Genomic DNA, 115343 nt, shown 5'->3' with positions numbered 1-115343 from the left:
CAACAGGACAAGCAGTCACTAGACCGAATTCCGGTCAGGATACCGGCGTTAAGTTTAACCAACAGCGTGCTTTTTGCCCGACTGGGTAAACCTTATGCCAGTCATGAAAGCGGATTCTGTTTCTACCCTGACCCGGGGGATGAGGTGATTGTCGGTTTCTTTGAATGCGATCCGCGCTTCCCAGTGATATTAGGCGCTATGCACAACCCGAAAAATAAATCCCCGCTAGAGCCGAGTGAAAAAAATCCGGTAAAAACTTTGGTGATCAAACAAGGGGATAATCAGCAAGCATTTGCCTTCGATAATCAAAAGAAAACCCTCACATTGAATAGTGGAAAAAATACCGTATCTCTGCAACAGGACAAAGATATCACGCTTAATTCAACTAAGAATCTCATCACCAAAGCCCAGGAAATTAACCTACAAGCTGAAAAATCCCTGTCAGCCACTGGAAAGTCCAGCGTCGATATTAAAGGGGCGAAAATTAACTTAACACAGTAATAGGACCGAGAGATGACAGACAACATATTAGCCGATATTTATGGCCGGGGTTGGGCTTTTCCACCACAATTTTTTATCCAAGATAATACGCATCCAGAAATACCCACCGGTGTCCAAATGGCAGCAGGCGCAGAGAATGTTCGCCAAAGCATGAAAATTCTTTTTCTCACTGAACCCGGCGAACGGATTATGCGTGAAGATTACGGTTGTGGTCTGAATGATTATCTGTTTGCCAATATCAATGATGCACTGATAGCAGAAATCCAAACCCGAATTGAAGAACGCGTACTGCGCTATGAACCACGCGCGGAAATCACGATGATTCAGGTCAATCAGAGAACGAATTCACCCAATACCCTACATATTCAGGTGACTTACATCCTGAGAGGGAGCGAAATCAACCAACAAATTGATGGCATCCTTGAGGTCAACGAAGGCCAAGTGTGGATGAACCTATGAGTAAACAATTAGTCGTTGATGGTGACAACCTGCTATTTGAACCGTTATTCGGCAACCGGCAAGTCACGCTTCTGGGACCGGCAACCATTAGAGGCAGCGGGCACGCCAAAATCCAAGGCAAAAAAATCGTTATTGTGGGTGACGAAAAAAAAGTACAGTTTCAAGCGCAATATATTACCCCTAGCCATCCCATACCCGGCATGGGGATGGTCACCATTGCCCAATTAGATGCCAGCCAACAGGTAAACTTTTGCCGCAGCCCTGCCTCGGTGATTGTTGTCGGGCAACAATTTATCGCCCGTTTTACGCCATCACAACCGGCGAATAATCCATCAACTGGCCCGGATGTAACGGCCCCCAGTATGGGAAAAGGCCGTTTTATTGCCAGCCAATATTCAGTGAGTGCCGGGTAAATAATCCCTTCAACCTTATTCTTAAATAACAGGTGGTATAAATATGGGACAAGCCGAGTTAGACAATAAACTCTCTGCTATTGTGCCAGATACTGCATTTAAGCTTGATGAAAGAAGTACGCTGGATATTTTAAACTGGCTTAAAGAATACACCGCAATCATCCCTTTCGATCAAGAGAAAAAACAGTTCTGGGACAGCTTCTACTTTATTAAAGAAAACGACCCTCAGCGATTAGCCGATATTTATCAAAACATCGATAAAGCAAATGGGCTTTTACCGCCACATCAAGCTTTTGTCCTAGCTTTTTTAAAGTTATTAGAAACATCCAAAGTATTACTCAATACCTTTCCGGCCAGACATCGTGCTCTATATTACCGACAGTTATTGGGCTTGAAACCCAAAAACGCCCGAGCAGATAGCGTTGCGATTGAAATAGCTTTGAATACAGATATAACGGAGTATCTTGTTCCTCTGGGAACTCTCTTTGAGGCCGGGCAAGATAGAGTAGGAACCCCGTTACAGTATGCATCAGACGAAAATTTACTAGCAAATCAGGGCGCGCTGACCGATCTACGCTGGTATCGGAAAGATAACTATGAATGGCAATCGGCAACGCTACTGGATCGAGCAGATAACATTGAATTACCCGAAAACAGTTTTCAGCTGTTGAATCCAACATCCAATGATATTCCGATTCTATCTGGCTACCTGATTACCTCGTCTTTATTTGCTATGTCGAAGGGAGAACGCAATATCACGTTGACATTGACCACACCCTGGGATGGGAATGAGAAACATATCATTGCTACGATCAGTTCAGGAAATCACTGGCTTTCATTATCAGTAGTAAAAGAAGATACCCAACATCTTACACTTCACTTGTCGGCCAATGATGATCCCATCAGCCCGCCTGACGGCCTTGATGGAATGGCATTTGATGTACCAATACTAAAACTGGGCACTATTCAAGGAACAACTTTACCCACAATTACCGCAATTAACATCAGCATTAACGGCAACCGCGATGTACTATATGCCTCTGATGGAGGCATTGAACAAACGGATACCACTAGTTTTCCCTTTGGCCAATCACCATTGCTAGGTTCCGGTTTTAACCTAATTGCCCCAGAGTGGTATGGCACTGAAAATGCAACACTCACTATCACCCCACAATGGATTGGATTGCCTACAGAGAATTTCTCAAAGTGGTATGAAAAATATCATCCTAAACCTGCTGCGAATAACGTATTTAAAATACAGGGCTATTTAGTCATCCCTCAGGAAAGAATCACTCTCAATAAGGGTGAGGCTCAACCATTATTCAGTGAAACTCAACTTCCTCCATATAATGGAGAACAACCTAATGATCCGCCACAAGGAAAAAGCCTGGTTTTTACCTTACCGGCAATGAATTATCCCCTTGCAGACAGCGAGTCACCCAATGATTGGCCTGCATCAGTGCGCATAGAACTGGCTGAACAAGACTTTTTGCACATGCAATACTGGCAAGATCCCACAAATAAAAATCCCCCCTATACGCCTCAAATCAGTGCCTTACAGGTTGAATTCAGCGCTAAAGCGAAAACAGAGCAATTTTCCGTCTATCCCCTGACGCCTTTTGGTTGGGACGAGGCAGTAGAGGCAGTAATAGAAAAATCTAAATTAACCCATGAAGCATTCTATTTAGGCTTTACTGACGTCCTACCGGGGCAAACTTTATCCTTGTACTGGCAGTTAGCAGGTATTAAAGCTCTCACTTTATCTTGGTTTTATTTGAACAAGAAAAATATCTGGAATCCATTGGATAATCTGGTTCACGACCAAACCCATAACCTGTCTAATCGAGGGCTCTGGCGAACCTTATTGCCACAAGATGCTTCAAATCAAGCATCCCAGATGCCAACAGGACGGTACTGGCTGAAAGCAGAGATAGTCAATAAGGTTAACCCCCAAGATTACCCACGCATTAAAGGCATACTGTATAACGCCACCACTGCTACCTTAATCAATGCAGAAACCATTGAACCGGATCACTTTATCAACGGATTGGCCGCCAATAGTATTCAACAACTAACCAAAACATCTGTTGCAGTCAGTGGTGTGACCCAACCTTGGGCATCCTGGAATGGCCATCCACCAGAAACCGAGCAGGATTTTCTGAAACGGGTTCCTACCCGGTTGTCTAACCGTAACCGGGTGCTGAGTTGGGATAATATGGTCACTTTGCTGAAAGAACATTTTGTCAACATATTTGATGTCAAATACCCTTCCGCCAATGAATTAACTAAAATCCCAGCCCCGGAGACGCAACAACTGATTGTCATCCCTAACAGCCATTACAAAGATAATGATGACGCGCTACGTCCAACCCTGAACCCAGCCCGACTGGCAGAAATGGTCAACTGGATAAGCCAGCTAAGCAGCCCCTGGACCACCCTCAAAATCGACAATCCCAAATACGTTGACGTCCTGATTAACTATGAACTGACATTTGTCGCAGGAGTTAATCCCGACTATGGCCATCATCAGTTACAGCAAGAGCTGAGCAGGAAATATATGCCGTGGGCAGAAGATACCGCGATTAGTGTAACAACCGGTAACCGTATTGATTACTACCAGTTATTAGCCACGATTCAGCAGTCACCTTTAGTTGAACGAGTCACCAGCTTAACGTTGAAAAAACATCTCCAACCCACAGAAGCAACAGGTGACAGTGTAGAAGCCGCTGTTGACGAAGTGCTTATTTCAATCTGGTCAGGTAGTACTTATCAAAACCAAGGAGCTGACAATGAATAACCAGGACGCCCTGTTCCCCATTGTTAAAAACGATATTGCCTTTGATACCTTACTTACCCAAGCCAAGGCGGTTATTGAACAACAATCCGGCCAATGCTGGAGCGATACTGACGAACATGATCCTGGCATCACCTTATTAGAAGCTTGTTGTTATGGTGCCTCTGATCTGGCCTACCGCCACTCACTACCACTTGTTGATCTCCTTACTCCTAAATCTACCCCTACATCTGACAACGATATTTTCCCACAAGAGTTTGGCCCACAACAAACACTGACTTGTTGCCCAATTACTGCTGATGATTATCGCCGGGCTTTATTGGACCTGCACAGTAGCGATAACATTGACGACAAAAGCGCGGGTTATTTTTTCTTTAACGATGCACAGCTAATTCGTGAACCTGAAAGCGAACGCTATGAATACTGGTATAACAAAGAAGAACGTGAATATAGTTTCATTAAAACTTCAGACAGCCAACAGTTAAAGTTAACGCTGAGAGGCAATTACTGGCTTTATCTACTCCCTAGCCGGGAAACTGAGGCCGATAAAGTACTGGCACAGCAAAGTCTGGCGGCTTTCTTAAAAAACAACCGTAATTTGGGGGAATCAGTCAGTAAAATTATTTGGCTACAACCCGTCGATTTCCTATTGGAAATTGACATTACACTTGATGATGACACCGAACATGAAGACATTGATACCATATTTGCCAAAATTTATATGGTAACAGAACAGATGGTCATTAAAAAACCATTACGCTATACCACCCAAGCCATGATGGAACAGGGGTATAATAATGAAGAAATTTTTGAAGGTCCTTATTTACATCACGGCTGGATACCCGAATTACCGGCGGCCAAAGATTATACCAAACCGACAGAATTAAAGCTCAGCCATTTGGCTAATCGTTTACTGGCTATCCCTGGGATACAAAGTATTACTCAATTAGCATTAGGCAAACATGATAAAAACATTTCTCCGCTGGCGGACGATAATTGGTCCTGGACCATCGCTCAAGGATACTACCCTAGATTATGGGGCAGTAAACCATTAGCATTGATTACCTCACAAACAAGCCCACTTAAAATTACTACCAACGACGGGATTAATATCACCACATCTGAATCAAGTGTGAAGAAAAAGATCACTGCAAAACCTCTAATTAATTTACAACCAGAATTATCGAATTGGGGGAAGCATCGTAAAGTTCTGGACTACTACCCAGTGGGCAATAAATTACCTGCCTGCTATGGATTACAGACTTATGCCAATACCCCACTTCAAATACAATTACACCAATTTATGTTGCCTTTCGAACAACTATTAGCTAATGGTTGTGCCGAACTCAACCTCTTACCAAAATTATTAGCCTTTAAACAACGAGGAAATGACGTATATGGCACTCAATGGCCTTTTAAAGAGGATACCATCAGTCAGAAAGTCTATCAGAGTATAAAGACTGATTTAACCAATAAGTTAGACAAGGATTCACAAATCTATATTAATGGCAATATTCAGCAACAGAATTATGATAAAGAGCTGACTATTCTAGATTATCTGTTGGGCTATTTTGGGGCTAAGTGCGCAACCCCGCCACTGTTGCCAAACTCACTGACACCGTTTCAGACTAAGGATTTTCTATCTACCCAACGTGAATATCTGGCGCAACAACCTGAACTGACCTACCAGCGTAATAATATTCGTATTGATCAAGTATCAGCACTCCAGAAACGTATTGCCGCCCGATTGGGCTTAGGTGGGGAATGTTTCAGTGAAACGCCTAATCTGGCTGACCTGCCCTTCTATTTGATTGAACATCGTCAACTCTTACCGGCAAAGCCCGATAAAAAATTCGATACTGTGCAAAAACCTGATGCTCTGAAAGTTGAAGGTGATCAATTAAAAATTACGCAAAAAGGTACAACAGGTCAATTACTGCAAGGTCAATTGATTGACTTGATTATTAAAGGTGGCTCAGAAAAAAACAAAGTGTTACGTAGTCAAATGATTACTGAGATTAAAGATGACACATTTACCCTTAATACCAGTAACAGTAATAGTAATAGTTTGAAAAATAATCTGGGCAGAGTACAGCAGGCATTTAATGACGGTAACCTAGTCTGGCAAAATAGCCCAGTATGGCTGGAAGATATAGACTATCAATTGGTTTATGACAATAACTACCAACCAAGTGATACAGAAACTGAACGCAGGATTACCATCAAAAAAGGAAACCTTTTCCCTGCGATGATAAAAGAAAATGACGAAATCACACTGAAATATACAGATGCATCACCAAAACTGGATTCAAAGACACCATATCAGGCTAATACACCTGACTATGAACTCAAAGTAAAAGTAGATAAATTCGATTATATTAAAAATTTTATATTAGTTAAAAAAGAAGAAGATTCACCACATAATTTTCCATCAGACGCGGAAGCATCGAATTACCACTGGTACTTTTCCGATGGAAGTATCTTATCCGATCGCTTTTCATTTATAGTCAGCGTAGTATTCGATCGCAAGTTAATTGATAAAAATATGGATACCATCGATCCTCACAAGCTGGATTCGTGGATAAAAGCAGAGATCTTAGCTGAATTTCCAGTCCATCTATCACTGATTATTCATTGGCTGCCATCGGAAAATTTTAAGAATTTCGCCCATTCCTATAAGCGCTGGCAGAATAATGGAGCACCTTTAGGAGATGAAGCATATAAGATTTTAAAAACCTTAACTCTGGGGCACCTACCTTCTGCATTAACGGGCATTGGCAATATGCAAATTGCCACCACACAACAGCGTAAAGAAGTGATTGGTGAATCTGGACAAGAATGGAACAGCGGAGTAATAGAAGATAACCAGTTGTTGTATGTACCTCATACTAGAAAGTAAATTCAGATTAGCAAAATCCTTAACTAAGATATAAAAAAATAGATAGATTGAAGATCATTTATTAAAGTCTTAAGATGACAAAGATAGAAATTAAACTTATCTATGAAAATAAAATATTTAATGCAAAACCACAATAAGAGGTTTTATTATTAAATTAAGCACGCCTTCTTATGACTATTTCATCATACAACAGTACTTACCTGACATTTAAAAAAGAATATCTCAATATTAAATAAGGTACCAAAAATGGAAAATAAACACAATCCATCCAACACAGAAAATTACAATATTGAACCAATAGGTCCTTCAACCGATGAATTAAAAGAGAAATTTAAAGAAGGCAGTATTCCATTAGAAGAGGATTTTTACGATCTAATTGATATTGCCGATATTGGTCGCAAAGCAACTGGACAAGAACCTGGTCAAACTGATAATCCAAATTCAGCCCTAGAGCTGGATAAGAGTGGTTTGCTAATGGTGAAAATTAATCCCACAGGCGGTTTAAAAAAAGACAAAGATGGGTTAGCAGTAAAAGCTGGCCAGGGTATTAACGTTGATATTAATGGTGTGAGTGTTAATATCCAAGAAATCGCATCGGTACTTGCTGACTTAATTATTCCTAAAGGAACAATTGTACCATTTTATCGTGATGATTATGATAATCCTCCTTCTGGTTGGGCATGGTGTGATGGTAATAATGGGACGCCTAAATTAAATGATAATCCTCCTACTATTAATGATAGTATAGATAGTGTTTATTTGATTTCAAGTGATAATTACAATCATGATAAAAGATACTATTTCAACTCAGATAAAGAAAGTAATAGTAATCATGTGGCTGTAAATCTCAAATTCATGAGATATATCATGAAAATATAATTCAGTTAATTATATATTTCACACCTAAATTCACCCATATTTATTAATTAAAAAAGAGACCTTAATATGATTTCTGAACCAATTCTATTAAGACGAATTATCATTACTATTGAGGTTAATAACTCCCAAGTAGCTAAAAAAGTACTGCATGGTTCTCTGTTAAATCAATCCAACATACACAGATTATTAAATTCATTCTTTGATCAACATACTATTAATCAGGATATCTATTTTGGGACATTAACCTTGAATCTTGGCGAAACAAAATTACATGATTTTAATTCGCTATTTCCTGTACAGCTTAATACTGCTCTTTCTCAGGCATTGAATCAATATCAAATAAATAATCAGGCGGAAAAAACTCTTACCGAAGAATCAATATCACAGAAAGTTATCGATAAGGTTTTTTTATTGCACGATAATGATTTAATCAATGCTGAGAATTTTATTTATTACTTATATCAGAAAGATTCTATATTCAATCCAATAAAGCAGATGATGAATAATAAAGATATTGATATCAATATTAAAAAACTCATTAACCAAATAACACAGATAGAAAGTAAATTAGCATTATTACTGGCAAAAAGCTGTTTATCTGAACACAGTCTGCAACAGCTTCTGGCTATCGGGCAACCTGCTTTATTGAATGCCATTAGTTACAGATTATTGGAAGGGATAAACAGAACACAAGACCAAGAGGAACTTGTCTCATCTGGACAATTAGTATTGAATGCACTTGGGTATATACAACGAAATAATACACAGGAAATACCTAAACCCGATGCAAAAGTTATATCACACATTACGGTTGGATTAGATAGTGATGCACTTAATGCTGCATCTGTTATTGAGCTATTTCGCCAGACTGTAATTTATAACTCTTCACTAAATGAGTGGTTGGAACAACTTTGGCAAACAGAGTCGGTTTCACAGTTATGTAAAAAACATCTCTCTATTCAGGAATACAAAAATTTGGCAAAGCGCTTTAACCGTGAAAACCCGCCTTTCAGAGAACAACCTTTACAGCAAACAACCTCTGTTGATTTGATATTGACTGAGATATTGCAGACGTTAGCTACAGGGTATAAACAACATTTACCACAATTAAGTCAGCATCAACTTTCATTAATAGCGACAGCCATTCAACAAGGAGAAGTCAAAATACAAAATATTCTTCAGCTATTTAAACATCCTGTGTTATATAACAGTGAGGGTACAGCTTGGTTAGCTCCGTTATGGCAATTAGCTCCTGTTTCACAGCTATGTAAAAAACATATTTCTGCTCAAGAATATAAAAACCTAGTAAAACGCTTTGATCGTGAAAACCAGCCTTTCAGAAAACAATCCTTACAGCAAACAACCATTGTCGATTCAATATTGACTGAGATATTGCAGGCGTTAGCTACAGGGCATAAACAACATTTACCACAATTAAATCAGCATCAACTTTCATTGATAACTACAGCCATTCAACAAGGAGATATTAAAACACAAAATATCCTCCGGCTATTTCAACATCCAATGTTATATAACAGCGAAGGTACAACTTGGTTAGCTCCGTTATGGCAATTGGCTCCTGTTTCACTGCTATGTAAAAAACACCTTTCTGCTGAGGAATATCAATATTTATCGGAACGCTTTATGCTAAACCACACGATAATCTCCGAAAACCGGCAAACATTATCAGCATCGGATAATCTGCGCGTTACAGGCAATAACCAACTGCGAACTATCAACAGAGCACGTTCTAAATCGGATTTATTGCCTGAACAAACGTTTCCACGTCAGGTGAGTAATGCCGGAATATTGGTTCTATGGCCGATGTTATCTGCGTTATTTAATCAACTTAGTCTGCTCGAAACACAGAAATTTATTCATCGTCAGGCTCAATTCAGTGCCGTTAATTTCCTTGATTATCTAATTTGGGGAACCAAAGAGACACCGGCAGAAAGAAAAATACTGAATAACATTCTGTGCGGGCTAATGACTGATGAAACAACTGAATCAGTCCTTATTGAACCAGAAAAACAATTGGTAACAGAACAGTGGCTGGATGCGGTTATCAGCCAACTTCCTGCCTGGAAAAAACTAAGCCGCAATGACGCCCGACAACTGTTCTTACAACGACCGGGGGAATTGCTGATAAATGAACAGGAAACCAAAATCACGGTACAACATCAGCCATTTGATGTGTTGTTAACCGACTGGCCTTGGCCATTAAATATCGCCAAACTTCCCTGGTTGGATCGCCCCTTATTAATTGACTGGCAAAATATTTAAAAGGTTTATATGGACTATCTGCTTACAAATAACCACAGTGAAATTCAGCATATGACGTCTGAATTATGCTGGATTTATCTTCATCTGGAACGTATCGATCTACTATTACAGCAATACTATTATCAGAAGAGAGACCTGTACAATTCATTACCGGAAAGTTTTTTACTGACCGAAGATGAAGTAAAACAATGTTTGGTAACACCACTGGGTATTCCTCATTGGCTAATTAAAGCAAATAATCCTATTCACTATCCTGAAATCGAGAAAAGCCCTGGCCTTGATGCATTATCATTATTAGTCGAACGTTTCGAACTCACTGAATTTGAACGGGATACCTTGTTATTAGGTTTATTGCCGCATTTTGACAGCCGTTATCATGCACTATTTGCTGCTCTCAATGGTAACAGTAAAAAACAGTGGCCGAGTTTTGCTTTAGCGATTGAATTATTTAGCCAATGTCAAAGTGATCGACAATTACTGCAAAACAGTTTTTTACCGCAAACACCATTAATCAACAACCAACTACTACGGCTTAATAATCAAGAAGAACCAATCTGGTTACAAACACAATTTTTAACTCACAACTCTGTCTGGCATTTTTTATCGGGACAACGAGTTATTCTACAGCCATTAATAACCTGTGCTAATTGGCATACTCCCACCTCACATAATTGGTATCCACAAACTCTTTATCATTCACTGGAAAAAATATTACTAAATGAAACCGATAAAATACAGCCATTGGTCATACTCAGAGGAAAAGAAGGCAGCGCCAGAGAATTAGCGGTCAGTAATATTATGACATATCATAGTATTCATACCTTAATTCTTGATTTAGCTCGCCTGCCCGACGAAGAAAATAGTGTCACAATACCCATACTGGCAGATGCAATACGAGAAATCCGCTTGCATGATGCCTGTTTATTAATCCGCAATTTTTCTTTACTTGCGAAGGAAAAGAAAATATTACACCATGAGTTATCAATTTTATTGAATCAGCCGAAATTAAAAGTAGTTTGTCTGGCAGAACCGGAAAATGCATTAGTCTGGATTAAACATTTGCCAATAGTACAAATTGATATGCCAGCAGCAACGTTGGAAGATAGAAAAACAATGCTAAAAGCAAGTTTACCGGCTAATGTCATCCAAGGAATCAATATTACTCCGCTCTGTCAACGTTTCTCTTTTACAGCAGAAACATTACCGCTCATTGTTGAAGAAGCACATCAATACCAGATGATTCGGCAACCAGAAGGCCAACTGGAAGAAACTGATTTACGTAAGGCATTAAATTTCCGCGCTCAACAAAATTTCGGTAAATTAGCCCAGCGAATCACTCCCAAACGCAGCTTTAAAGATTTAGTGGTTTCAGATACGTTAGCGCAACAGCTAAAAGAGATCGTCGCAGCCATTAATTACCGTGACCAAATTCTGAGCTCTGGCTTTCAGGAAAAAATCAGTTACGGTACCGGTATTAGTGCGTTATTTTATGGAGAATCGGGTACCGGTAAAACAATGGCTGCTGAGGTGATTGCCAATAATCTTGGCGTTGATCTGATTAAAGTCGATCTCTCTACCGTGGTGAATAAATACATCGGTGAAACGGAAAAAAATATCTCCCGTATTTTCGATCTGGCCGAAGCGGATTCTGGGGTGCTATTTTTCGACGAAGCCGATGCCTTATTTGGCAAACGCAGTGAAACTAAAGATGCCCAAGACAGACATGCCAATATTGAAGTTTCTTACCTGTTACAACGATTAGAGGACTATCCGGGATTAGTGATTTTAGCCACCAATAACCGTAGCCATCTTGACAGCGCGTTTAATCGCCGTTTTACTTTTATTACTCGTTTTACTTACCCAGATGAAGCATTACGCAAAAAAATGTGGCAAAAAATCTGGCCTGAACAACTGACATTATCCCATGAAATTGATTTTGATCACCTAGCTAAACGAGCTGACCTAACCGGAGCGAATATCAGAAATATTGCCCTATTGTCATCCATATTATCCGCAGATGATAATATTGGACAGGTTGAAAATAAACATATAGAACGAGCCGTGATACTTGAATTAAATAAAACAGGACGGCTAGCTTTTTAAAAACTTAGTAGAATTGGAGTCAACATGACAATTATAATTGCTTCTGACAACGCGATTATCGAGATTAATAAAGCATTAAATAACATTCTAATTAAATATTTAAACGTTCCTGGTCAAAATATTGATATTCGATTTGATCTACCAGAAATCAACTCCATTCAATCAGAACCGACGGTCAGTGTATTTCTTTATGAGATACATGAGGATCTACAATTACGCTCCGCAGAAACAAGACGTTATAATCCGGCAACCAGCACATTATTACCGGGATGGGTCAATATCAATTGTAACTATTTAATTACCTACTGGGATGCAAATAAGCCGTCAAACGATGGTTCCAGCCCAGACAGTCAGCCAGATAATCAGGCAGCACAAGTGATGAATCGGGTTTTAAAGGCATTAATTAACAACCGTCAATTAACCGGTCTTCCCGGTGCTTATACCAAAATTATTCCACAACAAGAAAACCTAAATAGTCTGGGTAATTTCTGGCAGGCTCTCGGTAATCGTCCTCGCCTCTCTTTATTATACTCCATTACCGTTCCGATGAAGCTTCAAGAGATTGAGGACAATGTAATTCCAGTCAGCAAAATATCTGCTACTATGGATCAAAAACCCAGTCTGGATAATTCACAAATCACCGAAGCTTTGGCAAATAAATTGTATGCTGATTTAGGTGGTACAGAAGATACTCGTCTTGCCCTTGCTAAAGTGGATCTGACAACTGAACCCACTACAGACAATAACAATAGTCAGGAAAATGAAAACATTATTCTTAAAGTTTCAGGTATTACCAGTTCAACTTATTTACCTAAAATAAGAGATATTCTTTCAGAATGGGTAAATAGTAAAAAAGCCGTTGTAAAGGTAAATGGTATAGGAATCATCATCGACAAAGAAAATTCTAATAAATTAATTGGAATATAAAGTTATTATTTTTACATCATAATAATGATATGATGATTAATAACGGCCTTTCTATTAATTTTCATTTATGTTAAATAAGACTAGATGGTAAATTACTAGAGGATTGGAAAAAAATATGGGAAATATGGGAAATATGGGAAATATGGAAAATATGGGAAATATGGGAAATATGGGAAATATGGGAAAATACCAAATCTAACTAATAAAAATTAATTATATAATCGCAATGAATAAAAAACAATCTCTCACGTAAAACAGTAGAGTATAAAAAATCAGTGAATGATTTAAATAAATACAAATTTGTTTACTCTCAGAGTAATTATGTTGCATTTACTATACGAAACAGCCCAATACTAAATAATTAAAGTCCAAAACTAATAGGTGATAATATGAGCCGTGAATACAGTAAAGAGGAAAAACAGAAAAAACGTCCATCGCAATTAACGAATTCAATTGAATATAACGAAGAAGAAACAGAAAATAACCCATTAGGGCTAGGATTAGATTTGAATAATACGACTAACCATACCCCTAAAAAACCAAAAGATAATTATAATGAAGAGAATGGTGATCTATTTTATGGCCTCGCCTCTGAAAGAGGAAAGTACATTAAAGAAACAAATCCCCAATTCGTGTCAGATAGTCCAGAAAGTTCACCAATGATTATAGATGTTTACAATAATGAGATATCCAGAGTTGTTTTAAATAAAAATGCAAAAAAAACCTCAACAAATAGATTATCTAATTTCATTAATGAGTTCAAAAAAGATAAACTACAAAATCTTATTAAAGACCCAAAGAAATATTCAAGAGATATTAAGGTCAATGATAATTTACAGAAAGATATTGATTCAGGTAAAAGAGGAAAATATCCATTATGGAATGATTACTTTGAAATAGGAAATAAAAACCCTAAATTTAATATCTCTCATATATTTAAAGAAACAGCTAATGAATATGACTCTGATTATTATCACACATGGTATATAGGCGGAAATGCTGCACCTCGCTTACTCTGGAAAAGAGGAAGTAAACTTGGTATAGAAATGGCAGCCAATAATGGGAAAACAAAAATACATTTTGTTCTTGATGGTTTGAATATTGAACAAATTGTTCATAAAGAAAAAGATTCAGATCCTAAAAAAGCAGGGCCAGGTGAATCAATTACTGCCTCCGAATTACGTTATGCCTATCGAAATAGAGAAAGATTAGCGGGAAGAATTCACTTCTATGAGAATGGTGAAGAAACCATTGCTCCTTGGGAGAAAGACTCAGAACTATGGCAACAATATATTCCTAAAAATAAGAGTAGAAGTAAGAATATAATTACTCAGAGAAATCATGGATCAAGATATAGATTAAATGAACAATTGATAAGGCTACGTTCATTGTTGAGAAGAAGACGTCGATTATATTCATAGAGGTTTATATATGTGAGTTATAGAAGAATAAGATACTGAAAATAAATTTATATAACTTTCTGACATGTAAATAAATCAATTATTATATGGTCAATTAAACTAATAATTGCAATTTTCAAAAAGGCTGTCAATTTCTATATTTCCTAAAAATAGGAATAAATTAGAATATCAACAGACTGAAATCAGACAATATTTTCCAAAAAAATAAAATTTAATAAAGAACACGAACTTATTTATTTACAGCGTAATTATGTTGCACTTACTATGCAAAACTGCCTAGTATTAATATATGGTTTTTATTCTCACATATATTATCCCCAATCAACATATAGACTCATCATTTAAATACCTATAATTGAAACATAAATCATTTCAAATAAATAAAAAATCTACAGATAACAAATCCAACTACGACAAAGGATTTATAAATATGCCAAGATATTCTAATTCTCAGAAAATACCCACGCAGGGTACTAAAAATACCCGCAGAACATCTCCATCATCAAATTCTTCTACTGAACATCTTTCACTTTCAAATGCTCCGACTAATGACTCCTCCGTTCGCCAAGAAGTCAAGGAAAAATTTATCTGGGAAGGTCATATGAAGGCGATTGAAGAAGCGTCCGAAAAAGGTAATTTCGCTGTCAGTTTTCGGGCAGCAGGCGAACCAACTCTCAGAGCCTTAGGTAAAGGCGCCGCAGCCAAGGGACATGATATTCTGGAAAAAACCATTAAACCCGGTTCAATTAACAAAGCTTATCCCAAAGACGAAGCTTCAGATATAATAAAGCAAGTGCAGGAGGCGGGTATTGAAGGCTATGTCGGTCACTGGAATAAAGAAACAGGACGTCTCGAAGGTATTTATATGAGCAGCGGTCATGGTTTATCAGATGAACAAGTTAATGGGAAAATTTATCCCATAGATTTAAACAATCTCGAAGCAAGTCTGGCCCCTTTGAAAGAAAAAAAGAACTGGGCCGCACTGCCTTTCACCGGTGATTATGATATGCATGATATGATTAGTTTCACCACTCAACCGCATTCAGTACCATCCAATTCACCAGATGAAAAGAAAATCATCGATCACATTAACAAATATATCGCTGAATCTGATTCAAACCGACCATTTGAGGATATAGAGCACAATGTTATCAGGCATGGTCCTCAAGTAAGCTATCCTGCTTTTGCAATGGATAAAGAAAAAGAAGAGATAAAGAAACACGGAGGAATTGTTAAAGCAGTTGCTGAACCTGGGGAATTTCCGGTTGCTATCGTCAGTAAAGGGAAATGGACAATTGCCAATAATATCGATGAACTGAATCAGTTTTATAGTAGTATTGGCGCAAAAATGAAAGCAAGCTGGAAACCCGTCGCTGGAAATCCCGGATTCGTTTCCAATCCACAAAAGCCGGGAATGGCTCGATTTAGCCGGAAAAAATAAGTTATTATCACGTCAACAACGTTCTGCAAAATAAATCACTATACCCTATGGATTCCAAGATACATCGCAACATCAAGGGAACGAATCCCTGGGAGCATAGATAACTATGTGGCCGGGGTGAGTGAGTGCAGCCAACAAAGAGACAATTTGAAAGATAACAGGCATAGATGTCATTTTCCTCCGAGCCATAGTGAAAATACCACCGACACATTCATTACCTGCATTAAATGATTTATATAAAAACCTGCTCCAGAATATCGCTCCTTCGTTTGTATGACCCGATGCAAAATAATAGATCATCTGGAGGTAACTCAGTCCAATTTTTTCGATCTGAACATCCAAGATTAACGGAAATATAAGTAATCGATATTTTGATGAGGAGGGATTATTATTATGCGAATGCAAGTTAAAAACTGACTGAAATGAATGGCTTTCATAAATTAATTGTTGTAAATATAATGTTTTTTATCGTTTTTCCTTTTCTGATATTTTATTCTTTAGGCTCTTCTATTAATTCATTCGGTAAAGATTTGCCTGAGGAAATCTGAGACAATGTTTTTTGTAACTTGGTAGAAACACTATACCTTGGCAATGAGTGGTAATGACTACCTGATAAGACAGAGAAACAGATTGTGGCAAAGAAAGAAAAACGACCTCACCATGACGCGTTATTCAAGCATTTTTTAACGCAGCCCGAAACGGCCAGAGAATTTCTATCCCTTTATCTGCCCGAAGAGATCCAGTTGTTGTGTGATTTAGCCACATTGAAACTGGAACCCGGCAGTTTTGTGGACCAGCATTTACGTCAACTGCACAGTGATGTGCTCTACTCGGTTGAAACAGCTAGGGGACAGGGCTATATCTATTGTCTGATTGAACATCAGTCCACTCCTGACCCGCTGATGGCCTGGCGGCTGATGTATTATGCCATGTTAGCAATGGCGGCCCACCTGAAAAAAGGCCATACTGAACTCCCTTTGGTGGCGCCGCTGCTGTTTTATCATGGGGAGGTTCGGCCGTATCCTTACACAAACCGGTGGCTGGATTGTTTTACGCTCCCCGAACAGGCTGCCCGCTTATACCGTCAGGCGTTTCCGTTGGTGGACGTCAGTGCGCTCAGCGATGAAGAGATCCTGACGCATAAAGGGGTTGCCCTGATGGAGCTGGTGCAAAAACACATCCGCTGCCGGGACATGCTGGAATGGGTCCCCCAATTGGTGGAACTTCTGAATGGAGGGTATAATACAACTGAGCAGCGCAATGTGGTGTTACGCTATATTTTACTGAATGGACATACGCTGGATCTCTCCCAATTTGTCCATCAACTGATTGAACAATCTCCGGAGCATGAAACGATGTTGATGACTATTGCAGAACAGCTTGAACAAAAAGGGCTTGAGCGTGGTATTGAACTAGGCCGAGAGGAAGGTCGAGAAGAAGGTATTGAACTAGGCCGAGAGGAAGGTATTGAACTAGGCCGAGAGAAAGGTAAAGTGGAAACGGCTCGTGCCTTATTACGGCATGGCGTGAGTTTAGACATTATTGTCACCAGTACCGGACTGAGCCGGGATAAAATTGAAGCGTTAAAGCATTAAATTAATCTTCTCTTTTACAGTAAAATGCCGATATTCAAGATCGGCATTTTTGTTCTTATTTATACCCTATGGATTTCAAGACGCATCGCGGCAGCAAAAGCGCGAATCCCCGGGAGCATAGATAACTCTGCGACCGGGGTGAGTGAATACAGCCAACAAAAAGGCAACTTGAAAGATAACGGGTATAAATCCTTGAATTAATGAAGGGCTTATGGTTGATCCCCTTGTGTTTCATTTATCCTTCGAAAAAAGCAAATCATAGGCTCAACACGATCTTCATTTACTAATTCTTTTTATCCTCAATTGATCGACAAAACAGAAAATAATTCTCCATTCATAATTTCCTTACCCCTAAAGCCAAATAAAACCGCACCAATACCCAAAATGGGTACCCTTTTCCATACCAATTAATAATTATCACGCACTATTAATTAATATTCCCTCTAAAGATTCATTACTTATAATCATGCCGCTTTATTAAATTCAAACTAAATAATCTCGAAGTAAATTTTTTCAGCATAAATAATAACCGCCACAAGGCAGGTTGCTGCGGTAGCTATAGCCATAGCTCAGTGCTAATCAAAACCTCAGTGTTAATAAAAACAAAGCAACAACGCTCTGTTTATCTTTTAAACGTAAATAACTCATTAAGGAAAAATTATGCCTACAACTTCTGAACAAATTGCTGTTGAATATCCTATTCCTACTTACCATTTTGTTGTTTCAATCGGTGATGAAAAAGTCGCCTTTAATAACGTTTCCGGGCTAGATATTTCTCATGACGTCATCGAATATAAAGATGGTACAGGCAATTATTATAAAATGCCCGGTCAACGTCAGGCGATCAATATTACCCTGCGTAAAGGCGTCTTCTCCGGTGATACTAAACTTTTTGATTGGATTAATTCTATTCAACTTAATCAGGTCGAGAAAAAAGATATTTCAATTAGTTTAACCAACGAAACCGGTACTGAAATTTTGATGACCTGGAGCGTGGTAAATGCTTTCCCAACCTCATTAACCGCCCCTTCTTTTGATGCCGCCAGCAACGAAGTCGCCGTGCAGGAAATTACCTTGACCGCGGATCGAGTCGCCATTCAGGCAGCTTAAGACTCATTTATAAAGCTGTTTACTCAGAATATTGCATAATAATTGGAGGCTACATGCCAACGGTACCAACCTATCCCGGCGTTTATATTAAAGAGGACGCCTCACCCGCACTCTCCGTTCGTTCCAGTGCAACGGCAGTGCCGGTCTTCGCTGTTGCAAATAACAATTTATTAAGATCAGATAAACCCTATATTCGTGTTAGGAGTTGGATGGACTATTTGACACGAAAAGGTGAATCATTTAATCCCAAGAATATCCTTGACGTTTCACTACGTGCCTATTTTATTAACGGCGGTGGATATTGCTATCTCGTCAAAACCGAAGACTTAGAAACACAAGTGCCAAAACTTGACGATGTAACATTGCTGATTGCTGCCGGAGAAGAAATTAAAGATGCAGTAAGTACACTTTGTCAGCCGGGCAAAGGGTTATTTGCCATTTTTGACGGCCCACAAAGTGATACCGACATAAAAGAACCAGAAAAAGTCCTCAAGCCTTATTCCCCTACCGCTTATGGTGCAGTTTATTACCCCTGGCTAACCGCTGAATGGGGAGAAAATAAAACCGCCGTTGATATTCCGCCCAGTGCGGTTATGGCCGGTATTTATGCCAGTGTCGATAACAGCCAAGGGGTCTGGAAAGCGCCCGCTAACGTTCCTATTCAAGGGGGATTACAACCTAAATACCCAGTAACCGATGATCTGCAAACGCAATATAACCAAGGCAAGGCACTGAATATGATTCGTACCTTTCCTAAGAGCGGTACGCTGGTTTGGGGCGCTCGTACACTTGATGACAGCGATAACTGGCGTTATATCCCGGTTCGTCGTCTGTTTAACAGCGCGGAACGGGATATTAAAAATGCCATGAGTTTCGCCGTCTTCGAACCCAACAGCCAACCTACTTGGAAAGCGGTCCACCGCGCTATCGATAACTATCTCCATACCCTGTGGCAGCAAGGCGGGTTGATGGGTAATAAAGCCGAGCAAGCCTACTTCGTCCAGATCGGCAAAGGTCTCACCATGACCGATGACGATATCAAGCAGGGCAAAATGATTGTCAAAGTGGGTCTGGCGGCAGTTCGGCCAGCCGAGTTTATTATCTTGCAGTTTACGCAGAATATCGCTCAATAATCGGAGGCAACATGCCAACAACACCAACTTATCCCGGCGTCTATATTGAAGAAGATACATCACTGGCTCTCTCCGTTAGCCAAGGGAACACGGCAATCCCGGTTTTTATTGGTCGTTTCTCGCCGAAAAAAATCAGCGCAACGCCACAAGTGACGCGCGTGAGTAGCTGGTTGGATTTTACTAATCAGTTTCATGTGGGCTGTATTACGTCGGTAGCAGTCAAATTAACGAAACCTACTCCACCACCTGCTCCTTCCCATCCTGAGAAAAACGAAGGCAATACAAAAGCCAAAGATAATGTAAAAAATTTTGCCGCCCAAAATATTACGCTTGATACAAACGATAAAAATAACAGTGACTCTTACGATGTAACTACCGTCACCTACACAACAAGCAGTGACGCTTTAAAACTTTATTTCCAAAATGGTGGCGGACCTTGTTATATCCTGCCAATTCCTGATTCAGAAGATTCTCACACGCTGGCATTAATTCCTGAGTTAATTAAGCAGGCTTTAGAAATTACCTTAATCGTCTGCCCTGAACAAGATTCTAATTACCAGAACAAAATATATAACAGTCTGACATCTTCATTATTAAATGAGGGCTATTTCCTTATCACTGATAATCAGGATAAAGAAACCGCACTCAATGTGAGCCTGCAATCACAAACCGCGACTTATTATCCCGCTGTTAAAGTCTCACAACTTATTCAGGTAGAGGAGAATAGCATCTCGATTTCAGGTTATCAGGATGAAAAAGTTACCCATCTGGCGGAACTCAAAAAGCAGAACTCAAAACTCTATGCACAAGTTATCAAGGCAATAAAACAAAAAATTGCAGATAACAAAAAACTCATTCCTGCCAGTGCAATCATGGCAGGCGTGTACTGTGCTACCGATGCTCGTCGGGGCGTCTGGAAAGCACCAGCGAATGTTGTTCTCAGCGGAATTAGCGATGTCGCGGATCGACTCAGCGACAATGAACAAAGCACTATGAATCAAAAAGGCATCAATGCTATCCGTTATTTCAGCAACAAAGGATTTGTCGTCTGGGGCGCGCGTACTCTGCAAGATGATGACAACTGGCGCTACATCCCGGTTCGGCGTCTCTTTAATGCGGCAGAACGGGATATCAAACAAGCCATGCGAATTGCCGTTTTTGAACCCAACAGTCATCCCACTTGGGAACGGGTTCGGTCAGCCATTGACAACTATCTCCATCAACTCTGGCAACAAGGAGCGCTGGCCGGTAATAGCCCGCAGGAAGCCTATTTTGTCCAGATTGGTCAAAGTGTCACCATGTCCGATGACGATATTAAACAAGGCAAAATAGTGGTTAAGGTTGGCATGGCGGCGGTTCGTCCGGCTGAATTTATCATCCTGCAATTTTCGCAAAATGTAACACAGTAACCGTACTGAGGCGCGGTTCGCCGCGCCTGTTCTATTGAGGAACCGAGAATGGAAATAAAACAACCCGGCGTCACCATCACGGAGAACCTGATATCCCAGCAACAAGACGAGGCATTTGTCGGTATCCCGGTTTTTATCGGCTATACTCAACCGACTGAAAATAGCCATGTCAGTGATAAAACCTCCACCAAGCTAAATAGTCTGGCCGATTTTACTCGGTCGTTTAAAAAAACAGGATTAATGTACTACTCCGTGCGCCACTTTTTTGACAACGGAGGCCAGCAAGCTTATGTACTGTCGCTAGGTTCTGATAAACCACAAGGCAATTTTCAATCATTGACCACAACGCTACAGCAAGATTGGGTTAAACAAGCGATTTCGGCACAGAGTGCTATCACGCTGATTGTGGTCCCCGATATTGTCTATCTGAATCAAATGGATGCTCCCGATTCAGAAATCGATCAATACGACAAGATTCAGCTCTGGCTACAATTTTGGCAATCAGTACTTAACCTCTGCCGGTGCCGACGCGGCATCATGGGATTGCTGGATGCCCCCGATGATCCCGCACTGGCCGCTGAATGTCTAACGCAGCTCTCTTCCAGTGATCGGCAATGGGGCGCGGTATACTGGCCGCGACTAAAAAGCGCCTATCAGGAACAAGGTCAACCGATTGTACTTTCACCAACCGCCGCAGTGGCCGCCGTCATTCAGCGTAACGATAACCAAATGGCGGTCTGGCACGCACCCGCGAACGTCGCGTTAGCCAAGGTGATAAGCCCAATACGCTCTCATATTGAAGCCGATGATCTGTTTAATCAGAACGGTACTTCGTTGAATCTGGTTCGCAGCTTTCCCGGCAAAGGGATAAAGATCTGGGGATGCCGCACGCTGGACTGTACCCCCGACTCCCCTTGGCGCTATATCCAGACTCGCCGTCTGGTTTCCTATATCGAAGCCCATATGACTCAACTGGGCCGGGCCTTTGTTTTTGAACCGAATAACGCCATCACTTGGATGAAGTTCAAAGGTCAGGCTTACAACTGGCTACGTCAGTTATGGCTAAATGGCGGACTGCGGGGCACTCAGGAAGATCAAGCTTTCGAGGTGTTACTGGGAGTTGACGAATCGATGAGCGAAGCGGATCTGCGAGCCGGGAAAATGATCATCAAGATCAAACTGGCGCTGCTCATTCCAGCGGAATTTATCGAGTTGAATCTGACATTTGATACCCGTACCGGACTCACCCATTAAACAGGGGCAAAATATGAACAATTTATCCACCCCGTCGGTGTCACACCGTTTTATCGCCAGTTTTCTGTTTAACAATATTCCTAGCCCACTCGACATTGCTTTCCAGCGTATATCGGGACTCAGCCGTGAATTGCAAACCACCCAACACAGCCAGGGTGGAGAAAACGCCAGAAACGTTTGGCTAGCGGAGAAGATCCAGCACGGCAATTTGGTTCTGGAACGTGGCGTTATGACCATCACGCCGCTGACTTGGGTGTTTGATCGCGTCCTGCGCGGCGAGAAAGCAGTGTATGCCGATGTGGTTATCATGCTACTGAATGAACATTCAATTCCCGTAGCGAGCTGGACGTTAAGTAACGCCCTGCCGGTTCGCTGGTCCACCGGCGACCTTGATGCCAATAGCAATACGGTTCTGGTGAATACGCTGGAATTACGTTATCAGGATATGCGCTGGTTAGGAGTGAAAGCATGACCGTCGAAATTAACGAGCTGATTATTCAGGCCAAAGTCACCGATTCAGCCAGTCACTCGTTCGCGCCGCGTACACTGGCGCAGGAAACGCTGGATAATGCCCGCCTGATTGAGATAGTGAAACGGGAAGTATTAGACGCATTGCGTGAAGCAGGAGGTCATTATGAGCTTAATTGAACGCAGCCTGTCCAAACTCACTCTCACCGCTTTCAAGGATCGAGAAGGAAAAATCTCGGTAGGCAGTTTACAGGCAATGTATAACCCCGATGCCATCCAGCTCGATTATCAAACCCGTTATCAGCAAGATGAAAGCATTAACAGCACCAGCCAAAGCAGCCGCTATGTATTATCCCAACCGGCTGGCCTGTCATTAGTTCTGTTATTTGACGCCGCCATGCCCGGCAACAACACCCCGGTAGAAACCCAATTGGCAACGCTAAAAGCCTTGTGTGCCGTGGATGCCAGTACTCACGTTCCCCACTTCCTGAAAATCAAATGGGGCAAAATGCGTTGGGAGAACAAAGGCTATTTTGCTTGCCGTGCTAGCGGCCTTAGCATCAGTTACACCCTATTTGACCGGGACGCCACGCCATTGCGGGCCAGCGCTACCCTATCTCTGGCGGCAGATGAAAGCTTTGTGATTCAAGCTACCGAACAGCAATTAAAATCACCCCCGTCTACTGCGGTTAACGTAACCGATATGCTCTCCCTGCCGTTGATTGCCTTAGGCGCCGGAGCTTCTTTGGCAGGCGGGATTGATTATCTCTCGCTGGCTTGGCAAAACGGACTGGATAATCTCGACGATTTCACCCCCGGACAAACCCTGCAAGCCAAGAGGGATGCATGAAGATACCTGTGATAACACTCGAGATAGGCGGTAAAACGCTTAACCACTTTACGGTTATCAGCCTGACAGTAAACCATCATATTAATGGCATCCCCTCGGCCAACATCACGCTGGGGATCGCCGGTGATGCCAGTCATATCTTTGATGCCAAAGCGCAAGCTGAACTGGCAAGTTGCCGCCCCAATCATCAACTTAGCGTGCAAATAGAAAAAACTGTAGTGTTTAAGGGGATCATCGTTCGGCAAACATTAGGGCTGAAAGGTCAGGACAGCATTATTACTCTGATCGCCAAGCATCCATTGCAAAAATTAACTCACAACTTCCACTCGCAACTGTTCAACAAACAGAGTGATGAGGCGATTATCAAGAAGTTGTTTAGCCAAGCGGGTATCCCTGTCACCATAAAACCAGCGCCTCAGCTTAAAACGGTGCATGAGCAAATGGTACAGTTTCGCTGTAATGACTGGGCTTTTCTAAAAAATCGGCTACTCGCGACTCATATCTGGCTGCTGCCCGGCAACGACAGCGTGACGCTAGTCGTCCCGGAATCACTGAATCGGTCAACTATACATACCATCCACCAGCGAGCCAACCATCAGGATATCGTGTTATTTGAAGCGAATCTGCAATGGGATAACCAACGCAGCCCCAAAACCGTGAGTGTGCAATCTTGGGATGTCGCTCAACAAAAACTGTCTCCAGCTCATCAGGCAAAAAGCAGCGACCTTGGTCACAATCAACTCGCCATAGACAACCTGACATCATTAACCAACCAAGAATGGCAATGGGTTTTCAGCTATCCGTTGGGCAATGAACAAGCCAAACATCTTGCTCAAGGCATTCTGAATAACCGCCGCAGTCATAACGTCTCTGGGAATTTTGAGGTCGAAGGAGATAACCGTTATCAAGCCGGTGATGTTCTGGCCTTAAGCGGCTTTGGTCAAGGGATGGATGGTCAGGCAATTATCACCGGCGTCAGTCACACCATCAATCAACGGCAAGGCTGGCGCACTCGGCTAACTCTGGGGCTATTACCGGAAACCGAGCAAGTTATATCACCGGCGAAAGAGCTACACGTCGGGATCGTGGAAAAATATCAGCGAGATAGCCAGTCACTAGGCCGTATTCCGGTCAACATACCGGCGTTAAACTTAACCAACGGTACCCTGTTTGCCCGTTTGGGTAAACCTTACGCCAGTCATGAAAGCGGCTTCTGCTTTTACCCGGAACCGGGAGATGAGGTGATTATCGGCTTCTTTGAATGTGATCCTCGCTTCCCGGTGATATTAGGCTCGATGCATAACCCGAAAAACAAAGCACCATTAGAACCGAGTGAAAAAAATCAAATGAAAACCTTAGTGATTAAACAAGGGGAAAATCAACAGGCATTAATCTTCGATAATAAAGAGAATACCCTCGCATTAAATAGCGGAAAAAATACCTTATCTTTGCAACAGGATAAAGATATCACGCTTAATTCTGCTAAGAATCTTATTACCCATGCTCAAGAAATTAAAATAGCGGCCGAAAAATCGCTATCCGCTTCCGGGAAATCTGGGGTTGATATTAAAGGCACGAAGATTAATCTAACCCAATAATAAGGTAATGAGATGACAAACAAAGCATTAGTCAATAAAGCATTAACCGAAACAGCATTAACCGACATTTATGGTCGGGGTTGGGCCTTTCCGCCGCAATTTTCTATTAAAAATTTTTCTATTAAAGATAGTACGTATAAATATAGTACATATAAATATAGTGCGCATCCTGAAATAGCAACCGGCGTCACAATGGCGGAAGGGGCGGAAAACGTTCGTCAAAATATGAAAATTCTTTTTCTTACCGAACCCGGCGAACGGATTATGCGTGAAAATTATGGTTGCGGCCTGAGTGATTATCTGTTCGCCAATATCCGTGACGAAATGATGGCAGAAATTCAGACTCGGATTGAAGAACGGGTATTGCGTTATGAACCCCGCGCCGATATCAACGAGATCCAAGTAAACCAAAGAACAGACGTGCCTAACACCCTGCATATTCAGGTCACTTACACCCTGCGAGGCAGCGAAATCAGCCAGCAGATTGAAGGCGCCCTTGAAGTTAATGAAGGCCGAGTACAGGTGAGTCTATGAGCAAGCAACTGGTGGTGGATGGCAACACTTTGCTGTTCGAACCCTTATTTGGCAATCGGCAAGTCACCATTTTGGGGCCAGCGACCATCCGCGGTAGCGGACACGCGCAAATCCAAGGCAAAAAAATCGTCATAGTAGGTGATGAAAAAAAGGTCCAGTTTCAGGCGCAATATATTACCCCGAGCCACCCGGTCCCCGGCATGGGAATAGTCACTATTGCTCAATTGGATGCCAGCCAGCAAGTAAACTTCTGCCGTAGCCCTGCCACGGTAATTGTGGTCGGGCAACAATTTATCGCCCGTTTTACCCCGTCACAACCGGCCAATAATCCATCGAGCGGCCCGGATGTGACAGCCCCCAGTATGGGCAAAGGCCGTTTTATTGCCAGCCAATATGCGGTCACTGCCGGATAAATAACCTCTTCAACTTTATTCTAAATAACAGGTAATAAAAATATGGGACAAGCCGAGTTAGAAAATAAACTCTCTGCTATTGTGCCGGATACTGCATTTAAACTTGATGAAAGAAGTACGCTGGATATTTTAAACTGGCTTAAAACTTATGCAAAAGAAATCCCTTTCGATCAAGAGAAAAAACAGTTCTGGGATAGTTTTTACTTTATTCAAGAAAATAATCCGCAACAATTGGCGGATATTTACCAAAATGCAAATAAAACAGATGGCCTTTTACCGGCACATCAAGCATTTATCTTGGCTTTTTTAAAGCTATTAGAAACAACCAATCGATTATTAAATACTTTTCCGGCCCGGCACCGCAGTCTTTATTACCGAGAATTATTGGGGCTAAAACCCAAAAAAGCGCAAGCGGATAAAGTTGCTATCGAAATTACTCTGAATACTGACAACCCAGAATTTCTGGTAGCCAAGGGAACACTGTTTGATGCGGGGCAAGACAATACCGGTAATCCGTTACAATATGCATCTGATACGGATTTACTGGCGAATCAGGGAAAGTTAACCGATCTGCGTTGGTATCGGAAAGTTGATAATGTCTGGAAATCAGCAATACTATTAAGCGACTCAGACAACATTGAATTCCCCAAAAACGGCATTCAACTTTTTAGCGAAAAATCCAATGATCTTGAGGTTCAATCTGACCACCTGAATTGGGGCGAAGCAAATATATCGTCATTAACCCATGACACATTCTACTTAGGCTTTACCAATGTATTACCGGGGCAAACTTTATCTTTATACTGGCAGTCAGAAGGTGTCAAAGCACTTAATTTATCTTGGTCTTATCTAAACCAGAAAAATATCTGGCAGCCAATCAATCAACTGGTTCACGATCAAACTCATAACTTGTCTGACCGGGGTATCTGGCGCACCTTATTGCCAAAGGATGCTGCAAATCAGGCGGCTTTGATGCCGACGGGACGTTACTGGCTGAAAGCCGAGATAACTCATCAGACCGATCCTCAAGATTATCCACGTATTAAGGGCTTGTTGTATAACGCCGCCACGGCGACATTAGTCAACGCAGACACCGTTGAACAGGATCACTTTATCAACGGATTAGCCGCCGACAGCATTAAACAACCGGTCAATGCATCCCCTGCAATCAGTGGCGTCACTCAACCTTGGGCCTCTTGGGATGGTCATCCGCAAGAAACAGAACAAGCCTTCCTGACGCGGCTCCCGGCTCGGTTATCTCACCGTAACCGGGCGCTGAGTTGGGGCAACATTGTCACCTTATTAAAAGAACAATTTGTCAGCCTGTTTGATGTCAAATACCCGTCTGCCGGTGAATTAACCAAAATCCCGGCACCGGAAAAACAACAACTGATTGTGATCCCTGACAGCCGTTACAAAGATAACGATGATGCGCTGCGTCCAACGTTAAACCCCGCTCGGCTGGCGGAGATGGTCGAATGGATCAAACAACTCAGCAGCCCTTGGGCAACGATTGAAATCAACAATCCCACCTACATTGACGTTAATGTGAACTACCAAGTGACCTTTATCGCAGGCGTTAACCCTGACTACGGATATCACCAGCTACAACAGCAATTAAGCCGAAAATATATGCCGTGGGGAGAAAATGCCACTATCGGCGTGACAGTCGGTAATCGCATTGATTACTACCAGTTGTTAGCCACCATCCAGCAATCTCCTCTGGTGGAACGCGTCACCGATTTAAGCCTAACCATCGCTAACCGAGTCGCGATCGAGGCTGCCGATAATGAAGTGCTGATTTTAGTCTGGTCAGAACAGCGTCCCTCAAACCAAGGAGCTAACCAATGAGTCATCAGGATGCCCTGTTTCCCATCGTCAAAGACGATATTACCTTCGATGCCCTACTTGCTCAGGCCAAAACGGTGATTGAGCAACAATCCGGCCAATATTGGAGCAATACCAGTGAAAACGATCCCGGCATCACCTTACTGGAAGCCTGTTGTTATGGCGCTTCCGATCTGGCCTATCGCCACACATTACCGCTGAGAGACCTTCTAACGCCAAGACCAGAGGACCAAACACCCGGCGACGGTATTTTCCCCCAAGAATTTGGCCCACAACAAACGCTAACCTGTGGCCCGATCACTGCGGAAGATTATCGCCGGGCTTTATTGGATTTACATAGCAGCGACACGGTTAATGAAACAAACGAAAGTTATTTTTTCTTTAATGATGTCCAATTAATTCGTGAACCTGAAAACGAACGCTATGAATATTGGTATAACAAAGAAAAACGTGAATATAGCTTTAAAAACTCCGGATCAGATAGCCAATTAGCTCTGAGAGGAAATTATTGGCTCTATTTACTGCCTGGTCGGGAAACTGAAACTAATAAAACACTGGCTGAGGAGAGGCTGAAAACTTTCCTAAAAGATAACCGTAATCTGGGGGAATTCATCAGCAATATTATCTGGCTGCAACCTACCGATCTCCCCTTGCAGATTGATATTGAACTTGAAGATAACGTCATTGATCTTCCTGATATCTTCGCCCAAGTTTATATGACGGCGGAACAGATGGTGCTGGCAAAACCCAAACGTTATACCACTCAGGCCATGAAAGATCAGGGTTACAATCATGAAGAGATATTTTCCGGCCCTTATTTACATCACGGTTGGATACCGACCTTGCCTCAAGCCAAAAATTACACCGGCTCTACCGTATTAAATCTAAGTCGTCTGGTTAACCGATTATTGGCTATTAAAGGTGTGCAAAGTGTCACCCGGCTGGCATTAGCTAATCACGACGAAACCATTACTCAATTATCGGACGATAATTGGTCTTGGAAAATCGCTCAAGGATATTACCCCAGATTATGGGGTAACGACCCACTGACATTAATTACCTCAACAAACAGCCCGCTTACCATTATTGCCAAAGGGGGCGTTAAAATTGGCGTTTCCAAACAAGATGTAGAGAAACAGCTTATTACAGAACCACTGATTAATACACAACCTGAATTACTGCATTGGGGTAAATATCGTAAAGTTCTGGATTACTATCCGATAAGCAATAAATTACCCGCTTGCTATGGATTGCAGACCTATGCCAGCAACCAACAGCAAATACAGTTGCACCAATTTATGCTCCCTTTTGAACAAATGCTGGCTAACGGCTGTGCCGAACTCGCCCTTTTACCAAAACTATTAGCCTTTAAACAACGGGGAGAAACAGTACACGGTGTGCAATGGCCTTTTAAAACGGGTACAGTCAGCCATCGTGTTCACCAACAAGTCATTCCTTATTTAACCGCAAAACTAAGCCACGATTCACAAATCTATATTGATAACCATATTCAGAAGCCAAACTATATAAAAGAGGCGACAATTCTGAATTATCTGTTGGGCTATTTTGGCGCTCAACTTGCCGCCAGACCACTTACATCAAACTCACTACTGGGTTTCAAAGACTTTTTGTCTACTCAGCGCGGCTATCTGGCTCAACAACCGGAACTGACCTATCAACGTAATAATATTCGGATTGATCAAGTGTCGGCGCTACAAAAAAGAATTGCCGCCCGCTTGGGTTTAGGTGGGGAATGTTTCAGTAAAACACCTAATCTGGATGGCCTGCCTTTTTATTTAATTGAACACCGTCAACTTTTGCCGATAAAACCCGATACCAAATTCGACGATAAACAAAAACCTGACGATCTAAAGATAATTGAAGAGAATTCAGGCTCTAAAAATCATCAACTCATCATCACACAGCAAGGTATTGCAGGTCAGTTATTACAAGGTCAGGTAATTAATCTGATTATTATTGAAGATGATAGAGAGTTTATATTACGGAGCCAAATGATCACCGAAGTAACAGGAGATACCTTTTCCCTTAGTACACGTAACAGCAGCGATTTGGAACGCAATCTGGACAGAATAAGACAGAAATTTAATGATGGTAATCTGCGCTGGCAAAATAGCCCAGTATGGCTGGAAGATATGGATTATCAATTGGTTTATGCCGACGAGACATATAAAAATGCTACCGAAGATCAACGTTGGATTACATCCAGTGCTCAAAGCCCCTTCCCTGCTATGATTGAAGAAAATGATGAAATCACCCTGAAATATGTGATTACCCCATCTGGGCCAGCCTCAAAAATATCAGCTCGTACCGTTCTCGCTGAACCACCCGAATATGAACTCAAAGCACGAGTCGTTAAATTTAATCGTATTCAAGGTAAGATATTAATTAAACGCAACCAAGGCTCACGGAATAAAAACTTTCCAAAAGAGGCCGAAGCATGGCGTTATCGTTGGTATTTCTCCAGCGAAAAATATGCTTTGGCCGACCGCTTTTCATTTGTGGTTAGCGTAGTAGTGAATCGTCAGTTAATTGAGAATGACAAAGTTGATCCTTATAAGTTGGAATCTTGGGTGAAAACAGAAATATTAGCTGAATTCCCCGCGCATATTTCAATGATTATTCACTGGTTATCACCGGAACATTTTAAAGATTTTGCCAGCACCTATAAACGCTGGCAAAACAATGATGCGCCTTTAGGAGACGAGGCATACCATATTTTAGAGACCTTAACCTTGGGACGCCTGCCTTCTGATGCAACCGGTATTGGTAATATGCGAATTGCTACTAAACAGCAACGTACCGAGGTCATTGGTGAGTCTGGAGATAAATGGAATGAATCAGTCATAAAAAGTGATCAATTATTATATGTACCTTATACCGGAGGCATGGCTAAACTTAATGCAATTATTATTAAAGATAATAGCAAAAATAGAAATTAATTTATCCAATATAAAAACAAATTAATATAGCACAACAAAAAACTTACTTTAAGATTAAATATCTTTTCCTGTTTAATTATACAGAAAAATCTAAAAAATATTTAAATGTCAATAATTTAATACCATACAATATAGGATAATAAAAATGGAAAAAAAATCTAATATGGAAAATATCAAATCAAATGGCCCATCAGCAGATGATTTAAAAAGACGCTTTAAAGAAGGCAGTATTCCATTACAAACCGATTATGCCGATCTGATTAATATTGCTGATATGGGGCGCCGGGCTGTTGGTAAAGCTCCAGGTCAAACGGATAATCCAAATTCAGCCCTGAAACTGGATAATAACGATGCACTAGCAGTAAAACTTAACGACAACGGCGGTTTAAAGACAGATAAAGATGGATTAAGTGTAAAAATCAAGAATAAAAGCCTGTTGTCTGATAATAGTGGATTAGCAGTCAATACCGGCAGAGGATTGAAAATTAACAATAACAAGCTTGAGGTCGATAATCATCACGGTATTGAAATAGTTAATGAAGGGGTAAAAGTTAAAGCAGGCAATGGTATTAAAGTGGACAATAACGGTGTCAGTTTAAAAATAGGAGCTACCAATGATAACCGCTATTCTCGATTAAGACTAGTGAATGATATTTTTTCTGTAGAACTTAATGATGGATTGGTTGATAAACCTAATGGAATAACCGTTGGTCAGGGTGATGGCATTGTTGTAGGTAACCAGACAGTATCTGTCAAAGCCGGTAACGGTATCACGGTTAATTCAAACGGTGTCAGTATTGATCCCAATAAAGTACTCCCCAGAGGAATGATTGTAATGTTTTCTGGTGATAGCGCTCCTACAGGTTGGGCTTTTTGTGATGGTAGTAATGGAACCCCAGATTTAAGAAGTCGTTTTGTGATGTGTGGTGAAACTATTTCTGAAACAGGGAAAAGCAGTAATAAAGCCAGTGGGGGTGGTAATAATAAAAAATATCACAGAGATACAACATCAACTAAAGTTTCTGTCACTATTCATGTACAAGAAACTACATTAACAGAAGCACAAATACCTAGTCACAACCATATTGGAGGTATGGCTTATTATAATGCTAGAGGAATGCGATATGGGGATGTCTACTCAGGCTATGGTGACCTACTACATAATTATAATGATACAGTAATGCGTTATGACCAGCCCGGCTCTCGTTGTGCATACACATCAAGCACAGGCGGAGGAGAAGGACATAATCATCCAGCAACGGCATCATCCCCTTCACATGAGCATAAAGTTGATGTAATTCCCCCTTATTACTTATTAGCCTTTATTATGAAACTTTAATTCTATTCTACAAATACAAAATTAAATTACCTATTACCTGCTAATTACCAAGGAAATATCAATATGACTTCGGAGCCAAATCTGTTAAATCGGATTATCATTACTATTTCAGCTAATAATCAACAGGTAGCTAAAAAAGTATTGCATGGCTCCCTGCTTAATCAGGACAATATACATAAATTACTCAATTCATACTTTGATGAATATAATATTCATCAAAGTATCTCTTTAGAGAAATTAACCCTGAACCTTGGTAAAATAAGTTTCCATGACTTTAATTCATTATTTCCTGCACTCCTCAAGGTTGAGTTGAATAAAGCACTTAGCCAATATCAGATAAATAACCATCAGGAAGAAATTCTACTGAATAAGCCAACATCTAATGAATTCACCGATAACTCTTCCGCATTCTGCAATAATAATTCAATTGACGCGGAGAATTTTATTCACTTTTTATATCAACAAGATTTCCAACCCAATACAATGGAGATAATAACGCACAATAAAGACATTCAGATTAATAAACTTATTCATCAATTAGCACAAATAGAGAACAAATGGATATTGCCATTGGCAAAAAGCTGCCTATCTAAACACGGTATACAACGACTTTTGGCTATCAAACAACCCGCTTTATTAATTACCATTAATCGTAGATTATCCGAAAAAGCAAACAAACCACAATATCAGGAGGAGCTAGTCTCCTCCGCACAACTAATACTCAATGCACTGGAATATCTACAGCGGCATAATATTCAGGAAATACCTAAACCCAATACAAAAATCATTTCACATATTACAACTGAACTTAATAACGGTGTACTTAATGCCACATATGTTATTAAATTATTTCGCCAAGCTATGAACCACAATATTCCATTAAATAGTTGGCTAAAACAACTCTGGCAAACCGTTTCTGTTTCACGGCTTTGCCAAAAACATCTGTCGGTTGAAGAATACCAATATCTATTGGAATGCTTTATGCCAAACCATATAGATAAAAATACACCCGGTAAAAAATCAACCACGAATAACATTAATTTTTCAGATATTCAGCAACATCAACCTCTGGTAAATCAGAAGGTGATCACAGAAAACCAAAAAATACTATCAGCATCAAACTCTCCACGCCAAGTCAATAATGCCGGGATATTAATACTATGGCCGATACTACCCGCATTATTTAATCAACTTGACCTACTTGAAGGGAAAAAATTTATCCATCGCCAAGCACAATTTAGTGCTGTTAATTGCCTTGACTATCTGATTTGGGGAACCGAAGAAACACCGACAAAACGTAAGAGATTCAATAACGTTCTGTGCGGATTAACGGCTGATGAAAACAGTGAATCAATCTCACTTAAACCAGAGAAACAATTAATAACAGAGCAATGGTTGGATACCGTTATTGCTCAACTTCCCGGCTGGAAAAAATTAAGCCGTAATGATGTCCGCCAACTATTTTTACAACGACCGGGAGAATTGCTGACAAACGAGCAAGAAATCAAAATCACCATCCAGCAACAGCCATTTGATGCATTGCTGGCTGACTGGCCGTGGCCATTAAATATCGCCAAACTTCCCTGGTTGGATCGCTCTTTATTAATCGACTGGCAAAATATTTAACAGGTTTATATGAACTCTCTACTCAAAAACAACCATTACATGGCAACAGAGTTACACTGGATTTACCCTCATCTGGAACGCATTGATCTGCGATTACAACATTACTATTACCAAAATGGAGAAAAATACGATTATTTACCGGAGAGTTTTCTCCTTACCGAAGATGAATTAAACCAGCGTCTGACAAAGCCACAAGGCATTCCTCATTGGATCACTAAACAAGATGATATTATTAATTTCCCTGAAATCGAAGAAAACCCCAATGCATTATCACAATTAGTTGAACGTTTTGAACTCACTGAATTTGAACGGGATGTTTTATTATTAGGTTTATTACCCCATTTCGATAGCCGTTATCATGCGTTATTTGCTGCTCTGCACGGTAACAGCAAAAAACAGTGGCCGAGTTTTGCCTTAGCAATTGAATTATTTAGCCAACGCCAAAGTGATCGGCAATTACTACAAAATAGCCTTCTGCCGCAAACACCGTTAATCAGTCATCAACTATTACGGCTTAATAACAACGAAGAGCCTATTTGGTTACAAACTCAATTTCTAACTCACAGCACTATTTGGCATTTCTTATCAGGCCAACGGGTTATTTTACCGCCACTGACAACTTGTGCTTATTGGCATGCTTCTGCCTCACACGGTTGGTATCCACAACCCCTTTACCGTTCACTTGAAAAAATATTATTAAATAAAACCGATGAACTACGCCCGCTGGTAATACTCAGAGGAAAACAAGATAGCGCCAGAGAATTAGCGGTAAGCAATATTATGGCATTTCATAATATCAATACCTTAACTCTAGACTTAGCTCAACTGCCGGAGGAAAGTAATCCTAACTTGCTGATAGATGCAGTACGGGAAACACGATTACACGATGTCTGTTTATTAATTCGCAATTTTTCTTTGCTCAAAGATGAAAAGAAAATATTACATAGCGAATTATCCGATTTATTAAATCAACCAAAATTACGTGTAGTTTGTCTGGCAGAACCACAAGATTCACTAATGTGGATTAAACACCTGCCAATAGTGCAAATTAATATGCCGGTACTGACTCTGGCGGATAAAAAAACCATGCTGGAAGCAAGTTTATCGGATAATATCGTTCAGAAAATAAATATTACTGAGCTATGCCAACGTTTTTCATTCACCGCAGAAACATTACCGCAAATCCTTATAGAAGCGAATCAATACCAAATACTCCGACAACCGGAAGGTCAATTGGAAGAAACCGATCTGCGTAAAGCATTAAGTTTCCGTGCTCAACAGAATTTCGGTAAATTAGCGCAACGAATAACGCCTAAACGCAGCCTTAATGATTTAGTCATTTCAGACGCATTAACCCAACAATTAAAAGAGATTATTGCCGCCATTCATTACCGTGACCAAATTCTGGCTACCGGCTTTCAGGAAAAAATCGGTTATGGCACCGGTATTAGTGCGCTATTTTATGGAGAATCCGGGACTGGCAAAACGATGGCTGCCGAAGTGATCGCCGGTCATCTTGGCGTTGATCTAATTAAAGTGGATCTCTCTACCGTGGTGAATAAGTATATTGGCGAAACGGAAAAAAACATCTCCCGGATTTTCGATCTGGCCGAAGCGGATTCCGGCGTGCTATTTTTCGACGAAGCCGATGCTTTATTTGGCAAACGCAGTGAAACCAAGGATGCTCAAGACAGACATGCTAATATTGAAGTTTCCTACTTATTACAAAGATTGGAAAGTTATCCGGGATTAGTAATTTTAGCCACCAATAATCGCAGCCATTTAGACAGTGCTTTTAATCGCCGTTTTACCTTTATTACCCGTTTTGCTTATCCCGATGAAATATTACGTAAGAAAATGTGGCAAGTCATTTGGCCGGAACAAATTAAATTATCCGATACCATTGATTTTACCCATCTGGCTAAACGAGCTGATTTAACCGGGGCTAATATCAGAAATATTGCGCTATTAGCCTCAATGTTAGCGAAAAATGACCACTGTGACCAAATCGAAAATAAACATCTAAATCGAGCCGTTACACTCGAACTAAATAAAACTGGCCGACTGGTTTTCTAAAAATTCAACAAAATTGGAATAAATATGACAACCCTAATTGCTTCTGACAATGCGATTATTGAAGTAAATAACGCATTAAATACTGTTTTATCCCAGTATCTAAATATCAATGGCAATAAAATTGATATCCGTTTTGATCTACCTGAAATTAATTCCATTCAATCGGAACCGACGGTCAGTGTATTTCTTTATGACATCAATGAAGATTTACAATTACGCTCTGCTGAACCAAGACGTTATAACCCGATGACCAGCACACTATTGCCGGGATGGGTTAATATCAATTGTCACTATTTAATCACTTACTGGGATGCGAATAAACCTTCAAGCGACAGTTCAAGCCCAGATAGCCAACCCAATAACCAAGCGGCGCAAGTGATGACTCGTGTTCTGAATGCATTAATTAACAACCGCCAATTAACCGGCATTCCTGGCGCCTATACCCGGATTATTCCACAACAGGAAAATCTAAATAGTCTAGGTAACTTTTGGCAAGCTCTCGGTAATCGCCCCCGACTCTCTCTAATGTATTCCATTACCGTACCAATGAAACTGCAAGATATTAAAGACAACATTACACCCATTAGCCAAATTTCTGCTTCGGTGGATCAGAAACCAAGCCTAAATAACTTACAAATTAATCAAGCTCTGACAAATAAATTATGTGCCGATTTAGGTGGAATTGAAGCCGATACCTTTACCTCCAAAAATATAAAAGTTTCTGGATATAATAGGAAAAATATCAATGACAACTAATATATATTATTTACTCCTAATATATTTATCATTATGAAATTAATAATTGGAAATATGCCAAACAAAAAACATAGCAAAAACACTCATCATGCAATAAAACACCATCAATAAAAAAATAGAGAGACCAATAAAATGAAATTTAATTATCAAATAAGTGAACAATCCTATAGCGGTTATCATTCTGATATTCCTGTCGCGATTTTCTCTGAACAAGACTTTACCAAAGCTTATGAAATATACCACGCTAAAAATTTTAATTATCATAGATTGAGAGTAGAACAAGTGCCTTATGCAAGGTATTTCAGAGCCTTTCATCATACGGATATTCATAAACAAACCTATTCAGTACCTGAGTTAGAAAATAGATATGAGGAGATGATCTATTTTAATAAAAATCGGCAATTTGAAACTGATGCTGACTCTATTACTGTAATGTCAAATCATATTCCTTATAATTATGATTTTTATGGCTATACTTCGTTACAATATTTAAAGACTAAATATTCCGAAGAGTTGGATCGTTATCATGAATCTAATTTTGACAATGAAGAACTTAATGACATAGTTCTGATTGATTACTTTGAAGGGTGGCGCCAGGAGCATAATCTTACTTCTAATATTGACATAGAAACTTGCCTTGCAATTGAAGATAGTATTGCTAGAGTTTCGATTCTGGGATTACTGAAAGGTAATATATCAAATGATATTAAACAAAAAATTATTTTCCCTGAAGGGATCACATTTGAAATGCAGCAAGATCTGCTTAATAATGATTTAGGTAATAAAATAGGTGAGTTTAATCAGAACGTTATTACAAAACTTCAAAGATTAGCAAAGGCAGAAGATACGGTTTCAAAAATATTATCACCTTATCAGTATATTGAATCTAGAGTTAAAGAGATTTCTGGTAATCGTGTTCGTTTAGATCAACGAGTTACTGTTATTATTTCAAAGAGAATGCTTGATAAATGCAAGCCTAAGATTAATAGAAAATTTGATGTATGTAAAAACCAACCAAAACCGATAACTAAATATTTCACAGTTTATGATTTAATTAGAAACATCAATCATAAAGAGTTTAATAAAGTTGAATATAGTGGAAAAGATATAAAATATCTATTAAATAGCGACATTGAAAATATTTTAATTAAATTGCACGATGTTACCGGTGATTATGAAAGATATATCAATAGATTTAGAAACAATGAAGATGTGAAATATTATATCAATGAAGGAATTAATAAACTTTCTGGTTCCACAGGAACAACAGTAGACGAATTTCTTGATAAATATATAGAACATATGGATGAGATAAGCTATACGGAAAGTGAAATTATAGCTGATTATTATCTTAATATAATCAGACAGCTTTTCGAGGCTATCTCAATGACTCTCCCTATCAGCCCGATCAAAGGTTATTTAGCCACTATTACGGCCAATACCATCATACCACTTATTCAATCAGCGATTGTGAACACTAATGAGGAGAGTCACGCATTACAACAAGAGGCTTGGGTTAATTTTGCTGTTTCATCCGCTTTCCATGCAATTTTTAGTAATCGGGAAATCAGTAGAAAAATTGCTAAAGGCGCAAAGTTAATTGAGAATAGCGGTGGATACATTACTAATAAATTCAATATCAAAAAAATAAACATTAATTATAGAGGAAATTCTCAATTAGCCAGAGAGAGTGTCAAGAAAATTCCCGGTTCAAACACTAATCCGTGGAGATTAGAAAACATTCGCAATAGATATAAATGGTTTTTTGATCGAAAATATTGGTCAAGATTTAATACTGAGAAAAAGACAGAAGTTTTACAATCACATCTGATGAAAACGCAAGAGGCCAAAGAGTTAGCTGAAATTGTTGGCTGGGAAAAACTTAATAAGATGATAAAGGATTCGATCACATTAGATTATGAAGGGAGTCCAATCAATAAAATATCATTCAGGAAGCTTGAAGATGAAGTAGCAGCAAGAAGTTATACTTTAATAAATGACAGGAAACGAATTAATTATATATCAACTTTCCTTGACGATAAATTAACCTTTTCAGATCAGCTAGGAAAAATAATTAATGTTGAAGATATTTCAGGAAGCAGTCATTTAAATAAAGCAGCCAATTGGATTGTCAGTAAAAGTACATCAAACGCTAATGACGCACACCATGTCACAAAAGTACTATCCAAATATATTGACAAAGATATCAGTGATTTTAATATATTGACACAACTGCACGATGAACTCTATCGTTTAAAGCCGGGTGCTACATTAAGACATTATCGTGGTTTTGGTGATCAAATATTTCCACATATGGAATCATCCAAAACGATTCTTCCTTATTATCTGACAAGAACAAAAAGCGTTAATGGCGTTGATCCTTTCCTTATCTATTCAACTTTAATTGAAATTCATCCATTTGGTGACGGGAATGGCAGAGTCGCCAGATCAGCTTATGCTCTGGCTTATATTAATAAACATAGAAAATTTCAAGCATTAACAAATTCATCAGAAAAGATACTGACCGAAAATGCCAATCGGCCTAAAACATTTGTTAGATCGCCGACCGGGGATACTCGTCAGGATGCATTTTATCTACTAAGGGATAAAGGAGAAGTCGGTAAATTTAAAATATTAGACAACAGTGATTCAAATTATACTGTGGGAGTTGATGAATCCAACTCTAAATTCAATATCTATACCGCCTGGGATAAAAACGAAAATCCTGCTACCAGTAAAACCGCTATTTTTTCCGCTCATGGTGGTCGTGAGAATTCAGCCAGACCAATTATATTTCCAAAAAATAAAAATCTTATATTTTGGGCGCCAGATGAATACCGGTTAGATGATCCACTTATTGAACGATTTGTTAATGAATTTAATAAATTAAATCCTCATTCAGCGGTTGGCGGAAATTATGAAAAATTCTGGACAGCATTCCCTAACAGATATAAAGATTATGACTTATTAAAATCGTTATTTACTGAAAAGAAATTTGAACAGTTAAAGAACATCGGTAATATTATAGAAAAACATACAAATTTAAGGGCAGAAGATGCAACAGGCATTAGCGCCTCAAAATTAAAAAATAGTTCAGTGCCAAAAGTCGCAGAATATCAATTTTCATGGTATGAAAAAGATAAAGAAAAAGAGTATGTTCTGGCATTAATCGAAAACAGAAAAACAGTAATAAGGGTAAATGATGGCACACCGGCTGTTGACTTAATAAGCATTAACCCAAATGTTCCTATTGATAAAAAAGTCAGTATTAAAGACCTTATTGAATTCATTAAAGAGAAAAATTATGAAAATGTTCATGTATTAGCGTGTAGAGAAATCTGGGATAACGGCAAACCCAGAAGTACAACTCGTTCTTATGCAGTCACTCGCGGCTATAGAAACGAACATGAAAAATATTGGGAAAATAAAGAGTTGAAAACGTTACCACAATCTAAAGCTGCGGGTTCAAGCAGAACTAAACGAGAGATTTCCACTATTAATGTCAATGAATATCTTAATGAGCCGCGAGATATAAAATACCTCTTAACATCGATGTTATTTACCAATAGTAATAACACTCTCAGTTATAGCGAATATATGATTGGCGTGATAACAACAGATGATAAAATTATCACTTTTGCTAATTCTTTAAAACAAGAAAATTATGATATCTTTTTACCCGGCAGAGAAGAAGATAGCCCTGAATTAATGCAAACACAAACAGTACTGGATAATCATTCTCTATCCAACTTCAATGTATATAGCAATAACTTGCTTGATTTCAGTGAAATAACAGTAGGAAAACACCTACATTTTAAAAACGGAGAGAAATCAGATGGAAATGTCATTTTAGAAATCAATGATTCAGAAGGTTTTCGTTCATTGGCAATAAAGGTTATAAATCTAAACATGATAGGAATCTATCTGGCAAATATTATTAATAGCAATTCCCAAGATTTTAAAGCCGGAAGAGAAGAAAATGAGAAACTTGAAACAAGCATTCTAGATGTTAATAATTTATATCTAAAGCGTGAAAGTGAAAACAGTTATTACATTAAGCTGAGATTTAGTATTATAGACGTTAAATAATATATCATAATTTATATGTAAAACCCGGGGGCTATATTTAATAATATAGCCCCCGTTATTTCCAATGATAATTAATTTTTCAAATCCATACATTTTGTTATTTTTCTGATTAATCAGATAATTATTGCACCAAAACGTTGATTAATAAAAACAAGACAAATCTGAAAATAGATCTCAATTAAATACCCATTATTCAACTTTATGATTAAATACACATAGTTAAATAACAAAACAAAAACAGATAACATTATGCTGTAAACTAAAACTATTGCACTAAAGAAACACCTATGAGAGTTTGTTTCTCAATCGAAAATAGATGCATTATTTAAATATTTATATTCGTAGTATCAGATTATCTGAACAATCATTATCAGATAAATCTTAAAGGTAAAAAATTTAATTATTATAGAGGAATTATCAATGTTAAAATACTTCACCGCAGATAATAAGCTTAATAAAGGGCATATTTCTCCGCTCAAGAGAAAGGGATTACTGGTGGGTAGTGATAATGCGCCAATCGATATACCGGTGATAGCGCATCGTTATGATAGCAATAATCAGCTTGAGCAGGCTAGCTCTTTGAGAAATAGTGACTCTGGTCAGGAGATCCCTTTTCATGATGTTGTTACGGGATTTCGTGGTGATCAAGTAACCTCTTCAGAATCGGGTTCAGGAGCTATAGGAAAGCATTGGGGAAAAAATAAATTAGACCACAATATTACCGGTATTAATGTGGTTAATGGCGCATCGGGAACTGTGGGAATAAAAATTGCCTTGCGAGATATTCGGCCGGGATATCCGGTTATTGTCACGTCAGGGGCGTTAAGCGGTTGCACTATGGTGTATGCCGTGAAGGATAATTATTTCTTTGCTTACCATACCGGCCAAAACCGGGCGATGATGAATGGAGAACCGGCCAGGATGGTGTTGTCACTACCGCTCAGAGTCATAAAGCCCTTTTATCGGACAGCAAACCAATTGCAGTTAATAAACAAAATAACGATTTAGTGAATATTTTTGCAGAGTATGATCAGAGTGTTATTACCTATATGGGAAAACAGGCAGTTGTGATTGACAATACCGCAGAAAATGTCAGCGTTTTTAACTATGATGAAATCAAACCCGGAAAACCCGCTATTAGAGCCGGTTATAGCTACGCGCTGTTAGCTAATGATAACGGCCAAGTGAGCGTTAAAGTATTGTCGGAGGATGCTATCGTTTCCCCTGGCAAGAACGGTAATAGTATTAAAGTTATCAATTCACTCAAAAAACGGTTGTTATAGCCTGTCCGAATTACACTATCCGCCGTTTTATAGCGCCTAACCTGATATCCGAGATAGCTATCTCGATATTAACAAGTTGCAATAATCATTAATATAAGGCAGGAATTGATTATATAAATAATCTATAATGGCAACTTTCTTGAAAAGAAAGTGCCATTATATCAATAAATTTTCGATTCTATTTCATTATTGCAACAGTCAGGATACAACATGGTCATTCTCATATACTAGAAACGTTATTAAATAACCAAGACAATATATACCTAAAAAATAATCATTTTAATTTATTTTTCTGATAATCATAGGTATGATTATCTTTGTACTTTGCTATTAATTTATCGGTAAAATCATAAACAGAAAAATCAAACCAACCTATTTATGCCAGTCAATAGAAAAATAATCTAAAAAATAAACATATAGAACGGGCCGTGATACTTGAATTAAATAAAACCGGCCGATTGGCATTTTAAAAATTAAGTAGAATTGGAGTCAACATGACAACTATCATTGCTTCTGACAGTGTAATCCCTGTCAGTAAAATATCCGCTTCTGTGGATCAAAAACCCAGTCTGGATAATTCACAAATAAACCAAGCTTTAATAGATAAATTATGCGCAGAATTAGGCGGTACAGAAGATGTACGTCTTGCCCTTGTTAAAGTGAATCTGACAACCGAGCCTGATACAGAAAATAATCTAAATCAAGAAAATGAAAGCGTTATTGTTGAAGTTTACGGCATTACTAGTGTAACTTATTTAACACCAATAAAAGATACGCTTGCCAAATGGAAAGATAGCCAAGAAGCTATTATTAATATAAATGGTGTCGGCATTGTTGTTTCTAAAGAAAATGCTGATAAACTAATTGGGATTTAAAATTATTTTCATACTAAAATAGCAAACACTCACTTAACAAATAATTATTTATTAAAATTAATTATTTTTAATGTTTTTATTTTACTTTTTCGTGTTAGCGTTTAATTTAATCCATATATTATTTACTATTCAATCAATCTATAGGTGGTAATATCATGCCAATAATAAATGAACTTAGAAAAAAATTCGAACTTAGCCCTCAGGCAGCTCAAGCTATTGCTGCTCCTGCAAGATCAAATAGCAGTAAACAAACTGAGCACCAAACTGAACACCTTGAACTCGATACATCTAAAAATAGGAGAGATAGAAAAGATTTAAATGCACAAGACACCCCAAATCAACAGCACACCGAAAAACTGGAAACCGAAGTAAAGAATGGTGACAGTGAAAGTAAAGCACAGGAGCATACACCAGATTTGGTGATGAAAAAAGAAAGCTCAGTAACATCGAGCACTCGCAAAAATCCGAATGAAAAACCCAAAGCTGAAGATATTTTCAATCAGTATAAAGATAGATTTTCTCCTTCCGATAGAAAATTACCATTTGAAATAATGAATGACATCACCAATAATGAAATAAAATTCTCCTCTGAAAAAGCGCCCGCAAATCTTTTAGATAAAGTAAAAGATAAGAAATTCACTCTGAGGCATTATACGACTGCCCAAACAGAAGAACCTGTATTTAATGAAATTGGATCAAACTTTAATTTAGTCAATGAGGGAATAAAAACATTAAAACGTACTCAAGGAAGCAACACTAATGAAGATGATTGGAACCGTTTAGGAAATACGGCATTTACTTTCTTCTTGTTAGCGATAGATGGAGAAGTATCTGATAGAAAATTCCTGTCTAATACGACTCACTTTGCAGAAGTTGATATAGAAAACCCTGCTGACCTTAAAGAACTTGGGTTAGATGAAGCTGAATTTTTTGCTTCTCCTGACTTGCTGCACGAAAAAAAGCTTTCACAAGCCCCTGCTGTAAAAGGGAAACTGTCTGACTTAAAATCATTATTATTAAAACAATCTGGCATAAATCCAGTTCAATTAGGGCGTTTGGATGCAAAAGGGATTCTGGAACGTATAGATAGTAAGTTTAATCGCAGTCTTGAAATAAAAATCCCAGGAAACGTGAAAGTGAAGGAATGGAAAAAAGTCGAGAAATAAAAATTTAAATTTCATTTACCCCTAATATACATTTGAATCAAAACTTAGGTGATAACATGTACTCCACTTTCGATAAAAAAGATAGCTACGCAAATAAAAAAACAAATTCAATGAAACATCAATCAGCCAAAACAGGCCATCAAAGCGAAATTTCCACCTATTCACTTTTCAACCCTAAATTTCATATGGCAGGAACGACTGAGGCTGCATCAGAAACTGATAATTTATGCAACAGTAATATGAGAGGTCCTGCTTTTAGCAAACAACCTAATATACCTAATGAGTTTCAACAGTTGCGTGATCCCAAAATAATTGTTTTAACCAAACAACAACTTAAGAAAAGAAATGCCAGTGGAAAAAATTGGCATTCTATATTATTTAATGGTAAAAAAATTTATGGTTCGGATACCGCAATAACAGCTTATGATTTAAATCACCCGATAAGAATGATTACGTCCAATCCTCAATATGACGGTAAACCCATTTTAATCCTAACGGGATCTCACGGTGATGCTTTTGGGTTTAATTGGGATGCTAATACTAATGGAGTCAGAAGAAAAGACTTACGTGAAAAGCTATTTTTTAATGAAGACAAAGATGATAGAAAAGGTGAATATTATAGGAGTGAACCAATACATATCAAAGATGTCAGAAAAACTACCTATCAGGAGATGGAAGAAATTATTAATTCTCCGGATTATCATGTTATTTTAGGCTATTGTTTTAGTCGCAATGATCAGGCTTTGCGCTTTTATACCAATACCAATCCAGTAACAAGTTATGTTGATAATTAACCTGAACTTCGATTAAGAGGGAAATTCAAGACATCACAGTCCGCTCAGTTTCTTGCTTAATATTCCTTCAATATAAAAAAGTATGCTATTATCCGCCTATGAAGAAAAAAAATACACCAACGCCACATGACGCTATTTTCAAACAGTTTCTAGGTCATATTGATACGGCCAGAGACTTTCTAGAGATACATTTGCCTGCCACATTACGGGCAGTTTGTGATCTGGATACATTGCAATTGGCATCAGGGTCGTTTATTGAAGACAATCTGCGTGCGCATTATTCCGATATTTTGTATTCACTGAAAACGGTGCAAGGTGACGGTTATGTGTACTGCGTGATCGAACACCAAAGTTCCCCGGACAAAATGATGGCGTTCCGATTAATACGTTACAGTATTTCAGCCATGCAACGGCATCTGGAGCAAGGACATGAAAAATTGCCGCTGGTCATTCCGGTGTTGTTTTATCACGGGAAAATACAACCGTATCCCTGGAGTACCAATTGGCTCGACTGCTTCGATGATCCAGCTCTGGCGAAGGAGCTCTATTCCAGTCCATTCCCGCTGGTAGATGTGACGGTAATTTCGGATGATGAAATCCTAACGCATAAACGGGTCGCGCTACTGGAAATGGTGCAAAAGCATATCTGGCAGCGTGACATGATGGGGTCACTGCAAAAACTGTCCATATTGCTGGCGTATGGTTACCATACGGAAGATCAGCTAAGAAGCGTGCTAAACTACTTATTACAGGCGGGAGATACCGCCGATCCAGAGGGTTTTATCCGGCGACTGGCAGAACAGTCCCCGAAGTATGAGGAGGTACTGATGACAATAGCGCAAAGATTAGAACATAAAGCACGTCAGGAAGGACGTCAGGAAGGACTCCAAGAAGGACGTCAGGAGGGACGTCAAGAAGGACGTCAAGAAGGACGTCAGGAAGGACGCCAGGAAGGACGTCAGGAGGGACGTCAGGAGGGACGCCAGGAAGGACGTCAGGAGGGACGCCAGGAGGGACGCCAGGAAGCAACGTTAAAAATTGCTCATGCATTGCTGAACAGCGGAATCGATCGTGAAACAGTGATGAAAACCACCGGTCTGAGTCAGAACGAACTTGAGCAAATACGCCACTAACTCGTGCTGAGAGTTCTTAATCAGTATTCAACGATTCGTGTTAAAAGAGAATCTTACGGTGACTGGCAAAACAGTCACCGAGGTATGGGGAGGTACTGATGACAATAGCGCAAAGATTGGAACATAAAGCACGTCAAGAGGGACTCCAAGAAGGACGTCAAGAGGGGCGTCAAGAAGGATTTCAGGAAGGACTCCAAGAAGGACGTCAAGAAGGACTCCAGGAGGGACGTCAAGAAGGACGCCAGGAGGCAACGTTAAAAATTGCTCATGCATTGCTGAACAGCGGAATCGATCGTGAAACGGTGATGAAAATCACCGGTCTGAATCAGAACGAACTTGAGCAAATACGCCACTAACTCGTGCTGAGAGTTCTCAATCAGTATTCAACGATTCGTGTTAAAAGAGAATCTTACGGTGACTGGCAGAACAGTCACCGAGGTATGGGTCTTGGCCGTGAAACGGTGATGGAAATCACCAGAGTGAACTTGAACAAACGTCCGACAAACTTACTTTTGATACGTTATCGGCATAAAAATGCTTGAGTCAATGCACAAAACACATAGAAGCGGCACATTTACATTCCAAGCGAAAGACCCGGTTTGAATCCACATGCTTCTGAAATCGCGGTTCCCTTTTTTCACCGCCAATAAATATTCTAACTCATTTCACTAGCAATCATTTTCATGATTATATTTTTATTCAAAAATTAATTTATCGTTGAAATGATTAAAGAACAAAACTACCAGGCAATGAAAAATCTCATAATCGCGTGATATTATTCAACATAAAAATCACACCTGTTATTTATTTTCATGTTTACAGAAAGCAGTAAATTAACGCTGATACATGAAATCACTAAAACCTGCCACATCAATTAAAAATAAATATCATTATTAATTGATGCTACCGCCTAAAAAATCATTCTCTATAATCACCTCGCTTTATCAAAGGTGATTTAAATAATCATTGAACAAACCCTTTAATACGAATAAAGACCTATGTAAATCAGGTTATTGCGGTAGCTATACTCAATCGTTAGGTAATAAGGAAAACAAAGTAATAGACGTTTTCCTTATATTTCAAATGTAAACAATCAAGGAAAAAATCATGGCTATAACTCCAGAACAAATTGCTGTTGACTATCCCATTCCTGCTTATCGGTTTGTTGTCTCTCTCGGTGATGAGAAAATCCCTTTTAACAATGTTTCCGGACTCGATATCTCTCACGACGTCATCGAATATAAAGATGGTACCGGTAATTACTATAAAATGCCGGGCCAACGTCAAGCGATCAATATTACCCTGCGTAAAGGCGTCTTTCCCGGCGATACTAAGCTTTTTGACTGGATTAATGCGATTCAACTTAATCAGGTTGAGAAGAAAGATATCGCAATTAGTCTGACCAACGAAGCCGGTACCGAGATTCTAATGACCTGGAATGTGACAAACGCTTTCCCAACGTCATTCACCTCCCCCTCTTTTGACGCCACCAGCAATGATATTGCCATTCAAGAAATCGCACTGGTCGCGGATCGAGTCACCATTCAGGCACCTTAATAGATCCACAATAACGATCTATCCCGATGTTTATATTGCAGAAGATAATTGTCTGACATCGCCAATTATCCATGCGCAAACACATGATGATCAATATTGGCATAGCTCATCACGACCAAATTCATCATCCTACAATTCGCGCAAAATATTGCACAATAACTTGGAGGCAATATGCCAATAACCCCAACTTATCCCGGCGTTTATATTGAAGAGGACGCTTCACCGTCCCTTTCTGTTCGTTCCGGTGCAACGGCAGTGCCTGTTTTTGCCGTCGCAAATAATAATTCATTAATATCAAGTAAGCCCTATATTCGCGTCAGTAGCTGGCTGGAGTATTTAACACTAAAAGGTGGACAATTTAATCCTTCCGATAAACTTGATATCGCACTGCGGGCCTATTTTATTAACGGCGGTGGATATGGTTATCTCGTCAAAACGCAAGATTTAGAAAAGCAAGTGCCGGTACTTGATGATGTCACGCTATTGGTTGCCGCCGGAGAAGAGATCACCACCGCCGTCGGAACACTTTGTCAATTAGGCAAAGGATTATTCGCTATTTTTGACGGCCCAAAGGATCAAATAACCTCAGACAAAAAACCAGACGACGTACTTAAGCCTTATTCAGCAACTCAATATGGCGCGGTTTATTACCCCTGGCTGACCGCTGCATGGGGAGAAAATAAAGCCTCCATTGATATTCCACCCAGTGCCGTCATGGCCGGTATTTATGCCAGTGTCGATAATAGCCGGGGCGTCTGGCAAGCCCCCGCCAACGTTCCTGTTCAGGGCGGATTACAACCTAAATATCCGATGACCGACGATCTGCAAGGAAAATATAACCAAGGTAAAGCACTGAATATGATCCGTACTTTTCCTAGGATTGGTACGCTGGTCTGGGGAGCCAGAACCCTTGAAGACAGCGATAACTGGCGTTATATCCCGGTTCGTCGCCTGTTTAACAGCGCGGAACGGGACATTAAAAACGCCATGAGTTTCGCGGTGTTCGAGCCTAACAGCCAACCGACTTGGGAAGCTGTACGCCGGGCCATTGATAACTATCTCCATTCCCTCTGGCAGCAAGGCGGATTGATGGGCGACAAAGCCGAACAGGCTTATTTTGTCCAAATCGGTAAAGGCGTCACCATGACTGATGACGATATCAAGCAGGGCAAAATGATCGTCAAAATCGGTATGGCCGCTGTCCGTCCAGCCGAATTCATTATCTTGCAGTTCACGCAGAATATCGCACAATAATTGGAGGCAGCATGCCAACGACACCAACTTATCCTGGCGTCTATATTGAAGAAGATGCGTCATTATCGCTCTCTGTCAGCCACGGGAATACCGCAATACCTGTTTTTATTGGCCGTTTCCAACCTAAAAAAACTAGCTCACCCCTAAAAGCGGTACGTGTTAGTAGCTGGCTGGATTTTACCAATCTATTTAATGTCGGTTGTATTACGTCAATCGCCATCACATCGACTAAACCAACACCACCGCCTCCCACTCCGCCTTCCGAGAAAGTTGCAGGCGATGCAGCAGTTGTCGCGACTACCGATATCGCTCTTAACGCAGGTGATACAGACTCCGGTTACACTTACACTGTGACTGTCGGTACCTACACAACAAGTAGTGACGCAGTAAAACTTTATTTTCAAAATGGCGGTGGACCTTGTTATATCCTGCCGGTTGCTAATCCCCAAGATACTGCTACTTCGGCATTAATCCCTGAGTTAATTGAGCAGGCTCTGGAGATTACTTTAATCGTCTGCCCGGAACAGGATTCTTCTTACCAGAGCGCGATATACAACAGCTTAACCCCCGCATTATTGAATGCCGGCTATTTTCTGATCGCTGACAGCCAAACTAAAACCAGCATACCTGGCGTTAATGTGCAATCGCAAACCGCAACTTACTATCCAGCGGTGAAAGTCTCACAACTTATGCAAGCGGAAGATAGTGCTATAGCTGTTTCAGGTTATGAAGATGCGGAAACAAAGCCCGATGCAATCACCAATCTGTCACAACTCAAACAGAAAAATCTAGCTGTCTACCAACAAGCTACTCAAACAATACAGAACAAAATAGCCACCAACGGCAACGTCATTCCTGCCAGTGCAGTAATGGCGGGCGTGTATTGTGCCACTGACGCCAGCCGTGGTGTCTGGAAAGCCCCGGCGAATGTCGTGCTAAGCGGTATCAATGATGTCACTGAACGACTCAATGACGATGAACAAGGCACCATGAATCAACAGGGCATCAATGCTATTCGCTATTTCAATGGGCGGGGCTTTGTGGTGTGGGGCGCACGTACTCTGCAAAATGATGACAACTGGCGCTATATTCCGGTTCGACGTCTGTTTAACAGCGCAGAACGGGATATCAAGCAAGCCATGCGCACCGCTGTTTTTGAACCCAATAGCCAACCTACTTGGGAGCGAGTGAAGTCAGCCATTGACAATTATCTCTATTCCTTATGGCAACAAGGGGCATTAGCGGGAAATAAACCTCAGGAAGCTTATTTTGTTCAGATTGGTAAAGGTATCACCATGTCTGACGACGACATTAAACAAGGGAAAATGATTGTCAAAGTGGGCATGGCCGCGGTACGCCCGGCTGAATTTATTATCCTTCAGTTTTCACAACATGTAGCACAGTAATCGTACTGAGACGCGGTTAAACACCGCGTCTATTCAGTCGCTAAGGAGACGATAATGGAGATAACACAGCCGAGCGTCACCGTCACAGAAAACCTGATATCCCCAAAACAGGATGACACGTTTATCGGTATACCGGTTTTTATTGGTTACACCTCATCGCCAGTCAATAAAATCGCTATCAAGCTCCACAGCCTGGCCGATTTTACCCGGTCATTTCCTGAGTCAGGATTAATGTACTATTCCGTGCGCCATTTCTTTGAAAACGGCGGCCAGCAAGCTTATGTGCTGTCACTGGGTACGGAGAAGCCATCAAGCGATTTTTCGTCATTGATCACCGCGCTGCAACAAACGTGGCTGACACAAACGATTTCCGCAGAGAACGATATTACTCTGATTATCACCCCGGATGTTATCCGCTTTAATCAGACAGAGGTTTCCTATACTCAAAGAGATCTTTGGTTAAAATTTTGGCAATCGGCGCTCAATCTTTGCAAAAGCCGACGCGGTATCATGGGATTATTGGATGCCCCAGACAATCCCACATTAGCCGCTGAGTGTTTAAAACGGTTCTCTTCCGCTGATCGACAATGGGGCGCCGTATACTGGCCGCTGCTGAAAAGCGCCTATCAGGATAACGCGCAAAACCCTATCGTACTTTCACCCACCGCCGCCGTGGCTGCCGTCATCCAGCGTAACGATAACCAACAAGGCGTCTGGACCGCGCCGGCCAACATTGCCTTAGCCAAAGTGATTAGCCCGGTCCACTCTTATATTGAAGCGAATGCCCTGTTTAACCCGGACAGCGCCTCACTGAATCTGGTGCGCAGCTTTCCCGGCAAAGGTATTCGGATCTGGGGATGCCGAACCTTGGACAACACTCCCGGTTCACTCTGGCGTTATATCCAAATCCGTCGTCTGGTTTCTTATATCGAAGCCCATATGACCCAACTAGGTCGCGCCTTTGTCTTTGAGCCTAATAACGCTATCACTTGGATGAAACTTAAAGGACAAGCCCACAACTGGTTGCGTCAATTATGGTTAAACGGCGGGCTACGAGGCATCCAAGAAGATCAGGCGTTCAAGGTGTTATTGGGTGTGGGTGAATCAATGAGTGAAGTCGATATACGGGCCGGAAAAATGATCATGAAAATCAGCCTCGCAGTCTTAATTCCGGCTGAATTTATTGAGCTAAGCCTGACATTCGATACCCGTACCGGTACCACCCGCTAAGTTAAACAGAAACAAAAGTTAAACAGAGGCAAAATATGAACAACCTCTACACCCCGGCAGTGTCACACCGTTTTATCGCCAGTTTTCTTTTTAACAACATTCCCAGTCCACTGGATATCGCCTTTCAACGGATATCGGGCCTGAGCCGCGAGCTGCAAACCACCCAACACAGCCAGGGCGGAGAAAACGCCAGAAATACCTGGTTGGCCGAAAAAATCCAACATGGCAGTCTGATGTTGGAACGTGGCGTGATGACCGTGACACCACTCACGCTGGTGTTTGATCGCGTCCTGCGTGGCGAAAAAGCGGTCTACGCCGATGTTGTGATTATGTTACTGAATGAAAATTCGTTACCCGTGGCAAGCTGGACATTAAGCAACGCGCTACCGGTACGCTGGTCCACCGGCGACTTTGACGCCAATAGCAACACCGTTTTGGTGAACTCACTGGAGTTGCGTTATCAAGATATGCGCTGGTTAGGAGTGAAAGTATGACCGTCGAAATTAAGGAGCTGATTATTCGGGCTAAAGTGACTGATTCCGAGAGTAATCCCATCACACGCAATCCCATCACACCACAGACATTAGCCCAAGAGACGCTGGATAACGCCCGTCTGATCGAAATCGTCAAACGGGAAGTGTTAGAGGCGTTGCGTGAAACCGGAGGCTATTATGAGCTTAATTGAACGCAGCCTGTCCAAACTCACCCTGACCGCCTTTAAAGACCGGGAAGGGAAAATCTCCGTCGGCAGCTTACAGGCCATGTATAACCCTGATGGGATTCAGCTCGATTATCAAACCCGCTATCAACAGGACGAAAGCGTTAACAACGCCAGCCAAAGCAGCCGCTACGTGCTATCACAACCCGCCGGTTTAACGTTAGTTCTGCTATTTGACGCCACTATGCCGGGCAACAACATTCCGGTAGAAACCCAACTCTCAACCTTGAAAGCCCTGTGTACGGTGGATGCCAGCACCAGCGTACCCCACTTCCTCAAAATCAAATGGGGCAAAATGCGTTGGGAAAACAAAGGTTATTTCGCTTGCCGGGCTAGTGATCTTACCATCAATTACACCCTGTTTGACCGGGACGCCACCCCGCTGCGAGCCAGCGTCACTTTATCGCTGATCGCGGACGAAAGCTTTGTTATTCAAGCCACTGAACAGCAGTTAAAATCACCGCCGATCACCGCAGTCAGCGTCACCGATATGCTCTCGCTGCCGTTAATCGCCTTAGGCGCCGGGGCTTCTCTGGCTGGCGGCATTGATTACCTCACCCTCGCTTGGCAAAACAATCTGGATAATCTTGATGATTTCACCCCCGGGCAAACGCTACAGGCACAGGGGGACGCATGAAGATACCGGCGATAGACGTTAAAATAGCGGGAAAAACCCTTAACCAGTTTTCTGTCATTAGTCTGACCGTCAACCATCAAATCAACGGTATTCCCACCGCCAAGATCACCCTTAACGTAGCCGGTGACGCTAACGCGATTTTCTCCGCTAAAGCGCAAGCTGAACTCATAAGCTGTCGGCCAAATCAAGAACTGATCGTGCAACTGCAAAAAACCGTGTTGTTTAAGGGGATCATTGTTCGACAAGCGCTTAAGTTCAAAGGTCAGGACAGTCTGGTTACTCTAACGGCGAAACATCCACTGCAAAAACTCACTGACAATTTCCATTCACAGCTATTCAGCCAACAAAGTGATGAAGCCATTATCAGAAAACTATTCAGTCAGGCAGGAATACCCGTCACGATAAAACAGGCGCCTCAGCTTAAAACTGAGCATGAGCAAATGGTCCAGTTTCGCTGTCATGACTGGAAATTCTTAAAAAGCCGGCTGGCCGCCACCAATATCTGGTTATTACCCGGTAACGAAACGGTCACGCTGGCGACGCCGGAATCACTTAATCAGTCAACGGTGCACACGATTAAACAACGTGCCGGCGATCAAGGCATTGTGCTGTTTGAAGCAGATCTGCAATGGGATAACCGGCACAACCCCAAAACAGTGAGCGTACAATCCTGGAATATCACACAACAAAAACTGTCTCAGGCCACTCAGGCAAAAAACAGTCGGCTTGGCAGTGGTCAACTCGCGCCAGACAGTTTGGCAACTTTGACCGATCAGGCATGGCAATGGGTTTTTAGCTATCCGCAAGATAATGAACAAGCCAAATACCTTGCGCAAGGCATCCTGAATAACCTGCGCAGTGATAACGTCTCCGGCAATGTTGAAGTTGCAGGGAATAGCCGCTATCAACCGGGGGATGTTCTGGCGTTAAGCGGCTTTGGTCAGGGAATGGATGGCAAAGGCGTTATCACCGGCGTCAGTCAGACCATCAATCAACGGCAAGGTTGGCGTACCCGGTTAACTCTGGGTTTGTTGCCGGAGACAGAACCGGCGGTCCCGCAGGTTAAAGAGCTGCATGTAGGGATTGTGGAGAAATACCAACAGGACAAACAGTCACTAGACCGAATTCCGGTCAGGATACCGGCGTTAAATTTAACCAACAGCGTGCTGTTTGCCCGACTGGGTAAACCTTACGCCAGTCATGAAAGCGGGTTCTGTTTCTACCCGGAACCGGGGGATGAAGTGATTATCGGCTTTTTTGAATGCGATCCCCGTTTCCCGGTGATATTAGGCGCTATGCACAACCCGAAAAATAAAACACCGATAGAACCTAGTGAGAAAAACCCAATAAAAACCTTGGTCATTAAACAAGGGGATAATCAGCAAGAACTAATATTCAATCATCAAGATAAAATTGCCGCTCTTAATAGCGGGAAACATTCATTATCTCTGCAACAGGATAAAGATATCACGCTAGATTCGGCCAAGAATATTATCACTAAAGGTCAGGAAATTAACCTACAGGCGGAAAAATCCCTGTCAGCCACAGGAAAGTCCGGCGTCGATATTAAAGGTGCGAAAATTAACTTAACACAATAATAGGACAGCAAAATGACAGACAACATATTAGCCGATATTTATGGCCGGGGTTGGGCTTTTCCGCCACAATTTTCTATCCAAGATAATGCACACTCAGAAATACCCACCGGTGTCCAAATGGCGGCAGGCGCGGAAAATGTTCGCCAAAGCATGAAAATTCTTTTTCTCACTGAACCCGGCGAACGGATTATGCGTGAAGATTACGGTTGTGGCCTGAATGATTATCTGTTTGCCAATATCAATGATGCACTGATAGCAGAAATCCAAACCCGAATTGAAGAACGGGTATTGCGTTATGAACCACGTGCGGAAATCACGATAATTCAGGTCAATCAGAGAACGGACTTGCCCAACACCCTGCATGTTCAGGTGACTTACACCCTGAGAGGGAGCGAAATCAACCAACAAATTGATGGCATCCTTGAAGTCAGCGAAGGCCAGGTGTGGGTGCATCTATGAGTAAGCAACTAGTGGTGGATGGCGACAATCTGCTATTTGAACCGTTATTCGGCAACCGGCAAGTCACCCTTCTAGGGCCGGCGACCATCAGAGGCAGCGGGCACGCTCAGATCCAAGGCAAAAAGATCGCCATTGTGGGTGACGAAAAAAAGGTCCAATTTCAGGCGCAATATATTACCCCTAGCCATCCGATACCCGGTATGGGAATGGTCACCATTGCTCAATTGGATGCCAGCCAGCAGGCAAACTTTTGTCGCAGCACCGCCACAGTGATTATTGTCGGACAGCAATTTACCGCCCGTTTCATGCCGACACAACCGGCGAATAATCCATCGAGCGGCCCGGATGTGACAACGCCGAGTATGGGAAAAGGCCGTTTTATCGCCAGCCAATATAGCGTCACTGCCGGATAAATCCTCCCTTCAACCTTATTTCTAAATAACCATGATCTCCTGAAAATTGATCAGGAATATATTCAAATAATAGGTGGTGTCAATATGGGACAGGCCGAGTTAGATAATAAACTCTCCGCTATTGTGCCAAATACTGCGTTTAAACTTGATGAAAGAAGTACGCTGGATATTTTAAACTGGCTTAAAAAATACGCCGCAATCATCCCTTTCGATCAAGATAAAAAACAGTTCTGGGACAGTTTCTACTTTATTCAAAAAAATAGTCCTCAGCAATTAGCCAATATTTACCAGCAAGTTAATCAAGCCAATGGCCTTTTACCGCCACATCAGGCTTTCGTACTGGCTTTTTTAAAACTATTAGAAACAACCAAACGCTTATTAAACACCTTCCCGGCACGACACCGTGATCTTTATTATCGAGAATTACTGGGACTGAATCCTAAAAACGCCCAAGCGGATAGTGTCGCCATCAGCGTTATCCTGAATACGGATAACGCGGAATTTTTAGTAGCACAAGGCACGCTGTTTGATGCCGGGCAAGATAGCGCCGGCAATTCGTTACAGTATGCGTCAGACACGGATTTATTGGCCAATCAAGGGGCGCTGACCGACCTGCGTTGGTATAGGAAAGACGGCAATAATGGCTGGCAATCGGCAATCCCTTTTAATCTTTCGGATAACATTGCATTACCTGAAAAAGGTATCCGACTTTTTAGCCCGACAGCTAATGATATGCCGGTGCTATCCGGTTATCTGATTACCTCCTCTTTATTTGCAATGTCCGCCGGAGAACGCCATATCACATTGACGCTGGAAAATGATTGGGAAGGTCAAGCGGAACATCTCACCGCTAAAATCAGTGCAGAAGATCACTGGTTATCGTTGTCGGTAAAACTTATCGACAAAAAGAATATTGAACTAGGATTATCATCCACGGCTGATCCTATCAGCCCGCCAGATAACCTTGACGGCATGACATTCGACGTACCGGTATTAACATTAGGCACGACTCAAAAACCCACTTTGCCCAAAATTACCGGGATTGCAATCAACATTAACGGCAACCGTAGTGTGCACTATGCCTCTGACGGCGGAACTGAACAAACCGATAAAACCAGTTTCCCCTTTGGTCAATTTCCATCGTTGGGTTCCGGCTTTAATCTGGTTGCCCCTGAATGGTATGGTTCTGAAAACGCGACGCTTACCCTGACTCCGCAATGGGTTGGCTTGCCGACAAAGAGTTTTAAAGCCTGGTATAAAGGGTACACCCCTGAACCGGATAATAGCGCGTTTAAAGTCCAGGGCTATTTAGTCACGCCTCAGGAAAGAAAAAAGCTCACGGGAACCCCATCGTTATTTGGCGGAACCGATGCACCTCAAGGACAAAGCCTGAGTTTTACCTTACCGACAATGGACTACTCTGTGTCTGATAGCCCATCACCCAACGACTGGCCTGCGTCAGTGCGCATAGAATTGGCTGAACAGGATTTTATGCACACCCAATACTGGCAAGATCCGACCGGTAAAAATTTACCCTACACCCCACAAATCAGCGCATTGCAAATCACATTCAGCGCTAAAGTAAAAACCGAGCAATACACCGTTTATCCTCTCACGCCTTTCGGTTGGGGAAACGCGAACGCTGAAACGCCTTCATTCGCCAATGACGCACTCTATTTGGGTTTCACTAACGTGTCACCGGGACAAACCTTATCCCTATACTGGCAACTGGTCGGTATTCAGCAACTTACGCTATTTTGGTCCTATCTGAATCAACAAAACACCTGGCAGCCATTAAATCAACTGGTCCACGACCAAACTCACAACCTGTTTGACCGGGGAATATGGAGTACGTTATTGCCACAAGACGCGTCAAATCAGGCAGCCTTAATGCCGTCAGGACGATACTGGTTGAAAGCCGAGATCACTCAACAGACCGCCCCTGAGAATTACCCAAAAATGCAAGGCATACTGTATAACGCGACAACCGCCACTTTAATCAACGTAGAAACCATTGAAAATGATCACTTTATCAATGGATTAGCCGCCGATAGCATCAAGCAGACCGTCAGCGCGTCCGATGCCATTAACCGTGTGACGCAACCCTGGGCATCCTGGAACGGTCATCCGAAAGAAACAGAATCCGCTTTTCTCAAGCGAATTCCTCCCCGGTTATCCCATCGTAACCGTGCTTTAAGTTGGGATAATATCGTTACGCTACTGAAAGAGAATTTTATCAGTATATTTGATGTCAAATACCCTTCCGCCAATGAACTAACCAAAATCCCGGCGCCGGAAACGCAACAACTGACTGTGATCCCTAACAGTCGTTACAAAGATAACGACGATGCGCTGCGCCCGATCCTGAATCCGGCCCGACTGGCGGAAATGGCCGATTGGATAAGCCAGTTAAGCAGCCCTTGGACCACCCTCAAAATCGACAATCCCAAATACGTTGACGTGCTGATCAGCTATCAACTGGTATTTGTCGCAGGGGTTAATCCCGACTATGGCCGTCATCAGTTACAGCAGGAGCTAAGCCGAAAATATATGCCGTGGGCAGAAGATAGCGCTATCGGCGTCACAACCGGTAATCGCATTGATTACTACCCGTTATTAGCCACCATTCAGCAGTCACCTTTAGTTGAACGGGTCACTAACTTAACGTTGAAAAAATCACCCCAAACCGCAGAAGCAGTCGGTGACAGCGTAGAGGCCGCTGATAATGAAGTACTGATTTTAGTTTGGTCAGAAAAGAGTTCCGCTAATAAAGGAGCAAACAATGGATAATCAGGATGCCCTGTTTCCCACCGTTAAAGACGATATCGCCTTTGAAACCCTACTCACTCAAGCCAAGACAGTGATTGAGCAACAGTCTGGGCAACTCTGGAGCAATACAGCAGAAAATGATCCCGGTATTACCTTATTAGAAGCCGGTTGTTACGGTGCATCTGATCTGGCCTATCGTCATTCGCTACCCCTGCGCGATCTGCTTACCCCCGAAAAACAAGAACAGACACCGAACGATGGCATTTTTCCACAAGAATTCGGCCCACAACAAATGCTGACCTGCGGCCCCATTACCGCGGAAGATTATCGCCGCGCCTTACTGGATTTACATAGCAGCGATAATATTAACGACAAAAGTGAAGGTTATTTTTTCTTTAACGATGTGCAGCTAGTTCGTGAACCTGAAAGTGAACGTTATCAGTACTGGTATAACAAACAGAAACGTGAATACAGTTTCATTCAGACGCCAGATAGCCAACAGTTAACCCTGAGAGGCAACTACTGGCTTTATTTACTCCCTAGCCAGGAAACTGAGGCCGATAAGGTACTGGCACAACAGAGTCTGGCGGCTTTCTTAAAAAATAACCGTAATCTAGGGGAATCCGTCAGTAAAATTATCTGGCTACAACCGACGGATTTCCTGTTGCAGCTTGCTATCGAGCTGGATGATGATGTAAAAGATATTGCTGACATCTTCGCCAAAGTCTATATGACAACCGCACAGATGGTATTGGCTAAACCGTTACGTCATACCACTCAGGCCATGAAAGAATTAGGCTACAGTAATGAAGAAATATTCGCGGGACCTTATTTACATCACGGCTGGATACCCGAATTACCGGCAGCCAAAGATTACACCAAGCCGACAGAATTAAAACTCAGCCATTTGGCTAATTGCTTATTGGCTATCCCCGGAGTACAAAGTATTACCCAATTAGCATTAGGCAAACACGATGAAAATATTTCTCCGTTGGCGGACGATAATTGGTCCTGGACAATCGCTCAAAGATATTATCCCAGGCTATGGGGCAGTGATCCCTTAAGCTTAATTACTTCACCAGCAAGCCCGCTCATTATTACCGCCAAAGGCGGGGTAAAAGTCGCCGTTTCTAAACAAGATATAGAGAACAAAATTATTATTGCACCATTAATTCAGACACAACCCGAACTATTAAACTGGGGCAAACATCGTAAAGTTCTGGACTACTATCCGATCAGCAATAAATTACCCGCCTGCTATGGATTACAGACCTATGCGGAAACTCAACAGCAAATACACTTGCACCAATTTATGCTGCCTTTTGAACAGATGCTGGCTAACGGCTGCGCTGAACTTGCTATTTTGCCGAAATTGTTAGCCTTTAAACAACGGGGAAATGCAGTATATGGCGCCAAATGGCCTTTTAAAACCAATACTGTCGGTCAGAAAGTCCATCAGGAGATCATACCTGATTTAATCAAACAACTAAATAATGATTCCCAAATCAATAATGATGACGGAATTCACCCGCAAAATTATGCAAAAGAATTATCAATCCTAAATTACTTATTGGAATATTTTGGCACCCATCGCGCAGCCAGACCACTCACTCTGGATTCATTGGATTTTCTCTCTACTCAGCGCGGCTATTTGGCGCAACAACCTGAATTGACCTATCAGCGTAATAATATTCGTGTTGATAAAGTATCCGCGCTGCAAAAACGGATCGCCGCCCGCATTGGCTTAGGTGGAGAATGTTTTAAAGACAACCCCAACTTGGCTAATTTGCCTTTCTATCTGATTGAACATCTTCAGCTATTACCGATAAAACCTGACAAAAAATTCGATAGTGAGCAAAAACCCGATAATCTGGAAATAAAAAGTGAGCCAAATGATAAAAATCATCAATTAATCATTACCCAGAAAGGAACAGCGGACCAATTATTGCACGGGCAGGTCATTAATCTGATTATTATTGAGGGAGACAGAAAATTCATATTACGAGGCCAAATGATCACCGATATTACAGGAGACGCCTTCTCTCTTAACACCCGTAATAGCACCGATCTAGAGCGCAATTTAAACCGCGTGGAACAAGCGTTTAAGCAAGGTAATTTACGCTGGTGTAATAGCCCGGTATGGATGGAGGATATGGATTACCAACTGGTTTATGCCAGTGACACATATCAAACGGGAACAGAAGATGAACGTTGGATCACCTCCAGCACCCAAAGTCCCTTCCCTGCCATGATCGAAGTCAATGATGAAATCACCCTGAAATATGTTATTACCCCCGATGGACCGCCGACAGCAATATTAGCTAATAGTGATTCTCCAACCGATTATGAGCTTAAAGCACAAGTTGTAGAATTTGATCGCATTAAAGGCCGGATATTAATTAAAAAAATACCGGGCCAACAATATAATTTTCCAAAACCAGAAGACGCATGGCGCTACCATTGGTACTTTTCCAATGACAAATATGCCCTGGCTGACCGCTTTTCATTTATGGTCAGTGTGGTAATTAATCGTCAACTTATTGAGAATGATAAAGTCGATCCTTATAAACTGGAGGCGTGGGTAAAAACGGAGATCTTAGCTGAATTCCCGGCACATCTTTCCATGATTTTCCACTGGCTATCACCAGAACATTTCAAAAATTTTGCCAGTACTTACAAGCGTTGGCAAAACAATGGCGCGCCTCTGGGTGATGAAGCCTATAATATTTTAGAAACATTAACGTTAGGGCGTTTACCTTCAGAGGCAACCGGTACGGGTAATATGCGAATCGCCACCGAACAGCAGCGCAAAGAGGTTATTGGCGACTCTGGAACCGAATGGAACGAAAAGGTAATAGAAGATAATCAGTTATTATATGTACCTAAAATTCAAGCTAATATTCAATCTAAATAAAAATAGTTGCAGAAATTAATATCGCACTATAAAAATAACCATCAATTTCATTACTAAATAAAATATCCTCCGATTATTCTCTTATGATCAGGCAATATTTACAGGATATTTAAAACAGAATAATTCAATATTATATATAAGGTCACTAAAATGGAAAAAGAATATAATCTATCTACTGGGCAATCCAATACAGAAAATGCCAACCCTGAATCAATAGGGCCTTCATCAGATGAATTAAAAAATCGTTTTAAAGCGGGCAGTATTCCCCTGCAAACTGATTATTCAGACCTGATTGATATTGCTGATATCGGTCGCCGAGCAGCGGGCAAAGCACCAGATCAAACTAATAATCCAAATTCAGCCCTGGAACTGGATAATAGCTCTGGGCTGAAAGTAAAAACTAACCCTACCGGCGGTATTTCTGTTGATTCTAGCGGCATAGCTGTTAAATGTTGGCCGAGCGGTGGTATCACAGTCACTGACGGTTCTGGTCTTTATTTAAAATTAGTAGGGGGTAATTCCGGTAATGGTTGGAGTGGTGTAAGTGGATTGGGACTGGGTTCAGACGGTGTAAAGGTTAAGGCGGGTAATGGTATTAATGTTGATGGTAGTGGCGTCTCTGTAAAAGCTAAGGAGAATAATGGCATTAATGTTGATAGTAGTGGCGTCTCTGTAAAAGCTAAGGCCAACAGCGCTATTGCCGTTGATAACGAGGGGGTAGCTGTTAAATGTTGGGATAACGGTGGTATTACAGTCACTGACGGCTCTGGCCTTTATTTAAAATTAGCAGGGGGTAATTCCGGTAATAGTTGGAGTGGTGTAAGTGGATTAAGCTTAGGTTCAGACGGTGTAAAAGTTAAAGCAGGCAACGGTATTAACGTTGATAATAATGGTGTCGCTGTAAAAGCCAAAGATAAAACAATTAACGTTGATCCTACAGGGATATCCGTAAGACTTGGTTGGGGAATAAAAATAGGTGATGGATTAGATGTTAAGGCCGGCAATGGTATTACTGCTGATTGGAATGGTGTCTCTGTAAGATCCAAAGATAATACAATTAGCGTTGATCCCACAGGAATATCTGTGAATCTTGGTTGGGGGGTAAAAGTTGGAGGAGGATTGGATGTTAAGGCCAGTAATGGAATTAATGTTGATAGTAGTGGCGTCTCTGTAAAAGCTAAGGCTGGTAGTGGTATTAAAGTAGACAGTGATGGCGTAAGCATTGATATACAATCAATTGCATCAGAACTCGCTAATTTAATCATTCCACCTGGAACAATTGTGCCATTCTATGGCAATTATGATAACCCTCCTTCTGGTTGGGTATGGTGTGATGGAAGTAATGGCACACCTGACTTAAATACTAATAATAATCATCATGACTCAGTTGACCATATTAATTTAATTTCAGGTTCTACGAATAAAAATACTAATTATTGGCAGTTAGATTATGGAACACATGTAGCAGCAAATGTATATTTCATGAGATATATTATGAAAAAATAAATCAGTTAATCATAGTGATATATTCTATATAAAACCCACCTCACATTTATTACGTAAATTCACGACAGAGGAAATATTAATATGCCTTGGGAGCCAAATCTATTAAACCGGATTACCATTACTATTGAGGCTAATAATCAACAGGTGGCTAAAAAAGTATTGCATGGCTCCCTGCTTAATCAAACTGATATCAATAAATTATTTAACACATTCTTTACTCAACATCCCATTAATCAGGATATCTATTTAGAAACATTAACTCTGGATCTTGGTGAAATAAATTTACATAATTTTAATTCACTATTCCCTGTAAAGCTTAATACTGCGCTAAATAAAGCATTAAGCCAATATCAAATTAATCATCAGGAGAAAAAAACATCCCTAAGACAATCAAAACCACAGAAAATAACCAACAAACCTTCTTTATTACATGTCAATAATTCAATTAATATTGAAGATTTCATTCATTATTTAAATCAAAAAAATTCCCCTTTCAATTCAATAGAGATTAAAACTCATCATCAAAATATTGACATCAATATCCAACAATTAGTTAATCAATTAGCTGGAATAGAAGATAAATGGGTTTTGTTTTTAGCAAAAAGCTGTTTATCTGAACCAAGTCTACAACGGTTATTAATGCTCAAGCAACCCACTTTATTAAGCGCTATTAACCACAGACTATACGGAAAGATAAACAGATCACAATATTTGGGAGAGCCTGTCTCTCCCGGACAAATGATACTCAATGCATTACAATATATACAGCTAAATCATACACAGGAGATACCTAAACTGGATGTGAAAGTGCTATCACATCTCACCGCTGAATTAGATAATGGTACACTTAATGCAACATCCATTATTACGTTATTCCGTCAGATTATCACTCACAATATTCCATTAAATAGTTGGTTAAAACAGATCTGGCAAACTATTGTTGTTGCAAGATCCAGAAAAAAATACCTATCCGACGAAGAGTATCAATATTTATCAGAACGTTTTACTGCAAACTATACAGATAAAAATCGCCCTAATATAGAATTAACTACTGCTCATAGAAACATCTCGAAAATCCAGCAGGACAAATATTTACCTGAATACCTTATTTCAAACCATACGAATAAAAACAAATCCAGTAAACAACCGGTCATTACTGACACTAGCAGCAAAAACGTTCAGGGAAACCAATATACTCCAGAACATTTTATTTCAGGCCATACAGATAAAAATAAATCTAATAAGAAATTAACCGTTACTCACGCTGATATTAAAGATACTCAGACACATCAATACACTGCAAATCAGGAAGTAATATCCGAAAACCAGAGAATATCACCAATATCGAATAACCCACATATTACAGGAAATAACGCTAACCAATTACAGAATATCAATAAAACACACTCTGAATACGTTCTATTACCTAAACAAATTCTTCCATATCAGGTAAATAATGCTGGAATATTAGTTTTATGGCCGATGCTACCCTCATTATTTAATCAATTTGGCTTACTTGAAGAGCAAAAATTTATTCATCGTCAAGCCCCATTTAGCGCAGTTAATTTCCTTAACTATCTGATTTGGGAAAACGGAAAAATACAGACAGAACTAAATATATTGAATAACGTTCTGTGCGGATTAATGGTTAACGAACCTATTGAATTAGCGCTTGTTGAACCAGAAAAACAGTTGATCATAGATCAATGGCTAGATGCCATTATTAACCAACTTCCCGGCTGGAAAAGATTAACCCGTAATGACGCTCGCCAACTGTTTTTACAACGACCGGGTGAATTGCTGATCAGCGATCAAGAAATCAACATCACAGTAGAGCATCAGCCGTTTGATATGCTATTAACCGATTGGCCGTGGCCATTAAATATCGCCAAGCTTCCCTGGTTAGATCGCCCTTTAAAGATTGACTGGAAAAATATCTAGAAGGTTTATATGGACTACCTACTAACAAATACCCCCTGTAGCATAGCTGAATTACGCTGGATTTATCCCCATTTGGAACGTATCGATCTGCTATTACAGCACTATTATTATCAAAAGGGAGACCAATACGACTCATTACCGGAAAGTTTTCTACTGACCGAAGATGAAGTCGAACAATGTTTAATATCACCGCAAGGAGTTCCTCATTGGTTAATTGAAGTAAATAATCCTATTCGCGATCCAGAAATCGAGGCAAGCCCTGCCCTTGATGCATTATCATTATTAGTCGAACGTTTTGAACTGACTGAATTTGAGCGTGATGTTTTATTATTAGGTTTATTACCCCATTTCGATAGCCGTTATCATGCGTTATTTGCCGTTCTAAATGGTAGCAGTAAAAAACAGTGGCCCAGTTTTACTTTAGCTATTGAATTATTTAGCCAACGCCAAGGTGATCGGCAATTACTACAAAACAGCTTTTTACCGCAAACACCGTTAATCAGTAACCAATTATTACGGCTCAATAATCATGAAGAATCTATCTGGTTACAAACACAATTTTTAACCCACAACGCGATCTGGCATTTTTTATCGGGACAACGAACACTTTTACCACCCCTAATAACCTGTGCTAATTGGCAAACGCCTGCTTCATATAATTGGTATCCTCTGCCTCTTTATCATTCACTGGAAAAGATATTGTTGAATGAAACTGATGAAATACGACCACTGGTGATACTCCGGGGAAAAGAAGGCAGCGCCAGAGAATTAGCAGTCAGTAATATCATGGCATCTCATGGCATTAATACCTTAACTGCTGATTTAGCTCTCCTGCCCGATGAAGAAAACACAACCCTAATATCCAGCCTGCTCGCAGACGCAATACGAGAAACCCGGCTACATAACGCTTGTCTATTAATTCGCAATTTTTCTTTATTTACAGAGGCAAAGAAAATATTACACCGCGATTTATCTATTTTGCTGAACCAGCCGAAATTACGCGTAGTTTGCCTGGTAGAACCGGGAGATGCATTAGTCTGGATTAAGCATCTGCCAATGGTGCAAATCAATATGCCCGTTGCGACACTGACCGATAAAGAAACTTTACTAAAAACAAGCTTACCGGAAAATATCGCCCAAAAAATTAATATTACTCAGCTATGCCAGCGCTTCTCTTTTACTGCGGAAACATTACCGCTCATTCTTGAAGAAGCTTATCAATATAAAATGATCCGGCAACCAGAAGGCCAACTGGAAGAAACCGATCTGCGTCAAGCATTAAGTTTTCGCGCCCAACAGAATTTCGGCAAACTGGCTCAACGAATTACTCCAAAGCGCAGTTTTGACGATTTAGTGGTTTCAGACACATTAGCACAACAATTAAAAGAAATTATCTCAGCGATTAATTACCGTGACCAAATTCTGGGTGCCGGTTTTCAGGAAAAAATCAATTACGGTACCGGTATTAGCGCCCTATTTTATGGCGAATCGGGTACCGGCAAAACAATGGCTGCCGAGGTGATTGCCGGTTATCTTGGGGTTGATCTGATTAAAGTTGATCTCTCCACCGTGGTAAATAAATATATCGGTGAAACAGAAAAAAATATCTCTCGTATTTTCGATCTGGCCGAAGCGGATTCCGGGGTGCTATTTTTCGATGAAGCCGATGCCCTATTTGGCAAACGCAGCGAAACCAAAGATGCTCAAGACAGGCACGCGAATATCGAAGTATCTTACTTATTACAACGACTAGAAAATTATCCGGGGTTAGTGATTTTAGCCACCAATAATCGCAGTCATTTAGATAGCGCGTTTAATCGCCGCTTTACCTTTATTACCCGTTTTACTTACCCTGATGAAGAGTTACGTAAAAAAATGTGGCAAGTCATTTGGCCGGAACAATTGACACTATCCAATGAAGTTGATTTTGCTCATCTGGCTAAACGGGCTGACTTAACTGGTGCTAATATCAGGAATATTGCTTTATTGTCATCAATATTATCAGCAAATGATAACTGTGAACAAATCGAAAATAAACATATCGATCGCGCCGTGATACTTGAATTAAATAAAACTGGCCGATTAGCATTTTAAAAATTTAATAGAATAGGAACAACCATGACAACCATCATTGCTTCTGACAATGCGATTATCGAGATTAATCAAGCATTAAATACTATTTTATCTCAATATTTAGACATTTCCGGTCAAAAAATTGATATTCGTTTTGATCTACCCGAAATTAATTCCATTCAATCGGAACCGACAGTCAGTGTATTTCTTTATGAAATACATGAAGATCTACAATTACGATCCGCTGAATCAAGACGTTATAACCCGATAACTAACACATTATTACCGGGATGGGTCAATATAAATTGTAACTATTTAATCACCTATTGGGATGCCAGCAAGCCCTCTAGTGACAGCTCCAGCCCAGACAGCCAACCCAATAATCAAGCTGCGCAAGTGATGACGCGAATTTTAAATGCATTAATCAACAACCGCCAATTAACCTGTATTCCCGGTGCTTATACCCGGGTTATTCCCCAACAGGAAAATTTAAATAGCTTAGGTAATTTTTGGCAAGCTCTGGGTAATCGCCCACGTCTTTCTTTACTCTATTCCATTACGGTACCAATGAAACTACAAGATATTAAAAACAATATGACACCAATTAGCCAAATATCCACTTCTGTGGTTCAAAAACCCAGTCTGGATAATTCACAAATAAACCAAGCTCTGGCAGATAAATTATGTGCCGATTTAGGCGGTACAGAAGATATTCGCCTAGCCCTAGCTAAAGTGAATCTGATAACCGAACCTACAACAGATAATAATGATAATCAGGAAAATGAAAGTGTTATTCTTGAAGTCTCGGGCATTACTCGTTCAATCTATTTAGCTAAAATAAAAGATATTCTTTCTACATGGGTAAATAGCCAAAAAACCGTAGTTAAAGTAAATGGAACAGGTATTATTATCGCTAAAGAAAACTCCGACAGTTTAACTTCAATATAAAATCATTAATAAAGAGAAAATTATACAGATAATAGATCAAACTAATGACCAAGGATTTATAAATATGCCAAGATATTCTAATTCTCAGAGAATACCCACACAGAATAGTAAAAACAGCCGTAGAACATCTCCATTATCAATTCCTTCTGATGGGCATCTTTCACTTTCAAATAATCTGACTAATGACTCCTCCGTTCGCCAAGAAGTTAAGAGGCAATTTATTTGGGAAGGCCATATGGAGGCAATTGAAAAAGCGTCCAGACTCGGTAATTTTGCTGTCAGTTTTCGGGCAGCGGGCGAACCAACACTCAGAGCCTTGGGTAAAGGCGCCGCAGCCAAGGGACATGATATTCTGGAAAAAACCATTAAACCCGGTTCAATTAACAAAGCTTATCCCAAAGATGAAGCTTCGGATGTCATAAAGCAAGTGCAGGAGGCAGGTATTGAAGGCTATGTCGGTCACTGGAATAAAGAAACGGGACGCCTCGAGGGTATTTATATGAGCAGCGGTCACGGTTTATCAGATAAACAGGTCAATGGGAAAATTTATCCCATAGATTTAAACAATCTCGAAGCAAGTCTGGTGCCTTTGAAAGAAAAAAAGAACTGGGCCGCACTGCCTTTCACCGGTGATTATGATATGCATGACATGATTAGTTTCACCACTCAACCACATTCAGTACCATCCAATTCATCAGAAGAAAAGAAAATCATTGAGCGCATTAACGAATATATTGCTAAATCTGATTCAAACCGACCATTTGAAGATACAGAACATAATGTTATCAGGCATGGTCCTCAAGTAAGCTACCCTGCTTTTGCGATGGATAAAGAACAAGAAGAGATAAAGAAACACGGGGGAATTGTCAAAGCGGTTGCTGAACCAGGGGAATTTCCGGTTGCTATTGTCAGTAAAGGGAAATGGACCATTGCCAATAATATCGATGAACTGAATCAGTTTTATAATAGTATTGGCGCAAAAATGAAAGCAAGCTGGAAACCAGGTGCTGGAAATCCCGGGTTCGTTTCCAATCCACAAAAACCGGGCATGGCCAGATTTAATCGGAAATCTCACTAATAATAATACCGGCAAGCTCAAGCTTATTAACACCACAGAATGGTGTTCTTTCTATATCGTTAAGAAGCTCGTTAAGTGAATTAACGAGCTTCTTATCATTTTGTTGCCAGTAAAAAGGCAACTTGGAAGATAACGGGCATATTAATTCTTCAGCAGCATGATAAACATAGAAATAAAAGCAATCCACTTATCCCAAGCAATAAAAATAACCCTATTCATTATCCCATCCTTGTCATACTTGAAATTGAATAATCATAGAAATAAACATCCATTAACAATCTCTGTCATTAATTAATGTTGTGTATAAGAATCTCATCCCCATAATTGTTTTGTTTCACGATAAATTATTTAAATAGCCATTGGTTAAATTTTTAAATATAAACAATAACATCTATAAATCATGTTATTGCGGTAGCTATACCCTTGAATAAAAAACTAATGAAGGTAAAGAAATAAACGCTTTTTATATTTTAAATGTAAATAGTAAACAAAGGAAAAAATCATCAATTTCATTGTTAAATAAAACAACCTAATATTATATACAAGGTGATAAAAATGGAAAAAGAATATAACCAGTCCACTTTAGAATCCAATATAGAGAATACCAATACTATGGATCGCCATGAAGTTGGTAAAACGCCCTGTCGAACTGATAATCCAAATTCAGCGCTAAAACCGGGTGATGACTATACACAAGCAATAAAAATTAACCCTGATGGTGGCTTAAAAGCAGATAAAGATGGATTAAGTGTAAAAATTAAAGCAAATAATGGTATTAAGGTAGACAGTAGCGGAATCAGTATTGATCCCAATAATGTATTCCCAAAAGGAATGATTGTGATGTTCTCCGGTAAAGATACTCCTACCGGCTGGGCTTTTTGTGATGGTAATAATGGAACCCCTGATTTAAGAAGCCGTTTTGTCATGTGCGGTGAAACTATTTCTGAGACAGGACAAAGTAATAGTAAAGCCAGTGGGAGTGGTAATGGGAAAAACTTTTCCAAGAATACAACATCAACTGCGGTTTCGGTAAATGTTACTGTGGAAAATACAATATTAACAGAGTCACAAATACCTAGTCATAGTCATATTGGGGGTATGGCTTATTATTCTAAAGATGGAATGAACTATGGTGTTTATTCGCCTGGCGGCACCGGTATAAAACAAATGCATAATGGTGATAATATAATGATTATTAACAATGTTCCTTATTTCGCATTTACATCAAAAACAGGAGGAGGACAAGGACATAATCACCCGGCAACAGCATCGTCCCCTTCCCATAACCATAGCGTTGATATAATTCCTCCTTATTATCTATTAGCTTTTATTATGAAACTTTAATTCCGTTGCACCAAAAAGATTTAAATTATCTATAATTTTATAACTACAAAGGATATATAACAATGAATATATCTAGTTACTTCTTCCTGAATGAAGAAAACATTAAATTCAATAATCAATGTTTAAACACATACATTGGTTATCCCCAACCCATCAATAAAGATTGGCCCAACCTGCCTGCCGAGTTCCAAAGATATATTGACGATATTATTAATTTAAATGGTTTTTTATATTTTTTCAAAGGTTCACTGTGTCTTAAATTCGATATCGCGAAAGCACAGGTCGTTGATAAGCCAAATTTCATTGTAGATGGCTGGCCTGGATTAGAAGGAACAGAATTTGAAAATGGAATAGATGCAGCTATAGAATTGACCACAAACACTGTTTGTTTTTTTAAAGGTAGACACTGTGTAGATTACACCATCGATTTACACACAATTAAGACCAGCACTATTGCAGACCGGTGGGGAATGACCGGGAAATATGCAGAATTTAGTACCAACCTTGATGCCGCTATTTTGTGGCCAACTATTGATGGAAATTTTATTTATTTTTTCAAAGATGATTCTTTTATTCGGTTCGATCAAAAATTGAATGCACTTGATGCCGGACCTATCATCATCTCCAGCGATAATGAGGGTTGGAGAGGATTAGCCTTCAAAAATATTCAAGCGGCAGTATCGGTCGATATTGATTTATTAGGCAGTCACCGAGACAATAGTGGCGTCTGTAGTGGAACATGTGGTACTAATGACACGGGTAAACATTGTTTCCAGTTACCCCAAAGTATTATATTTGCCCTGATAGCCTACGCTAATACAGATACTCCGCAAACTGTAAAAGTATATATATATATTGACGATCTTCTGGTAGATACATTAATCAGTGATGGACAAAATAATCTAATGGCAACTAAAGCCTACGCATCAGGTACAGGCAAAGTCTGTATTGAGATTGAGGGGGATGGCAAACCATGCAAGCTGCGTTATTTCGATAATATATTTGATGGCAAACCGGGAACAGCTATTATCGGTGCTGAAAACGGTACCAATAATAATTACAATGATAGTGTGGTATTTTTAAATTGGCCTTTGACATAAACTAAAAATACTTGGTTTCGAATAATTATTGCGCCATTCTTGGCGCTTTTTCTTTATTAAAGCATTTATCTATCTAACTCTCTTGCCTGCAAACTCCCACCACTTACCTGCTCTAATGATTTAAGTAAACTCGCTCCCCCCGGTCACAGAGTTACCTATGCTCCCGGGGATTCGCTCCTTTGCCGCTCCGATGCATCTTGAAATCCATAGGGTATAACTACAATATTATATTACTGACTCACAACTTGATCTTTAGGGTTAAATGTAAATACAGCATCTGTTGCCTGTTTTACATTTGTACCTTTAGGTAATTCGATTTTAACAATAGGTAAAAATTTACCTGTTGCATCTTTATAATCACGTTGATCTTTTTGTGCATTAATTAAACCTGCACCGTTTGAATAAAAAAGGGCTTCAATAGGTAATGTTTGTGGCTTATTCTCATCCCAAGGTTGAACGACTATCTCATTATAATTTAAACCATTACCATGATAAGGCATTGCAAGTAATGTTTGATAAAAAGCATCTGCTGGATCTTTAGCCGTCGGTCTAACATCAAATGCACAGACTCCCCATGCAGATTTTCTTACAATAGCTTTATTTAATTGATGAGCGGTGAAAACACCAAAATCTTGGCATGATTTTCCATCTGAGGGTTTAGGCGGTGCGCCACAATAATTTCCCTGACGCCCCCAAGTATTCGCATCAATAACATAGGAGCATAATACAGGAACTTTAATCTTATCCTCAGGGGCCATCTGTTCAGGAAAAAGAATAAAACCATTTACGCTAGCAAATGTATTGCCAAATTTAGCATCTTTTCTTAAATATGAAAAAGAAACTCCATTATTTTTTATAGAAGATGGATTTAACTTCCAAAATTTAAATCCAGGCCGAGTCCCTCTCATCAAAACTCCAGAGCAAAGAAAAGCGGGTGATTGAGCATCGCCACAGTCTTTAGCGGTATTATTATATTGTTGGGTCAATATATTAGCAATATCATTTTGTACATCGGTTTCATTTCCCGTTTGCGTGAAGGCAAAAGTATTTGCTGAAAAAAAGACAATACTAAGGAACAAACCTATGGCAGGCTTTTTCATAAAATCCTCACTTAATTTAAAGTGCGTTAATTGAAATTAAATTGTTCTCCATTCACTTCCTAATGAAGTTTTTCACTGTTTTTCTTATATCACAACTATCAAAATTGATAGCAAAACAAGGCTTCATAATTCTATTTGACCATTTTCAATGGCCTTTATTATGGCTGCACCTCTAGAGTTAACATTAAATTTTTCTCTAATTTTTTTAAAATGAAAATTAATATTTGCTTCTGAGCAATTAAGTATGCGTGATATCTCCCATGTTGTTTTTCCAATTAAATACCAAGAGCAAACTTCTTTTTCTCTTTTACTTAATTTAATGTTGTTTTTTTTGTTTTTTAAAATAATTAAATAGTGTAGTATTATGTCTCTTAATGCTATTAATTGATTGAAATTTTTATTTATTGTCCTTATATAATCACCTTCTTTGCAATAAAAAGATAAAGTTAAAATTCCAAACTCATGATTAATACCATGCATAGGAAAAGATATGCCATGATTTATTCCATAATCTTTAATTTCATGGGAAAAAAGTGATTTTTTTTCTAGTTTATTGCAATCCCATATGAAAGGGATAGTGTTTTTTATGCAATATTCAAAAATTGGATTGTTATTGATATATTTATCTTTTTGATAGTTTAAGGCTAATTGATCATTATTGGTGATGAAATTTGATTCTTTAATATTACTTTTAGTTGAAGAGTAAAAGAGAGAATACCATTCTATATCAGTAATAGATTGAATGGTTTTAATAACAAAATGGAGATCATTAAACTCCTCAACAACACAATCCGAATAAAATTCATATAAGTCAATCATAATTTAACCTGGGTATTGTTAAATATTTCAAAACGTTAATACTAAGATTAGTCCAATAATTGACTAGAACAACTATCAAATCTGATAGTTGTGATATAAGCAAAACAATGAAAAACTCTACTAGGAAGTAAATGGGGAACAATTTAATTTCAATTAACGCACTTTAAATTAAGTGAGGATTTTATGAAAAAACCTGCCATAGGTTTGCTCCTTAGTATTGTCTTTTTTTCAGAAAATACTTTTGCTTTCACGCAAACAGAAAATAAAATCGATGTACAAAATGATATTGCTAATATATTGACCCAACAATATAATAATACCGTCAAAGATTGTGGTGATGCTCAATCACCTGCTTTTCTTTGCTCTGGAGTTATATTGCGTGGCACTAAACATTCAAATGATTATAGATTTTGGCAACCTAGCCCATCATCTATAAAAAGTGGTGGCGTTTCTTTTTCATATTTAAGGAAAGACGCTAAGTTTAAACGTTTAGCTTATGGATATAGAAATGGATTTATTGTTTTCCCTGAACATATAGCGCCTAAAGATAGAGTCGATTTTTCTGTATTGTGTGCATTTCCTATTGATGGCTATACAAATGAGAGAGCGAATCAAGGTTGTGGTGAAAATATCACTAAGTCGAAAGGTAAAGGTAAATCTTGCCAAGAACAAAATGTGATGAATTCCGATGATTGGATAAAAAATTATAGGAAAGTAAACTCTCAAGATATTTTTCAATGTGGATTTAATGTTACTCAAGATGTGAATAATCCAGCTATAGCTTTCTATCAAATGTTAGAAAGTATCAAAAAACTTCCACGTACTCCTAATACTCCACCAAAACAGAATGAAATCAGAATTTCAATCTGGGAAGAAAATGAGCCTAATAAATTACCTATTGAAGCCCTTTTTTATTCAGAAAATTCAGGTTTAGCTGATGCACAAAAAGATCAGCGTGATTATAAAAACGCAACAGGTAAGTTTTTGCCTATTGTTAAAATGCTACTGCCAAGAACTTTAAACGAGGATGCATTATTCAAATTTAATATTGAAGATCAAGTTATTAAGCCATAAACGATTATTGGATTACTGTAAGTTCTATTTTTCATACTGAGATTACTGTAGTGGAGATAATCATCATCGGCTTTATTCTCTGTTCTCGGTATTTTGTTTAGCGACAATTATCAGACCATAAATAAAGCCTTTTTTCTATCTAAAATAACAGGTTGCAGCTAAAGATCTTGTTTATGATTCTTTGGTGACTGTCTTTCTTGTAAATTTCCATTACTCACCTGCTCTAATGATTTGAGCAAATGTTTAGCGTTAGCCGGTGAACGTAGCAGATAGGCAGTCTCTTCAAGGCTTGCATATTCCGCACTCGAAATAATGACACAATCTCCACCATTTTGTCTGGTAATCAATGTTGGTGTGCAATCCTTAACAGCTTGATCCATAATCGAAGCAAGATTTCGCTTTGCAACACTATATGTGGTCTTCCGCATAATATGACCTTTTCAATATAGTATAAATCACACCCAAACATTGGGTACAACATCAAGCCAAATAACTATTTGCGCCATCCGTGGCGCACTCTCTTTATTTTTATGACTATTGCAAGTCATCCATTTAATTAAGCAGTAGCATCTGAAATTAATTGAGTTGCCGGGACATCCTGTCCAAATCCTCGCAGCCCAACCACATGCACATGTTCGTGGTTTTTAAACACTTTACGCACCAGTTTATAAGTGGTCCCTTTTTCAGGGCTGATATTTTCCGGGGCGGCGATAATCAACTGCATTTGCAGGCGCTCACATAATTCAAACAAAGTAGCGATAGATTTAGCATCCAGACGCGCCGCCTCATCAAGGAATAACAACCGGCAAGGGGAAATATCTTTACCACGCAAACGGCGGGACTCTTCTTCCCAACTCTGCACCACCATCACCAGAATAGACATGCCGGTACCGATCGCTTCACCGGTAGACAGCGCCCCACTCTCTGCTTTCAGCCAGCCATCCGATCCACGGTTAACTTCAACATCCAGTTCCAGATAGTTGCGATAATCCAACAACTCTTCACCTATGGTTTGCGGCAAGCGCTGCCCCATATCCACTTGCGGATTCAAGCGCTGATAAAGTTTTGCCATTGCCTCCGAGAAGGTCAATCGCTGGCTATTAAATAGATCCTGATGTTGTTCCTGCTGTTCAGACAACACATCCAGCAATATCGCGTGGCTTTCACGCACGTTTACATTCAACCGCACACCACGGACTTGTCCGAAGGAGACCGCTTGTAATCCCTGATTTAGCATGCGGATACGGTTTTGCTCGCGCTGAATGGTTTTGCGGATAATATTCGCCACACTCTTCGAGCTAATCGCTAATTTCTGCTCGCGGGCAGTCAGCTCTTCCGTCAAACGAGCCAGCTCGATTTCCATCTGTTCAATGGCGTCAACCGGATCGTCTGTGCGGATAATATCTTGGCGAATACGTTCACGCAGGTGCTGATAAACGGCAATAAAGAACTGAATTTTACGTTCAGGGCGTTTCGGATCTTCGGATAAACGCAGCGCATCACGTAGATGTTCGTTATCGGACACCGCCAGACGTAACGCACCCAATGCCTTATCCGACATGGAACGTAATGCGCCACCCTCCATATACGCCAGTTCACGACGATGCAAGCGACGCTCAACGCCGTTATCTTTCACCATGCGCATTACCGCACACCAACCCGCTTTAGCCGAAACCACCTGTTCACGGATTTGATGGTAATCGCGTTCCAGTTTCCGCAGTTTTTTCTGCAAGCTTTCCATCTCCGCTTCACAAAAAGCGATCTGCTTCTCAAGCTGGTTGACTCTGGAACGGTTAGTACTGAGCGCTTCATGGAGTCGATCACGGCGCTCGCGAGCACGCATTTCTGCATTTGCATCCGCCTGAACACCAATCTCTTTCATCTCTTGGTGCAACTCTTTCAGCATATCTTGTTTGGTTTCGTAAGAGCTTTTCAGAGATGCCAGCACCTGATTAAACTGGGAATATTGCGCTTGCTGTTGACGTAGTTGTTCGCGAGCACGGCGGCGGTCCGATTCTGCATGTTCCAGACGCTGACGCAGTTTGTCATTCAGATCCGCATTTTCGTTGAGCATACCGGCAGAATCACTGTAGCTAAAATGCGCACGGCGCTGCACCACTTCCACCAGCGCGAAAGCCCGTTGTTTAGCCTGATGCTGGCTCTGTTTAGCGGTTTCATAGTCCTGTTGCAACTGCTCATGCTGCTGTGGATCGCTTTGCAGAACCGCAACCATCGGTTCTAACTTCACCAGTGCCGAACCGTGTTGTTGCAGGAACCGAGCCGCTTCCTGCGCTTCGTCCAGCTCTTCGCGCATTTCTTCTACGCGATCGATCAAGGTTTCATCCAGCAATAACGTGACTTGAGGAATCAGGCGATTTAATGCCGTCAGGCTCTCCTTCGCCTGAGTATATTGCTGGCGCTGCTGTTGAGTCTGCTCTTCAAATCGGGATAATTCACGCTCCAGTTCCGTGTGACTCTGCCTCAATTCGCGGATTTCCGCTTCCGGATCGGCATCAAACGCCACAGAGAGGTGTTTTCCCACAAACTGACTGAATGACTGATGCGCACGCTGGATTTTCTGCACATCAAAAGAGAGCGTGGCGTAACGTTCCGCCAAAGTGTCGCGCTCCAGATTCAAGGCTTCTAAACGATTTTCTCTAGCGGCGCGACCAAACAACGGCAATTCAGGATAACGAGAATAACGCCATTGACGGTCAGAAGATTTGACCAGTACCGCATTAGTCTGCTCTTCGGCATTAAATACGCTGTCATCAAAGGATTGCGGATCACCTTCAATTAAATAGAGATCTTCCGGGCAATCTTCCAGCGTTTCAAGATGTGGACGCACCAAGGAAAGATCGGGCACCACAATGCCGTGGCGTGCGGGTCCATACAGGGCGGAGAAGTACGGCGCATCATCAATGGTGATATCGTCATAAATCTCTGACAGCAAAACCCCGCCGAAACGTTCCGCCAGCGCAATCATCCGGCTATCTTCCGCACCGCTTGGTTGGCTGAGACGTTCAATCTGCTGTTCCAGATCACGTTTTTGCGCCGCAACTTCATCACGTTCCACCGTCGCTTCACGCTCGCGTTCAAGCAACCGCTGCATATACTCCGTCACGTCATTGCTGCTTGCCAGTGCTTCACCGCTCTGTTCACATAGCTGATGCAGGGTATCCTGCGCAGCCAGCCAGACCGGAGCGCGGGCAGTCAGTGACTGAATTTTCTGTTTCAGTTGTTCAAGCGCCTGACGCATCTCCATACGGCGCTCACCACTTTCATTAACGCTTAGGCTCAGTGCTTCCTGACGGGCTTCAAGTTCATCCTGTAACCCTTCCAGATCTTCGGCCTGATATTGCCGCCCCTGACGTTTGCAAAATTCGTTTAGTAAACGCTCTGCATTTTGTTGGTTGTTTAGGCGCTGTTCCAGTTCAGACAATCGCATTCGCAGTGGCTGCACCTGATCCGCCAGATGTTGCTGTGACGGCCAATCACGCAGTAATTCACGAGCACTCTGCCACGCTTCATTGCGGCTGATTTCGCCAACCATACTTTTGACTAATTGATACGCCTGTTCGAACTGATTATGAGCCGCATCTGCAACACTTAATTTCTGTTCCAACACCAACAGGGCTTCTGTCGCCTGCCGCTCTTTAGCCTGAAAAGTTTCCAGCCATTTTTCTGCATTATCGGCGGAAAGATCCGGTAACCGGCAAAGTTCACGAGCACGTTCCAGCGCTTGTAGCGCTTGTTGATACTGAATTGCGCGGGTTTGCTGAACATCCAGCGCCTGCTGGTAATCCGCCAACTGGCTTTTCAGCTCATCGACTTCTTGTTCTGCCGCTTCTGCTCTGGCTTCATATTCAGCCTGTAGCTCTCCCGCTTCTTCAACAACCTCTGTCTGTTCTTCCAAACGGTAGGAAAGTTCTTCCAGATCCCCCTGATAACGATCAATTTTTTCCTGCTGACGCATGGCGGTTTGCACCAGATTCAGGTGGTCACTAGCGGCCTGATAATCCGTTTCTAAATCGTCAGAAGCGCCATTCTGCTCAGTCAGCTCTCGCGCTATCTCTACATGACGATACTGCTCGGTTGCCAGTTGCCTATAGCTGCCAAACAGTTCTCCACGCAATGCCAATGCTTGATCCAGATAGGTACGCCGCTCATTGGCATGGCGCATATAATCAGCGGAAACGTAAGAAGTTGCTTCGGTGATCAAGTGCTTGAACAGATCGCGATCAGATTGAGTTACCCGGATAGCTTCCAGTGTTATACGGTTTTCACGCAGCGCCGCTTCCATATCCTGAAATGCCTTGCGAACACCGCTGTTTTCCGGCAGCAAATAATCGCGCAGGGAACGGGTAATGGCGCTGGAGATACCCCCGTACAGAGAAGCTTCGATCAGACGATAGAATTTACTGCGATCACTCGCTGAACGCAGGCGCTTAGGTATCACACCCAAATCAAACATCAGCGCATGATAATCGGTAATGGAGTTAAATTGTTTGAACTGCACGCCTTCCATTTCATCAAGACGATCTTTCAGTTCATTGAGCGGCAATACACGCGCTTGCCTTTCACCGACATTTTCAGTCAGTAATTGAGTCGGCTGGATCGCGGTTGGCAAGCCTTGGATCATAAAAGCTTTGATATCAACTTTACGATCACGCCCCGCAACCTGTTGCAACCTCACCCCAACGATGACTCGCTGATGCCGAGAGTTAATCACATCCAGCGTTGAGTAACAGACCCCCGCACGCAGCTTACCGTGCAAACCTTTATCACGAGAACCGGAAGTGGCGCCGGCTTCGGTGGTGTTACGGAAATGCAACAAGGTTAAATCAGGGATCAGTGCGGTGACAAAAGCCGCCATCGTGGTGGATTTACCCGCCCCATTACCCCCTGACAAGGTGGTTACTAATTCATCAAGATCAAATGTTCTGGCAAAAAAACCATTCCAGTTAACCAGCGTCAGTGAACGAAATTTACCGCGTTCAATCATGGTTGTTCATCTCCCGCATCTTCTGCTGAGTTATCCGGTGTTTCATCATTTTCACTATCATCAGGCGACAAGCCGCCTTCAACCGGCATTGCTTCACCGTCACGGATCATCCTCAGTTGGACTTCACGAGGATCGTCGCCACTGCGTACATCCGCACCAAAACGGAATACCGCCTCAGTAATGGTAAATTTATTGTTGTCATTTGGCAGGATATAGACCATACCCAGACGACGCAGACGGTTCAGTGTCGTGCGCACTTTTTCCTGCAATTTCTGTTTATCCAAATCGGAACCGGAGGAACGCTGGTTGACAAACTTCATCAACTTGCCCTCATCGGCCAGTGAGATCAGCTCTTCGTACAGCTCTTGAGCCGTAAAAATCCCCTGATTAGACAGGCGTTCCGGGCTGAGATAGAGATAACAGAGGATTTTTCCCACCATCATATCCAGCTCTGATAATACCGAGCGCGGGATCAAGGTCGTTGAACGGGGACGCAGATAGAAGAAGCCTTCCGGCGCACGGATCAACTCCACATTATAGCGGGCGTAAAATTCCTCCAATTGCTCCTGAAAATCCATCAGATAAGCATGGTTATCAAGATCATCTATCCCGATATGACGACCCGCACGAAGTTGGCTATCCAGTTCCGGGAAAAGTGAATTGGCTAACGCCTGTGCCAGTTTAACCGGCATAAATTGTTCAATATGTGTCGATGACATGTGCCTGTACCTTGGCTCCGTAATCATTAATCGCTAACCATTCCGCTGGCAACCCAGAGAAATCCGCTTCTGCCACACCCAATCGTACAGCCTGATCCACCAAAATACGCGCCACATCAAAGTGACGAGAGAGCGGATGTTGAGCAAGGTAATCCCTTAACACTGCACCTAAATCCAGTGGGCGCTGCTCCTGTCGATATATCAACAGCGCTTTTTCAATCATTTCTGCCAGCTGTTCGTTTATTTCACTGAATTCTTCATATTCCAGTTCTAATGGCAGTTCACCCGTCACCTCTTCATTGCGTAACGTCAATTCTTCGTCCCGCATATCGAACAAACGTTCGGCGTTAGCAATGGTGAGGGTCCACGGATTATCAAAATAGTGTTGAACTGATTGACGTAAGCGCTGAGAGAAAATCCGGTTTTTATCCATATCAATCGCAGTACGGATAAATTTGTGAACGTGACGATCATAGCCAATCCATAAATCAATCGCCTGCTGACCCCAACTGATAATACGGTCCAATTTGCTTTGCAGATCAAATACCAGTTTATCAACCAGTTCTGATCCGCCGCTGTCCATGTTGGCTTCCTGAATACGCAGCAAATTAGCCTGTAATTTATCTCCGGCCGCTTCTAGTGTGTCCTGGAGTTCCCGCAACGTTCCTGATGTTTCGGATAACAGTTGCTCACAGTTGGCAATCGCTGCCTGCCAATCTTGATTCAGCAACGCCGCAATATCTTCTTTAACCGAGCTTTGCTGCTCGTCCATTACGCGCTGAGACATGTCGATGCTGTCGAAGATTTCTGCAACAGAATATTTCAGCGGCGCAAAAACATTACGGTGCCAGTGAAATTCATCTCCCCCTTCTTCCGCCGCTTCCGCAGCCCGGTGCAACTCACTCGCCACCACCGAAAGTTGCATCGAAAGACGTAAGGTAGAAAATTCCCTCTGACGAATGTAGTAGTCACTGATACCCATCCCAAGCGGGGTTAAGCGATAAATTGCATTGCTCTCGGCCAATTCACTGGTAAAACGGTTAAGAATTTTCTGACGCACCATATCATTGATGGCATTGTTGGCCCGCACAGCGACAGATTCTGTGGTTTGCTCAAATCCTTTGCAAACTTCACGAAAGGCATCAACCAGCTCCCCTTCGCTCATCTCGCCATCCAGACGCTCACTGTTCAACACCGCGATGGCCATCAGAAAAGCCAACCTTTCTGCGGGCAGGGAGATGGAAAAATCGTTTTTCCTAGCCCAAGACACCAGTTCCGGGACAGTCTGGGAATATTCACTCATAATTTGTCCTCTAAACTGTTAAAGCTGGCTTGCGTGCCATGACATGAATGTAGCGCCCCAGGCTGATATAAGGCTCCTGTCGGCAATAACGCTGTTCCAATTCCAGCAACGCCGGAAAGTTTTCGCTCTGTAATTGGCGATTTTGCAAATAATCGTGAAAAACACGCACACCGGTTTTACCGGTAATCGTCATATTTAATTCATCAAGCCATTGATATACCTGTTCAGGCGCCAATGGATTCTGAGGCGATAATGAACGTTTTCTGCGACGTTGTATATTGGGCGTCGCCAAATGAAAATTACCTAAAATAGCATTACGCATCACCAAACCATTGGCATTGTAAAACATTAAAGATAGAGCGCCACCCGGATTAATGATATTCATTAGCACTTCTATTACATATTTCTGATCGGTAATCCATTCCAGCACTGCATGAAATAATACCAAATCTACTGGCTGCTCTATATATTGGCTAATTTCCTGTACCGGGCTTTGTATAAATTGCATATTTTGGCTGACCCCTTTCTCTTCCGCGGCCAGCCTTGCCCGCTGGATCATCTCTTCTGATAAATCACACAATATCACTTGATGACCCAATGCAGCTAATTGACATGCCATATTTCCCTCACCACCACCCGCATCTAAAATACGCAGTGAACGCTGAGGTAATTGAACCAGTAATTCGCTGATATCCTGCCAGACAACGGCTTGCCTGATTTTACCTTTGGTTGTGCCGTAAATATTACGAGAGAATTTGTCTGCAATATCATCGAAATTGCGATCCCGCATGAAAAACTGCCTCACTAATGGAATAGATTTGATTTATCTGTTGAGATTTCATTACGCTAACTGCTATTTTCGCACAGCATTCGTTGATATAACCACTTTTGACGACAAACTGTGAACCACATGGCTATAATTCAACCAAATTAAGGCAAATAAATGCAATTTCTATTTAAAAAGTACTTGGGTGCAATGGTAATGCCTCTGCCATTAATATTGCTAATTTCACTTGCTGCTTTATTACTGCTGTGGTTTACCCGTTGGCAAAAAACAGGAAAAACAGTTCTGACATTCAGTTGGCTCACGCTACTTCTTCTAAGTTTACAACCTGTTGCCGATAAGCTGCTGTTACCACTGGAATCGGTTTATGCTAAAAGTGCCACATCTGATCCCAGTCATATCAGTCCACCGGTTGATTATATCGTCGTTCTTGGTGGCGGCTTCACTTATAACCCAAATTGGGTGCCCAGTTCAAACTTACTTAACAACAGCTTGCCGCGAGTAACAGAAGGCATTCGCTTATATCGCCTGAACCCCGGCTCTAAAATGGTCTTTACCGGTGGTAAAGGAACGACTACTAAAAGCAGCGCGGAAGTCGCCGCTATCGTAGCCCAATCGCTCGGTGTGCCCGCAGAAGATACGATCGCACTGACAAAACCAATGGATACTGAGCAAGAAGCCAATGAGGTTGAGAAACTGATTGGTAAACAACCCTTTATTTTAGTGACTTCCGCCAATCATATGCAGCGAGCGATAACTTTCTTTCAACAGCATGGGTTAAACCCCATTCCCGGCCCGGCTAACCAATTAGCGATCACTTCACCATTACGCCCTTGGGAAAAATATCTGCCCTCGGCTTACTTTCTATCCCATTCAGAGCGGGTATGGTATGAAACTTTAGGCACCCTCTGGCAACGCATTAAACCTTCGAAAGATTTGGAACAGCCACAAAAATCAGAGCATTCTCAACCGAAATAATCCTAAAGCTACTTCTTGAAGTCAAAATGATGGAGAAACGAAAGCGCAATAGAAACAATATAGAAATAAACAACATAGAAATAAACAGCAATAAAATGACGCGCTTTCGTTAATCCAAAAATAAATTCAAACTGCTAATCAGTCTCAATAAAAATTTTTCTGACTGCGATCAGATCTTCCGGGGTATCAACACCCACTGCCGGCGCTTTTAATGCAATTCCCACATGAATTTTCTCGCCGTACCAAAGTACCCGCAGTTGTTCCAGCATTTCAATTTGCTCTAACGGGCTTGGCTCCCACTGCACATAGCGACGGATAAAACCCGCGCGATAGGCATAAATACCAATATGACGCAGGAAATTATCCCCAATCGTTTCCCGTGATTGTATAAAACGGTCACGCTCCCAGGGAATAGTTGCCCTAGAGAAATAGAGCGCATAACCCTGCTTATCCATAACGACTTTCACTGCATTAGGGTTAAAAGCTTCCTCTGCATCATGAATCTGCACGGCCAACGTTGCCATTCCCGCTTTACAGCCCGCCAAATTTTCTGCAACCTGTTTAATAATCTCTTCGGGAATCAGTGGTTCATCACCCTGAACATTAACGATAATTTCATCATCGGCAAATTGATATTTATCGATAACCTCAGCTAACCGTTCAGTACCAGAATGGTGATTTTCGTTGGTCAAGCAAACCTCACCACCGGCAGCCACAACTGCATCAACAACATCATGATTATCTGTTGCTACAATGACGCGTTTAGCACCTGAACGCTTTGCCCGCTCCATGACGCGAATAATCATCGGCTTACCATGAATATCCGCTAAAGGTTTACCGGGTAAACGGGTTGAAGCAAAGCGGGCTGGAATAATAACGGTGAACATGCCTTATTTTTCCTCATCCAGAGGTAATTCACGAGCTTCGTGATCTAACAGGACGGGAATACCATCACGTACAGGAAACGCAAGTCGATCCAACTTACAGATGAGTTCACAATTCTCTTTATCGTAGCTGAGTTTTCCGTTACATACAGGACAGGCAATAATTTCAAGTAAACGGTGATCCATACATCCTCCAATTATGGAGCTTTAATTTAGTGCAACCCAGAATAACATAAGCTTGGTATCATCGTTAGCTCTTGTTATTTAATCTTTCGATCCCTTTCCCAACATTATCTACTGAAAAATTAAGCAAGCTGATGAAAGCCCAAAACCATCTTGGTAGCCGTTATTGGCACAATCCCTAATTGCTAATAAATCATCAATATAGACAACAAATAAAAACCCGGAGAGTAAGCGTCGTCGTCAAAAATGACTCACTTCGTTACTCTCCGGGTTTTACCAAAGGTCCGTTTAAATAAACGATTACCTTTGTTTGCATATGGTTCAATGCTTCCTCTTTACCACTTAAAGAATGGCAATAAAATAGCTTGATTTTGATAGGGTTTCAGAATGCTATCACATCTGCTGCGGTTAAATCATAACCTTTACGAATAATTGAAAATTCTACATCCTGCCCTTCTGTGAGTGACTTGTTTTTTGTATTCGCAATCGCTTTTCTATTGACGAATATGTCTTGTCCCCCATCCTGTGGAGAAATAAAACCATATCCTTTATGCTCATCAAACCATTTCACTCTACCCATCTTTAATTGTAATGTCATAATAACTCCCCCATTTGTCCATCTCACAATAATTTAATATATTGTTTTTGATGTCTTTTTACCCTTTATTCAATTTTCGAATAGAACCTCATCTCAGTTTCAATACCTTGACCTTGAAATACATTTTATTCGAGTAGTGCATCGTTTAAGTAACAGATACGAGCGGATATCCTACCAGAATCGTACATGTCTGAACCAAGAATACACAATAGTCGTTTATCCTTAATGGATAGTTTTAATATCAGTTAACAATGGCGAAAAATCAAATAAATCTGAAAAATTACTGATTGTACGAATTGTTGGCAAGGTGGGAACCGTTTTGGTAGGGAGCGGAAGGGCAATCTCCCTGTTGATTATCATCGGTTTACTACCGGCTCACAAAGGCCGCTTTGATTAAAACATAAAATTTACTTAATATTTTTATTCATCTCCAATAACGAACAGATCTTGTTCAACATTGTCTCTCCCTTTTCCTGAGGGAACCGAGCATCTACCGGTAAATACCACCAATTTGGTTGAGCAAAACTAAAACACTTAACCGCATCTTTTTCTGTCATCAGTAAATTCTGGTTGGTATCAGCCAGATGACACAATTGATCTTGTGTGTACTGTTGATGGTCGGCAAATGCATACTCTTTTTGCAGGTCAGCGCCTAACTGTTGCAAGGTCGCGAAAAACCGTGGTGGATGCCCGATTCCAGCCATAGCAACAGCGTGAGGTATCAAATTCACTGCGCGTTTTTCACCGCTAACCATATTCACAGCTAATTCGCCAGCTAATGTCATCGATAATTCGCCTGGCTGAGGCGTACCACCGTTGGTAATAATGGCATTGACCCGATTCAATCGCCCAGATAATTCACGCATTGGACCAGCAGGAAGCCACCAACCATTACCAAAACGGCGCACACCATCAATAACCGCAATTTCAAAATCTCGCTGCAAAGCATAGTGCTGTAAACCATCATCAGTGACGATTATATCCAATGGCGTATCTGCCAGTAATGCTTTCACTGCTTCAACCCGTCTTGGGGCAACTGCCACAGGTGCGCCAGTACGACGATGAATTAATACCGGCTCATCACCGGCCTGAGCCGTGGTGATATTTTCAGTCACCAACAGAGGATAATTTTCTGCTTTCCCCCCATAACCACGGGAAACAACACCAACCCGGCAACCTTTTTGCTGCAACTGCTCCACCAGCCAGATAACCACCGGCGTTTTACCATTACCACCGGCAGTTAGATTACCCACGACCATAACAGGTACAGGCGCTTTCCAGGATTGCCTCAACCCTGCTTTATAACTCAACCACCGTAAGCCACTTATCAGCCCATAAAGGGCTGAAAAAGGTAATAACAGTAAATAAAGCCATGAGCGGCCTGACCATATGCGCTCAATCATTGCCCAAATTGCATCCGATGTAGTTGTGAGTAAACACCATTTTGTTGCTCCAGCAAAGAGAGGTGATTACCTCGTTCAACAATATGCCCATCTTCAATCACCAGAATTTCATCCGCTTTTTCAATGGTTGAAAGACGATGTGCAATAACCAGCGAGGTTCTGTTTTTCTGCAATTCATCCAATGCCGCCTGAATTGCCCGTTCAGATTCCGTATCCAACGCCGAAGTTGCCTCATCAAGAATCAGCACCGGAGAATCACGCAATAAGGCACGCGCGATAGCAATACGCTGACGCTGACCACCGGAAAGCAATACGCCATTTTCACCGATCATGGTATCCAGGCCATTATCCAGCTTCCTGATAAAATCCATTGCGTAAGCCATCTCAGCCGCCCTCTCAATCTCTTCACGGCTATATTGGTTTTCACTGGCATAAGCAATATTATTCGCTACCGTGTCATTAAATAAATGCACATTCTGCGATACCAGAGCAACCTGTCCACGCAAAGAAGAGAGCGTATATTCCCGTAAATCATGGTCATCAAGCAGAATACTACCTTCATTGACATCATAAAAACGGGTCAGCAAATTCGCTATTGTGGATTTACCCGAGCCAGAACGCCCAACTAAAGCGACAATTTTCCCCGCCGGGATATGCATAGAAATGTTTTGTAGCGCCGGCAGTTCCTTGGTCGGGTAGCAAAAAGTCACATTACGGAACTCAATATCGCCTTTCGCTTTTTTAAGCTCCAATTTGCCATCATCTTTTTCCTGTTCCATATCCAGAATAGCAAACAGAGTCTGACAGGCCGCCATGCCCCGCTGGAATTGCGCATTAACATTCGTCAAAGATTTTAACGGACGCATCAGCGCAATCATTGATGAGAATACCACGGTAATTTTACCCGCAGTCAGTGTGTCCATAATCTCCGGAAAACTTGCCGCATAGAGAACAAAAGCCAAAGCAAATGAAGCAATAAGCTGAATAATTGGATCAGAAATTGAGGAAGCAGAAACCATCTTCATGCCTTGTTGACGCATATGGTTACTGACTTTATTAAAGCGCTCAGTCTCTACTTTCTGCCCGCCGAAAATGAGCACTTCTTTATGCCCTTTCAACATCTGCTCAGCACTGGCAGTGACTTGCCCCATGCTGTTCTGCATATTTTTACTAATATCACGAAATCGTTTCGATACCACGCGAATCACTAATGACACGATCGGCGCAATCACAATCAGGATCAGAGATAATTGCCAGCTATAGTAAAACATCAAAACAAACAGGCCGATAATGGATGCCCCTTCCCTGACCACGGTAATCAGCGCACTGGAAGAGGAGGAGGCCACCTGTTCAGAATCATAAGTGATACGGGAAAGCAGAGTCCCTGTAGATTGCTGATCAAAAAATGATACCGGCATCCCCATCATATGGCTGAACAGATGGCGACGCATCTGCATCACTACTTTACCGGAGACCCAAGAGATACAATAACTTGATACAAACCCGGATAGCCCTCGCATAATCATTAAAGCAATCACAATCAGCGGCATCCATTTCAGTACATCACTGCTTGCTTTGCCGAAACCTTCATCAAGTAAAGGCTTAAGCAATGAAAGCATTAACGTATCACCGGCAGCATTAAGGATCAGTGCAACCGCAGCAACTACTAGCCCAATCCTAAACGGAGAGATAATTGGCCATAGTCGGCGAAACGTCTGCCAGGTAGAAAGGTCTTTATCATTCATTATTGAGTTACCAACACAAAAGAAATAGCGGGTTATTCTACTCATGATCACCACGAATACCAAACCACTGATGATACCAACGTGACATAATTTGTTGCCTATAGCTCATCATTTCAACATGATCGCCATAAAAATAACCCGTTATCTGCCCGGATACTGCGGTACTACGCCATTCTGCCCCGGTTTTACGATAACGTCGCTGCACCTTAACCGAAGGGAGTCGCCACGGGCTATAACGTGCAACAGAGGCCAGTGCATATTGTGGTGAGACGGTATGAATAAAAGCGGCTGTAGATGACGTATTACTACCATGATGTGGAACTTGCAATATGGTCGATTTTAAATTCTCTTTTTCCATTCCCAATAGCTTATATTCCCCTTGTTTTTCCAGATCTCCGGTCAAAAGTAAGCTATGTTTGCCATCATCTACCCGAATGACACAGGATTCGTCATTACCTGCGTGTAATGATCTTACCGGCGGCCATAATACATGGAAGCTCAACCCTTGCCAGCGCCACTGTTCACCGCGTATACATGGAAGATGTCGCTGATTGATTAAAGAACTTCTCACAGCAATACCAGGATATTTTTGTTGTAAGAATTCTAACCCACCCGTATGGTCAAGATGATCATGACTGATAATAATCTGCTCTGGCGTTAATCGATGCCAACGCAAATAAGGGACAATCACTCTTTCAGCCATACTGCCGGTTTCCCAACGATTACCGGTATCAAAAATCAGCGCCTTGCCATCTTTTTCAATGATAACCGCAAGACCATGCCCAACGTCCAGCATAGAAAATCGCCACAGATATTCTTCATTGCGCCTCAAATAGCAGAGCATTATCCCCAAAGAAATAACAATCAGTAACTTATATGATTGCCACCAAGCAAATCGCCAAATAATGACAAAAAACCAACCAATAAACGTTATTAAAAAGGGAAAACGGCCAGTTTCACTCCATGACTGTTGCAAAACTGGCAAAGGAATTAAAGAGAAGGTTACAGAGTAATCGACTAATTGCCATAATAAAGCGTGAATAAAGGAACAAAAATTGCTTATTAATGCCAGCATAATCAACGGAACAGTAATAAAAGAGATGATTGGCACGGCCCAAAAGTTAGCCAATAAAGCAGAAAAATTGACGCCATGAAATAATAATAGCTGGAGAGGAATAAGCATCAGCATCATACCCATTTGCATATATAACCCACGCAGCCATATCCATTTCCAACCATAACGAAATGGCTCAATCAACGGCGCCCAAAAGAACCAGAACATTAGCGCCATCACAGCAAAGAAAGAGAGCCAGAAGCTATCAGAAAGCACAGTCAAGGGATCAAATAAGAGAATCATTGCGGCTGTCCATAATGCCCACTGCCAAGGGAAACAGAGAATATTTTTGTAACGTAAATATAGCCAGAGCGTTAAACCCAGTAATGCACGAATAGCCGGAATGCCCCAACCCGATAACCAGACATAATTTATTGCCACTATCCAACCAGTAATCAATGGAAATCTGTGCCCTATCCAATGCACGGGAAAAAAGAGTTGTAATAATCTTGCCATCCACCAACCAAACATACTGGCAACAGTAATATGCAACCCGGAAATAGCCATAAGGTGAGCCGTACCTGTTTGTTGCAATAATAAATTATCCTCCCTACTTAACCACCGACGCTCTCCGAATGCTAATGCCATCGCAATACCACTATGCCTCAATTCACGAATATCCGGTGCAATATGACTGACTAATCGCTGACGTAAGTTACATTCCCCATCAATTAATTCAGCATGAATGACTTTCCCTGTTAAAGGTCGGCGGATAGCTAATGCCCTACGCTGGCTATCATATCCCCCCTGATTTAGCTGACTATGAACCGGTCGCAATTTCATTTTCAACAGCCATTCTTGACCAGCACACAGAGATTCGGGCGAAATATCCCAAGAAGCGGAAACATACAGTGGCGGAAAAACAACTCTGTTTTCATTCTCAATAATACGCAGAATAATCCTGCCTTGCTCTTCATTATCTAATGATAAGCTTTCAATAATAACTCGAGATAAATGCACTTTCTCACTAAAATAGATTATCTGTTCGAGCAGATGATTTCCCTGCCAGCACCCAATAAGAAATGCCAGTAATGAAATTGAAACCATCCGGCAAAGACAAAATGGCAAGAATAAGCAGAATAGCGCCAGTAATAACAATGTAATAATCTGCCATTTCTGTGGTAACTCAGGCAGAAAAAGCAGGGGTACAATACCGATAATAATAGCTATTGCAGCCTGATTCACGCTAATGATTGGTATAGGTTGTTTCCAATTTGTCGTTATCTTGTTTATCAAAACTGAAAACCACATCCTTATTCATCCTTACCCTTTTATTTTCCCAGCAGAGTATTCCTTATTTTTTACAATGCAGCCAGAAGCACAAGAAAAATTATCAAACACCTTCGCAGATTAATTCCAGGCTAATAATCTTTTCAAAAATATATGCGAACAGCTTCGCAAATACAGAAACTGCCACCTGCTAATTACCCACCAAATGTTATATTGATAGCAAATGCAACATTGCGATACTGATATCAAATAAAATATTTCGTGAGGTTTCGTCTGCATTCCCATTACAGACATAAATAAACATTCTAAGCCATTAGAAACTCACGATAAGTTACATTATTCACTTATTATTATAATTAAATATTAAATTCATTCTTGAAATTATTAACCAAGCATATAAATTAATAAAAAAATTAACTCAATCACATGTAAAATAATGAAAATCACTATTACCAGACATTACCTAAGCTATTGAACACTCAATTAATGAAACTACTTAAATGATTGTTCACTTCTTGTTTTGTGATTAAGGTCGCATTGATTAAATTTAAATAATATTAAATTAATATTTCCATTCTGTTTTTATATGGAAAACAATCAAGAAATCATGTTAAATACAATAAGGTGGTTTTTATGAAAAACAAAATAATTGTATCTGACTCTCTGCAAGAACATCATCTTACTAAATTATTTAATGATGAAGTGTTAGCAATCCATATAAAGAAATATGTTGATAGCTCTCTTGCAAACAAGCTCTCTGATTTTTTCCTCTCCCACGAAAATCTAGAATGTCATCCTCATGATTTGAAAAAAGGAGATGAAGTTGTTTTAGTTGATTACGGTGTTGATAGAATTGGTCCATCTTACAATACAACTTTTGGTAAATCCAAAGATAGCGATAGCTATAAAAAATACTTTGAAAATGCGTTACCCGCCATCAGAAACGTCAGAAATTTCTGTGCGCCAATGTTAGCCCCTTTCGATAAATTTCGTTTAGAATTGGATGAAATATGGTACGCCGGGGCCAGTATTGCCAACTTTGAAGGTAAAAAGATGCATGCGGGTATTGCCAGAGTGATGAACAGGCCAGAACGCTCTTTTATGGTTGAAAAGCAACCTCATTTTGATGGCCTTCAACAACAATCGGTCAATTTGTTGGGGCAATTCTCAGTGAATATCTATATAAGCATGCCTGCAACTGGAGGAGAGCTAGAGCTGTGGGATGTTCCTGAAATCCCCATTACTGAGTTAATCGAAGATAATGCAGAAAATGATTGGCGAGGCACGCTTCCGCCATCTGTCCTTATTAAACCAGAACAAGGAGATTTGATCATAATAAACACCAGAAAACCCCATGCTATTCGTAGTTTTCCCGAGGGGTGCAGAATATCATTACAAAGCTTCATTGGATTATCACTAAATAAACATCTCATGTTATGGAATTAATTATATGGTTGATGTAATCAGTACATTAGGAACATTTTTTCTTTTAGGATTGGGAGCTGCGGCTCCCGTTGGCCCTATAAATATCGAAATTATGCGTAGACACTTGAATATCAGTTGTCTTCACGCAGTAGTTTTTGGTTTAGGCGCCTGTTTTGCCGATATAATTTATTTATTACTCTTAGGTTTTGGTATATTGCAATTGTTTTCCAATACTATTTTCATGCCTATTTTGGGTTTTTTAGGGGCATTAATGGTCATTTGGTTTGGTATTACCAGCTTCATAAATAAGAAAAATGAGGAAAATATCAATATCATCTCCAAACCCTATCATAGGCAATTTTTTGATGGTATATTGTTAACACTATTAAATCCATATAATGTTATTTTCTGGCTGTCTGTCAGTGCACAACTGAACAATATTGCATCAGGTAAATATAGTTTAGCTATCGGTGCAACAGGGACAATTATTGGCGTTATTGTTTGGGTTGCCTTTATTAATACTGTGATATTCTTCTCCAGGAAAATGCTCAGTCACCGTGTTATCAAGTTTATTAATTACACCAGCGGTGTAATTCTCATTATGCTTGGAATTTATTTCTTTTCATATTCAATAACATTATTTAATCTGAAATTTTCTTAAGTCAGGAAATGCTATGCCTGAGGGTCCAATAACGTTTTTAGTCAAACGAAATTTCGTGGGAATCCTTAGGCATTAATTCTAGAATTTGCTGGTAAAGCCCCGGTAGAGCACTGTGGATCGTTTTCCAGACAATCTCAAGATCCACCTTGAAGTAGCCATGAGCCAAAGCATTACGCATCTGGTAAGCAAACGACAATGGCAATTCAGGGTTAGCAATGGCGAAATCGGGATAATGTTTCCCAATGTTGTTACTGGCCTCGCCGATGATCTCGAAGTTGCGAATCACGGCATCCTGTACCAACCGGTTGTTAAGGAACGCCAGTTCGTCCATGTCTTCCGTGTAGCTGTCGATACGCTTGATGGCTTCGAGGATGTGCGCCAGATAGTCGACAAGGCGCTGCTGATCACGGCTCATACAGGCACCGCCTCGGCAAGAACAACCGCCCTGAATTTCTCTGGTAGTGCCTTCGGGGTCAGCACATCCACTGGCACACCGAGCAGTTGCAACAACTCGTGCCGGATCGCGCCAATGTCAAAAAGAGTGGTTTCCGGCGTCGGGTCAATCAGGATGTCCAAGTCACTGTCCTCAGTGTCATCACCGTGTATAACAGACCCGAAAACACGGGCATTACGGGCTCGATGAGACTCCACTACGCGACGGATGGCCTCCCGATTAGCAGCTAAGGCTATTGATGGTTTCATGCCATTAACTCCACAACAAAATCTAGTTTTATAATATGGGGGTACCAGGGGGAAAGCAATACTAAGGTCCTCTTTCCATCAGTAATGTCGGTACCAAGTACCAGGCTGGTTATTCTTTAAAGCCCGGTTTACCATTTATGGCTCGCCATTCTTTTACTACTTTAAGCACACCTTCTGGGCTATCTTCAATGCCATCTTCAGGATAATACAATAAATCTGTACCTCCAGGATATTCTGAGACTCTCACAATATTGTTTACGATTGCATCGTGCTCTGCCTCAGAAGGATATTTCCCCTCAAAGATCATGCTAATTAATTCTAAAAACTCCGTTTCAGTATATTCTTCTAACTTACTTTTTAATTCCATCCTATTTTTCCTCTTTATTAGAATGAATTTCAATATGTCGCTTCGGAGTTATTACTCGCAGATTATCGAGTCCATAAACAGAGCCATCGTCTTTAATAAACTGAACATGATGTATTTCATATTTTTATCTACTACCTACTTGCTCTAACTTAGGTGAATAAGGAGACAAACCGTTTTTCATATCTTCTTGATTGGTTCTTTTAAATTGTTTAGAAAACTCAGGATCATTACCAACCTCTTTCCAAAACGCCCTTCTGAAATCATCGAAGTTATTAAATGTCCTCCCTTGCAACTTATCCGCTATCTGACTGGGAATCGGTGCGCCCATATCTTGTCCTGCAAGACTTAACCAATTACCTTCAACTTTTTGTCCTCGACCAGTGACCACTCTCGGTTAATTTCGAGGGGTATGAAACATCACATAGATCGGTTTAATACCTAAATTGGCTGGAAATACCAGAATATAATCGCGGAAATCCTTCTCTTCCGATATGGGCAACGATTCAATATCGCTACCCACTTTATCTGGAATCGGTAATACCGTTATCTGAGACGGAATAAACGGCTGTTCCTCATTCCCGGTATGCGGTGGAACCTTGAATTCCTGTTCGCTTGGTGTCCATAGAATCGTTGGCCGATTTTCTCCCTGTTCCCAGAACTCGTAATTACCGGTGGCCTGATTCAGTTTCATCATACGAACCGGCACTTTATCCAGGCCACTTTCCGGACTGACATGATACCCCTGAACCGTTATCCTGCCGCTTCTTTCATCTCTTATCCAGCGAAAACGAATACGGGTCGGCGCTTTACCAAACTGTTCTGCAATTTCACTAAGATGATGCTGGTTTAAGTAATCTTCTTCGCCTTCATTTAATCCGGATGAATAAAACATCCCCATTAATCCGACTGTCAACGGATTTGGTACCGCCAGCCAGCGCCCGGCGCTGGTAATGCCGCCACCGATGTAACGCATTACCAACGCTTCACTATCTGCTATAGCGCCACGAGTAGTTGCAGCCACAGCGATAGCAGCAGCTTCCGCTTTATCTTTGCTGCCGCTAAGCCACCGTTTATACCACGGTAATTTTTTATCCTGCGATTTATCCGGTTTGGGTGGATGTTTGTTATCCTGCGGAGACTGTTCAGGTTTTGATACCGTTACCGGAGCAGGAGATAACGGAACCTGATATATCGCCATCCTACCAAAGTTATTTACCGGTTCAGTCTTGGTTTCGCATGCAAGTGATTTCTGAGGACACAGGACCGGGGACAGGGGACACAACGTCAAATTGACAGGATTATGGGGAAGGTTTTCTCAGTATAAAAGTTAGCTCTTTTTATATGAGCCTTGATTAGATCAAAAAAGTGCTGACCAAAAGGCCAGCACTTTGTTATGAATCTAAAACAGCATCGAAACACCGTTTAGAATAAGCAATAACTTGTTATCTTCAAACTTAATCGTAGATATTCACGCGATCACGCAACTCTTTGCCAGGTTTAAAATGGGGAACGTATTTACCTTCCAGCTCCACTTTATCACCGGTTTTAGGGTTACGACCTACGCGCGGAGCACGGTAGTGAAGAGAAAAACTGCCGAATCCGCGCACCTCTATACGTTCGCCATCTGCCAATGTTATTGCCATATGGTCGAGTATTTCTTTCACTGCATCTTCAACGGTTTTGGCCGAAATATGAGATTGCTGGCCAGCAAGTCTTTCAATTAATTCAGACTTGGTCATGAGTACCTCCCTAAACTACCGCACTTGGATAACACTTACGTGTTATCCACCGTTATTCACTTGAATTATTCGCCTTTCGCTGCTTTGAAAGCTTCAGCCATTGCATTGTTTGCAAAGTTTGCGTCTTCTTGTTTGTTCACAGAAGCGATAGCGTCTTTTTCGTCAGCTTCGTCTTTCGCGCGAACAGACAGGTTGATAACGCGGTTTTTGCGATCAACGCCAGTATATTTAGCTTCAACTGCATCACCCACGTTCAGAACCAGTGTTGCATCTTCAACACGGTCACGAGAAGCTTCTGATGCACGCAGGTAACCTTCAACGCCGTCAGCTAGTTCTACTGTCGCACCTTTAGCATCAACCGCGGTAACTTTACCATTAACAATAGCGCCTTTCTTGTTCACAGACAGGTAGTTATTGAATGGATCTTCTGCCAGTTGTTTAATGCCCAGAGAGATACGCTCACGTTCTGCATCTACTTGCAAAACAACAGCCGCGATTTCATCGCCTTTTTTGTATTCACGAACTGCTTCTTCTCCAGCGACGTTCCAGGAGATGTCAGACAGGTGAACCAGACCATCAATGCCGCCATCCAGACCAATGAAGATACCGAAGTCAGTAATAGACTTGATCTTACCTTCAACACGGTCATTTTTGTTGTGAGTTTCAGCAAACAACTGCCAAGGGTTAGCTTTACACTGTTTCAGACCCAGGGAGATACGACGACGTTCTTCGTCGATATCCAGAACCATAACTTCCACAACGTCACCAACGTTAACCACTTTGGATGGGTGGATGTTTTTGTTGGTCCAATCCATTTCTGAAACGTGTACCAGACCTTCAACGCCTTCTTCGATTTCTACGAAGCAGCCGTAATCAGTCAGGTTAGTTACGCGACCAGTCAGTTTAGTGCCTTCTGGATAACGCTTAGCGATTGCTACCCAAGGATCTTCGCCCAGTTGTTTCAGGCCCAGAGATACGCGGGTACGCTCGCGGTCAAATTTCAGTACCTTAACTGCGATTTCGTCGCCCACATTGACGATTTCACTTGGATGCTTAACGCGTTTCCAAGCCATATCAGTAATGTGCAGCAAGCCATCAACGCCGCCCAAATCAACAAATGCGCCGTAGTCAGTGAGGTTCTTAACGATACCTTTAACTTCCATACCTTCTTGCAGGTTTTCCAGCAGTTGGTCACGTTCTGCGCTGTTTTCAGATTCGATAACAGCACGACGAGAAACCACGACATTGTTGCGTTTCTGATCCAGTTTGATGACTTTAAACTCAAGCTCTTTACCTTCCAGGTGAGTTGTATCACGAACTGGACGAACATCAACCAGAGAACCAGGCAGGAATGCACGGATACCGTTCAGTTCAACAGTAAAACCGCCTTTTACTTTGCCGTTGATGATGCCGGTAACAGTTTCTGCATCTTCGTAAGCTTTTTCCAGCATCAGCCACGCTTCATGGCGTTTTGCTTTCTCACGAGACAGAACAGTTTCACCGAAACCATCTTCAACAGCGTCTAGCGCAACATCAATTTCATCACCAACCTGGATTTCCAGCTCACCCTGAACATTTTTAAACTGTTCTACAGGAATAGCGGATTCTGATTTCAGACCTGCATCAACTAATACAACGTCTTTATCAATAGCAACAACGATGCCGCGAACGATAGCACCTGGACGAGTTTCAATAGATTGCAGGGATTCTTCAAAGAGTTGAGCAAAAGATTCTGTCATGTTAATGATCTTCAAGATTTTAATTTAACGTCCATTTAGCTTCCCGCCGAATGGGGTTGTTTTACATGCCCCGCTACGATTCCTGTAACAGGGTTGTTTAGTTTGCGGAAAAATTCTCTACCCGCGTACCCAATTTTTAGTACATCGTCACCAATTATAAGCTAAAAACTTAAAATCGTTCAGGTAATTGAAAGAATTTTTTTCGCATAATTTAGCGCCTGGTCGATAACTTCCTCGATAGACATACTGGTTGAATCCAATATTAATGCATCTTCAGCCGGCGCTAATGGCGCAACTGTCCGGTTACGATCGCGGTAATCACGCTCCTGTATCTCGGACAAAAGACATTCAAAGTTAACACTAAAGCCTTTTTCCTGCAACTGTAGCATACGTCTGCGCGCGCGTTCTTCTGCGCTGGCATCAAGGAATATTTTCACCGGGGCATCAGAAAACACTACGGTTCCCATATCACGGCCATCGGCAATCAAGCCCGGTGCAACCCGAAAAGCACGCTGACGCCGTAACAAGGCTTCACGAACTCGTGGGAAAGCAGCCGCCTGAGAGGCAGTATTACCGACCGTTTCGGTGCGGATCTCATTACTAACATCCTCGCCCTCAAGCATTACACTGAGCTTCCCTTTGCCAGGGACAAAACGTACATCAAGATTAGCAGCCAGAGGAACTAACGCATCTTCAGACTGGATATCCACCTGATGATGAATCGCGGCCAGTGCCAACACTCGATAAATAGCGCCTGAATCAAGCAGTTGCCAGCCTAAAGCCTCTGCCAATGCCTGGCATAGCGTTCCTTTACCTGCGCCGCTTGGCCCATCAACAGTTATTACTGGGGCTATCGCCACCATTATTGTTCTCCTTTAGCATGGCAAGTTAACACTTCACCAGATGCTGAATATTTACTCAATAAAATAATCAATATCTGCCGTTTATTATATGCACTCAAAGAGTGAACGAAATAAGCGCATGCCATGTAGATAGATTTTGCTCAAAGAAATACGCTTTATTGAATCATAATAATCGATAATTATGACTTTCGCTGGCTTAATCTCTCCAATTGATCGAAATAGTTGGGAAAAGTCTTTGCTGTACAACCTGGATCGAGAATGGTAACTGGTGTATCGGACAGCGCCACCAACGAGAAACACATCGCCATTCTGTGATCATTATAGGTGCCAATTTCAGCAGGTAATAATCTTGGTGGCGGTGTGATGCGAATGTAATCAACCCCCTCTTCCACCTCTGCGCCGACTTTACGTAATTCAGTCGCCATCGCATGGAGCCGATCCGTCTCTTTTACCCGCCAGTTGTATATATTGCGAATGACGGTCTCCCCTGCCGCAAACAACGCCGTGGTTGCAATGGTCATAGCAGCATCAGGGATCTCATTCATATCCATATCAATACCAGTAAGGGTGCCACGTTCACATTCAACAAAGTCATCACCCCAACGAATTTTCGCCCCCATTTTTTCCAGTACATTGGCAAATTTGGTATCCCCTTGCAGGCTATGTTTACTAATTCCGGTCACCCGTACAGTGCCGCCTTTAATTGCTGCGGCCGCCAGAAAATAGGAAGCAGAAGAAGCATCACCTTCAACCAAATAGTGACCAGGAGAAACGTATTGCTGTTGGCCTTTAATATGGAAAATCTGATATTGATCGTGATTTACGCCAATACCAAAACTTTTCATCAACGCCAGAGTGATATCAATATAAGGTTTGGAAACCAATTCTCCCTGAATATGAATCTCAGAATCATTTTCTGCCAATGGCGCAGCCATCAGCAATGCGGTCAGAAATTGGCTGGAAACACGGCCATCTACCGTCACTTTGCCGCCAACAAAACCCCCTTTGATATGTAACGGTGGATAATTTTCCTGCTCCAGATAATCAATTTCCGCCCCACCTTGACGCAAAGCATCCACCAAGTGACCAATCGGGCGCTCTTTCATTCGGGGTTCACCAGTAAGAACAACGTCATTTTTGCCCAGGCACAACGCGGCGGTTAGAGGACGCATTGCCGTGCCGGCGTTACCCAGAAACAGTTCTACCGGCCCTTTATGGGTAATTAACCCACCAATACCGTCAACTTCACAACGGGTACGATCATCAGATAAACGATAACTGACACCCAATGCAGCCAAGGCATTGAGCATATGGCGAATATCATCACTGTCCAACAAGTTAGTTAAGCAGGTAGTGCCTTTGGCAAAAGCCGCCAGTAATAGCGCACGGTTAGAAACACTTTTTGACCCTGGCAGGTTAATAGTTCCACTAATGGAGGAAATAGGTTGTAGCATCAGGGATTGCATAAATAACAGGCTCTCCGATTCTCGATTACATTAATTATAAATGAGTCATTTTTACGTTCGAGGAAATATTTTTTTACCTTGAATAGACCGGGAACCGTTGTTCCCGGTAATGGTTGGCAAATTAGCCGTTACGACGCTCAAAATCAGCCATAAAATCAACTAAAGCCTGAACCCCTTCTATCGGCATCGCATTATAAATAGAAGCACGCATACCGCCGGCAATCCGATGTCCTTTCAGTGCCTGCAACCCTTGTGCATCAGCCTCTGCCAGAAATTGGCTATCCAGTGAAGCATCAGCCATCTGGAACGGCACATTCATCAGGGAACGATTTTCAGGAGCAACCTGGTTGCGATAAAAATCACTGTTATCAATCGCGCTATAAAGCAGTTCAGCCTTAGCCTGATTACGTTTCGCCATCTCTTGTACCCCGCCTTGCTCTTTCAGCCATTTGAAGACCAAGCCCGAGAGATACCAGGCAAACGTCGGCGGTGTGTTGAACATAGAGTCATTCTCCGCCAGAACAGCATAGTCAAAAATAGACGGGGTTTCTTTGCGGGCTTTGCCTAATAAATCTTCACGCACAATAACCAATGTGAGGCCCGCAGGACCAATATTCTTCTGCGCTCCCGCATAAATCATACCGTAACGGCTAACATCCAACGGCCCGGAAAGAATAGAAGAAGAGTAGTCGGCAATAATCACTTTATTATCATCAAAATCTGGCTGTTCATGAATGGCGATACCATCAATAGTTTCATTCGGGCAATAATGAACATAAGCCGCATCATCGCTCAATGACCATTCACGCATTGGTTTAACGCTTTTCAAGCCATTAATTTCGGTTTTGATATTAATCACATTCGGCGCACAATATTTTTGGGCTTCTTTAACTGCACATGCAGCCCAATAACCGCCATCAATATAATCGGCTTTAACATTATCACCCAGCAAGTTCATCGGAATAGCGGCAAATTGACCGCGGGCGCCGCCATGACAGAACAATACTTTATAGTTTTCAGGCACTGATAATAGATCTCGCAAATCATTTTCAGCCTCCTTTGCTACCGCGATAAACTCCTTACCGCGGTGACTGATCTCCATAATTGAAGTCCCAATACCATTCCAGTTGCATAGCTCCTGTTCAGCTCTACGCAATACTTCAATCGGTAACATAGCGGGACCTGAACTGAAATTATATACCTGATTCATTTACCTCACCTTATTCTGACGAAATAACAATGATTGATAGCAATAAATAATCTGATATATCGGTTGTACCATTCCCATTTCATTGCTGCAATGGTTATTCAAACGTTGAACAAAACTATCGCAAAAATAGCCAATAAACTTGTTCATTCAGCGCTATTACAAGTGAACCACTTATTTTTTACCTTTTTTATCTACAGCTATGAGAGGAAGGAATAATGTGAATGGCGAATCGGGTAAAGCAATAAATCCATGATGTCGGTAAAATCGCACTGCATTTAGAAATTCTGAACCACTGTAGAACGAATCACGATCGTGTTCTTCGTTGAGTTGCATAACATCAAACATCGTGGAACTCATTCTGATCGTAACAAAGAGCGGCGCCGTGCGAATGCACGTTCAAGCGCTGGAGTAGGTTCCGGTGGATTCAGCAATGCCTGCGCAAAACATTGCTGATCGGCCAGAGACAAACGGAATACTTCTGACTGCTCAATTGCGCGTTGCGCCGCATCCTGTGCAGCAGACACAACAAAATCAGTCATAGTACGTCCTTGAATTTCAGCAGCCCGTTTAATCAGGGCATGTAGCTCAGGATTCATACGCGCCTCAAAACGCGCGGTGGAAGTAGCCATAATTGACCTCGACTAAAATTATCCGGCAAATTTCCGTACAAATAATATCTTAGCTACTTTTTGAGCAGAATACTACTTTCAACTGCTAGTTTTAATCAGCACATTCCCTCGCTAAAGAGGGTGTCGCAAAAGGCGTGTATTATCCGTTAAGATCTGCGTACTTCTTTTAAGCGCAGATCTTTTATGACCTTATTCATTCGAAAACGGGAACCTTCCCTTCATACCGGACGTCAGTTTGTCAAAGCTCAGCACTTACCTGTATTGGATGGCTCCCTTTCCCTTTCTGATTATCTCAGGCAAATGGGGGAGCGTAGCGCATTTATTGTTACTGACATTCTTGATGAGCAAGATTGGGGCCCTTTTGAACGCCATTATGCTTCGACAGGGAGAGCCCCTTATTCTCCACGCTCCATGATAGGGATCCTGCTTTATGGGATCATGAAAGGACACTGCTCGCTCAGAGAACTTGAACGACTTGCGCGTTTAGATTTAGGCTGTATTTTTGTCAGTCAGGGAATTACGCCCGATCATGCCAGTCTTGGGCGTTTTATTTATCAGCACCAATCCGTCCTGACGGGCTCGTTTTTTAAGGCACTGACCTTATCCATTTTGCACCGTAGTCATTCGGACGGCTCGTGCCTGGCCGGTGACGGGACAGTGATAGAGGCGGCCTGTTCTCATTACCACCTTTTAACTCAGGAAGCGATTTCACGTGAAAAAAATACTCTCACGGCCACCCCTGCCACAGCGCAGACAGAAAAACGCATAAAGCAATTGGAACAGGGAGCCAGCGTATTACGGCGCCGACAAGAAAATCGCGAAAAAAAAGGGAAGGATGCCAGCCAACTGCGTATCAATCCAACAGAACCCGAAGCCGTCGTCCAGAAACTTAAGCGGGGAAGGGGATTTTCAACTTCCTATAAACCGTCTGTTTTAGTCAACAACAGACGTCTTATCGTCGCTCACACGGTCGATCCCTCCAGTGAAACCCAAGTGATGGCCGCGTTATTGGCGCAGAATCTCACTATCTCGGGCGGTCACCCGGAAAAATTGATATTGGATGCCGGTTATTTCCATGACGATGTGATTGCTGAGGCGAAGAAACATCAGATCTTGCTGTTTTGTGCAGAAAATTCAGACCGACAGCGTGCACGAAAAATCTATCCTAAATCATTATTTACTTATGATGCTGAGCAAGATTGCTATATTTGTCCTGCGCATCACCAATTGTCCCTGCAAAGTACAGTGAAAGCCACTGAAAAAACGCGGCCCTATCGGGTTTATAGCGCTGACAATTGTGCCGGATGCCCGCAGAAAGCGGGCTGCACAAAGGCTAAAGGAGGAAGAAAAATAAAACGTTATCCGGAAGATGAAGGGAGGGAGGCGCTTCGTTTGCATATGGCCCGACCCGAGTCAAAACAGATATTGAGTCAACGGAAGAGCCTGGTAGAACCGGTATTTTCGGCATTACGGGGAATTCAGAGACTGGAACGCTTTCGGCGTAAGGGATTGTCAGCGGTAAAGCTGGAGTTTTCCCTGCATGCAATGGCCTATAACTTATCAAGAGCGGTGGCTCTGATATTAGGGATTATTTTTAGCCTGTTATCCATACAAATAACAGGCTGCCCAAAGTCAGTGATTGAATTTAACTTGATGCTTGAAAAAGTGACCTTAACCTTTTGCGACACCCTCTATAGAGCGCGGAACTCCGTCACCCACGCGCCCTATTTGTTATCTCTGAATCACGAATCAATATTTCACAAACATCTGGTGAATTTTCACCGGATCATGCGTTTCAGTCAGCGCCAATTGTAAAAGTACTCTGGCCTTTTGCGGATTCAGACGTTCAGAAGCGACAAAGCCGTACTTACTATCATCCACTTCCGCATCCTGAGTAACATATCCGACCGGTACACGGCTTGATCTGACGACCACAACCCCATCTTTAGCCGCTTGGGCCAAAGTATCAAAAATCGCCTTGTACATATTACCGTTGCCTACACCAGCGCTGACAATGCCTTGGTAACCATCTTTCAGCAGAGCTTTCGCCGGCAGATCAGACGCATTGGCGTAGTTATAAACAATGCCTACTTTCGGCAATTTATCGAGTTTACTGACATCAAAAATAGCCTGATTGGCTCTCGGTTTAGCGTCAGTATAATAATTGACTTTGCCATTATGAACAAAGCCCTCAGCACCGGCATTAATTGGCTGGAATGCCTGAACTTCGGTGGTGCTCATTTTCACCACGGCGCGCCCACTGATAACCGCATCATTCATTGCCATTAATACACCACGCTTGGCTGATGCTTGATCACCGGCAACCACCACAGCGTTATACAGATTTAACGGGCCATCGGCACCAAGCGCCGTAGATGGGCGCATCGCGCCAACCATGACTATCGGCTTCTGGCAGTGGGTAGTTAGATCGAGGAAGTAAGCGGTTTCTTCCATCGTGTCAGTACCGTGGGTGATAACAAAACCATCGGTTTTGTCACAATCAGCGTTGATTCTTTTCGCTAGCGTCAACCACACCTGATCATTCATATCCTGCGAACCAATACTAACTACCTGCTCACCTTTTAGGTTGGCGATATTTTTGATCTCAGGAACAGCATTGACTAATTCATCAATAGCAACCCTTCCAGCAACATAATTGGATTGGATTGCAGACTTCCCGCCACCCGCAATAGTCCCCCCCGTCGCCAAAAGTGTAATATTTGGTAAAGCAATAGCAGAACCACTAATTAATGCCAATAAACTGGCTAAAGCTGTGTGTTTCATCTTTTTCATGCTTCTTCCTTAATAAAAAATATCCTGTTAGATTATGGATGATGATAACAATAAATCTGTGATACATACCAGACTTTAGCTACTGAAAAAAAACTCGTATGATGAGCGCCCCATAACGAGCACTCATAAGTGAATACCATGACGCAAACCTTTATTCCCGGCAAAGACGCCGCACTGGAAGACTCAATCAACCGTTTTCAGCAAAAACTGCAACGCCTTGGTTTTAATATTGAAGAAGCTTCATGGCTGAATCCGGTTCCCAATGTCTGGTCAGTTCATATCCGCGACCACGATTGTCCTCTCTGTTTTACCAATGGCAAAGGCGCCAGCAAGAAAGCCGCTTTAGCTTCTGCTTTAGGGGAGTATTTTGAACGCCTGTCAACCAACTATTTTTTTGCTGACTTCTATTTAGGAGAAGCTATCGCTAGCGGTGATTTTGTCCATTATCCCAATGAAAAATGGTTTGCTTTACCGGACGATGATTCTTTACCAGAAGGCATTCTGGATGACCGGTTACGTAAATTTTATGATCCTGAGAATGACTTATGCGCCAGTCAGTTAGTTGATTTGCAATCAGATAATGAAGAGCGTGGTATCTGCTCACTACCGTTTACTCGTCAATCTGATCATCATACCGTCTATATTCCGATGAATATTATTGGCAATCTTTATGTTTCCAATGGTATGTCAGCCGGTAATACTATGAATGAAGCCAGAGTTCAGGGACTATCTGAAGTTTTTGAACGTTATGTGAAGAATCGTATTATCGCCGAAGGCATCAGCCTGCCAGAAATTCCCCAAGAAGTGATGAATCGTTATCCTGGTGTTGTTGCCGCGGTTAACAAATTACAGGATGAAGGTTTCCCACTCTATTGTTATGACGCCTCCCTCGGTGGGCAATTCCCGGTTATTTGTGTAGTGCTGTTTAATCCTAATAACGGAACCTGTTTCGCCTCTTTTGGAGCACATCCTGAATTTGGTGTGGCACTGGAACGTACTGTGACCGAATTATTACAGGGCCGCAGTTTGAAAGATCTGGATGTGTTTAATGCTCCCACTTTCGATAATGAAGAAGTGGCAGAACATACCAATCTGGAGACTCACTTTATTGATTCAAGCGGTTTAATCAGTTGGGATTTGTTTAAACAAGATGCTGATTACGCGTTTACTGACTGGAATTTCAGCGGCACGACAGAAGAAGAGTTCGCCACTTTGATGGCAATCTTCAAACAATTGGATGCCGAAGTTTATATTGCTGACTACGAGCACCTCGGTGTTTATGCCTGCCGTATTCTGGTTCCGGGGATGTCTGATATTTATCCTGTAGAAGATTTACATCTTGCTAATAATACGATGGGAATCCATCTACGGGAAACTTTATTAGCATTACCGGATAACCAATGGCAAGCCGAAGAATATCTGGCACTAATTGATCAATTAGATGAAGAAGGTTTGGATGATTTTACCCGTGTCCGTGAATTGCTTGGTATTGCGGTGGGTAAAGATAATGGCTGGAGCAATTTACGTGTCGGTGAATTGAAATCCATGTTGGCACTGGCTGGCGGTGATTTGGAACAGGCTTTAATTTGGGTAGAGTGGACCCAAGATTTTAACGCCTCAGTCTTTACCTCCGAACGCGCTAATTATTATCGCTGTTTGCAAACACTGCTTTTACTTGCTCTGGAAGAGGATAAAGAGCCGACACAATATTATCAAGCATTCGTAAAAATGTACGGGCAAGATGCTGTTGAAGCAGCATCAGCAGCTATTTCTGGTGAACACTGTTTTTATGGCCTGTGGTCAGTTGATTCAGATTTAAAATCACTGCCCGCTCATCAAGCTTTATTAGCCGCTTATGAGAAGCTGCAAAAAGCAAAACGCGACTTCTGGAACGCAAAATAAAATTGTAGAAAAGACAATTCATAATTAAAAGTAAAATTCAGGTTAAATTAAATTTATTTTCAACAACAAATAAATAACAATTTAGCCTGTAATTTTACTTATCAAACGCCCTACCAATAGGTTAAATAAAAAATATCATAATTTTTAAAATTTTTTTATTTCATTAAAATCAATCAATTAATTAGAATTTCAACCATTTTCATTCCCCAAAACCGAGTCTACTGTCAGGGGATTATGATCTATATCAATTTTCCTTCTTCAAGCCTTTGTTACTATCGTTACGTACCGTAACTTATTAATGATAAAGAGAATGTTGGTATGAAAGCTGACAACCCCTTTAACCTATTACCACCTGCGGTAATGACACAAATCGCCAATGACATTGGTGTTTATAAAACGACTAAACCTGTCGCCATTACTTATCTGTCAGCAATAACTGCCGGGGTTTTTATTTCCATTGCATTTGTCTTTTATATTACCGCGACTACAGGAACCGCATCTGTCCCTTATGGATTAGCTAAATTAGTTGGCGGTATCTGTTTCTCCCTTGGATTAATGTTAGTTGTCGTGTGTGGCGCAGATTTATTTACTTCCACTGTGCTAACGATTATTGCCAAAGCAACCGGGCGTATAACCTGGCATCAAATGATTAAAAACTGGATTAACGTCTATTTCGGTAATTTAATTGGCGCGTCATTTTTTGTCGCCATTATCTGGTTTGCCGGTCAATATCGTATTGCCGACGGATTATGGGGCTTGAATGTCTTGCAAACAGCAAACCATAAAATGCATCACTCTTTTATTGAAGCGCTATTTTTAGGCATTCTCGCCAATTTAATGGTTTGTCTCGCGGTTTGGATGAGTTATGCCGGACGTAGTTTAATGGATAAAATATTTGCCATGATTTTGCCAATAAGCATGTTTGTTGCCAGCGGCTTTGAACACAGCATTGCAAATATGTTTTTAATCCCGCTTGGTATTATTATTAAGCATTTCTCACCAACTGAGTTCTGGATTAATATAGGGGCGACACCTGAACAATTTTCTCAACTCACCATTTCACACTTTATTACTGACAATTTAATTCCGGTCACTATTGGTAACATTATCGGTGGTGCCGTTTTGGTGGGTTTAACTTACTGGTCAATTTATCTGCGTAATGGGCAAAAACATTAATTCGCTCCCTTATTTAGTTTCTCAAAAGTTCGATTATTATAAAGGTAGAAGTATCATGACTGAATTAAATAAAAAGTTCTCTGTCGCATGGCAAGGTTTTAATCAGGGGGATTGGCAGAATGAAGTCAACGTTCGTGACTTCATCCAAAAAAACTATATTCCATACGAGGGTGATGAATCTTTCCTGGCCGGTTCGACAAAGGCGACCGATACCTTATGGGAAAAAGTCATGGAAGGTATCAAAATCGAAAACCGCACTCACGCACCGGTTGATTTTGATACTGATGTTGCTGCTACTATTACCTCCCACGATGCAGGTTACATCGAAAAAGATCTGGAAACTATTGTTGGCCTGCAAACGGAAGCCCCATTAAAACGTGCGTTGATCCCATTTGGCGGCATCAAAATGGTGGAAGGCTCATGCAAAGTTTATGGTCGTGAACTCGATCCTAAATTGAAACAGATTTTCACTGAATACCGTAAAACGCATAATCAGGGGGTTTTTGATGTTTACACGCCAGATATTCTGAAATGCCGAAAATCCGGGGTTCTGACCGGTCTACCTGATGCCTATGGCCGCGGTCGCATTATTGGCGATTACCGTCGCGTTGCGGTATACGGCATCGATTTCTTGCGTGAAGATAAATTAGCTCAGTTCAATTCATTGCAGGAAAAACTGGAAAACGGTGAAGATCTGGCAATGACTATTCAATTGCGTGAAGAGATCGCTGAACAGCACCGTGCTCTGGGCCAGATTAAAGAGATGGCGGCTAAATACGGCTATGATATTTCTGGCCCCGCCACTGACGCTAAGGAAGCGATACAGTGGACCTATTTCGCTTACCTGGCGGCGGTTAAATCTCAGAATGGCGCCGCGATGTCTTTCGGTCGTGTTTCCAGCTTCCTGGATATCTACATCGAACGTGACCTGCAAGCAGGTAAGTTGACAGAAATTGAAACACAGGAATTGATCGACCATCTGGTGATGAAACTACGTATGGTGCGTTTCCTGCGTACCCCTGAATATGACGAACTGTTCTCCGGCGACCCAATCTGGGCAACAGAATCGCTGGCGGGTATGGGGTTGGATGGCCGCACACTGGTGACTAAAAACAGCTTCCGTTTCCTGAACACCCTATACACGATGGGCCCATCACCAGAACCCAACATGACCATCCTGTGGTCCGAAAAACTGCCGATAAATTTCAAAAAATTCGCGGCAAAAGTGTCTATCGATACCTCATCTTTACAATATGAGAACGATGATCTGATGCGCCCCGACTTCAACAACGATGATTACGCTATCGCTTGTTGTGTCAGCCCGATGATTGTGGGTAAACAGATGCAATTCTTCGGCGCCCGCGCTAATCTGGCGAAAACTATGCTGTACGCTATTAACGGCGGTGTGGATGAAAAGCTGAAAATGCAGGTTGGCCCGAAAGAAGAACCGATGAAAGATGCAGTGCTGGATTACGACAAAGTAATGGCCCGCATGGACCACTTTATGGACTGGCTGGCAAAACAGTATGTTACCGCACTAAACATCATTCACTATATGCATGATAAATATAGCTATGAAGCCGCACTGATGGCGCTGCACGACCGTGATGTTCATCGTACTATGGCCTGTGGCATTGCTGGTCTGTCTGTCGCCGCTGACTCGTTGTCTGCCATCAAATATGCCAAAGTGACTCCAATCCGCGATGAAAATGGTTTAGCGGTTGACTTCAAGATTGAAGGTGAATATCCACAATTTGGCAACAACGACTCACGTGTCGATGATATCGCCTGTGATCTGGTTGAACGTTTCATGAAAAAAATCCAGAAACTGAATACTTATCGCAACGCAGTACCTACGCAATCCGTTCTGACCATCACTTCTAACGTGGTCTATGGCAAGAAAACCGGCAACACCCCTGACGGGCGTCGTGCCGGCGCGCCATTTGGGCCCGGAGCCAATCCAATGCATGGTCGCGATCAAAAAGGCGCCGTCGCCTCTTTAACCTCTGTGGCTAAGCTGCCCTTCGCCTATGCGAAAGATGGTATCTCTTACACCTTCTCTATCGTACCGAATGCGTTAGGAAAAGATGATGAAACACGCAAAACTAATTTAGCGGGTTTACTGGATGGTTATTTCCACCATGAAGCAGAAATTGAAGGTGGTCAACATCTGAACGTCAATGTGATGAACCGTGACATGCTGCTTGATGCGATGGAAGACCCTGAAAAATATCCTCAACTCACTATTCGGGTATCGGGTTATGCCGTACGTTTCAACTCACTGACTAAAGAGCAACAACAGGATGTGATTACCCGTACTTTCACCCAATCTATGTAATAATTTGCTAACAAAGGCCCTGAATTCTGGGGCCTCTATTCGTTTATCCTGCCAGTTTTGGAGCAAACCTGTTATGTCGGTACTTGGTCGTATCCACTCTTTCGAATCCTGTGGCACCGTTGATGGCCCCGGTATCCGGTTTATTGTTTTCTTTCAGGGCTGCCTGATGCGCTGCCTCTATTGCCATAACCGCGACACATGGAATACCCACGGCGGCAAAGACGTGACTGTTGAAGAGTTAATAAAAGAAGCGACAACCTATCGTCACTTTATGAACGCTTCCGGTGGAGGTGTTACTGCATCAGGGGGCGAAGCAGTTCTTCAAGCTGAATTTGTACGTGATTGGTTCCGAGCCTGTCGTGCCGAAGGTATTCATACTTGTCTTGATACTAATGGATTTGTCCGCCGCTATGGTCCGGTTATTGATGAATTGATGGATGCAACCGATCTCGTGATGCTCGATTTGAAGCAACTTAATGATGAAGTCCATCAGAAATTAGTCGGTGTTTCAAATCATCGCACCTTGGAGTTTGCCCGCTATTTGGCTAAACGTAACCAGAAAACCTGGATCCGCTATGTTGTGGTTCCAGATTGGTCCGATGATAATGAATCAGTTCATAAACTAGGTGAATTTACCCAAGATATGAAAAATATTGAAAAAATCGAGCTTCTGCCTTATCACGAACTCGGTAAACATAAATGGATTACTATGGGCGAGGAATATCAATTAGAAGGAGTGAAACCACCTGCAAAAGAGACAATGGATAGTGTAAAAAACATTCTAGAAAGTTATGGTCATAAAGTTGTGTATTAACTAATTTATTTAATTTCCATCTCTGAAATGACGTTTAAAAACAGAAGGAAAAACCATCTTAAATATCAAACCCTAGCTTGCTAGGATCAAACTGTGCGCACAAGTGGATACAATATTTGGGATGAAAAGGTTTATTAAAAATGGACTTCATATTAAGCAGAGATCGCAATAGAAACAGTGAATATTATTCAACAATGAGTGGTCTTGCAGCTAGATCGGTAAATGAGTCAGCATTATCTTCATCAAAATTTATTAAAGATAATATTTTAAGAATGAAATTTCAGAATGAAGTCAAATCATTCACTCATCACCAAATTGAAATTATTAATAGCTCATCATCCGACTCATTAAAACAGCAAGAGGTCGCCTCAGAAGATAAAGCTAATCACCCCATTTTTTCATTCCAGAAGCGGCATTTTAAAGTTGCAATAACACCTTCATAATATCAATGGCTTTTAATCATTGCACATGTGGCAAATTCCCCTGTATCAGAGTTTGTAAATTTTGATACCTTACAACAAATTGAGGTTTCGACGAAACAGAACGAGTCTGGTTTTATCTTCGCTGGACAAACGTAAAAGTCCCTTATATAGCCATCATCCTGAATAAGAACAAAAATGCCGATCTTGAATATCGGCATTTTGTTGTGAAAGAGAAGATTAATTTAATGCTTTAACGCTTCAATTTTATCCCGGCTCAGCCCAGTACTGGTGACAATAATGTCCAAACTCACGCCATGCCGTAATAAGGCACAAGCCGTTTCCAGTTTACCTTCCTCCCTACCTTCAACTCGGCCTTCAGCTCTGCCCTCAACTCGGCCCTCAGCTCGACCTTCCTTTCTACCTTCAGCTCGGCCTTCTGTTCGACCTTCTGTTCGACCCTGCTCGCGCCCTTTTTGTTCAAGCTGTTCTGCAATAGTCATCAACATCGTTTCATGCTCCGGAGATTGTTGTTCCAGTCTGGCATGTTTCAGCTTCACCTAGCAAACGTAAAAGTCCTCTGTATAGCCATCATCCTGAATAAGAACAAAAATGCCGATCTTGAATATCGGCATTTTGTTGTGAAAGAGAAGATTAATTTAATGCTTTAACGCTTCAATTTTATCCCGGCTCAGCCCGGTACTGGTGACAATAATGTCCAAACTCACGCCATGCCGTAATAAAGCACAAGCCGTTTCCAGTTTACCTTCCTCCCTACCTTCAACTCGACCTTCAGCTCTGCCCTCAACTCGGCCCTCAGCTCGACCTTCCTTTCTACCTTCAGCTCGACCTTCTGTTCGACCTTCTGTTCGACCTTCCATTCGACCTTCCATTCGACCTTCCATTCGACCTTCTGTTCGGCCCTGCTCGCGCCCTTTTTGTTCAAGCTGTTCTGCAATAGTCATCAACATCGTTTCATGCTCCGGAGATTGTTCAATCAGTTGATGGACAAATTGGGAGAGATCCAGCGTATGTCCATTCAGTAAAATATAGCGTAACACCACATTGCGCTGCTCAGTTGTATTATACCCTCCATTCAGAAGTTCCACCAATTGGGGGACCCATTCCAGCATATCCCGGCAGCGGATGTGTTTTTGCACCAGCTCCATCAGGGCAACCCCTTTATGCGTCAGGATCTCTTCATCGCTGAGCGCACTGACGTCCACCAACGGAAACGCCTGACGGTATAAGCGGGCAGCCTGTTCGGGGAGCGTAAAACAATCCAGCCACCGGTTTGTGTAAGGATACGGCCGAACCTCCCCATGATAAAACAGCAGCGGCGCGACCAAAGGGAGTTCAGTATGGCCTTTTTTCAGGTGGGCCGCCATTGCTAACATGGCATAATACATCAGCCGCCAGGCCATTAATGGATCAGGGGTAGACTGATGCTCAATCAGACAATAGATATAGCCCTGTCCCCGGGCCGTTTCAACCGAGTAGAGCACATCACTGTGCAGTTGACGCAAATGCTGGTCCACAAAACTGCCGGGTTCCAGTTTCAATGTGGCTAAATCACACAACGATTGGATCTCTTCGGGCAGATAAAGGGATAAAAACTCCCTGGCCGTTTCGGGCCGCGTTAAAAAATGTTTAAATAATGCGTCATGGTGAGGCCGTTGTTTTTCTTTCTTTACCACAATCGTTTCTCTGTCTTATCAGTTAGTCATCGTCACTCATTATCAAAGCTATAATATCGCTGGAAAACCCGCAATCAAGTTACCAAAAACATCTTGCCATATTTTCTCAGGCAGGTCTTTACCGAATGCATTAATATAAGAGCCTAAAGAATCAAATATCAGAAAAGAAAAAATTAGGAAACATTATATTCACAACAACGCTAATAACAATAAGCCTATCAAGCATCGAAAAAAATCAAGGCATTAATTTATATAAAATAATTACATCACACTTTTCTTAAATAAAAAAATACATCCAGAAAATAAATAAAGAAATTAGTATTTGTATTGAAGAAAATTTATAACGGATTTTGCTAATAATCCCACGTCTTAAAACACGCTAAAAAAGTATCCTTACGAGTAAATTACAAGTAAAAATAAACCTTGACTTATAATTTCAATTGTATATTTTTAGTACATAACGCTATGTTAAACTAAATTTCAAAGAAACAGGTTACTTATTATGGATGCTTTAGATGAATTTTACGAAAGAAATCCTTCCGCCAGAGGATACTTGGATAACAGTACTAATGAAGAAAGAAAACTCCTAAAAATTCAAATGGATAAACAAAATGAGTTGATGATGCTTATGAACCGAGTTGCCGATAAATATGTAAAATGGAGTCTGGCCAAAGACCATTTTATCGGTGAAGTCATGGCCTATTGCCAAGAAAACACATCAAAGATAAATACCGGGGAGATCTCAATCTCTGAAGCAATAGCTTTATTAGACGAAGAAATCCGATCATTAGAAGAGCAAGATTCAATGCTTTCTCAAAAGAGTGTAAGGCAAGCCATTGTTGTAAAGAAAAAGGTAAACAGTGAAAATGCTAAAAGTAGGAATAATGAGACAGTTAATTTGATTGTCTCATGGATTGGATTTGTATCTGGCAGTATACAACTCATTGGTGGATTTCTTGCTATTGATAGCGGTGTTGGAGCAGCACTTGGAGCACCATTGATGGCTCATGGCTTCAATAATATTATTGAAAGTGGTTATTATATCCTTTATCGCGAAAGCTATACTGGGCCAGTTAAATTCATCTATGAAGGGGTTGGAGAAAAAGCTTTTGGAATGGATAAACGCGATGCTGATGTGGTATATACATCGGTTGATGTTGGTATGTCTATTAATGGTTTTTTTGGTTATAAGCTTGAACCAGACAATCAAAGATTATATCGGTATATAAATGCTGATCTGCTTATTGGCTTAAAACGACGAGGTATAGAAACGATGAATTACAAAGAGATAGCTTTAGAGATTTTCGGTGACGCAAATACCATTTTTGGGCAATATAGATCATATTGAAGGAAGATATAGAATGATAGACTATTTATATATTATTTTTTCTTTACTTGCACTCTATCCATTATATTGTGCTTTTAAGAAACTTTTAATTCCCTATGATGTTTACATTAACCTTTTAGCTATATTACTTATGATGGCGTCTAATATTTTTCATCTAAATGTTGCCTATACTGGTCAAATTCCATTTCTTAGTGTATCCACATCAGATAATGATTTTATGCTATACACTTCTTTTATACTATCTTTCTTGTGTACCATTACATTTATGATCGCATGCGGCAAACATTATAGGAAAAACAAATGGTAATTTTGCCGGTAAAATAACACTATTTTACCGGCAAATAAATTAATAAACGCGATCATCCCAAATACTATAAGCACTTGTCCCTGCTATATGATGAGTCCATGTGATACTCTTATAACGTAAAGATATAGTTTCCTGCGGCTGTGCGCCAGCATGTGTTATCGAATGGGGGTGATAAACAGCTAAATCAACTATCGTCGCCTCAATTACCTTTATAGTGTAATACAATTCCTGAATCCCGAATTGACTCGCTCTGTAAATATCAAAGATACCGTCCAATATTTCATTTTCTGACATCGCTATTCCCAAAAGCGGTGACGATTTATCAACAGGTTTTTTAAATGTTATCGGATGGTGCCTGGCATACTGATCCCAAGTTAAAGAGTGATTAAGGTTATATATGAATATCTGATCTGTACGATCTAACTGACCTTTATTTCCTATTGAATCTATCGATGAACAACCTGCCGATATCAATCCCTGCTTACGGCCCTTTAAGGTTAAATAGATTAAGTCTGACATATGTATTCCTTCTTAGCGTTAAAATGCCAACTACTAACTATTAGTAGGGATTTCCATTCTACAGAAAAAAACACCCAATGGAATTAAAATTATTCCGATCATATGGGTTAGAAGTTAATTAAATTCAGCCGTCAGTTAACATTGAAACACTTTATTACAATTATTATCAATTTGATACAATTAGAAACACTTAGCAATACTTTGTAGGAAATTATTTATCTTTTCTGGTCGTTACTTATATTTAACGCTTGTTGAACAATAGAATTAATATAATATATTTACCTAATCTCTCAATCTGACTGCATCTTCCGAGATAAAGTCAAAAAGGCGATTTGAAATATCATGTATCAACACATTATTTGAAAAATTATATGGACAATCAAAATCTAAACTCAAACTCCAATGTTATGCCTGACGACAGTCAGGAAATATTTATTCCTGATGGTCAGTCCCTCAGCAGCTCTGAAGGAGTGAAATGGATTGGTCAAGCATGGCAACTCACCAAGGATAAATGGGGCATGTGGATACTACTCTATATTATCTATTCTATATGTATAGCTGGTTTCGTGCTTATTCCTTTTATTGGAATATTTGCCGGGCTTTTGAACCCAGTATTTATCGGCGGTATAATTGCTGTGTGCGAAAAACAGAGAACTACCGGAGAATTCGAACTGGAGCTGTTATTCAACGGATTCCAGAAAAACTTTGCGTCACTGCTCGGCGTTGGCGCTTTAACGTTTGGTATCATACTCCTCGGTGTTATCGCACTATTTATGGGCGGTGGTAGTGCCGTACTTCATATCCTACTAGCCGTTCAACATGGTGAAATCTCAGCCGAAGTGCTTAAAAATGGCCTATCCTCATTACTTCTTAGTCTCTTTATTCTGATGGTTTTCTTAATTGTGAATGCCGCATT

At 41.3% G+C, this 115343-nt stretch carries 89 protein-coding genes and 5 pseudogenes (2 of these 94 running past the window's edge); 66 read left to right on the top strand and 28 right to left on the bottom strand.

Annotated elements, in window-relative coordinates; translation table 11 throughout:
- From B0X70_RS08740 to B0X70_RS08480, 52 genes and pseudogenes are all read left to right on the top strand, one after another.
- Positions 1 to 501: the 3' portion of a phage baseplate assembly protein V gene (locus tag B0X70_RS08740; protein ID WP_036807050.1), read on the top strand. Its footprint begins 1101 nt before the window's first position; the window shows 501 of its 1602 coding nt (coding positions 1102-1602); the start codon falls outside the window, past its left edge; its stop codon occupies positions 499 to 501.
- A 12-nt stretch (positions 502 to 513) separates the two neighbouring features.
- A complete protein-coding gene (locus B0X70_RS08735) occupies positions 514 to 960 on the top strand; it encodes a GPW/gp25 family protein (RefSeq protein ID WP_036807047.1) in 447 nt (148 codons plus the stop codon).
- Entirely contained in the window at positions 957 to 1373 is a 417-nt protein-coding gene (locus B0X70_RS08730) for a contractile injection system spike tip protein (RefSeq protein ID WP_036807044.1), read from the top strand. Before B0X70_RS08735 ends, B0X70_RS08730 begins: the two co-directional genes overlap by 4 nt.
- A 43-nt stretch (positions 1374 to 1416) precedes the next feature.
- On the top strand, positions 1417 to 4170 hold the full coding sequence (locus tag B0X70_RS08725; RefSeq protein WP_217471321.1) for a baseplate J/gp47 family protein: 2754 nt from the start codon (positions 1417 to 1419) through the stop codon (positions 4168 to 4170).
- The gene (locus tag B0X70_RS08720) at positions 4163 to 7066 is read left to right on the top strand and encodes a baseplate wedge protein (protein WP_217471320.1); all 2904 of its coding nucleotides are present in this window, start codon (positions 4163 to 4165) and stop codon (positions 7064 to 7066) included. The genes B0X70_RS08725 and B0X70_RS08720 overlap by 8 nt, the downstream gene beginning before the upstream one ends.
- A 246-nt stretch (positions 7067 to 7312) precedes the next feature.
- Positions 7313 to 7945, top strand: coding sequence for a hypothetical protein (locus tag B0X70_RS08715; protein WP_217471319.1), 633 nt, complete (start codon positions 7313 to 7315; stop codon positions 7943 to 7945).
- Between the two features lie 66 nt (positions 7946 to 8011).
- Positions 8012 to 10228, top strand: a complete 2217-nt coding sequence (locus tag B0X70_RS08710) for a contractile injection system tape measure protein (protein ID WP_217471318.1) — start codon at positions 8012 to 8014, stop codon at positions 10226 to 10228.
- A gap of 9 nt (positions 10229 to 10237) precedes the next feature.
- Positions 10238 to 12331, top strand: coding sequence for an ATP-binding protein (locus tag B0X70_RS08705; protein WP_217471317.1), 2094 nt, complete (start codon positions 10238 to 10240; stop codon positions 12329 to 12331).
- Positions 12332 to 12355: 24 nt separating this feature from the next.
- The gene (locus B0X70_RS08700) at positions 12356 to 13258 is read left to right on the top strand and encodes a Pvc16 family protein (RefSeq protein ID WP_036807031.1); all 903 of its coding nucleotides are present in this window, start codon (positions 12356 to 12358) and stop codon (positions 13256 to 13258) included.
- A 389-nt stretch (positions 13259 to 13647) separates the two neighbouring features.
- Positions 13648 to 14679, top strand: a complete 1032-nt coding sequence (locus B0X70_RS08695) for a hypothetical protein (RefSeq protein ID WP_036807028.1) — start codon at positions 13648 to 13650, stop codon at positions 14677 to 14679.
- Between the two features lie 355 nt (positions 14680 to 15034).
- A complete protein-coding gene (locus B0X70_RS08690) occupies positions 15035 to 16120 on the top strand; it encodes an Insecticial toxin (RefSeq protein WP_235319368.1) in 1086 nt (361 codons plus the stop codon).
- 632 nt (positions 16121 to 16752) lie between these two features.
- Entirely contained in the window at positions 16753 to 17715 is a 963-nt protein-coding gene (locus B0X70_RS08685; protein ID WP_217471316.1) for an Rpn family recombination-promoting nuclease/putative transposase, read from the top strand.
- A 660-nt stretch (positions 17716 to 18375) separates the two neighbouring features.
- A complete protein-coding gene (locus tag B0X70_RS08680) occupies positions 18376 to 18825 on the top strand; it encodes a contractile injection system inner tube protein (protein ID WP_217471315.1) in 450 nt (149 codons plus the stop codon).
- A gap of 53 nt (positions 18826 to 18878) precedes the next feature.
- On the top strand, positions 18879 to 19958 hold the full coding sequence (locus B0X70_RS08675) for a phage tail sheath family protein (RefSeq protein WP_217471314.1): 1080 nt from the start codon (positions 18879 to 18881) through the stop codon (positions 19956 to 19958).
- Positions 19959 to 19969: 11 nt separating this feature from the next.
- On the top strand, positions 19970 to 21367 hold the full coding sequence (locus B0X70_RS08670; protein WP_040149119.1) for a phage tail sheath family protein: 1398 nt from the start codon (positions 19970 to 19972) through the stop codon (positions 21365 to 21367).
- A 48-nt stretch (positions 21368 to 21415) separates the two neighbouring features.
- On the top strand, positions 21416 to 22621 hold the full coding sequence (locus B0X70_RS08665) for a phage tail sheath family protein (RefSeq protein WP_040149121.1): 1206 nt from the start codon (positions 21416 to 21418) through the stop codon (positions 22619 to 22621).
- Positions 22622 to 22634: 13 nt separating this feature from the next.
- Positions 22635 to 23093 carry a phage tail protein gene (locus B0X70_RS08660; protein WP_040149122.1) on the top strand — a complete coding sequence of 153 codons (459 nt, stop codon included), beginning with the start codon at positions 22635 to 22637 and terminating at the stop codon, positions 23091 to 23093.
- Positions 23090 to 23269, top strand: coding sequence for a DUF5908 family protein (locus tag B0X70_RS08655; protein ID WP_040149123.1), 180 nt, complete (start codon positions 23090 to 23092; stop codon positions 23267 to 23269). Before B0X70_RS08660 ends, B0X70_RS08655 begins: the two co-directional genes overlap by 4 nt.
- Entirely contained in the window at positions 23256 to 23939 is a 684-nt protein-coding gene (locus tag B0X70_RS08650; protein ID WP_040149124.1) for a CIS tube protein, read from the top strand. The genes B0X70_RS08655 and B0X70_RS08650 overlap by 14 nt, the downstream gene beginning before the upstream one ends.
- Positions 23936 to 25537 carry a phage baseplate assembly protein V gene (locus tag B0X70_RS08645; protein WP_217471313.1) on the top strand — a complete coding sequence of 534 codons (1602 nt, stop codon included), beginning with the start codon at positions 23936 to 23938 and terminating at the stop codon, positions 25535 to 25537. The genes B0X70_RS08650 and B0X70_RS08645 overlap by 4 nt, the downstream gene beginning before the upstream one ends.
- Positions 25538 to 25549: 12 nt before the next feature.
- On the top strand, positions 25550 to 26071 hold the full coding sequence (locus B0X70_RS08640; protein ID WP_217471312.1) for a GPW/gp25 family protein: 522 nt from the start codon (positions 25550 to 25552) through the stop codon (positions 26069 to 26071).
- A complete protein-coding gene (locus tag B0X70_RS08635; RefSeq protein ID WP_217471311.1) occupies positions 26068 to 26484 on the top strand; it encodes a contractile injection system spike tip protein in 417 nt (138 codons plus the stop codon). Before B0X70_RS08640 ends, B0X70_RS08635 begins: the two co-directional genes overlap by 4 nt.
- A gap of 42 nt (positions 26485 to 26526) precedes the next feature.
- On the top strand, positions 26527 to 28335 hold the full coding sequence (locus tag B0X70_RS08630) for a baseplate J/gp47 family protein (RefSeq protein ID WP_217471310.1): 1809 nt from the start codon (positions 26527 to 26529) through the stop codon (positions 28333 to 28335).
- On the top strand, positions 28332 to 31292 hold the full coding sequence (locus B0X70_RS08625) for a baseplate wedge protein (RefSeq protein WP_217471309.1): 2961 nt from the start codon (positions 28332 to 28334) through the stop codon (positions 31290 to 31292). The genes B0X70_RS08630 and B0X70_RS08625 overlap by 4 nt, the downstream gene beginning before the upstream one ends.
- A 145-nt stretch (positions 31293 to 31437) precedes the next feature.
- The gene (locus B0X70_RS08620) at positions 31438 to 32631 is read left to right on the top strand and encodes a tail fiber protein (RefSeq protein ID WP_040149130.1); all 1194 of its coding nucleotides are present in this window, start codon (positions 31438 to 31440) and stop codon (positions 32629 to 32631) included.
- A gap of 63 nt (positions 32632 to 32694) precedes the next feature.
- Positions 32695 to 34257: a contractile injection system tape measure protein gene (locus tag B0X70_RS08615; protein ID WP_036806990.1), complete on the top strand. Its 1563-nt coding sequence runs from the start codon at positions 32695 to 32697 to the stop codon at positions 34255 to 34257.
- A 9-nt stretch (positions 34258 to 34266) separates the two neighbouring features.
- Positions 34267 to 36333, top strand: a complete 2067-nt coding sequence (locus B0X70_RS08610) for an ATP-binding protein (RefSeq protein ID WP_217471308.1) — start codon at positions 34267 to 34269, stop codon at positions 36331 to 36333.
- A 24-nt stretch (positions 36334 to 36357) separates the two neighbouring features.
- Positions 36358 to 37020: pseudogene (locus B0X70_RS08605) on the top strand (Pvc16 family protein); the annotation flags it as partial.
- Positions 37021 to 37221: 201 nt separating this feature from the next.
- Positions 37222 to 41178: a putative adhesin gene (locus B0X70_RS08600; protein WP_217471307.1), complete on the top strand. Its 3957-nt coding sequence runs from the start codon at positions 37222 to 37224 to the stop codon at positions 41176 to 41178.
- Positions 41179 to 41598: 420 nt separating this feature from the next.
- A pseudogene (locus B0X70_RS08595) lies at positions 41599 to 42461 on the top strand (cytotoxic necrotizing factor Rho-activating domain-containing protein).
- A 494-nt stretch (positions 42462 to 42955) separates the two neighbouring features.
- Positions 42956 to 43336 carry a hypothetical protein gene (locus B0X70_RS08585; RefSeq protein ID WP_181148626.1) on the top strand — a complete coding sequence of 127 codons (381 nt, stop codon included), beginning with the start codon at positions 42956 to 42958 and terminating at the stop codon, positions 43334 to 43336.
- 155 nt (positions 43337 to 43491) lie between these two features.
- Positions 43492 to 44502: a hypothetical protein gene (locus tag B0X70_RS08580; RefSeq protein ID WP_110090368.1), complete on the top strand. Its 1011-nt coding sequence runs from the start codon at positions 43492 to 43494 to the stop codon at positions 44500 to 44502.
- 56 nt (positions 44503 to 44558) lie between these two features.
- Positions 44559 to 45296, top strand: a complete 738-nt coding sequence (locus tag B0X70_RS08575) for a hypothetical protein (protein WP_110090369.1) — start codon at positions 44559 to 44561, stop codon at positions 45294 to 45296.
- A 98-nt stretch (positions 45297 to 45394) separates the two neighbouring features.
- The gene (locus tag B0X70_RS08570) at positions 45395 to 46429 is read left to right on the top strand and encodes an Rpn family recombination-promoting nuclease/putative transposase (RefSeq protein WP_110090370.1); all 1035 of its coding nucleotides are present in this window, start codon (positions 45395 to 45397) and stop codon (positions 46427 to 46429) included.
- A gap of 62 nt (positions 46430 to 46491) precedes the next feature.
- Positions 46492 to 46785: pseudogene (locus tag B0X70_RS08565) on the top strand (ISNCY family transposase); the annotation flags it as partial.
- Positions 46786 to 47536: 751 nt separating this feature from the next.
- The gene (locus tag B0X70_RS08560) at positions 47537 to 47986 is read left to right on the top strand and encodes a contractile injection system inner tube protein (RefSeq protein WP_105397212.1); all 450 of its coding nucleotides are present in this window, start codon (positions 47537 to 47539) and stop codon (positions 47984 to 47986) included.
- Between the two features lie 171 nt (positions 47987 to 48157).
- Positions 48158 to 49240 (top strand): phage tail sheath family protein, encoded by a 1083-nt coding sequence (locus B0X70_RS08555; protein WP_036780557.1) that lies wholly within the window; start codon positions 48158 to 48160, stop codon positions 49238 to 49240.
- A gap of 11 nt (positions 49241 to 49251) precedes the next feature.
- Entirely contained in the window at positions 49252 to 50646 is a 1395-nt protein-coding gene (locus B0X70_RS08550; protein WP_217471305.1) for a phage tail sheath family protein, read from the top strand.
- Positions 50647 to 50700: 54 nt separating this feature from the next.
- Positions 50701 to 51876 (top strand): phage tail sheath family protein, encoded by a 1176-nt coding sequence (locus B0X70_RS08545; protein WP_217471304.1) that lies wholly within the window; start codon positions 50701 to 50703, stop codon positions 51874 to 51876.
- A gap of 35 nt (positions 51877 to 51911) precedes the next feature.
- Positions 51912 to 52370: a phage tail protein gene (locus tag B0X70_RS08540; protein ID WP_040149144.1), complete on the top strand. Its 459-nt coding sequence runs from the start codon at positions 51912 to 51914 to the stop codon at positions 52368 to 52370.
- The gene (locus B0X70_RS08535) at positions 52367 to 52561 is read left to right on the top strand and encodes a DUF5908 family protein (protein WP_036806901.1); all 195 of its coding nucleotides are present in this window, start codon (positions 52367 to 52369) and stop codon (positions 52559 to 52561) included. The genes B0X70_RS08540 and B0X70_RS08535 overlap by 4 nt, the downstream gene beginning before the upstream one ends.
- On the top strand, positions 52548 to 53231 hold the full coding sequence (locus tag B0X70_RS08530; RefSeq protein ID WP_217471303.1) for a CIS tube protein: 684 nt from the start codon (positions 52548 to 52550) through the stop codon (positions 53229 to 53231). Before B0X70_RS08535 ends, B0X70_RS08530 begins: the two co-directional genes overlap by 14 nt.
- On the top strand, positions 53228 to 54829 hold the full coding sequence (locus B0X70_RS08525; RefSeq protein ID WP_217471302.1) for a phage baseplate assembly protein V: 1602 nt from the start codon (positions 53228 to 53230) through the stop codon (positions 54827 to 54829). Before B0X70_RS08530 ends, B0X70_RS08525 begins: the two co-directional genes overlap by 4 nt.
- Positions 54830 to 54841: 12 nt before the next feature.
- Complete coding sequence (locus B0X70_RS08520) at positions 54842 to 55288, top strand: GPW/gp25 family protein (RefSeq protein WP_036806892.1); 447 nt, start codon at positions 54842 to 54844, stop codon at positions 55286 to 55288.
- The gene (locus B0X70_RS08515; protein ID WP_036806889.1) at positions 55285 to 55701 is read left to right on the top strand and encodes a contractile injection system spike tip protein; all 417 of its coding nucleotides are present in this window, start codon (positions 55285 to 55287) and stop codon (positions 55699 to 55701) included. Before B0X70_RS08520 ends, B0X70_RS08515 begins: the two co-directional genes overlap by 4 nt.
- An 84-nt stretch (positions 55702 to 55785) precedes the next feature.
- Positions 55786 to 58491 (top strand): baseplate J/gp47 family protein, encoded by a 2706-nt coding sequence (locus B0X70_RS08510; RefSeq protein ID WP_217471301.1) that lies wholly within the window; start codon positions 55786 to 55788, stop codon positions 58489 to 58491.
- Entirely contained in the window at positions 58484 to 61384 is a 2901-nt protein-coding gene (locus tag B0X70_RS08505; RefSeq protein ID WP_217471300.1) for a baseplate wedge protein, read from the top strand. Before B0X70_RS08510 ends, B0X70_RS08505 begins: the two co-directional genes overlap by 8 nt.
- A 150-nt stretch (positions 61385 to 61534) precedes the next feature.
- The gene (locus tag B0X70_RS08500; RefSeq protein ID WP_217471299.1) at positions 61535 to 62890 is read left to right on the top strand and encodes a phage tail protein; all 1356 of its coding nucleotides are present in this window, start codon (positions 61535 to 61537) and stop codon (positions 62888 to 62890) included.
- An 81-nt stretch (positions 62891 to 62971) separates the two neighbouring features.
- Entirely contained in the window at positions 62972 to 64831 is a 1860-nt protein-coding gene (locus tag B0X70_RS08495) for a contractile injection system tape measure protein (RefSeq protein WP_217471298.1), read from the top strand.
- 9 nt (positions 64832 to 64840) lie between these two features.
- Complete coding sequence (locus B0X70_RS08490; RefSeq protein WP_217471297.1) at positions 64841 to 66925, top strand: ATP-binding protein; 2085 nt, start codon at positions 64841 to 64843, stop codon at positions 66923 to 66925.
- 24 nt (positions 66926 to 66949) lie between these two features.
- A complete protein-coding gene (locus B0X70_RS08485) occupies positions 66950 to 67852 on the top strand; it encodes a Pvc16 family protein (protein WP_217471296.1) in 903 nt (300 codons plus the stop codon).
- Positions 67853 to 67916: 64 nt separating this feature from the next.
- The gene (locus tag B0X70_RS08480; protein ID WP_046395550.1) at positions 67917 to 68930 is read left to right on the top strand and encodes a hypothetical protein; all 1014 of its coding nucleotides are present in this window, start codon (positions 67917 to 67919) and stop codon (positions 68928 to 68930) included.
- Here B0X70_RS08480 and B0X70_RS25940 read toward each other — a convergent pair.
- Positions 68911 to 69117, bottom strand: coding sequence for a type II toxin-antitoxin system YoeB family toxin (locus tag B0X70_RS25940; protein ID WP_217471295.1), 207 nt, complete (start codon positions 69115 to 69117; stop codon positions 68911 to 68913). The two genes, B0X70_RS08480 and B0X70_RS25940, sit on opposite strands and share 20 nt — an antisense overlap.
- Before the next feature lie 368 nt (positions 69118 to 69485).
- Between B0X70_RS25940 and B0X70_RS08470 the strand changes: the two genes are divergently transcribed.
- Entirely contained in the window at positions 69486 to 70274 is a 789-nt protein-coding gene (locus B0X70_RS08470; protein ID WP_217471294.1) for a tail fiber protein, read from the top strand.
- Positions 70275 to 70336: 62 nt separating this feature from the next.
- Complete coding sequence (locus B0X70_RS08465) at positions 70337 to 71374, top strand: fucose-binding lectin II (RefSeq protein WP_217471293.1); 1038 nt, start codon at positions 70337 to 70339, stop codon at positions 71372 to 71374.
- Between the two features lie 230 nt (positions 71375 to 71604).
- Here the strand turns inward: B0X70_RS08465 and B0X70_RS08460 are convergent, their stop codons facing one another.
- The gene (locus tag B0X70_RS08460) at positions 71605 to 72474 is read right to left on the bottom strand and encodes a hypothetical protein (RefSeq protein WP_217471292.1); all 870 of its coding nucleotides are present in this window, start codon (positions 72472 to 72474) and stop codon (positions 71605 to 71607) included.
- A gap of 123 nt (positions 72475 to 72597) precedes the next feature.
- The gene (locus tag B0X70_RS08455) at positions 72598 to 73293 is read right to left on the bottom strand and encodes a helix-turn-helix transcriptional regulator (RefSeq protein ID WP_217471291.1); all 696 of its coding nucleotides are present in this window, start codon (positions 73291 to 73293) and stop codon (positions 72598 to 72600) included.
- A gap of 183 nt (positions 73294 to 73476) precedes the next feature.
- Here B0X70_RS08455 and B0X70_RS08450 point away from each other — a divergent pair, with 183 nt between their 5' ends.
- Positions 73477 to 74367: a hypothetical protein gene (locus B0X70_RS08450; RefSeq protein ID WP_036806821.1), complete on the top strand. Its 891-nt coding sequence runs from the start codon at positions 73477 to 73479 to the stop codon at positions 74365 to 74367.
- A 158-nt stretch (positions 74368 to 74525) separates the two neighbouring features.
- Here the strand turns inward: B0X70_RS08450 and B0X70_RS08445 are convergent, their stop codons facing one another.
- The 5 genes from B0X70_RS08445 to cmoM all read right to left on the bottom strand — a co-directional run bounded on the left by B0X70_RS08445 (position 74526) and on the right by cmoM (position 82184).
- Positions 74526 to 74795, bottom strand: coding sequence for a type II toxin-antitoxin system prevent-host-death family antitoxin (locus B0X70_RS08445; RefSeq protein ID WP_217471290.1), 270 nt, complete (start codon positions 74793 to 74795; stop codon positions 74526 to 74528).
- 128 nt (positions 74796 to 74923) lie between these two features.
- The gene (gene mukB / locus B0X70_RS08440) at positions 74924 to 79372 is read right to left on the bottom strand and encodes a chromosome partition protein MukB (RefSeq protein ID WP_217471289.1); all 4449 of its coding nucleotides are present in this window, start codon (positions 79370 to 79372) and stop codon (positions 74924 to 74926) included.
- Positions 79369 to 80091, bottom strand: coding sequence for a chromosome partition protein MukE (gene mukE, locus B0X70_RS08435; RefSeq protein ID WP_217471288.1), 723 nt, complete (start codon positions 80089 to 80091; stop codon positions 79369 to 79371). The genes mukB and mukE overlap by 4 nt, the downstream gene beginning before the upstream one ends.
- Positions 80072 to 81394: a chromosome partition protein MukF gene (gene mukF / locus B0X70_RS08430; protein ID WP_065390852.1), complete on the bottom strand. Its 1323-nt coding sequence runs from the start codon at positions 81392 to 81394 to the stop codon at positions 80072 to 80074. The genes mukE and mukF overlap by 20 nt, the downstream gene beginning before the upstream one ends.
- Before the next feature lie 10 nt (positions 81395 to 81404).
- Positions 81405 to 82184 (bottom strand): tRNA uridine 5-oxyacetic acid(34) methyltransferase CmoM, encoded by a 780-nt coding sequence (cmoM, locus tag B0X70_RS08425; protein ID WP_036806807.1) that lies wholly within the window; start codon positions 82182 to 82184, stop codon positions 81405 to 81407.
- A gap of 153 nt (positions 82185 to 82337) precedes the next feature.
- Between cmoM and elyC the strand changes: the two genes are divergently transcribed.
- On the top strand, positions 82338 to 83156 hold the full coding sequence (gene elyC / locus B0X70_RS08420; RefSeq protein WP_217471287.1) for an envelope biogenesis factor ElyC: 819 nt from the start codon (positions 82338 to 82340) through the stop codon (positions 83154 to 83156).
- A gap of 134 nt (positions 83157 to 83290) precedes the next feature.
- On the opposite strand, the gene kdsB is transcribed toward elyC, so the two are convergent.
- The 6 genes from kdsB to B0X70_RS08390 form a co-directional block, all read right to left on the bottom strand.
- Positions 83291 to 84043 (bottom strand): 3-deoxy-manno-octulosonate cytidylyltransferase, encoded by a 753-nt coding sequence (gene kdsB / locus B0X70_RS08415; RefSeq protein ID WP_214069083.1) that lies wholly within the window; start codon positions 84041 to 84043, stop codon positions 83291 to 83293.
- 3 nt (positions 84044 to 84046) lie between these two features.
- Positions 84047 to 84226, bottom strand: a complete 180-nt coding sequence (locus B0X70_RS08410) for a Trm112 family protein (protein ID WP_046396097.1) — start codon at positions 84224 to 84226, stop codon at positions 84047 to 84049.
- Positions 84227 to 84605: 379 nt separating this feature from the next.
- Positions 84606 to 84821, bottom strand: coding sequence for a cold-shock protein (locus B0X70_RS08405; protein ID WP_036781154.1), 216 nt, complete (start codon positions 84819 to 84821; stop codon positions 84606 to 84608).
- Between the two features lie 407 nt (positions 84822 to 85228).
- The gene (gene lpxK, locus B0X70_RS08400) at positions 85229 to 86224 is read right to left on the bottom strand and encodes a tetraacyldisaccharide 4'-kinase (RefSeq protein WP_217471286.1); all 996 of its coding nucleotides are present in this window, start codon (positions 86222 to 86224) and stop codon (positions 85229 to 85231) included.
- Entirely contained in the window at positions 86221 to 87972 is a 1752-nt protein-coding gene (msbA, locus tag B0X70_RS08395; protein ID WP_105394985.1) for a lipid A ABC transporter ATP-binding protein/permease MsbA, read from the bottom strand. Before msbA ends, lpxK begins: the two co-directional genes overlap by 4 nt.
- Before the next feature lie 34 nt (positions 87973 to 88006).
- The gene (locus tag B0X70_RS08390; protein ID WP_217471285.1) at positions 88007 to 90334 is read right to left on the bottom strand and encodes a ComEC family protein; all 2328 of its coding nucleotides are present in this window, start codon (positions 90332 to 90334) and stop codon (positions 88007 to 88009) included.
- Between the two features lie 612 nt (positions 90335 to 90946).
- On the opposite strand from B0X70_RS08390, the gene B0X70_RS08385 reads away from it, so the two are divergent.
- Both B0X70_RS08385 and B0X70_RS08380 read left to right on the top strand, forming a co-directional pair.
- Positions 90947 to 91759, top strand: coding sequence for a 2OG-Fe(II) oxygenase (locus B0X70_RS08385; RefSeq protein WP_217471284.1), 813 nt, complete (start codon positions 90947 to 90949; stop codon positions 91757 to 91759).
- A 4-nt stretch (positions 91760 to 91763) separates the two neighbouring features.
- Entirely contained in the window at positions 91764 to 92399 is a 636-nt protein-coding gene (locus tag B0X70_RS08380; protein ID WP_046396718.1) for a LysE family translocator, read from the top strand.
- A 37-nt stretch (positions 92400 to 92436) separates the two neighbouring features.
- Here B0X70_RS08380 and B0X70_RS08375 read toward each other — a convergent pair whose 3' ends face one another.
- From B0X70_RS08375 to B0X70_RS08330, 10 genes and pseudogenes are all read right to left on the bottom strand, one after another.
- A complete protein-coding gene (locus B0X70_RS08375) occupies positions 92437 to 92814 on the bottom strand; it encodes a HepT-like ribonuclease domain-containing protein (RefSeq protein WP_036806791.1) in 378 nt (125 codons plus the stop codon).
- On the bottom strand, positions 92811 to 93101 hold the full coding sequence (locus B0X70_RS08370) for a nucleotidyltransferase family protein (protein WP_036806788.1): 291 nt from the start codon (positions 93099 to 93101) through the stop codon (positions 92811 to 92813). The genes B0X70_RS08375 and B0X70_RS08370 overlap by 4 nt, the downstream gene beginning before the upstream one ends.
- Positions 93102 to 93210: 109 nt before the next feature.
- Positions 93211 to 93468, bottom strand: coding sequence for a bacteriocin immunity protein (locus B0X70_RS08365; protein ID WP_217471283.1), 258 nt, complete (start codon positions 93466 to 93468; stop codon positions 93211 to 93213).
- A gap of 1 nt (position 93469) precedes the next feature.
- A pseudogene (locus B0X70_RS25080) lies at positions 93470 to 94699 on the bottom strand (S-type pyocin domain-containing protein); the annotation flags it as partial.
- 223 nt (positions 94700 to 94922) lie between these two features.
- Positions 94923 to 95207, bottom strand: a complete 285-nt coding sequence (gene ihfB / locus B0X70_RS08355; RefSeq protein ID WP_011145915.1) for an integration host factor subunit beta — start codon at positions 95205 to 95207, stop codon at positions 94923 to 94925.
- A 65-nt stretch (positions 95208 to 95272) separates the two neighbouring features.
- Complete coding sequence (gene rpsA, locus B0X70_RS08350; protein ID WP_036781169.1) at positions 95273 to 96946, bottom strand: 30S ribosomal protein S1; 1674 nt, start codon at positions 96944 to 96946, stop codon at positions 95273 to 95275.
- A gap of 179 nt (positions 96947 to 97125) precedes the next feature.
- The gene (cmk, locus tag B0X70_RS08345) at positions 97126 to 97809 is read right to left on the bottom strand and encodes a (d)CMP kinase (RefSeq protein ID WP_040149167.1); all 684 of its coding nucleotides are present in this window, start codon (positions 97807 to 97809) and stop codon (positions 97126 to 97128) included.
- A 179-nt stretch (positions 97810 to 97988) separates the two neighbouring features.
- The gene (gene aroA / locus B0X70_RS08340; RefSeq protein ID WP_217471282.1) at positions 97989 to 99275 is read right to left on the bottom strand and encodes a 3-phosphoshikimate 1-carboxyvinyltransferase; all 1287 of its coding nucleotides are present in this window, start codon (positions 99273 to 99275) and stop codon (positions 97989 to 97991) included.
- A gap of 121 nt (positions 99276 to 99396) precedes the next feature.
- Complete coding sequence (gene serC / locus B0X70_RS08335; RefSeq protein ID WP_036781176.1) at positions 99397 to 100485, bottom strand: 3-phosphoserine/phosphohydroxythreonine transaminase; 1089 nt, start codon at positions 100483 to 100485, stop codon at positions 99397 to 99399.
- Positions 100486 to 100838: 353 nt separating this feature from the next.
- Positions 100839 to 101114 carry a type II toxin-antitoxin system TacA family antitoxin gene (locus tag B0X70_RS08330; RefSeq protein ID WP_036781182.1) on the bottom strand — a complete coding sequence of 92 codons (276 nt, stop codon included), beginning with the start codon at positions 101112 to 101114 and terminating at the stop codon, positions 100839 to 100841.
- 183 nt (positions 101115 to 101297) lie between these two features.
- On the opposite strand from B0X70_RS08330, the gene B0X70_RS08325 reads away from it, so the two are divergent.
- On the top strand, positions 101298 to 102929 hold the full coding sequence (locus tag B0X70_RS08325; protein WP_217471281.1) for a transposase: 1632 nt from the start codon (positions 101298 to 101300) through the stop codon (positions 102927 to 102929).
- On the opposite strand, the gene ansB is transcribed toward B0X70_RS08325, so the two are convergent.
- Entirely contained in the window at positions 102864 to 103907 is a 1044-nt protein-coding gene (ansB, locus tag B0X70_RS08320) for an L-asparaginase 2 (protein ID WP_217471280.1), read from the bottom strand. The two genes, B0X70_RS08325 and ansB, sit on opposite strands and share 66 nt — an antisense overlap.
- A gap of 138 nt (positions 103908 to 104045) precedes the next feature.
- On the opposite strand from ansB, the gene ycaO reads away from it, so the two are divergent.
- The 5 genes from ycaO (at position 104046) to B0X70_RS08295 (ending at position 110580) form a co-directional block, all read left to right on the top strand.
- Entirely contained in the window at positions 104046 to 105809 is a 1764-nt protein-coding gene (gene ycaO / locus B0X70_RS08315) for a 30S ribosomal protein S12 methylthiotransferase accessory factor YcaO (protein ID WP_217471279.1), read from the top strand.
- 318 nt (positions 105810 to 106127) lie between these two features.
- On the top strand, positions 106128 to 106985 hold the full coding sequence (gene focA, locus B0X70_RS08310) for a formate transporter FocA (protein ID WP_214069094.1): 858 nt from the start codon (positions 106128 to 106130) through the stop codon (positions 106983 to 106985).
- A gap of 55 nt (positions 106986 to 107040) precedes the next feature.
- Positions 107041 to 109323, top strand: coding sequence for a formate C-acetyltransferase (pflB, locus tag B0X70_RS08305; protein WP_217471278.1), 2283 nt, complete (start codon positions 107041 to 107043; stop codon positions 109321 to 109323).
- A gap of 73 nt (positions 109324 to 109396) precedes the next feature.
- Positions 109397 to 110137 (top strand): pyruvate formate lyase 1-activating protein, encoded by a 741-nt coding sequence (pflA, locus tag B0X70_RS08300; RefSeq protein WP_214069096.1) that lies wholly within the window; start codon positions 109397 to 109399, stop codon positions 110135 to 110137.
- 140 nt (positions 110138 to 110277) lie between these two features.
- A complete protein-coding gene (locus tag B0X70_RS08295; RefSeq protein ID WP_217471277.1) occupies positions 110278 to 110580 on the top strand; it encodes a hypothetical protein in 303 nt (100 codons plus the stop codon).
- A gap of 221 nt (positions 110581 to 110801) precedes the next feature.
- Here B0X70_RS08295 and B0X70_RS08290 read toward each other — a convergent pair.
- Together B0X70_RS08290 and B0X70_RS08285 are read right to left on the bottom strand one after the other, a co-directional pair.
- Positions 110802 to 111098: pseudogene (locus B0X70_RS08290) on the bottom strand (ISNCY family transposase); the annotation flags it as partial.
- A gap of 117 nt (positions 111099 to 111215) precedes the next feature.
- Positions 111216 to 112253, bottom strand: a complete 1038-nt coding sequence (locus B0X70_RS08285; protein WP_217471276.1) for an Rpn family recombination-promoting nuclease/putative transposase — start codon at positions 112251 to 112253, stop codon at positions 111216 to 111218.
- Positions 112254 to 112755: 502 nt separating this feature from the next.
- Here B0X70_RS08285 and B0X70_RS08280 point away from each other — a divergent pair.
- A complete protein-coding gene (locus B0X70_RS08280) occupies positions 112756 to 113601 on the top strand; it encodes a DUF4225 domain-containing protein (protein ID WP_040154420.1) in 846 nt (281 codons plus the stop codon).
- Positions 113602 to 113947: 346 nt separating this feature from the next.
- On the opposite strand, the gene B0X70_RS08275 is transcribed toward B0X70_RS08280, so the two are convergent.
- Complete coding sequence (locus B0X70_RS08275; RefSeq protein WP_036806741.1) at positions 113948 to 114427, bottom strand: Hcp family type VI secretion system effector; 480 nt, start codon at positions 114425 to 114427, stop codon at positions 113948 to 113950.
- A gap of 371 nt (positions 114428 to 114798) precedes the next feature.
- Here B0X70_RS08275 and B0X70_RS08270 point away from each other — a divergent pair, with 371 nt between their 5' ends.
- On the top strand, positions 114799 to 115343 hold the 5' portion of the coding sequence (locus B0X70_RS08270; protein ID WP_246593473.1) for a BPSS1780 family membrane protein. The gene runs 253 nt beyond the window's last position; only the first 545 of its 798 coding nucleotides appear in the window; its start codon is at positions 114799 to 114801; the stop codon falls past the right edge of the window.

The sequence above is a fragment of the Photorhabdus akhurstii genome (genome assembly GCF_019090985.1).
Classification (GTDB): domain Bacteria; phylum Pseudomonadota; class Gammaproteobacteria; order Enterobacterales; family Enterobacteriaceae; genus Photorhabdus; species Photorhabdus akhurstii.
Note: the sequence above shows the minus strand (reverse complement) of the source record. Positions and strands in the feature narration are given on the sequence as shown.

Excerpts from the sequence above, each read along its gene's own strand:
- B0X70_RS08735 (WP_036807047.1), top strand. The coding sequence starts at position 514 with ATGACAGACAACATATTAGCCGATATTTATGGCCGGGGTTGGGCTTTT.
- B0X70_RS08730 (WP_036807044.1), top strand. The coding sequence starts at position 957 with ATGAGTAAACAATTAGTCGTTGATGGTGACAACCTGCTATTTGAACCG.
- B0X70_RS08725 (WP_217471321.1), top strand. The coding sequence starts at position 1,417 with ATGGGACAAGCCGAGTTAGACAATAAACTCTCTGCTATTGTGCCAGAT.
- B0X70_RS08720 (WP_217471320.1), top strand. The coding sequence starts at position 4,163 with ATGAATAACCAGGACGCCCTGTTCCCCATTGTTAAAAACGATATTGCC.
- B0X70_RS08715 (WP_217471319.1), top strand. The coding sequence starts at position 7,313 with ATGGAAAATAAACACAATCCATCCAACACAGAAAATTACAATATTGAA.
- B0X70_RS08710 (WP_217471318.1), top strand. The coding sequence starts at position 8,012 with ATGATTTCTGAACCAATTCTATTAAGACGAATTATCATTACTATTGAG.
- B0X70_RS08705 (WP_217471317.1), top strand. The coding sequence starts at position 10,238 with ATGGACTATCTGCTTACAAATAACCACAGTGAAATTCAGCATATGACG.
- B0X70_RS08700 (WP_036807031.1), top strand. The coding sequence starts at position 12,356 with ATGACAATTATAATTGCTTCTGACAACGCGATTATCGAGATTAATAAA.
- B0X70_RS08695 (WP_036807028.1), top strand. The coding sequence starts at position 13,648 with ATGAGCCGTGAATACAGTAAAGAGGAAAAACAGAAAAAACGTCCATCG.
- B0X70_RS08680 (WP_217471315.1), top strand. The coding sequence starts at position 18,376 with ATGCCTACAACTTCTGAACAAATTGCTGTTGAATATCCTATTCCTACT.
- B0X70_RS08675 (WP_217471314.1), top strand. The coding sequence starts at position 18,879 with ATGCCAACGGTACCAACCTATCCCGGCGTTTATATTAAAGAGGACGCC.
- B0X70_RS08670 (WP_040149119.1), top strand. The coding sequence starts at position 19,970 with ATGCCAACAACACCAACTTATCCCGGCGTCTATATTGAAGAAGATACA.
- B0X70_RS08665 (WP_040149121.1), top strand. The coding sequence starts at position 21,416 with ATGGAAATAAAACAACCCGGCGTCACCATCACGGAGAACCTGATATCC.
- B0X70_RS08660 (WP_040149122.1), top strand. The coding sequence starts at position 22,635 with ATGAACAATTTATCCACCCCGTCGGTGTCACACCGTTTTATCGCCAGT.
- B0X70_RS08655 (WP_040149123.1), top strand. The coding sequence starts at position 23,090 with ATGACCGTCGAAATTAACGAGCTGATTATTCAGGCCAAAGTCACCGAT.
- B0X70_RS08650 (WP_040149124.1), top strand. The coding sequence starts at position 23,256 with ATGAGCTTAATTGAACGCAGCCTGTCCAAACTCACTCTCACCGCTTTC.
- B0X70_RS08645 (WP_217471313.1), top strand. The coding sequence starts at position 23,936 with ATGAAGATACCTGTGATAACACTCGAGATAGGCGGTAAAACGCTTAAC.
- B0X70_RS08640 (WP_217471312.1), top strand. The coding sequence starts at position 25,550 with ATGACAAACAAAGCATTAGTCAATAAAGCATTAACCGAAACAGCATTA.
- B0X70_RS08635 (WP_217471311.1), top strand. The coding sequence starts at position 26,068 with ATGAGCAAGCAACTGGTGGTGGATGGCAACACTTTGCTGTTCGAACCC.
- B0X70_RS08630 (WP_217471310.1), top strand. The coding sequence starts at position 26,527 with ATGGGACAAGCCGAGTTAGAAAATAAACTCTCTGCTATTGTGCCGGAT.
- B0X70_RS08625 (WP_217471309.1), top strand. The coding sequence starts at position 28,332 with ATGAGTCATCAGGATGCCCTGTTTCCCATCGTCAAAGACGATATTACC.
- B0X70_RS08620 (WP_040149130.1), top strand. The coding sequence starts at position 31,438 with ATGGAAAAAAAATCTAATATGGAAAATATCAAATCAAATGGCCCATCA.
- B0X70_RS08615 (WP_036806990.1), top strand. The coding sequence starts at position 32,695 with ATGACTTCGGAGCCAAATCTGTTAAATCGGATTATCATTACTATTTCA.
- B0X70_RS08610 (WP_217471308.1), top strand. The coding sequence starts at position 34,267 with ATGAACTCTCTACTCAAAAACAACCATTACATGGCAACAGAGTTACAC.
- B0X70_RS08600 (WP_217471307.1), top strand. The coding sequence starts at position 37,222 with ATGAAATTTAATTATCAAATAAGTGAACAATCCTATAGCGGTTATCAT.
- B0X70_RS08585 (WP_181148626.1), top strand. The coding sequence starts at position 42,956 with ATGACAACTATCATTGCTTCTGACAGTGTAATCCCTGTCAGTAAAATA.
- B0X70_RS08580 (WP_110090368.1), top strand. The coding sequence starts at position 43,492 with ATGCCAATAATAAATGAACTTAGAAAAAAATTCGAACTTAGCCCTCAG.
- B0X70_RS08575 (WP_110090369.1), top strand. The coding sequence starts at position 44,559 with ATGTACTCCACTTTCGATAAAAAAGATAGCTACGCAAATAAAAAAACA.
- B0X70_RS08570 (WP_110090370.1), top strand. The coding sequence starts at position 45,395 with ATGAAGAAAAAAAATACACCAACGCCACATGACGCTATTTTCAAACAG.
- B0X70_RS08560 (WP_105397212.1), top strand. The coding sequence starts at position 47,537 with ATGGCTATAACTCCAGAACAAATTGCTGTTGACTATCCCATTCCTGCT.
- B0X70_RS08555 (WP_036780557.1), top strand. The coding sequence starts at position 48,158 with ATGCCAATAACCCCAACTTATCCCGGCGTTTATATTGAAGAGGACGCT.
- B0X70_RS08550 (WP_217471305.1), top strand. The coding sequence starts at position 49,252 with ATGCCAACGACACCAACTTATCCTGGCGTCTATATTGAAGAAGATGCG.
- B0X70_RS08545 (WP_217471304.1), top strand. The coding sequence starts at position 50,701 with ATGGAGATAACACAGCCGAGCGTCACCGTCACAGAAAACCTGATATCC.
- B0X70_RS08540 (WP_040149144.1), top strand. The coding sequence starts at position 51,912 with ATGAACAACCTCTACACCCCGGCAGTGTCACACCGTTTTATCGCCAGT.
- B0X70_RS08535 (WP_036806901.1), top strand. The coding sequence starts at position 52,367 with ATGACCGTCGAAATTAAGGAGCTGATTATTCGGGCTAAAGTGACTGAT.
- B0X70_RS08530 (WP_217471303.1), top strand. The coding sequence starts at position 52,548 with ATGAGCTTAATTGAACGCAGCCTGTCCAAACTCACCCTGACCGCCTTT.
- B0X70_RS08525 (WP_217471302.1), top strand. The coding sequence starts at position 53,228 with ATGAAGATACCGGCGATAGACGTTAAAATAGCGGGAAAAACCCTTAAC.
- B0X70_RS08520 (WP_036806892.1), top strand. The coding sequence starts at position 54,842 with ATGACAGACAACATATTAGCCGATATTTATGGCCGGGGTTGGGCTTTT.
- B0X70_RS08515 (WP_036806889.1), top strand. The coding sequence starts at position 55,285 with ATGAGTAAGCAACTAGTGGTGGATGGCGACAATCTGCTATTTGAACCG.
- B0X70_RS08510 (WP_217471301.1), top strand. The coding sequence starts at position 55,786 with ATGGGACAGGCCGAGTTAGATAATAAACTCTCCGCTATTGTGCCAAAT.
- B0X70_RS08505 (WP_217471300.1), top strand. The coding sequence starts at position 58,484 with ATGGATAATCAGGATGCCCTGTTTCCCACCGTTAAAGACGATATCGCC.
- B0X70_RS08500 (WP_217471299.1), top strand. The coding sequence starts at position 61,535 with ATGGAAAAAGAATATAATCTATCTACTGGGCAATCCAATACAGAAAAT.
- B0X70_RS08495 (WP_217471298.1), top strand. The coding sequence starts at position 62,972 with ATGCCTTGGGAGCCAAATCTATTAAACCGGATTACCATTACTATTGAG.
- B0X70_RS08490 (WP_217471297.1), top strand. The coding sequence starts at position 64,841 with ATGGACTACCTACTAACAAATACCCCCTGTAGCATAGCTGAATTACGC.
- B0X70_RS08485 (WP_217471296.1), top strand. The coding sequence starts at position 66,950 with ATGACAACCATCATTGCTTCTGACAATGCGATTATCGAGATTAATCAA.
- B0X70_RS08480 (WP_046395550.1), top strand. The coding sequence starts at position 67,917 with ATGCCAAGATATTCTAATTCTCAGAGAATACCCACACAGAATAGTAAA.
- B0X70_RS08470 (WP_217471294.1), top strand. The coding sequence starts at position 69,486 with ATGGAAAAAGAATATAACCAGTCCACTTTAGAATCCAATATAGAGAAT.
- B0X70_RS08465 (WP_217471293.1), top strand. The coding sequence starts at position 70,337 with ATGAATATATCTAGTTACTTCTTCCTGAATGAAGAAAACATTAAATTC.
- B0X70_RS08460 (WP_217471292.1), bottom strand. The coding sequence starts at position 72,474 with ATGAAAAAGCCTGCCATAGGTTTGTTCCTTAGTATTGTCTTTTTTTCA.
- B0X70_RS08455 (WP_217471291.1), bottom strand. The coding sequence starts at position 73,293 with ATGATTGACTTATATGAATTTTATTCGGATTGTGTTGTTGAGGAGTTT.
- B0X70_RS08450 (WP_036806821.1), top strand. The coding sequence starts at position 73,477 with ATGAAAAAACCTGCCATAGGTTTGCTCCTTAGTATTGTCTTTTTTTCA.
- B0X70_RS08445 (WP_217471290.1), bottom strand. The coding sequence starts at position 74,795 with ATGCGGAAGACCACATATAGTGTTGCAAAGCGAAATCTTGCTTCGATT.
- mukB (WP_217471289.1), bottom strand. The coding sequence starts at position 79,372 with ATGATTGAACGCGGTAAATTTCGTTCACTGACGCTGGTTAACTGGAAT.
- mukE (WP_217471288.1), bottom strand. The coding sequence starts at position 80,091 with ATGTCATCGACACATATTGAACAATTTATGCCGGTTAAACTGGCACAG.
- mukF (WP_065390852.1), bottom strand. The coding sequence starts at position 81,394 with ATGAGTGAATATTCCCAGACTGTCCCGGAACTGGTGTCTTGGGCTAGG.
- cmoM (WP_036806807.1), bottom strand. The coding sequence starts at position 82,184 with ATGCGGGATCGCAATTTCGATGATATTGCAGACAAATTCTCTCGTAAT.
- elyC (WP_217471287.1), top strand. The coding sequence starts at position 82,338 with ATGCAATTTCTATTTAAAAAGTACTTGGGTGCAATGGTAATGCCTCTG.
- kdsB (WP_214069083.1), bottom strand. The coding sequence starts at position 84,043 with ATGTTCACCGTTATTATTCCAGCCCGCTTTGCTTCAACCCGTTTACCC.
- B0X70_RS08410 (WP_046396097.1), bottom strand. The coding sequence starts at position 84,226 with ATGGATCACCGTTTACTTGAAATTATTGCCTGTCCTGTATGTAACGGA.
- B0X70_RS08405 (WP_036781154.1), bottom strand. The coding sequence starts at position 84,821 with ATGACATTACAATTAAAGATGGGTAGAGTGAAATGGTTTGATGAGCAT.
- lpxK (WP_217471286.1), bottom strand. The coding sequence starts at position 86,224 with ATGATTGAGCGCATATGGTCAGGCCGCTCATGGCTTTATTTACTGTTA.
- B0X70_RS08390 (WP_217471285.1), bottom strand. The coding sequence starts at position 90,334 with ATGTGGTTTTCAGTTTTGATAAACAAGATAACGACAAATTGGAAACAA.
- B0X70_RS08385 (WP_217471284.1), top strand. The coding sequence starts at position 90,947 with ATGAAAAACAAAATAATTGTATCTGACTCTCTGCAAGAACATCATCTT.
- B0X70_RS08380 (WP_046396718.1), top strand. The coding sequence starts at position 91,764 with ATGGTTGATGTAATCAGTACATTAGGAACATTTTTTCTTTTAGGATTG.
- B0X70_RS08375 (WP_036806791.1), bottom strand. The coding sequence starts at position 92,814 with ATGAGCCGTGATCAGCAGCGCCTTGTCGACTATCTGGCGCACATCCTC.
- B0X70_RS08370 (WP_036806788.1), bottom strand. The coding sequence starts at position 93,101 with ATGAAACCATCAATAGCCTTAGCTGCTAATCGGGAGGCCATCCGTCGC.
- B0X70_RS08365 (WP_217471283.1), bottom strand. The coding sequence starts at position 93,468 with ATGGAATTAAAAAGTAAGTTAGAAGAATATACTGAAACGGAGTTTTTA.
- ihfB (WP_011145915.1), bottom strand. The coding sequence starts at position 95,207 with ATGACCAAGTCTGAATTAATTGAAAGACTTGCTGGCCAGCAATCTCAT.
- rpsA (WP_036781169.1), bottom strand. The coding sequence starts at position 96,946 with ATGACAGAATCTTTTGCTCAACTCTTTGAAGAATCCCTGCAATCTATT.
- cmk (WP_040149167.1), bottom strand. The coding sequence starts at position 97,809 with ATGGTGGCGATAGCCCCAGTAATAACTGTTGATGGGCCAAGCGGCGCA.
- aroA (WP_217471282.1), bottom strand. The coding sequence starts at position 99,275 with ATGCAATCCCTGATGCTACAACCTATTTCCTCCATTAGTGGAACTATT.
- serC (WP_036781176.1), bottom strand. The coding sequence starts at position 100,485 with ATGAATCAGGTATATAATTTCAGTTCAGGTCCCGCTATGTTACCGATT.
- B0X70_RS08330 (WP_036781182.1), bottom strand. The coding sequence starts at position 101,114 with ATGGCTACTTCCACCGCGCGTTTTGAGGCGCGTATGAATCCTGAGCTA.
- B0X70_RS08325 (WP_217471281.1), top strand. The coding sequence starts at position 101,298 with ATGACCTTATTCATTCGAAAACGGGAACCTTCCCTTCATACCGGACGT.
- ansB (WP_217471280.1), bottom strand. The coding sequence starts at position 103,907 with ATGAAAAAGATGAAACACACAGCTTTAGCCAGTTTATTGGCATTAATT.
- ycaO (WP_217471279.1), top strand. The coding sequence starts at position 104,046 with ATGACGCAAACCTTTATTCCCGGCAAAGACGCCGCACTGGAAGACTCA.
- focA (WP_214069094.1), top strand. The coding sequence starts at position 106,128 with ATGAAAGCTGACAACCCCTTTAACCTATTACCACCTGCGGTAATGACA.
- pflB (WP_217471278.1), top strand. The coding sequence starts at position 107,041 with ATGACTGAATTAAATAAAAAGTTCTCTGTCGCATGGCAAGGTTTTAAT.
- pflA (WP_214069096.1), top strand. The coding sequence starts at position 109,397 with ATGTCGGTACTTGGTCGTATCCACTCTTTCGAATCCTGTGGCACCGTT.
- B0X70_RS08295 (WP_217471277.1), top strand. The coding sequence starts at position 110,278 with ATGGACTTCATATTAAGCAGAGATCGCAATAGAAACAGTGAATATTAT.
- B0X70_RS08280 (WP_040154420.1), top strand. The coding sequence starts at position 112,756 with ATGGATGCTTTAGATGAATTTTACGAAAGAAATCCTTCCGCCAGAGGA.
- B0X70_RS08275 (WP_036806741.1), bottom strand. The coding sequence starts at position 114,427 with ATGTCAGACTTAATCTATTTAACCTTAAAGGGCCGTAAGCAGGGATTG.